The sequence below is a fragment of the Roseococcus sp. GW821-FHT12F05 genome (genome assembly GCF_058806835.1).
In genome coordinates this window covers 54397-166514 of record NZ_JBXAQB010000010.1, presented here as the reverse complement: position 1 = coordinate 166514, position 112118 = coordinate 54397, and the positions used below count along the sequence as shown (strand labels likewise).

Below are 112118 nucleotides of genomic sequence, written 5' to 3'. Positions count from 1 at the left end.
TGGGCTTGCTTGCCGATGTCGGAACATCGGCCGCGCAAGCCCGCCTTGCGGGCACGAAAAATCGCCCGCCGACCGCATCCCGAGCCCAACCGTCCAAAGGCCCTGCGGCGTGATGGCGCGGGGGCTGATCATCTCCGCGCCGCGCTCGGGCTCGGGCAAGACGACGGTGACGCTGGGGCTGCTGGCGGCGCTGCGGGGACGCGGCGTGGCCGTGAGCGCGGCCAAGGCGGGGCCGGACTACATCGACACGGCCTTCCACGCGGCAGCCTCCGGGAAGCCAGGGTTGAACCTGGATTCCTGGGCCATGCCGCCGGCGCTCATCGACGCGCTGATCGCCGACGCGACGCGCGATGCGGAGCTCCTGCTGGTCGAGGGCGCGATGGGCCTCTTCGACGGCATCAATGCCCCGCCCGGGCGCAGCGGCGCGGCGGCGGACCTCGCGGCGCGGCTGGGATTGCCGATCCTGCTGGTGATCGACGTCTCGGGGGCGAGCCAGAGTCACGGCGCATTGTTGCGCGGCTTCGCCACGCATGATCCGGCCGTGCGTGTCGCCGGCGTCGTGCTGAACCGGGTGGGCAGCGAGCGGCACCTGCGGATGGTGCGCGACGCGGCGGCGCCGCTGGGCATCCCGATTCTCGGCGCCATTCCTCGCGATGCGCCGCCGGCGCTGCCGGAACGGCATCTCGGCCTCGTCCAGGCGGAGGAGCATCCGGCCCTGGAGGCGGCCCTGTCGGCGCTGGGCGAGCACATCGCCGATCACGTCGACCTCGACGCCGTGCGGGCGCTGGCATCGCCGATGGGCGTCGTGCCCGGCGCGATCGACGGGCTGGCCCTGCCGCCGCCCGGGCAGCGCATCGCCCTCGCGCGGGACGCGGCCTTCAGCTTCGTCTATCCCCACGTGCTGGCGGCCTGGCGCCGCGCCGGAGCGGAGCTCGTCCCCTTTTCGCCCTTGTCCGACGAGGCGCCGCCGGAGAGCGCCGATTCCTGCTGGCTCCCCGGCGGCTATCCCGAGCTGCATGCGGGGCGGCTGGCCGCATCGACGAGGTTTCTCGACGGCCTGCGCCGCTTTGCCGAGACACGGCCGGTGCACGGCGAATGCGGCGGCCACATGGTGCTGGGCGAGATTCTCGAGGACGCCGCCGGCGAGCGCCATGCCATGGCCGGGCTGCTCGGCCATTCGACCAGCTTCGCGCGACGGAAGATGAACCTCGGCTATCGCCAGGCGCGGCTCTTGCAGGACGGCGTGCTCGGCCGCGCCGGCACCATGCTGCGCGGCCACGAGTTCCACTACGCCACGGTCACGCAGCACGGCGCCGACGAACCTTTGGCAATGCTGGGCGATGGCGAGGGACGTCAGATCGGTCCTGCCGGCGGGCGGCGCGGACGGGCCAGCGGCAGCTTCTTCCATGCCATCGCGCTCGCGGAAGCCGTGCCATGAGCATCGCCGCAGCCGCCCGCGCGCGCCTGGACGCGCTGGCCAAGCCGCCCGGCAGCCTGGGCCGGCTGGAGCGCCTCGCCGTCCGATTCGCGGAGACGCAAGGGCGCATCGATCCGTCGGCCTCGCCCCGCCGCCTCATTGTGTTCGCCGGCGATCACGGCGTGGTCGCCGAGGGCGTGGGCCTCTGGCCCGATGCCGTCACGACAGCGATGATGCGCCTGATGCTGGAGGGCCGCGCCGGATCGGCCGCGCTGGCGCGTGGGGCCGGCGCCGACATGGTGCTGGTGGATGCGGGCTCGAAATCGGCCGGCCTGTCCGGCGCGGCCTATCGCGATTGGCGGGTGGCCCGCGGCACGGCAAATCTCGCGCGCGGCCCGGCGATGACCCCACCGGAATTCGACGCGGCGCTGTCGCTCGGCGCCCGTGCGGCCATCGAAGCCGCGGAAGCCGGCATCCGCGTGCTCGCGCTCGGCGAGATGGGCATCGGCAACACGACACCGGCTGCCTGCCTGGCGGCGCTGCTGGCGCCTGCACCGGTCGAACTCGTGGTCGGCGCCGGCGCCGGCGCGACCTCGGAGACGCGGGCGCGCAAGCACGCCGTGGTGGCCGAAGCCGTGGAGCGCGCACGCGCCATCGTCGACCCGCGCGACGCCATCGCCGGGGTCGCGGGCTTCGAGATCGCAGCCATCGCCGGCTGCATCGCGGAGGCCGCGCGCCGCGGCATCACCGTGGTGCTGGACGGCTTCATCGTCGGCGCCGGCGCGCTGGTCGCCCAGGCGCTCGACTCCGGCGCATTGCGTTGCTGCATCGCCGCGCATCGCAGCGCCGAGCCCGGTCACGCGCTGGTCCTGGAACGCCTCGGCCTCGAGCCCTTCCTGGAATGGGAGCTGCGCCTCGGCGAGGGCACCGGCGCGCTGCTGCTCCTGCCGATGCTCGACGCCGCGGCCGCGCTGCTGCGCGATGTCGCGACGCTGGCCGAGGTCACGGGCGGATGATGCGGGCCGCCGCCACGGCGATCCAGTTCCTCACGCGTCTGCCGGTGCCGGGTGGCGCCGAGACCTCCGAAGCCTTCCAGCAGGAAATCCGCCGCGCGCTGCTGCTCTTCCCGCTGGTCGGCGCGGGCATCGGCGCGCTGACGGCGCTGGCGCTCTGGCTCGCGGAGCTGGTCCTGCCCTTCACCCTTGCGGTTCTGATCGCCCTCGCGATCGAGGCGCGGCTGACCGGCGCGCTGCACGAGGACGCGCTGGCCGACATCTGCGACGGGCTCGGCGGCGGCCGCACGCCGGAGGACGTCTTGCGCATCCTGAAGGACAGCCGCATCGGCGCCTTCGGGGCGTTGGGCCTCGGTTTCGGCGTCGCCCTGCGCGCCGGCGGACTGATGGCGATGCCCGATCCTGTGCAGGTCATGATGGTCCTGGTGGTCTCGGGCGCGCTCGGGCGGTTGCTGATGCTCGCCGTGATGGCCGCGGTGCCGCCGGTGCCGGGACGCGAGGGTCTCGGCAGCAGCGTGGCGCCCGCGGCGGACTGGAAGGGCGTCGGCATCGCGGCGCTGCTGGCGGCGCCGGCCTTGCTGCTGGGCGCTTTGGCCGATGCGCGCGCGATGGCGGTCTCGCTGATCCTCGGCGCCGCCTTCCTCCTCTGGTACCGCGCGCTGCTGCGCCGGCGGATCGGCGGCAGTACGGGCGATGCCATCGGCGCGGCCGGCTATGTCGGCATCGTGCTCGCGACGCTGGCCTTCGCGATGGAGCGATGAGGCGCGCGCTGCTGCTGCGCCATCCCGAGGTCGCGCCGCACTGGTCCGGCCGCTGCTACGGGCGCAGCGATGCGGGGCTGAGCCGTGCCGGCCGCGAGCATGCGCGGCGACTGGCCGCACACATCCCCGTGCAGGATTTCGGTCGCGTCGTCGCCTCGCCCGCGCGCCGCGCGCGATGGCTCGGCGGCCTGCTGTCGCGCGGCGTGGAGATCGATCCGCGCCTGGCAGAGCGAGATTTCGGCAAGTGGGAGGGCGTCACCTGGCACGTGATCTGGCGCGCGGAGGGCAATGCGATGGATGGCATGCTCGATGCGCCCGGTACCTTCCGCCCCGGCGGCGGCGAGACCACGAACGAGCTCGCCGCCCGCGTTCTGGAGTGGTGGCACGGCCTTCCAGGCGACGCCGCGGTGCTGGTCGTCGCCCATGGCGGCCCGATCGGCGCGCTGGCGGGCTCGCTGCTCGGCCAGGCCCCGCGCGAGTGGCTCGCCCATGTGCCGAGGCCGGGAGAGGGACTCCTGATCGCAGGCGCCGCGATCAGCCCGTGGAAGGCGCCCTGAGCTCGGGCAGCTCCGGCGGCGGCACGCGGCCCAGCAGCAGCGGCCGGATCGGCTTCGGCCGCTGGTCCTTCCCGACGAAGCCGTCCGGCGCTTCCAGCCAATGCCGCGCGAATTCCAGCAGGTCGTCCGTCGAGGCGTCGGGATCCAGCCCGCCGATCAGCCAGCTCCACCGTCCCGGTCCCGCGAGGGACACCCGGCATCGCGCCGCGCAATTGCCGATGCAAGGTGCCGCCACCACGCGCAGCCCCGCCAGTTCCGGGCGCGCGGCGGCCTCGGCCGCGAGCCGCGTCGCGAAGAGCTCGCCCGCCTTCACCGGCCCGCGCTTCTCGCGGTCCGGATGCGTGCAGGGCGCGCAAACATGCAACAGGGCGGACATGGATTCTCCGTTTCGCTCACGACACCTTGCGCGGCCTCCGGAGCCTTGCCTAGCATCGTCGCCGCAACGGTCCCGCGCGAGCGGGTGAAAAGGGAATGCCGTGAGTCCGCCGGAGGAATGCTCCTCCGCCCCGGACAAGTCGGCAGCTGCCCCCGCAACTGTCAGCGGCGAGACGCTGGCCCATCCGCCCCGCAGATCGCGCGGCGGGCCACTGCGGCGAAAGCCGTGGGAAGGCAGGGCCGGCATCGATGACCCGCGAGCCAGGAGACCTGCCGTTGCCGATGCGCCGAAAGGCCGTCGCAACCCACGAGGATCCGGGCGGGGTGCACCGGGGACAGGTGACGCGATGAGTCCTTCCCCGGCGATGCAGGCCGCTTCCCCCCAACCCATCTGGGCCGACCGCGCCGCGCGTTTCTACGCGCAGGGGATGGACCGCTCGGACTACGGCACGCAGGCCTCGGCGGCGCTGCTCGCCGCGCTCGGCCGGCCCGCGAGCCTGCTCGATCTCGGCGCCGGCGCCGGCCATCCCGCGCAGGGCTGGGTCGCGCCGGAGACGCCCTGGTTCGCCGTCGAGCCCAGCCGCTATCTGCGCGCGCGCCTCGGCCGGCTGTCGCGGACGACACATCGGGGCCTGCGCCCGATCGACGCGCTATGGCAGGAGCTGCCGCCGGTCCCGCCGGTCGAGGTGGCGCTGGCCGCCAATACCTCCGGCCCGCAGGAGGCGCCGGAGGAACTGCTCGGCCTGATGCGCTTCTGCGCCGCGCGCGCTGTCGCCTGGATCGTGCCGGCGCAGCGCGGCCCGAAGCGCTGGTGCCTCTCCGGCGCCTTGCCCGCGCATCTGCATCGCGAGGACGAGCGCCCCGCGGTGGCGTCCATTCTCGCCGCCCTCGGCCCGCAGCGTCAGCCCAGCCGCAGCGCGCTCTTCCCCTGGAGCTTTTCCGCCCGCTTCGAGACGCGTGAAGCGGCCTTCGCGCATTGCGCCATGCAGCTTCGCCTCGCGGCCAGGGACGAGCGCCGCGACGCCCTGGCGGAGCATCTGCGCGTCGCGCTGAAGCCCCTGCCGGATGGGGGCTTCGAGCTCTCCGCCCCGAAACTCTCCGCGCTGCTGATCTGGGACCTCGCCTGATGCGCCGCACCCTTCTCGCCACGGCGGCGATCCTCCCGGCGCTCGGCGCGCAGGCCCAGGAGGTCCGCATCCCCATCACCCTGGACGAGATGGTCGTCACCGCCACGGGCCGGCCGGAGCCGCGCTCCAGCCTGGCCGGCACCGTCCAGGTCATCGACCAGGAGACGATCCGGCGCAGCACCGCGCAGAACATGACGGATCTGCTGGCCGAGAACGCGGTCGGCTTCTTCAGCGAATGGACACCCGGCCAGACCAGCATCAACATCCGTGGGGGTGCGACGGACGGCCAGGGCCGCGACTTCCGCTCGCAGGTGCTGATCCTGGTGAACGGCCGCCGCGCGGGCACGTCGAACCTTTCCAAGCTCAGCCCGGCCGAGGTGGAGCGCATCGAGATCATCCGCGGCCCCGCGAGCGTGGTCTATGGCAGCCAGGCAATCGGCGGCGTGATCAACCTGATCATGCGGGATGGCCGCTCCTCGCCCGGCGGCTTCGCCGAGGTGAGCGGCGGGTCCTGGGGCCTCGCCGAGGGCCGGCTGCGCTACGGCATGAATTTTCGGGACGTGAACGTCACGCCGCAGGGCTCGCCCGCCTACAATGTCCGCGCCGGCGACATGTATGCCGGCATCTCCGGCAGCCGTCGCGACAGCTACCGCGCGGGTGGCGACGGGCCGATCCTGCAGGGCACCGAGTGGAGCCGGGCGGGCGGCGCGGCCGTGCTCGGCGTGGAGACCAATATCGGCCGCATCGGCATCGGTGCCCGGACCGACGGCACCTACAACACCGGCTTCCTCGGCTCGGGCTGGAACACGACCAATCGCGAGGACCGCACCAACCACTCGGCGGACCTCACCCTGGAGGGCGCGACGGCGGATGCGCGCTTCCGCTGGAACCTCCAGGCCTATGCTGTCAGGGACATCGACAACCTGCGCTGGCGCTCGCCCATCATGCGCAGCGCGGCCGGCCTGCCCACGATCGGCACGGACCATGACGACAACCGCCGCGTGCTCGACATCCTGGGCACGCGGCTGCAGCCCTCGATGCGGCTCTGGCAGGGGGCGGAGATCCTGGTCGGGCTCGACCTGGAGCGCTCGGTGCTGCGCTCCACGCGCAACCGCGTCCCGCTGCCCGGCGGCCCGACGGGCCAAGTCTCGCCGATGGACAACAACCAGACCGACATGAATGCCGGTCTCTATACGGAGCTGTCGCAGCAGCTCTTCGACGACCGCGTGACCCTGCGGGCCGGCGTGCGGCAGACCTGGGGCAACACGGCCTTCGATCCCACGCCGAACCTGCCGCTGCAGCGCACGGGCAGCGCCGATTACGATGCGACCACCTGGTCCGCCGGCGCCTCCTACCGGCCGATCCCTTCGGTCGCCCTGCGCGCAAACGCCTCGACCGGTTTTCGTGCGCCGACGGCGACGGAACTCGCGGCGGACTTCACCGCGCTGGGCGGCGGCCGCACCTTCGGCAATGCAAACCTCAAGCCCGAGACCAACCTGCAATACGAGGTCGGCGCCGCCTATTTCCGCCCCGGCTTCCGGGCGGATCTCGCGCTCTTCCAGAACACCATCTCGGACCGCATCATCACCCGTGTCCGCCCGCGCGACAGCACCACCAGCGACTATGCCAACAATGCCGGCGACGTGGTGGTGCGCGGCCTGGAGATGCAGCTGCAGACCGATATAGCGCGGCACCTCGGCATCGAGACCTTCCGCTGGCAGGCCAATGTCAACGCCTCCTGGAACTTCGACATGCGCGACGACGGCGCGGCGGCCACGGCCAATACGCGCAATGTCGAGCGCATGTACCGCTACCAGGCGGGGGTCAGCACGACGGTCGGCCAGCCGCGCTGGGACGTGACCTTGCAGGGCATCCTGCGTGGCCCGGTCTATTACAACACGGAGGAGAACCTGCTGATCCCGCAGGCCGAGCCCTTCCGCGACTACGTCCACCGCAAGGGCGCCTTCTGGGTGTTCAACCTGCGCGGCAGCTTCCAGCCGCTGCCCGAGCGCGCGCCGAACGTCCGCGTCTTCGGCGCGATCAACAACATCCTGGACAAGAACTACCACGCGCTGTTCATCGCGACGGCGTCCAACCCCTTCCTCGGCGATTCGCGCTTCGCCCAGGGCGGGCGCGGCAATTCGGCGCCGGGACGCGAGTTCATCGCCGGCGTGCGGTTCACCTTCTGAGATGCGCCGCCGCGCCCTCCTCGCCGCGCCCTTCCTGCTACCGGCGGGACGGGCGCGCGCGGAGGGCTGGCCGCGCGTGATGGAGGACGGGCTGGGCCGGCGCGTGGAGATCGCGGCGCCGCCCCGGCGCATCGTCGGCATCTTCGCTTCCAATGTGGAGATGCTGGCCTCGCTCGGCCTCGTGCCCCGCATCGTGGGGATCGAGGCCTATACGCGCTTCCCGCCGGAGGTCGTGAACCTGCCGAAGGTGGGCGGGAGGCTGGGCTTTTCGGCCGAGGCCATCGCGCGGCTGGAGCCGGACCTCGTGGTGATGACGCCGGCGCGGCAGGCGGCGCATCTGCTGATCGAGCCTCTGTCGCGCCTCGGCATTCCCTGCATCGTGGTGATCCATGGCGACCTGCCGCGCATCTTCTCCAATATCGAGCTGCTGGCCCGCGCCACGGGCACGGAGGAGCGGGCGGCCCAGCTGCTGCGCGGCCTGCCCGCGCGACTCGATGTCGTGACGGCTGTCATCGCGGGCCGGCCGCCCGTGCGCGTCTTCCTGGAGACCGCTTCGACCGGCCGCGGCGCCTACAGCACGCCGCGGCCGGACACCTACACCATGGACATCCTGATCCGCGCCGGCGGCGTCCCGGCCCTGCCGCCGCTGCCGGCCGCCGGCCCGCCGCAGGTCTCGGGCGAGGCGATCCTGCGCGCGAACCCCGACGTCTATCTCGTCGCCGGACGGCCGGACCAGGCGGCGGAGGTGCCGCTGCGTCCGGGCTTCGATGGCATCGCCGCGGTGCGCAACGGTCGCGTCCATGTGGTCTCGCGTGCGGAGCTGCTGATCCCGGGGCCGCGGGCCGTGAACGGCGTGGAGAGCGTCGCACGGATCCTGCATCCGGAGGCCTTTTCCGCGTGATTTTTCTGCTCCCGGTGATCGGACTCGCGGCCGGGTTGCTGCTCGGCGCCGAGACGCTGAGTCCGGCCGAGATGCTGGCGCTCGTCACCGATCCGGCGACGCCCATGTCGCACCTCATCCTGCAATGGCGCCTGCCGCGCGTGCTGGCGGCGGGCTGCGTGGGCGCCTTGCTGGCGCTGGGCGGCGCGATCTTCCAGGGCGTATTCCGCAACCCGCTGGCCGAGCCCTACCTGCTCGGCAGCGCCGGCGGGGCGGCCGTCGGCGCGACCGTGGCTCTCCTGGTGGTACTGCCCTTTTCCGCCGCGCTGGCCCTGCCGCTGCTGGCCTTCCTGGGCGCCTGGGGCGCGACCTGGCTGGTGCTGGCCATGGCCCGCCTCACCGGGCGCGCCTCCATCGCGGCGCTGCTGCTGGCGGGCGTGGCGGTCGCGGCGGTGCTGGCGGCGATGCGGTCCTTCCTGATGCTGGCACTCTCCGATGAGACGGTAAGCCTGCAGGCGGTGCTCTCCTGGGCGCTGGGCGGGGTGCAGACGCCCTCCTGGCCGGAGCTCGGGCTGCTGGCGGGACTGACAGTGGCGGCGGTCGCGCTGAGCCAGACCCTGGCGCGCGGGCTGGACCTGCTGGGGCTCGGCGAGGGCGTGGCCGAAAGCTTCGGCCTGCCGGTGCGGCGCTTCGTGGCGCTGGCGGTGCTGGCGGCCGCCTTCATCGTCGCGATCTCGACGGTCTGGGGCGGGCTGGTGGGGTTCGTGGGGCTGATGGCGCCACATATCGCGCGCTGGCGGCACGGGCCGCTGCATCGTGGGCTGATGCCGCGCGCGGCAGCGATCGGGGCCGGGCTGGTGATGCTCTGCGACGGGCTGGCGCGCGCCGTGCTGCCGCCGGCGGAAATCCCGCTCGGCCTCGTGACGGCGCTGATCGGCGGGCCCTTCTTCCTGCTCATCCTGGCGCGCGAGGTGCGGCGTGGCTGAGGCTGCGCTGGAGGGCGGGGGGCTGCACTTCTCCGCGGGCGGGTCGCCGCTGCTGCACGGCGTCTCGACGGCGCTGAGGCGCGGCGCCGTGCTGGGGATCATCGGCCCCAACGGCGCCGGGAAATCCACGCTGGTGAAGCTGCTGATCGGCCAGCTCTCGCCCGAGGCCGGCGATGTCACGCTGATGGGCCGCCCGCTGCTCGCCTGGCCGCGCCGCGAGCGCGCCGCGCTGATCGGCCATCTGCCGCAGCATTTCGAGCCGCATTGGGACTATCGCGTGGACGAGTTGCTGCGCCTCGGCCTGGACCGCGCCGGCCCGAAGGCGCCGAGGCTGGAAACGCTGGCCGGGCATTTCGGCCTGGACGCCATCCTGAAGCGCCACTGGTCCACCCTCTCCGGCGGCGAGCGCGCGCGGACCCTGGCCGCCGCCGTGCTGGCGCCCGATCCGCCCGTGGTCCTGGCCGACGAGCCGGCCGCGGCCCTCGACGTGGGACAGGCGGCCTCGCTGATGGCCCGGCTGCGCCGGCTCGCCGACGGCGGCGCGGCGGTGGCCGTGGTGGTGCACGACCTCAACCTCGCCGCGCGCTGGTGCGACCGGCTTCTGCTCATGGAAGCCGGCCGCGCGGTGATGGAGGCCAGCCCGGCCGAGGTGCTGCAAAGCCCGGAGCTGGACCGGGTTTTTGCGACTCGTTTTCAACGGGTTGAGCTTCCCGATGGAGGAATGGTCCTGGCGCCGGCCGGATAGCCCTGGCCGCGGGGCAGGGCTATATTGGCCGGCTGATCCAAGAACAACGCCAGGACTTTGCCCGCATGCCCCAGTACCGTTCGCGCACCACCACCCATGGCCGCAACATGGCCGGCGCCCGTGGCCTCTGGCGCGCCACCGGCATGAAGGACGGCGACTTCGGCAAGCCCATCATCGCCATCGCCAACAGCTTCACGCAGTTCGTCCCCGGCCATGTCCACCTCAAGGACCTCGGACAGCTCGTCGCGCGGGAGATCGAGGCGGCGGGCGGCGTCGCCAAGGAGTTCAACACCATCGCGGTCGATGACGGCATCGCCATGGGCCATGACGGCATGCTCTACAGCCTGCCCTCGCGCGAGCTCATCGCCGATGCCGTCGAGTACATGGTCAACGCGCACTGTGCTGACGCGCTGGTCTGCATCTCCAACTGCGACAAGATTACGCCGGGCATGCTGATGGCCGCGATGCGCCTCAACATCCCCACCATCTTCGTCTCCGGCGGCCCGATGGAGGCCGGCAAGGTCGTGCACCGCGGCAAGAAGCGGAAGGTGGACCTGATCGACGCCATGATCGTCGCGGCCGACAGCAGCGTCACCGACGAGGAGGTGGAGGCCATGGAGCGCTCCGCCTGCCCGACCTGCGGCTCCTGCTCGGGCATGTTCACTGCCAATTCGATGAACTGCCTGACCGAGGCGCTGGGCCTGGCGCTGCCGGGCAACGGCACCGTCCTGGCGACGCATTCCGACCGCAAGCGCCTCTTCCTCGAGGCCGGCCGCCGCATCGTCGAGATCACGCGCCGCCACTACGAGACCGACGACTTCTCCGTCCTCCCGCGCGAGATCGCGACGGTCGCGGCCTTCGAGAATGCGATGACGCTCGACATCGCCATGGGCGGCTCCACCAACACGGTGCTGCACCTGCTGGCGGCCGCGCATGAGGGCGAGGTCCAGTTCTCCATGGCCGACATCGACCGTCTCTCGCGCCGCGTGCCGGTGCTGTGCAAGGTCGCGCCCTCGGTCGCCGACGTGCATGTCGAGGACGTGCACCATGCCGGCGGCATCATGGGCATCCTGGGCGAGCTCGACCGCGGCGGGCTGCTCGACACCTCCGTCAGCCGCGTGGACGCGCCGACGCTCGCCGAGGCGCTGGAGAGCTGGGACGTCCGCCGCACGGTGGACAACAAGGTGCCGGAGTTCTTCTGCGCGGCGCCCGGCGGCGTGCCGACCCAGGTGGCCTTCTCCCAGTCCGAGCGCTGGGAAGAGGTGGACATGGACCGCGAGAAGGGCGTGATCCGCGACATGGAGCACGCCTTCTCCAGGGATGGCGGCCTCGCCGTGCTCTACGGCAACATCGCGGCCGACGGCTGCATCGTGAAGACGGCGGGCGTGGACGCGGCGATCCTGAAGTTCACCGGCCCGGCGCGCGTCTTCGAGAGCCAGGACGCGGCGGTCGAGGGCATCCTCGGCGGTGCGGTGAAGGCCGGCGACGTGGTGGTGGTGCGCTATGAGGGGCCGCGCGGCGGGCCGGGCATGCAGGAGATGCTCTATCCCACGAGCTATCTGAAGTCGAAGGGCCTCGGGAAGGTCTGCGCGCTGGTGACGGATGGGCGGTTCTCGGGCGGCTCCTCGGGCCTGTCGATCGGGCATCTCTCGCCGGAAGCGGCCGAGGGCGGCCCGATCGGCCTCGTCGAGGACGGCGACCTGATCGAGATCGACATCCCCGCGCGCACCATCCATCTCGCGGTCTCCGACGAGATCATGGCGCATCGCCGCGCTGCCATGGAGGAGAAGGGCGACGCCGCTTGGCAGCCGGCCGAGCCACGCAAGCGCAACGTGACGACGGCGCTGAAGGCCTATGGCGCGCTGGCGAGCAGCGCGGCCAAGGGCGCGGTCCGCGACCTGAGCGCGCTCAGGCGGCGCTGATCGCGAGGGGGCTTCGAGCCCCCTTCGCCTTCCTCTGTCTTCGAATGCGTGGACCGCTGGCGGCTCCTGGCGCGCCAGCCCATCGCCATGCCATCCTGACCCGGTGCGCCGGCAGAGCCGAGGGGTACGGCCCGGACGGTGCACGATACGACGAACCCGGCGACAGACCGGCCACAAGAAGACTGCCACAGGGAGGGAATCGAACCATGTCGCTGAACCCGCTTGTCAGGAGGGCCGCGCGGCATCCGCGCCGACCGATCGTCCTCGCCGCATGCTGCGCCATGCTGGCGTCGATCTTCGCGATGCCCGCAGCCGCCCAGCCGGCGAGCCGGCGGGTGACCTTCATCGTCCCCGCCGCCGCCGGCGGCAGCACAGACGTGATCGCCCGCGTGCTGGCGGAGCACATGGCCCGGACCCTCGGCCAGACCATCGTGGTCGAGAACGTGTCGGGCGGGCAGGCGACCGTCGGCCCCGCGCGCACCGCGGTCTCGGCGCCGGATGGCACGACGGTGCTCGTCGCGCAGCTGCCCCTCATCTCCGCCCCCTTCCTCTTCACGGGCCTGCGCTACGACGTGCAGACGGCCTTCGCGCCGGTCGGGCTGATCAATGCCGGCTACACCGTGCTCATGGCCCGCAAGGGGCTCGCCGCCTCGCCGGCCGAGGCGATCAGCCGGCTCCGCGAGAACGGCAACGGGGCCAATCTCGGCAATGGCGGGATCGGCAGCAGCGGGCATTTCTGCGAGATGCTGCTGGCCCGGTCGCTCGGGATACGGCCGACCTTCGTGGCCTATCGCGGTGGCGCGCTGGCGATGAACGACCTGATCGGCGGGACGCTGGACGCCGTCTGCGACCAGTCCACGAATGCCGTGCCGCAGATCGTCTCCGGGGCGGTGCAGGGCGTGATGGTCGCGGGCCCGGCCCGGATCTCCAGCATCCCCGACGTCCCGACCTCCGCCGAGCTCGGCCTGCCCGAGGTCAACCTCGCCGTCTGGCACGGGATGTATGTCGCGCGGGCGACGCCGCGCGGCATGGTGGAGCAGCTGAACACGGCCCTCCGCGCCGCCCTGGCGGAGCCAGCCATCGTCGCCCGCTTCGGCCAGCTGGGGACGACGGTCTTCCCCGAGGGCGAGCGGACGCCGGAAGCGCATGAGGCACGATTCCAGGAAGAGTATCAGCGCCTGGGCCGGCTGCTGTCGGCGATGGGCGTCACGCCGCAGACGGTCGAGTAGCAAACAGGGAGTGATGACGTGGATCTAGGAATCGCCGGTCGCCACGCGATCGTCTGCGCCGCCAGCAAGGGCCTCGGCCGGGCCTGCGCCGAGGCCCTCGCCCGGGAGGGCGTGAGCCTCACCATCTCCGCTAGGACGTCAGCCGATATCGAGGCGGCGGCGGAGGCGATCCGCGCGGCCCATGGCGTGGCGGTCACCGCCGTCGCCGCCGATGTCACCACCGTGGAGGGCCGCGCGGCGATCCTGGCGGCATCGCCCCAGGCGGACATCCTCGTCAACAACGCCGGCGGCCCGCCGCGCGGCGACTTTCGATCCTTCACGGCGGAGCAGTGGCTGGCGGCGGTCAACGACAACATGGTCGCGGCCATCGAGCTGGTCCGCGCCCTGGTCGACGGCATGATCGAGCGGCGCTTCGGCCGGATCGTGAACATCACCTCCTCCGCGGTGAAGAGCCCCACGGCGGATCTCAGCCTCTCGACGGCGGCGCGCCTGGGCCTGACCGGCTATGTCGCGGGGGTCGCGCGGCAGATCGCCGGGCACAATGTGACGATCAACAACCTCCTGCCCGGGGCCTTCGAGACCGACCGCTTCCGCGGGGGCGTGACGGGCCGCGCCAAGGCGGCCGGAATCACCTACGAGGAGCAGCTCGAGCGCCAGCGCGGCACCATCCCCGCCCGGCGGGTCGGCGATCCCGCCGAGTTCGGCGATGCCTGCGCCTATCTGTGCAGCCGGCAGGCCGGCTACATCACCGGCCAGAACCTGCTCCTCGACGGCGGGCAGTTCCCGGGGACGTTCTGAAGGTCCCCGGGCTTACCTCGCCCCTGGCGGCTTCTGCCGCAGCGTCAGCCCCGGCAGGATCGCCAGCAGGCAGGCCAGCCCCACCGCGATGAAGGCGTCGCGGAATCCCATCAACCCCGCCTGCGCCTCCACCATCCGGCTGATGAAGTCGTGCGCGGCGTCACGGCGCACCACCTCCGGCAGCCCGCCCTGGGTGTAGAGGTTCTCCAGCAGGCGCCGCGTCTCCAGCGTCACGGTGCCGCCGTCGATATAGGCGTTCAGGCCCTCCGCGTGCATCTGCGTGCGCCGCTCCATGTAGACGGCGAGCAGGTTCGTCCCGAAGGCGCCGCCCAGCATGCGGAAGAAATTGATGCTGCCAGCGCCCTGGCCGAGCAGCGAGGGCGGCAGCGCCCGCATCGCGCCCACGTTCATGTTGGGCATCGTCAGCCCGAGCCCCACGCGCCCGACCAGGATCCACATGGCGAGCTGCCAGAAGGAGCTGTCCGTGCCGACGCCGGAGATCAGCCAGCTCGAATAGGCGAAGAGCAGCAGGCCGAAGCAGACCGGCAGCCAGGGCGGCAGGAAATCCGCCAGCCGCCCCGCCAGCAGGAAGGCGAAGGCCACCGCGAAGCCCGCGGGCATCAGGATCAGCCCTGAGCGCGTCGGTGTGTAGCCCTGCACGACCTGCACCAGCAGCGGCAGCAGGTAGGTCGAGCCGAAGATGGCGCCGCCATAGATGAAGGCGACCATCGCCGCCCCGGCGAATCCCCAGTGGTGGAACAGCCTCAGGTCCATCAGCGGCGAGCGCGCGAAGCCCTGCCAGGTGACGAAGGCCAGCGCCGAGAAGCCCGCGATCATCAGCTCCACCGTCACGCGGTCCGAGCCCCAGCCGTCCTGCTGCCCGTTGGTGAGGCCCGAGAGCAGCGTCGTCATGGCGAGCGCCAGCAGGATCGCGCCCGGCCAGTCGAAGGCGCGCGCCCCCGCGGAGAGCCGCCCCGGCATGAAGGCCATGCCCATGACGAGGCCCAGCATCGCCGTGGGCAGCGAGAGGAAGAACACCGCGTGCCAGGAATAATGGTCCACCAGCACGCCGCCGAGCGTGGGCCCGATCGCCGGCGCCATCACCACGCCAAAGCTGAACAGGCCCATCGCCGTGCCGCGCCGCTCGGGTGGGAAGACCAGGAAGATGATCTGCATGGAGAGCGGCTGCAGCAGCCCCGCCGAGCCGCCCTGCAGCACGCGGCACACCACCATGACGCTCGTATCCGTCGCGAATCCGGCGAGGAGGGAGCTGACCACGAAGATCGCGATGGAGCCGACATAGGTGATCTTGAAGCCGAAGCGATCCACGGCCCAGGCGTTCACCAGCATGAAGCCGGTATTGGCGGCCAGAAAGCCGGTGGCGAGGAGCTGCCCCTCCTCCTGCCCCATGCCAAGGGCGCCGATGATATCGGGCAGCGCCACGACGACGATGGTGGAGGAGAGGATGCAGGAGATGGTCCCGGTCAGGGCCGTCAGCGTCACGTACCAGCGGTAGGCGGGGCCGAAGCGGGCGAACATCGCCTCGATCGAGGCGCCGCCGCCGGCCCCCTCACTCACGCGCCTCGGCCTCCACGCGGACCAGCATGCCCGGGCGCAGCACGCCGGGCGGCGGCGGCGGATCGAGCCGCACGCGGACCGGCATGCGCTGGGTGATGCGGGTGAAGTTGCCGCTGGGGTTGGGGCTCGGCAGCAGGGCGAACTCGCTGGTCGCGGCCTCAACGATGCGGTCCACCACGCCCGGGAATTCGCGGCCGGGCCAGGCGTCCACCGTCACGCGGACGGGCGTGCCCGGCCGGAAGAAGCGGACGTCGGTTTCCTTGACGTTGGCCTCGATGCGGATCTGCGCGGGGTTGTGCACGAGGATGATGCGCTGGCCTGCCAGCACGTATTCGCCGGGGTCCACGAAGATGCGGTCCACCACGCCGTCGAAGGGCATGCGCATGGTGCGGTCGGCGAGGTCCAGCGCTGCGCGGTCGCGCGTCGCCGTCAGCTCGCGCTCCTGCGGGCCGAGGGATTCGAGCTGGCGGGCGATGACCTGCATCTCCTCGCGCGCGGCCAGGGCGGCAGCCATAAGCGCCTCGGCGTTGCGGATCTCGGCCGCGGCGGAGATGACGCGCTGGCGGGCGGTGTCAAGGCCGGCGCGCAGCCGCTCGAAGCTCTGGCGCGTGCCGCTGCCGGTGGCGATGAGGCTCTGGGCGCGGGCCAGCTCCGCCTCGGCGAAGCCGCGCTCGGCCTCGGCGGAGGGCAGGGCGGCGCGGGCAGAATCCAGCTTGGCGATCGCGGCGTCGTGCGCGCTGGCGCTGGTGCGGTCGACCATCGAGAGCCGCGCCTGCAGCTCGGCGCGGCGGGCGGCAATGCCGGCGATGCGGGCGTTCAGCTCCTCGACGGCCAGCGCGGATTCACGGCCGTCCATCTGCACCAGCAGCTCGCCCTGGCGAAGGCTGTCGCCGGCGACGGGCGGGATCTGCGTCACCCAGCCGGGCACGCGGCTGGCTAGCGTGATCATGTCCGAGGCGACACGTGCGTCGTCGAGCACGACATGGTGGAACTGCCAGTGCAGCCAACGGAAGCTGAGGCCGAGGCCGGTCAGCACGACCAGCGCGAAAGCCACCGTCCGAAACAGGCGGCGCCGCGGTCTTTCCCGCCTGATCTGATCGACGCCTTCCTGCGCAGCGCGCTTGGGCGGCCCGATGTCCATGCGACGTTTCCCAGCCGACCGGGACAGTCCGGTGGCAACCCGAAGTTGTGAGCATAGGATGAAATTTCGTGGGCCGCCAATCCGTTGCCGGGTTACCTCACCGTCAGGCGGGCGCGCTGGATGACCTCGGCCCAGCGCCGCGAGTCCGTCTCGAAGCGCTGAGCACAGGCCTCCCGGCTGCTGGCGGCGACGGTGTAGCCGATGGCCTGGAGCCGCTCGTCCACGGCGGGCGTGCGCAGCGCTGTGGTCAGCCATTCGTTGAGCCTGGCCTGGACGGGTTCCGGCGTGGCCTTGGGCGCCACGAAGCTCTGCCAGGAGAAGGCCTCGAAGGCTGGCACGGTCTCGGCGACGGCGGGCACATCCGGCAGCAGCCGGTGGCGGTCGAGCGAGGAGACGCCGAGCGCCCGCAGCCGCCCCGCCTGAACATGCGGAAAGGCTGGGCCGAAGCTGATGAAGGTGCCGGGATAGGTGCCGGCCACGAGGTCGGTGATGGCGGCGCCGGCGCCGGGATAGGGCACGTGGTTCATCTGCGTGCCGGTCATGAGCTGGAAGAGCTCGGTCGTCAGGTGCTCGGAGGCGCCGATGCCGGGCGTGCCGTAGGAGAGCTCGCCGGGATGCGCCTTCAGCCAGGCGATGAAGTTCGCGACCGCCTGCGGCGCCGGCCCCATGTCGGGGAAGGAGCTGTGCACGGCCAGCAGGTTGGGCGCGACGATACCGAGCGTGATCGGCGCGAAGTCGCGGAAGGTGTCGTAGGGCAGGTTGGGCAGGAGGTGCGGGTTCACCGCCATCGGGCCGCTGGCGCCGATGAGCAGCGTGTGGCCGTCGGGCTCGGCGCGGGCGACCAGCTGTCCGGCGATCGAGCCGTTCGCGCCCGGGCGGTTGTCGACGATGTAGGGCTGCCCGGTCAGGGACTGCATGGCCGAGGTGACGGAGCGCGCCAGGATGTCGGAGGGACCGCCCGGCACATAGGGCACGATCACCGTGATCGGACGCCAGGGAAAGCTTCGGGTCTGGGCGATCGCCGGCGTGGCCAGCAGCGGGAAGAGAAGGGCGGAACGTCGGCGCATGGGCACTCTCCGGACGATTTGTCCGGAGAGCCATGCAAATGCCGCGCCATCAGGCGATGGACGCCTCGTGGGAGCTGTTCACCGTCCAGGCCAGCGTCATCCGGCAGGGGATCGAGCCCGTGTCGACCGAGCCGCTGACCGGATCGGCGCGACCGGTGTAGGACAGGGCCGCGTTCACGTTCACGTCCAGCACGCCGAATTCCGGCCCGGGCGCCTCGGGCCGCCACCAGCCGACGCCGGTGGTCAGGATGCCCGGCCTGGTGCGGTCGGTGACATGGGCCTTGAGGCGGACCGCGCCGTTGCCGCCGGCGGTCTCGATCTTCACCCAGTCGCCGTCGCTCAGCCCGTAGGCGGCTGCCGTCTCGGGATGCACATGCACCTGCGGATCGGGCGAGACCTTTCGGGCCCAGGCCTGCTCGCGGAAGCGGGAGTGGTGGTAGGTCTTTTCCCGCAGCCCGGTCTGCAGGCGCAGCGGATAGGCCTCGCGCGTGCCGGCTTCCACGGGATGCCGGTCCAGCGGCGGCACGTAGTCGGGCAGGGGGTCCTGGCCGACCTGCTCCAGCAGCGTGGAATACAGCTCCACCTTGCCGGTGGGCGTCGGAAACTTCTGGTTCTCGAAATCGCCCATCCTGAAGGGGAAGAGCGCGAAGCCGTCGCGCCGCAGCGCCTCCAGCGAGACGCCGGAATCGCCGATGAGGAAGTTGTTGAACGCCTCGCGATCGCGCCAGGGCAGCAGCTCCGCCTCGATCTCGCCGAGCGCCCGCATGCGGTCCAGCAGGCCGACGGCGATGGTCAGGTCGCAGCGCGCCTCGCCCTGCGGCGGGACGGCGGCGGCGGTGTAGGTGATGCAGTTGCCCTTGGGCGCCAGCGCGACCTCTTCCTCCTCGAGCCCCGTGGTCTTGGGCAGGACGAGGTCGGCGACCGCGGCCGTCGGCGTCATGGTGTGCGCGGCGACGACAAAGAAATCCAGCGAGGCCAGCGCCTCCAGCGTGCGCCGCGTGTCCGGGTACATGACCGTGATGTTCACGCCGCTCGCATAGAGGGCACGCACCGGATAGGGCTCGCCGGTCAGCATGGCGTCGAGCACGGAGACGTTGTGGCAGGCCGTCTGCCAGCCCATCGGGCCGGCCCAGAGCGGAAAGCGCTCGGCGCCGATCGTCTGCTTCTCAACCTCTTCCGGCAGCCGGAAGCGCTTGTCGTGGATCAGGTCGAGCCAGGTGCGGAAGCCCGCCGGGCGCTTTGCGCGGCGGTTGCCGCCGACCCGGTCCAGATTGCCGCTGATCGCGACCAGCGCGTGGAAGGCCCGGAAGGTCTGCACGCCGTTGCTGGCGGCGTCGATGCCGTGGCCCGAGACGAAGGACGACGGCCCTTCCGCATACATCGCCGCGGCACGGGCGATGTCCTCGGCCGGCACGCCGGTCAGCGCCGAGGCCTCCTCGAAAGTATAGCGCTGGGCGCGCTCCGCCAGCGCCTCGAAGCCATGGCAGTACGTCTCGACGAAGTCGCGGTCGTAGAGGTCGTTCACGATCAGGTGGCGGATGAAGGCCAGCGCGATCGCGGCATCCGTACCCGGCTCCGGCCGCAGCCAGACATCCGCAATCTCGGCCGCCTGGGTGCGGAAGGGATCGATCACGACGATCCGGCAGCCGCGCTCCTTGGAGCGCTTGATCTCCAGCCATTGCGGCGGGTCGGCCGCCGCCGGGTTGCGGCCGACCAGCAGCAGGCAGTTGGCGTTCACCACATCCTCGCCGCCGCTGATGCTCGTGCCGGTGATCTTGTCGCTGACGCCGCGGCAGCCGCCGCAGAGATCCTGGTTGATCATCCAGTTCGGCGAGCCCATCGAGCGCATCAGCAGCGCCATGATCGGCCCGCGGCTGAAGGCCGCGCCGCTGACGGCGCCCACCAGCGACTTCGGCCCGTATTGCCGGCGGACCTGGGCGAAGCGCCCGGCCATCTCGTCCAGCGCGGACTCCCAGCTCACCTGCTCCCACTGGCCCGAGCCGCGCGGCCCGACGCGCCGCAGGGGGTAACGCAGGCGGCTGTCCTGGTAGGTCATCTCGGGCAGGGCGCGGATGCCCTTCACGCAGAAGCCGCCATGCGAGACGGGGCTGGCCGGGTTCGGCGCCACCTTCACCACGCGGCCCTCGCTCACGGTGAGCAGGGAGCCGCAATAAGCCGAGCACTCCCAGCAGCTGCTCGGCACGATCCTGTGGGCCGCCTCGTTCATCTGCCGCTCCGTCCGATGCCTCCGGTCATTGCGGCACGGCCGGAAAGCTTGCGCAAGAAGCAAAGTGGCGATTCCGGCACCCACTTTTTTCGCGAGGCCGATGTCGGCACAAGGCATCCTCATCCGTCCTAGGGACCGGGAGGCCCGCGCCGCATGCTCTACGCCATTCTCTGCTACGATTCCGAGGACGTCGTCTGGTCCTGGACCAAGGAGGAGGAAGCCGCCGCCATGGCGCGCCTCGGCGTGGTGGTGGACAAGCTGACGCAGCAGGGCCGCCTCGGTCCCGTCGCGCGGCTGCTGCCCACGACCTCGGCCACCACCTTGCGCAAGGGGCGCGAGCAGCTCGTCATCGACGGGCCCTTCGCCGAGACCAAGGAACAGCTGCTCGGCTTCTACATCGTCGATTGCGCCGATCTCGACCAGGCGCTGGAGACGGCGAGGGAGCTGGCCGCCGCCAGCTCCTCGGCCGGCGCCTTCGAGATCCGGCCGCTCGCGATCTTCCGGCCGGGAGGTCCCGTCGGGTGACCGACCTCGCCTGGATCGAAGCCGCGCTGGTCTCGGCCCGCCCCAAGGCGGTGGGCGCGCTGCTGCGCCATTTCCGCGACCTGGACACGGCCGAGGAGGCCTTCCAGGAGGCCTCGCTCCGGGCGCTGAAGCACTGGCCGGTGAACGGCCCGCCGCGCGACCCCACGGCCTGGCTGATCATGGTCGCCCGCAACATCGCGATCGACGGCAAGCGGCGGCAGGCGCGCGAGGCGCCGCTGCCGGAGGAGGACCGCCTCTCCGACCTGGAGGATGCCGAATCCCCGCTGGCCGAGCGGCTGGACGAATCCGACTACCGCGACGACGTGCTTCGCCTGCTCTTCATCTGCTGCCATCCGGCGCTGACGCTGGCCCAGCAGATCCCGCTCGCGCTGCGCATCGTCTCCGGCGTGCCGGTGCGCGAGATCGCCCGCGCCTTCCTGGTCGGCGAGGCGGCGATGGAGCAGCGCATCACCCGCGCCAAGGCGCGCATCGCTGCCGCCGCGCTGCCCTTCGAGACGCCGGGGGCGGTCGAGCGCGCCGAGCGCCTCGATGCCGTCGCGACCATGGTCTACCTCATCTTCAACGAGGGCTATTCCGCCGCTGGCGCGGTTGCACTCAGCGCCGGCGCCGGCGCCGAGCGCGACCGCGCGGCCCTGGCCGGCGAGGCCATCCGCCTCGCGCGCCTGCTGCTGCGGATGTTCTCCAACGAGCCCGAGGTCATGGGCCTGACCGCGCTACTCCTGCTCCAGCACGCGCGAACGCCGGCCCGCTTCGACGCCAGGGGCAACGTGATCCTACTGGAGGACCAGGACCGCAGCCTCTGGAATCAGGCCATGATCGCCGAGGGCCTCGCGCTCATCGACAAGGCGATGCGCCACCGCGCGCCCGCGCCCTACCAGGTCCAGGCCGCTATCGCCGCGCTGCATGCCCGCGCGGCCCGGCCGGAGGAGACGGACTGGGCGCAGATCGACCTCCTCTACGCCACGCTGGAGCGCATGCAGCCCTCGCCTGTGGTGACGCTCAACCGCGCCGTCGCGGTATCCAAGACGCGCGGCGCCGCGGCCGCGCTCGAGATGGTGGAGCCGCTGGGCGACCGCCTCGCCGGCTACTTCCCCTTCCATGGCCTCCAGGGCGCGCTGCTGCGCGAGCTCGGCCGGATCGACGAGGCGCGCACCGCCTTCGGCCGGGCCATCGCGCTGGCCGGCACGGTCGCCGAGGCTGCGCATATCCGCATGCACCTCGACCATCTGACGAAAGATTCGTGAACCCGGTGTCGGATCGCGAAGCCTCCCCACGTCCTTGGGACAGGGCGGACGAAGCCCGGACACGCGAGAGGAGAACACCATGAACGATGCGCCCAAGCTGCCGGAAGTGAAGGGCGGCGTGACGCCCTATCTGATGATCGGCGGCGCCATGAAGGCCGCGGAATTCTACCAGAAGGCCCTCGGCGCCGAGATGGCCGGCGCCATGCCGCCCGACGAGAGCGGCCGCACCATGCATGTGCACCTCTACATCAACGGCGGCTCGGTCATGATGAGCGACCCCTGGCCCGAGCACGGCCATCCGCTGAAGGAGCACCAGGGCACGACGCTGCACCTCCAGGTCGAGGACGTGGATGCCTGGTGGAAGCGCGCGGTGGACGCGGGCATGGTGGTGGTCATGCCGCTGGAGCTGCAGTTCTGGGGCGACCGCTATGGCCAGCTCAGGGACCCCTTCGGCGTCCTCTGGAGCCTCGCCTCGCACGCCTGAGACGTCAGCCCCGCTGCTTCCGCGTCGCCTGGACCGACTGCAGCAGCCGCGCGATCTCCGCGCTGCCATAGGGCTTGCTCAGGAGGTGCACGCCGGGCTGGCCGGCCATGGCGGGGCGCTCGTTGTAGCCGGTCGCGAAGATGATCCCGATCTCCGGCCGCGCCTCCCGCACCCGGGCGGCGAGCTCCGTGCCCTGCATCCCGGGCAGGCCGATATCGGTGAATAGCACGTCGAGCGGCGTGCCCTTGTCGATGACCGCCAGCGCCTGCCGGCTGTCGCCGGCCTCCAGCACCTCGTGGCCGAGCTTGCGGACGAGCTCGGCCGTGCTCATGCGGATGATGAGGTCGTCCTCCACCAGCAGGATCCGCAGCCGGTCGTTCCTGGGCGCCTCCTGCGGCGGCGGCGCCCGGAAGGCCGGCTCCGGGCGCCGCGGCGCCCGGCTCGACAGCACCTGGCGCACCTTCCGCGCCAGCGCGTCGAGCGTGTAGGGCTTGGACAGCAGCTCCACGCCGGGATCGAGCCGCCCGCCATGGACGATGGCGTTGTCGGTGTAGCCGGAGGTGAAGATCACCGCGATGTCCGGCTGCCGCTCGCGCGCCTTGCGCGCCAGTTCCGGGCTTTTCATCGGGCCCGGCATGACCACGTCGGTGAAGAGCAGGTCCACCCGGATGCCGCTCTCGATCACCGTGAAGGCGCTGGCGGCGTCGCGCGCCTTCAGCACGCGGTAGCCGAGATTGCTCAGCACCGCGACCGTGGTCTCCAGCACCTGCTCGTCGTCCTCGGCGACGAGGATGGTCTCCGAGCCGCCGGTGACGGGGCCGAAGTCGCCGCCGGCCATGCTGTCCTCGCGCTGGTCGGCGCGCGGGAGGTAGAGCTTCACCGTCGTGCCGTGGCCGAGCTCGGAATAGATCTTGATGTGCCCGCCCGACTGCTTGACGAAGCCGTAGACCATCGAAAGCCCGAGCCCCGTGCCCTTTCCCTCGGCCTTCGTCGAGAAGAAGGGCTCGAAGGCCTGCTGCGCCACCTCGGGCGGCATACCGGAGCCGGTGTCGGTCACGGCCAGCACGACGTACTGGCCAGGCTCCACCTCGTCGTTGTGGCGGACGTAATAGTCGTCGAGGAAGGCGTTGCCGGCCTCGATGGTCAGCTTGCCGCCGCCCTCCATCGCATCGCGGGCGTTGATGGCGAGGTTGAGCAGCGCCGTCTCGATCTGCGTCGGATCGATCATCGTGTTCCACAGCCCGCCGGAGACGATGGTCTCGATCTCCACGGTCTCGCCGAGCGCGCGGCGCAGCATGTCGTCCATGCCGGTGACGAGGCGGCCGATATTCACCACCTTGGGCGCCAGCGGCTGCCGGCGGCCGAAGGCCAGCAGCTGGCTCGCGAGCTTGGCGCCGCGGCCGACGCCGGCCAGCGCGTTGCCCACGAGGCGGTTGGCGCGCTCGTTCTCCGCGATCTCCCGCGCCAGCAGCTCGAGATTGCCGGAGATGACCTGCAGCAGGTTGTTGAAGTCGTGCGCGACGCCGCCCGTGAGCTTGCCGATCGTCTCCATCTTCTGCGACTGCTGCAGCGCGGCCTCGGAGGCCCTCAGCGCCGCGGCGGCCTCGCGCTCCGCCGTCACGTCGCGGCCGACGCCGTGGATGAGCTCGCCCTCGGGCACCGCGGTCCAGGAGAGGATGCAGGTGCCGCCCGTCTTCACCCGGAAGCGGTTCTCGAAGCCGATGGTCCTGGCGCCGGCGATGAGGCGGTCGGTCTCCGTCGTGGTCCGCGCCTGGTCGTCGGGATGCACGAAGTCGAGCAGCGGCCGGCCCAGCACCTCCTGCTCCGTCCAGCCGAGCAGGCTGGTCCAGGCCGGGTTGACCGCGACGATGGCGCCGCCGAAGCGCACCACGATCATGATGTCGGTGGAGAGCCGCCACATGCGGTCGCGTTCCGCGGTGCGCTCGGCGACCTCCTCCTCCAGCGTGTCGGCGAGGTCGGCCAGCGCCTCGCCGGCGGCGCGCTCCTCCTCGATGTCCGTGTTGGAGCCGATCCAGCGCGCGACCTGGCCGTCCTCGCCGCGGATGGGCATGGCCCGCGCGCTGTGCCAGCGCCAGGTGCCGTCGGCGCGGCGCAGGCGGAACTGGGCCTCGTAGGTCTCCCCGGAGGCGAGGGCCGCCTGCCAGCGGGCATCGACGGCCGGCAGGTCGTCCGGGTGGATGACGGAGGTCCAACCCCTTCCGTCCAGCGTGCCGGGGGCCACGCCCGTGTACTCGTAGATCCGGTCGTTGAACCAGTCGAGCTCGCCGCCGGGCCGGCCCGTCCACACATGGTTCGGCATGGACTGGGCAAAGGTCTCGAACTGCGCCTCGCCGGTGCGGGCGGCCCGCTCGGCGGCCACGCGATCCGTGACGTCCATCCCCTGCACGAAGATGCCGGACACCTGACCGGACGGGTCGCGCAGCGGCTGATAGACGACGTCCACATGGCGCAGCTCGGGCGGGGCACCGGGGCTCCGCTGGAGGTGGACCGCGAGGCCCGTGCCCGAATAGGCCTCGCCGGTGGCGTAGACTCGGTCCAGCAGCTCGACATAGCCCTGGCCCTCGATCTCCGGCAGCGCCTCACGGATGGGCAGGCCCAGAACCTCGCGATCGCCGATGAGCTGAAGATAGGCGGGATTGGCCAGCTCGAAGACGTGCCGCTCGCCCTGCAGCACCGCAATGAAGCCGGGCGCCTGCTCGAACATCTGGCGCAGCCGCTCGCGGTCGTCCGCGAGCCAGCGCGCGGCGCGGACCCTCTCCGTCGTCTCGACGACGTAGCAGATGACGCCGCCTGGCTGGCCGCTCTCCACCAGCACAGGCGAGTAGTACAGGTTCATCCAGACCCGCTCGAACTCGCCGCTGCGGTCGAGGATCAGCTCATGGTCGTCATAGGCCAGGGTGCCGCCGGCGAGGCCGACCTTCATCACGTTGTCGTTGAAATCGGCGACCTCGGGCCAGCCCTCGCGCACCTTCGAGCCCAGCAGCCGCGGGTGGCGCCGGCCGGCGAAGCGGGCATAGGCGTCGTTGTAGAGCATGATGCCGTCCGGGCCCCAGAGCAGGACCTTGGGAATCGGCGAACGCACCATGAGGGAGACGGTGGTGCGCAGGCTCTGCGGCCAGCCGGCGATGGGGCCGAGCGGAGTCGCGGCCCAGTCGAACGCGGCCACGCGCTCCCCCATCTCGCCGCCGTTCGAGAGGAACACGTGGTCGGCGCTGTCGGGACGTTCTTCCGCCATGCGAGGTGCCAGGGCCCTTGTGCCATCTCGCCGCTCTTCCGGCGGCGCGGCGACAAGCTGGATCGGCGGGCGAATTCGCGCAACACCGGAAGAGTGCATTTCCGCCCTGCGCGCGCGCTATCCGGAACGACCCATCCCGCTGAAGAAGCTCGATCCGGAATTGGTGCTGTCGAAGGCATGCAGGCCGAGCTCCTCGGCGAGGCCCGCGCAGCAGAGCTGGCCGCGCACCGAATTGCCCGCATCGTCCAGCAGCGGCGAGAAGACGCCGATGCCGAGCTGCCGGTTCACCACCGCCATGATGCCGCCGCCGACGCCGCTCTTCGCCGGCAGGCCGACACGGCAGGCCCAGTCGCCCGCGCCGTCATACATGCCGCAGGTGAACATGACGGAGAGCGTCTCGCGCACGGCGTCGATGCCGAAGACGTCGCGCCGCGTCACGGGGTTCGTGCCGATATTCGCCAGCGTCGCGCCTATCACGGCCAGGTCCGTCGCGGTGACCAGCAGGGAGCATTGCCGGAAGTAGATGTCGAGCACCTCGTCCACCGGCGCGGCGAAGATTCCGGCGGCCCGCAGCAGGTGGCCGATGGCGCGATTGCGGTGGCCGGTCTCGCGCTCCGAGACGAAGACCGCCTCGTCCACCCCCAATTCGCGCCCGGCAGCCTCGCCGAGCCGGGACTGGATCAGCGGGAAGGCGGCGGGGCCGAGCGTCTCGCGCAGCCGGCCCGCCACCGCGATGGCGCCCGCGTTCACCATTGGGTTGAAGGGCCGGTTGGTGCGGGGGTGCAGCATGATGGCGTTGAAGGGATCGCCGCTCGGCTCCACGCCGACATAGCGGAAGGTCTCCTGGCGCCCGACCAGGTCGAGCAGCATCGCCAGGGTGAGCGCCTTGGAGACGGACTGGATGGTGAAGGGCGTGCTCGCGTCGCCGACGGTGACCGTCTCGCCCGAGGCATGGGCCATCGCGATGCCGAAGCCGCGGGGATCCGCCTTGGCGAGCTCGGGGATATAGTCGGGCAGGTGGCCCTCGGCATTGGCGGCATGCCGGTCGTGAAGCCGCTGCGCGAGCTCCCGGAGCTCCAGGAAGGCGGTCGAAGCCGGGGGCGAGGCCGGGCGATCCATGCGCCATCTCCTTTCCCGGAGGCGGGTCCGGGCTGTCGATGGCCGACTAGGTGCCGCAGGGCGAGGCGGGTCAATGGCGATTCCGCAACGAAATCGTGCAATGATTTGAATCTGCTTCTGATCCGGGCAGCCTACTCCATGATGTCCTCGGCCCAGACCTCGGGATAGGCAGTCTGGAACCGCTCCATCAGCGAGCGGCACTGCGCGTCGTCCACGACGACCACCTCGACTCCATGCGAGCGGAGGAATTCCTCGTTGCCGCCGAAGCTGGCGTTCTCGCCGACCACGACGCGCGGGATCTTGAACTGCACGATGGTGCCCGAGCACATCATGCAGGGGCTGAGGGTCGTGTAGAGCGTGGTGTTGCGGTAGCTGCGCCGCCGGCCGGCCAGGCGCAGGCAGTCCATCTCGCCATGCGCGATCGGGTCGCCCAGCTGGACCCGCCGGTTGCGGCCGGTGGCGAGCAGCACCCCGTCCTCGACCAGCGCGGCGCCGATCGGCAGCCCGCCCTCCTCGAAGCCGCGGGCGGCCTCGGCGATGGCGGCGTCCAGGAAGCTCCGGTCGATGCGGTTCATGGGCGTGTCCTTCGAATTCGCACGAGAATAACGCGGAGGGGAGGGCTGGCCAGTGCGCCCGGCACCTTTCAGGGGGCGCATCCGCACGCCATGTGCTGGCGCGGAGGTGCCGCATGCATCGCATCGTCATTGTCGGCGGGGGCGCGGCCGGGCTGGAACTGGCCACGCGGCTCGGCAACCGGTACGGCCGGAGCTCGCGCGCGAGCGTGACGCTGGTCGAGCGCGCGCGGACGCATCTCTGGAAGCCGCTGCTGCACGCCGTCGCGGCCGGTGCGATCGACCGCTTCCAGCACGAGCTGAACTACCTGGCCCAGGCGCATTGGAACCATTTCACCTACCGCTTCGGCGAGATGACCGGGCTGGACCGCGAGACCAGGGAGATCGAGCTCGGCCCGACCTTCGACGAGGAAGGGCGCGAGATCACGCCGGCGAGCCGCCTCGGCTACGACACGCTCATCATGGCCGTCGGCAGCGTCACCAATGATTTCGGCACGCCCGGCGCGGCCGAATACGCCATACCCCTGGAGACGCCCGACCAGGCCGCCCGCTTCAACCGCCGGCTGATCAACGCCTGCCTGCGCGCCAATGCCCAGGAGGAGCCGGTGCGGCCCGGGCAGCTCCACGTCGCGGTCATCGGCGCCGGCGCCACGGGCACGGAGCTGGCGGCGGAGCTGCACCGCACGGTCCGCGACATGGTGGCCTACGGGCTCGACCGCATCGTGCCGGAGCGCGACGTCAGGATCATCCTGGTGGAGGCCGCGCCGCGCATCCTCACCGCCCTGCCGGAGCGCATCGCCGACGAGACCATGCGGCTGCTGCGCGAGCTGGGCGTGGAGGTGCGCGTCGGCACGCGCGTCGCCGAGGTGCGCTCGGACGGAATCGTGCTGGCCGATGGCGGGTTCCTGCCCTCGGAGCTCATCGTCTGGGCGGCGGGCGTGAAGGGGCCGGACTTCCTGCACGAGATCGGCGGGCTGGAGACCAACCGCATCAACCAGCTCGTCGTGGAGCAGACATTGCAGACGACGCGCGACCCCGCGGTCTTCGCTATCGGCGACTGCTCGGCCTGCCCGCAGCCGGGCAAGGCCCAGCCGGTGCCGCCGCGCGCCCAGGCGGCGCACCAGATGGCCTCGCACATGATCGGCCAGATGGAGCGTATCCTGGACGGGAAGCCGCTGAAGCCCTTCGTCTATCGCGACTTCGGCTCGCTGGTCTCGCTCGGCGAATACAGCACGGTGGGCAGCCTGATGGGCTTCCTGGTCGGCCGCAGCTTCTTCATCGAGGGGCTCTTCGCGCGGCTGATGTACCGCTCGCTCTACCAGATGCACCTGGCCGCGCTGCACGGGAAGGCGCCGACGCTGTGGCGCTACTGGCTGTCGCTGTTCTCGCAACGGCCGGCGCCCACCGTGAAGCTGCACTGAGAACACGACCCGACGGATCATGCTCCCGGCTGGCCTCAGGCCGCGCGGAGCTGCGCTGCCGCCTCCAGCCCGCCCTGCAGCGCCTCCTGCCGCCGGTCCGGCCCCATCTGCACGCCCTCGGCCACGATGAACTCCGGATCCGCGACGCCGATGAAGCCGAGGACGAGGCGCAGGTAGGTCTCCGCGTGCTCCGCGGCGGCGGCCGGCGTCCCCGCCCCGTAGAAGCCGCCGCGCGAGATGACGACGATCACCCGCTTGCCGCCGGCCAGGCCCTCGGGGCCCTTCCCGGCGCTGTAGCTGAAGGTCTTCCCCGCCACGATGATCCGGTCGAGCCAGGCCTTGAGCTGGCTGGAGATCGTGAAGTTGTACATGGGCGCGCCGATGACCACGGTATCAGCCTCCAGGAACTCCTGCAGCACGGCCTGGCTGGCGGCCTGGTCGGCCGTGGCCGGGCTCTCGCCCGCCATGTTGGCCAGCGAAAGATGCGGCAGCGGCTCGGCGGCGAGGTCCCGGGTCACCACGTCCAGGCCGGGCGTGGCCTGCCGCAGCCGGTCGACGACGGCCGCCGCGATGGGCCGGCTGACGGAGTTCGTGCCGAGGATGCTGGAGTCGAGATGGAGGAGCTTCATAAGGGATGTCCCGGTCAGGATTTGTGACTAGGAGCGGATATGGGACCGATGCTAAGCCGCCAAGAACGCATAAATTCAGGACTTAGGCAGATGGATGTGACCGCCTCCGGGCGCCCCGACCCCGCGCATGGGGACTGCAGCAGGGTGAGCCAGATCCTTGCGCGGGTCGGCGACAAGTGGACCGTGCTGGTGGTGGTGATGCTCGGCGACGGCCCGAAGCGCTTCAACGAGATCCGGCGCAGCGTGGACGGCATCTCGCAGCAGATGCTGACGCGCACGCTGCGCGGGCTGGAGCGCGACGGCATGGTGACGCGCACGATCTTCCCGACCATCCCGCCCCGGGTGGAATACGAGCTGACGCCGCTCGGCCGCTCGCTGCGCGAGCCGGTGATGGCGCTGGGGAGCTGGGCGCAGGCGCATATCCCCGTCATCGATACCGCGCGCGCCGCGTACGACCGCCGCAACGGCCGCTGAAGCGGGAGCGGACGCCAGCGCTACTCTGCCGGCAGCGGCGGCGCCACGATCCGCTCGCGCCTGCCGCCGGCCAGGCTCTCCAGCGCTAGGTACACCACCGGCGTCGTGTAGAGCGTCAGCAGCTGCGACAGCGCCAGCCCGCCGATGATGGCGATGCCGAGCGGCTGGCGCAGCTCGCTGCCGGGACCGCTGCCGAGCGCCAGCGGGATGGCGCCGAGCAGCGCCGCCAGCGTGGTCATCAGGATGGGGCGGAAGCGCTCGCGGCAGGCCTCGAGGATGGCCTGCATCCCCGGCTCGCCGCCCTCGCGCTCGTGCTGGAGCGCGAAGTCCACCATCATGATGGCGTTCTTCTTCACGATGCCCATCAGCAGGATCACGCCGATCAGCGCGATCACCGTGAAGGGCGTGCCCGTCAGGATCAGCGCCAGCAGCGCGCCGATGCCCGCCGTCGGCAGGGTGGAGATGATGGTCAGCGGGTGGATCAGGCTCTCGTAGAGGATGCCGAGCACCAGGTAGATGCTCACCAGCGCCGCGATGATCAGCAGCGTCTGCCCGGTCTGGAAGGAGCGGAAGACGCGCGCATTGCCGGCGAACTCCCCGCGCACCGTGGCCGGCATGCCGATCGCGCGCTGCGCCTGCTCGACGAGGCTTGCTGCTTCGCCCAGCGCCACGCCGGGGGCGAGGTTGAAGGTGATGGTCGAGGCCGGGAACTGCCCCTGGTGCATGATGGAGAGCGGCGCGCTCGACCGCTCCAGCCGCGTGACCGCGCTGAGCGGCACCTGGCCGCTGCGGCCGGTCACGTAGATATCGTCGAGCTGGCGCGGATCCTCCGTCAGCCGCGGATCGATCTCCATGATGACGCGGTACTGGTTGCGCGTGCGGTAGATCACGCTCACCTGCCGCTGCGCGAAGGCGTTGTTGAGCGACTGGTTGATCGCCTGGATGCTGAGGCCGAGGCGCGAGGCCGCATCGCGGTCCACCACCAGCCGGGAGACCAGGCCCGCCCGCTCCTGGTCGGAGGAGACGTCGGCGAGCTGCGGCACGGTGCGCAGCTGCCGCACCAGCCGCTCCGACCAGGTCTGCAGCTCGTCGAGGTCGGGCGCCAGCAGCGCGTACTGGAAGGAGGCGTTGCCGGCGCGGCCGCCCACGTTGATGTCCTGCACGGAGCGCATGAAGGTCTGCGCCCCGGGGATGCGGTTGAGGGGCGCGCGCAGGCGGTTGATCACGTTGTCGGCCGTGACTCCGGGCCGCTCGGATTCCGGCTTCAGCGAGATGAACATGCGGGCCGTGCTGCCGGAGCCGCCGCCGCCGCCGCCCACCGAGACGCCGAGGGAGGCGACGGCCGGGTCGGCCATGATGATGTCCACCGCCCGCTGCTGCAGGCCCATCATGGTCTGGAAGGAGGTGTCGGGCGCGGCCTGCACGGTGCCGGCGATCAGCCCGGTGTCCTGCGACGGGAAGAAGTCCTTCGGCACGATGATGTAGAGCCAGACGGTGAGGCCGACGAGGCTCACCGTGAAGAGCAGCATGATCGCGCGGAAGCGCAGCGCGACCTTCAGGCTGGACATGTAGCCCGCGATCATCGCGTCCATGACCCATTCGAAGCTGCGGCCGAACCAGCCCGGCCTGCGCTCCGCGTCGGACGCCATGCGCGCGGCGACCATGGGCGTCACGGTCAGCGAGATGACCGCCGAGAAGGCGACGGCCACGGCCAGGGTGACGGAGAACTCGCGGAACATCCGCCCCACGATCCCCGGCATGAAGAGCAGCGGGATGAAGACCGCGATCAGCGAGACCGTGATGGAGACGACGGTGAAGCCGATCTGCCGCGCGCCCTCCAGCGCCGCGGCCATCGCGGGCATGCCCTTCTCCCGCAGGCGGGTCATGTTCTCGATCATGACGATGGCGTCGTCCACGACGAAGCCGACGGAGATGGTCAGCGCCATCAGCGAGAGGTTGTCGAGCGAGTAGCCCAGCAGCCACATCACCGCGAGCGTGCCGAGCAGCGAGAGCGGCACCGAGATGGCGGCGGCGAAGACCGCGGCCTTGCGGCGCAGGAAGGCGGCCACCACCAGCACCACCAGGATGATCGAGATGACGAGCGTGTACTGCACCTCGTCCACGCTGGCGCGGATGGTCTCGGAGCGGTCGCGGATGGTGTGGATGTGCACGCCGTTCGGCAGCCAGCGCTGCAGGTCGGGCAGGAGGCGCTGGATATTGTCCACCACCTCGATCACGTTCGCGTCGGGCTGCTTGAAGATGACGGCGATGACGGCGGGCCGGCCGTTGTAGCTGCCGCCCTGCCGCCGGTCGCGCACGCCGAGCTCGACATGAGCGACGTGGGAGAGGCGCATGATCGCCCCGTCCTGCGAGCGCAGGATGAGGTTGGCGTAGTCCTGCGCCTGGTCGATGCGGTCGTTGATCGAGATGGCGCCGCCCTGCTCCGTGCCGTCGATCAGGCCGGTCGGCTGGGTGATGTTGGCGCTGGTGACGGTGCTGCGGATGTTCTCCAGCGAGATGCCGGCCGAGGCGATCGCCGCGGGGTCGACCTGGATGCGGATGGCCGGCTGCTCGGCGCCGGTCACCTGCACCTGCGCCACGCCGTCGATCCGGGCGATGCGCGGCGAGACGATGCTGTCCACCGCGTCGTAGACCGCGCCCGGCGCCAGCGTGTCGGAGGTGATGGCCAGGATCAGGATGGGGGCGTCGGCGGGGTTGGCCTTGCGGAAGGTGGGCGGGTTGGGCAGGCCGGCGGGCAGGTCGGTGCCGGCGGCGTTGATCGCGGCCTGCACGTCCTTCGCCGCGTCGGAGACCGAGCGGTTCAGGTCGAACTGCACGACGACCGAGGTGCTGCCGAGCGAGGAGCGGGACGTCATCTCCGAGACGCCGGCGATGGCGCCCAGCCGCCGCTCCAGCGGCGCCGCGACCGAGGAGGCCATGACCGCCGGATCCGCGCCGGGCTGGCTTGCCGAGACGACGATGGTCGGCAGGTCCATGCGCGGCAGCGGCGCCACCGGCAGGCCGAAATAGGCGACCATCCCGGCCAGCGCGAGGCCCACCGAGAGCATCACCGTCGCGATGGGCCGCCGGATGAAGGGCTCGGAGATCGACATGCTATTCGGCCGGCGCGCCGTGGGAAGCCGGTGCCTCGGGCGCCGGGCGGCGCTGGAAGCGGCCGCGGAGCTGTTCCATCGCCAGGTAGATCACCGGCGTGGTGTAGAGGGTGATGATCTGGCTCAGCAGCAGCCCGCCGATGACCGAGACGCCGAGCGGCAGGCGCAGCTCGCTGCCGGGCCCGTGGCCCAGCACCAGCGGCACCGCGCCGAGCAGCGCGGCCATGGTCGTCATCATGATCGGGCGGAAGCGCAGCACGCTCGCCTCGTAGATGGCGTCGCGCGGGGAGCGGCCGTGGTCGCGCTGCGCCTCCAGCGCGAAGTCGATCATCATGATCGCGTTCTTCTTCACGATGCCCATCAGCAGCACGATGCCGATGAGCCCGACCACCGAGAGGTCGAGCCCCATGGCCCAGAGCGCCAGCAGCGCGCCGATGCCGGCCGAGGGCAGGGTGGAGAGGATGGTGATCGGGTGAATCACGCTCTCGTAGAGGATGCCCAGCACCAGGTAGATCACCACGACGGCGGCGAGGATCAGATAGGGCGAGCTCTGGAGCGAGGTGTTGAACTCCGCCGCGTCGCCCGAGAACTCGCCGGTGATGGTGTCCGGCATTCCCATGGCGCGCTCGATGCGCTGGATCTCCTGCACGGCGTCGCCGAGGGAGTAGCCGGGCGCCAGGTCGAAGCCGATGGTGACGGCGGGGAACTGGTCCTGCCGGGTGACGGTGAGCGGGCCGGCCCGACGGGTGATCGTGGCGATGGCGCTGAGCGGCACCTGAAAGTTGCCGGTGGCGCTGGCGGAGGTGGCGGTCACCGTGGCGCCAGAGGTTACCTGCGTCGCGCCCGTGCTGCCGCCCTGGCCGCTGGAGGCACCGGGCACGCGCAGCAGGCCGATCAGCGAGGGATCGTCGCGGATCTCCGGCGTCGTCTCCAGCACCACGCGGTACTGGTTGGACTGTGCGTAGATAGTCGAGATCTGCCGCTGGCCGAAGGCGTCGTAGAGGATGTCGTCCACCGCCTGCATGGTCACGCCGAGCTGCGCGGCGCGGTCGCGGTCGACCTCGACATGCACGCGCAGCCCGCCGTCGCGCTGGTCGCTAGTGACGTGGCGAAGCGCGGGCGCCTGGGCCAGCCGCTCCACGAGCTGCGGCGCCCATTCGCGGAGCTGCACGGCGTCGGAATCGGTCAGCGTGTAGAGGTATTGGGTGCTGGCCACGCGCGCGCCGATCTGGATGTCCTGCACGGCCTGGATGCGCGTGTCGACGCCGGCGATGGCGGCCAGACGCGGCGCCAGCCGGTCCGCGATCTGCTGGGCATTGGCGTCGCGGTCGGCGCGGGGCTTCAGGATGGCGGTGATGCGCCCGGCATTCGCCGCCGCGTTCACCGTGCCGGCGCCGGCGACGGAGGTGACGCCCGAAACGTCCGGATCCTGCTGCACCACCGCTGCGACTTGCTGCTGCAGCGCCACGACCCGGGCGAAGGAAGCGTCCTCCGGGGCCTCGGTGGTGATCACCAGCAGGCCGGTGTCCTGGGCGGGGAGGAATCCCTTGGGCATGACGATATAGAGGCCGATCGTGCCGGCGATGGTCGCCGCCGTCAGCGCCAGCATCAGCCCCTGGTGCCGCAGCACCCAGCGCAGGCTGCTCGCGTAATGGTCGCGCATCCAGTCGAAGCCGTGCTCGAACTGGCGTGAGAGCCAGCCGGGGCGGTCCTCGCCGACGGGGCGCAGCATGCGGCCGGTCATCATCGGCGTCAGCGTGAGCGAGACGAACATGGAGACGACGACGGCGATGGTCAGCGTGAGCGCGAATTCGCGGAACAGCCGGCCCACGACGCCCGACATGAAGAGCAGGGGGATGAAGACGGCGATCAGCGACACCGTCAGCGAGACGATGGTGAAGCCGATCTGCTTCGCGCCCTTGTAGGCGGCGGCGAGGGGGGATTCGCCCTCCTCGATCAGGCGCACAATGTTCTCGATCATGACGATGGCGTCGTCCACGACGAAGCCCGTCGCGATGGTCAGCGCCATCAGCGAGAGGTTGTCCATCGAGAAGCCGCAGAGCGACATGACGCCGAAGGTGCCGATGATGGAGAGCGGCAGCGCCACGCCCGGCACGATCGTCGCGCGCGCGCTGCGCAGGAAGAGGTAGATCACCGCCACCACCAGCACGACCGAGAGGATCAGCGTGAACTGCACCTCGTGCACGGAGGCGCGGATGGTCTCGGTGCGGTCGGCCACCACGGTCAGCGTGATGCCGCCAGGCAGCGCGCCCTGGAGCTGCTGGAGCTGGTCGCGCACGCGGTCCACGGTCTCGACGATATTGGCGCCGGGCTGGCGCTGCACGTCGATGAGCACGGCGCGCTGGCCGTTGAACCAGGCGGCGTTCAGCGTGTTCTCCAGCCCGTCCACCACCGTCCCCACGTCGGAGAGCCGCACCGGCGCGCCGTTGCGGTAGGCGACGACGAGGTTGGAGAAGGCGGCGGCCGTGCTGATCTGGTCGTTGGCCATCACCGTCGAGGCCTGGTGAGGCCCGTCCAGCGAGCCCTTGGGGCCGGCTTGGTTGGCGCCCACCACGGTGCTGCGGATGTCCTCCAGCGAGAGCCCGTAGGAGGCGAGACGGCGCGGATCGGCCTGGATGCGCACGGCCGGGCGCATGTTCCCCTGCACCGTCACGCGGCCGACGCCGGTGACCTGGGAGAGCCGCTGGGCCAGCAGCGAATCCGCGGAATCCGAGACGCGGTAGATGGGGATGGAATCCGAGGTCAGCGCCAGCGTCATGATCGGCGGGTCGGCCGGATTCACCTTCGCGTAGGTCGGCGGGTAGGGCAGGTTCTGCGGCAGCGTGCCGCGGGCTGCGTTGATCGCGGCCTGCACGTCCTGCGCCGCGTCGTCGATGTTGCGGTCGAGGTTGAACTGCAGGGTGATGCGGCTGGTGCCCGGGCTGCTGATCGAGCTGATCGAGGTCAGCCCCGAGATCTGGTTGAGCTGCCGCTCCAGCGAGGCGGCGATCTGCAGCGAGATGGTCTCGGGCGAGGCGCCGGGGAGCTGGGTGCTCACCTCGATGGTCGGGAAGTCCACCTCGGGCAGCGCCGAGACGGGCAGCTTCAGGTAGCCGAAGAGGCCGGCCAGCAGCACCGCCACCGCCAGCAGCGAGGTGGCGATGGGCCGTGTGATGAAGGGCGAGGAGATGTTCACGGCGCGGCGGCGGCGGGGGGGGCCGCCGCGGGCCGTGGCCCACCCTCTCCCGGCGCGCGGGCGGGCCGGCCTTCACCGGGAGCCCCGTCGCCCCGCCGGCCCTGGCGCGCCTCGCCGGCAGCGGGATTGCCCGCGCCGGCGTCGCCCGGAGGCCCGCCGGCCGCGGGGCGCTGCCCGCCCCCGCCCTGTCCCCCCTGGCCGCCGGGGAAGCGACGGCCGCGCGTGGGCGCCACATAGGCCGGCACCACGGGCTCGATCACCTGCACCTGCGCTCCGGCGTTCAGGCGCAGCGCGCCGGAGGTGACCACCTTCTCATCCGGCTGCAGGCCGCGCGTCACCACCGCGTCGGTCGCGTTGATGAAGCCGGTCGTGATCGGGCGCTGCTCAACCGTGTTGTCGTCCTTCAGGACGAAGGCATAGGGCCCGTCCGGCCCGCGCTGCACCGCGACCAGCGGGACCGTCACCGCCTGGCGGATGGTGCCGACCAGCATGCGCACGTTCACGAAGGCGCCCGGCCAGAGCTGGCGGTCGGCGTTGGGGAAGGTCGCCTTCATCTTGATGGTGCCGGTGGTCTGGTCCACCTGGTTGTCCGGCGTCAGCAGCGTGCCGGTGGCCCGCGTCGAGCCGTCCGCGGCGATCACCAGGACCTCGACGGGCCCCTCGCGCATCGCGGCCAGGATGCGCGGCAGGTCCTGCTGCGGCAGGGTGTAGACGACCGTGATCGGATCCACCTGCGTCACGACGACAAGGCCCGTGGTGTCACCGGAGCGCACGATGTTGCCCTGGTCCACCTGGCGCAGGCCGACGCGCCCGTCCACCGGCGAGCGGATGGTCGTGTAGTCGAGCTGGATGCGCGCGGTGTCGATCGCGGCCTGGTCGGCCTGCACCAGCGCCTCGTTCTGCGCGACGAGGGCGCGCTGCGTGTCGAGCTGCTGGCGCGAGGCGCCGTTGTTGCGCGAGAGGTCGATGTAGCGCTGCAGGTCGAGCCGCGCATTGGCCAGCGTTGCCTCGTCCTGGGCCTTCTTCGCCTCGGCCTGGGCGACGGCGGCGGCATAGGTGCGCGGGTCGATCCGGGCCAGCACGTCGCCGCGGCGGACCTCCTGCCCTTCGGTGAAGGCCACCTCGACCAGGATGCCGTCCACCTGCGAGCGGACGGTGATGGTGTTGAGCGCCTGCACCGTGCCGAGCGCATCGAGCAGGACGGGCAGGTCCTTGCGCGTGGCCGGCGCGACGGTGACCGGCACGGCGCCGCCGGCGAAGCGGCCGCGCCCGCCCGGACCCTGCTGGGCCGGCTGGCCCGAGAACTTCGCCGAGAGCTGTGGCCAGTAGTACCAGACCGCGCCGCCGGCGCCGCCCAGGATCAGCAGCCAGACCAGCCAGCCGATCCAGCGGCGGCCCTTCTTCGGCGGCTCGGACTCCATTCCGCCCGGCGAAGGCAGCGCCGGCCGAACCGGGGGTGCGGGCAGCGCTTTGGTGTGTTCGAGCGGGAGGGGCGTATCGGGCATGTCTGGCTTCCCTTCGGCCTCAGGACCATCCGCCGCCGAGCGCGCGGAACAGTCCGACCGCCGCCTGGAGCTTCAGGAGCCGCACCTGCGAGAGCTGGCTGCGGGTGTTGAACAGGGTCTGCTGCGTGTTCAGCAGGGTGAGGAGGTCGATCGTGCCGGCGCGGAGCTGGGCCTCGGAGATGGCATAGGCGCGCTCGGCGCTGCGGGTGGCCGCGGCCTGGAGGGCTTCCTGGTCGGTCGTCTCGCGCAGCGCCACGATCGCGCTCTCCACATCCACCAGCGCGGCGACGATCGCCAGCCGGTAGTTCTCGAGGATCTCCTCGGCCTGGGCCTGCGTCAGCCGGTACTGCGCCCGCAGCTGGCCGAGCTGGAAGATGGGCTGCGTCAGCCCCGTGGCCAAGGAATACAGCGCCGAGCCCGGCCGGAGCAGGTTTTCGATCGCGATGTTCTGGAAGCCGCCGCTGGCCGTGAGCGTGATGGAGGGGAACATCGCCGTGCGGGCCTGCTCCACGCTGGCCTGGACGGCGGCGAGCGTGGCCTCGGCCTGCCAGACGTCGGGCCGGCGCTGGAGCACCTCGGAAGGCAGGCCCGGGCGCGGCGCCGGCACGCGGATGTCGGCCAGCACCATGGCCGGCCGGGCGACCTGCTCCGGCGTCTGGCCGGTGAGGGTGCCCAGCGAATAGATGTTCTGGTCGACCGACTGCCGCAGCGGCGGGATGGCGGCACGCTGCTGCTCCACCAGCGTCTGCTGCTGGGCGATGTCCAGCCCGGTGCCCGTGCCGGCCGCGAGCCGCTGCTGCAGCAGGCTCAGGATGCGCTCCGCCGCCTGCAGGTTGGACTGCTGGATGGCGAGCTGCTCGCGCGATCCGAGGATCTGGAAATAGGTGTTGGCGACCGAGGCCTCGGTGGTCATCGCGACGGCGGCCACGTCGAAGCGGCTGGCGCGCGCGCTCTGCTCGGCGGAGACCACGCCGGCGCGGTTCTTGCCCCAGAAGTCGATCTCGTAGCTGGCCTGAAGCCCGGTCTGGAACAGCTCGCGCTGGACGAAGCGGCGGCCCCCGACGCTGCTGCCGAGATTGACCGCGGTCGCGGTCTGCACGGGCGACTGGGTGCGCGTGGCGGAGCCCGTCAGGTTGCCGGAGGGCAGCAGCGCCTGGCCGGCGATGCGGACCTGCGCATCGGCCTGGCGCACGCGGGCGATGGCGGCGCGGATGTCGAAATTGGCCGAGACCGCGCGCTCCATCAGCGCATCGAGCTCCGGCGAGCCGAAGCCGCGCCACCAGAGCGGATCGGGCCAGTTGGCGAGCTCCGCCGTGGCCGAAGCGAGCTGCGGGGGCAGCGGAATGCCGGAATCGGGATGGGGCCGGAAGGTCGAGCAACCGACAAGCGGAAAGACCGCAAGCGCCAGCGAAGCGCGGCGGGACAGGAATCGGGGTGGCATCACGGGACCTTATATGCAGGCATCGCGTGTGCGACGCAGCAACTGTTACCCTTTGCAAACCTTGCCAACAAAGGCGTCACCTCCGCGCTCGGGCCCGCCCGGGCGGAACGCCCACGGCCGGGCGCCGGAATACCCCGAGCGGGGCCCGGCGACACCATCACCAGTCAGGAACCCGGCAAGCGTGTGGCGGTTGCCCGGCCGTTTTACGCCATCAGGCCTGTGGCGGCTCGCGGCTGCCGACCACGGCGCGGTGGGCGTCGTCCCGCGGCAGGGCGTCGCGTATGTAGTCCCGCGCCTTCCAGGCGGGCGGCGGCGGGGCATGGCCGGGCGCCGGGGGGTGCGGGCTCGGCGTGACCAGCCGCATCTCGGGAATGTAGCGCGGGCAGTTGGGATAGACGTAGTCGGCCTCGAAGCGGATCACCGACCTGATGCCCCCTTGGGCGCCCCCATGGCGGGCGAGGGATTCCGGATCGCGCAGCAGAGTGGCGTCGCCGGTCAGCCGCGTGCGGTTGGCCGTGGCGTCGAAGCGGATGAAGAGCAGTCCGACCTTGGGATTGCGCAGGATGTTGCCCGCGGTCCGGTACATGGAATTGCCGTCGTATTCCGGCCATTCGAGCGCCGACGGCCCGACGACCTTCACGAAGCCCGGCGTGCCGCCCCGGAAGCTGCAATCCACCGCCTCGCCATGCGCGGTCGCGATGAAGAAGAAGGGCACGGAGGTGAAGAGCTCGATCTCCTCCGGCCAGAACTCGCGGTGCTTGCGCCGGCTTTCCAGCGCGTCGGCGACCCTGCGGCCGTCGAACTCGTCCTGCAGCTCGCGCATGCCGTCATGGTACATGGAGCTCATCGGCGTCCCTCCCGGCGGGAGAGCCTACACCACCGCCGCCGCGTCGCGCAGACTGTCGACCATCGAGGCCCGCCGCATGAAGGCGCGGGACTGGCCGGGATCGGCCGCGGTGCGCTCCAGCTCGGCGAAGCGGGCGGCGCGGCCCTCGGGGTCGCGCTCCTCCATCATGCGCTTGTTGGCGATGGTCTGGGTCTGCACGAAGGCCGTGGCGGCATGCCGGCGCCGGCGCGAATAGCGATCGAGCAGCGCCTCGTCCGCCCCGGCCAGGACCTCCGGGAGGGTGGCCGCGAGCTCGATGGCGTCGTGGATGCCGCCATTCATGCCGAGCCCGCCGATCGGGTTGTTCACATGCGCGGAATCGCCGGCGAGCAGCACGCGGCCGGCACGGAACGTCGCCGCCACGCGCTGGTTCACCACATAGGAGCCGGCATAGGCCACCCGATAGGCGCCCGACTTCGGAAAGAATTTCTGAAGCCGCGACTCCAGCGCCGCGGGTTCCAGCGATTCCTCCTCGGTCTCGCCCTGGCGTGCCGGGAAGACCGCGCGCCACAGGCCGCCCTCGCCCTCGCCGCGGACCTTGAAGAGGTTGCACCACTCCTCCGGATCCGAGAAATAGTTGCGGAAGGCGGTGTAGCCGGGCGAGGTCCCGAAGTCGTAGGCGGTGGCGACCTTCACGAAGCGCTCCGGATAGGTGAAGCCCTCGAAGGCGATGCCGGCCTGGCGGCGCACCGTGCTGCGGCCGCCGTCGCAGCCGACGACATAATCCGCCTCATGGACCTCCACGCCGGCAGGGCCCTCTGCCGTCACCCGCACGCCGTCCGCATCCTGCTCGACCGCGGTGACGCGGCGCGAGAAGAGCACATCGAAGGCGCCGACCTCGCCATAGCGCGCGGCGATGTCGGCCGTGAGCTTGTACTGCTCGTATTGCAGCACGAAGGGATGCGGCATCTCGTCCGCGAGGTCGTGCAGGTCGAACTCCGCGACGACGCGGCCCTCCACCCGGTCGTGGAACTGGAAGGTGTGGGAGACGAGGCCCTTGGGCTGGATCATCGCCAGCACGCCGAGCGCGTCCAGCATCTCCAGCGTCGGCGGATGCAGCGAGGCGGCGCGCTGGTCGCGCACCGGCGCGGGCTCCGATTCCAGCACCGTCACGGCCACGCCGCGCCGCCGCAGGGCCAGCGCCGCCACCATGCCGACCGGGCCCGCGCCCACGACGACGACGTGACCGGTGCTCATCCGATCAGCAGCCCCGTCGCGCCCAGCACCTCGCGCCAAGTCGAGGTGTCGCCCGCGATGCGGCGCCGGAACTCCTCGGGGCTGTGGTCCACCGGATCGGCGCCGACGCGCTCCATTCGCGCCACGAAGCCCGGATCGCGCGCTGCGGCCCGCAGCTCGCGCGAGATCTCGGCGATCAGCGCCGGCGGCATGCCGTGCGGCGCGACATAGCCGTTCCAGGTGGTGACCGAGACGCCCGGTAGGGATTCCGCCACGGCCGGCACGCCCGGCCAGCGCGGCGAGGCCTCGGGGGCCGTGATACCCAGCACCTTCACCTGTCCGCCATTGAGGTGCGGTGCGAGCTCGGCGGGCGTGCAGGTCATGAAGTCCACCGTGCCGCCGAGCAGGTCGGCGAAGGCCGGGCCCGCGCCGCGATAGGGAACATGCGTCACCTCGATGCCCGCACGCAGCACCACCAGCGCGGTCGCGAGATGCGTCAGCGAGCCGTTGCCGGCCGAGGCATAGGAGAGCCGGCCCGGCGCCGCCTTCGCCGCGGCGATCAGCCCCGCGAGGCTGTCCGCGTTCAGCCGCGGTCCGGCGATGAGGAAGAAGGGGCTCGTGCCGACGATCGAGATCGGGTCGAAGCTGTCGGGCGTGTAGTCGGTGCGCAGCGTGAAGGGCGTCACGCAGAGCGTGCCGACATTGGTGAAGAGCAGCGTATTGGCGTCGGGGCGAAGCCGCGCCACCCGCGAGGCGGCGATGGCCCCGGCCGCGCCGCCCTGGTTCTCCACCACGAAGGGCCGGTCGAGCCGCGTGCCGAGCCATTCGGCGGAGAGCCGCGCCAGCGCATCGGTGATGCCGCCGGGCGCATAGGGCACCACGACCGACACCGCGCGCGACTGCGCTTGCGCAACCATTGGTGCCGCCAGCGCCCCGGCCATCAATCCCAATCCACGTCGTCCCAGCATCGCCCGCTCCTGTGCGTGACGCGGCTGGCATTTCCCGTGGCGAAGCGTGCATGAACTCGTTCATGCATACAAGAGGCTTGTGGTGTCGACATCGACCGGCCTAGGCTGCCGATGTCACGAAGGAGATTTCCATGGCCAAGATGCGGCACATCGCGCTGTCCGTGCGCGACCCCGAGGCGAGCGCGAAGTTCTTCGAGGAGGCGCTGGGCTTCCACCGCGCCGGCCGCGCCATGCGCGGCCTCTACATGAGCGACGGCGTGATCAACGTCGCGCTGCTCAACTTCGGCGACGAGCCGGTGCCCGGCTTCGCCGACCAGCCCGGCTACACGGGCCTCATCCATTTCGGCATGTGGGTGGACGACCTGGAGGAGACCGACGCCAAGGTGAAGGCTGCCGGCGGCTCCTACCTCACGGGCCGCAAGGAGAAGGACCCGAACGTCTTCTACGAGGTGAAGTACCGCACGCCCGACGGCATCGTCTTCGACGCGACCGAGACCGGCTGGCGCGGCGCCGTCAAGGAAGTCGTCGCAGCGGAGAAGGCCGAGGTTTGAGCGAGGCCGAGACCACCACAGCCCGCATCGTCCGCGCGCTCGCGGAGGAGATCGTCGCGGGCCGCCTCCAGCCCGGCGAGCGGCTGGAGGAGCAGGCGCTGGCCACGCGCTTCCTCGCCTCCCGCACGCCGGTGCGCGAGGCGCTGCGCGACCTCGCGGCGCGTGGTCTGGTCGCGATCGGCGGCCGCCGCGGCGCTGAGGTCGCGCGCATCAGCACGGAAGAAGTGGCCGACCTGCTCGATGCGGAATGCGAGCTGGAAGGGCTTTGCGCCCGCCTCGCCGCGCAGCGTATGACCGAGGTGGAGAAGCACGCGCTCCAGGCGTTGCACGAGCAGATGGAAGCCGTGGTCGCCGCGCAGGACCTCGCGGACTACCTCGCGCTGAACGCCGAGTTCCACGAGGCCATCTGCGACGGCGCGCGCAACCGCACCATCGCCGAGGCCGCGCGCGGGCTGCGCACGCGCCTCTCGCCGCTGCGCCAGGCGCAGGACGAGGGCGCCATGCGCTTCGCCAAGGCCCATGCCGAGCACGCCGCCATCCTCGATGCCATCCTCCGCGCCGATGCCGGCGCCGCCTTCGAGGCGATGCGCGCCCACAATGCGCGCCTCGCCACCAATGTTCTGCGGCGACTGCGCGCGGCGCCGCCCCCGGCCCGGATGCGCGCGTGACGCGCCATGTCGTGGTGGTGGGCGCCGGCAATGCCGCGCTCTGCGCCGCCATCGCCGCACGCGAGGCCGGTGCCGAGGTCACCGTGCTGGAACGTGCGCCCGAGGCCGAGCACGGGGGAAACTCCCGCTTCGCCGGCGGCACCATCCGCTTCGCCTTCGCCGACAGCGCGGCCGTGCGCGCCCTGGTGCCGGACCTGACGGAGGCCGAGGCTGCCCGCACCGATTTCGGCCAGTACGGCGAGGCAGATTTCTTCGCCGACATGGCCCGCGTCACCATGGACCGCACCGATCCCGCGCTCTGCGACGCGCTCGTCGGAAAGTCCTACGACACCATGCGCTGGCTGGCCGCGCAGGGCGTGCGCTTCAACCCGATCTGGGGGAGGCAATCTTACCAGGAGGGCGACCGCATCCGCTTCTGGGGCGGTCTCGTGCTCGAAGCGTGGGGCGGTGGACCGGGGTTGGTCGAAGCGGAACGCCGGGCCTGTGCGCACCTCGGCATCGCCATCCGCCACGGCACGCGCGCGGTGAAGCTGCTGCATGATGGATTTTCGGTGCACGGCGTGCTCGCCCGCGCGCCGGACCGGATGGAGGAGATCCGTGCCGACGCAGTGGTGATCGCCTCCGGCGGCTTCCAGGCCGATCCCGAGCAGCGGGCGCGCTATCTCGGCCCGGGCTGGGAGCTCGCGCGCGTGCGCGGCAGCCGCTTCAACACGGGCGACGGCATCCGCATGGCGCTCGAGGTCGGCGCGGCCAGCGCGGGCCACTGGTCCGGCTGCCACGCCGTCGGCTGGGACTTCAACGCGCCGGAGTTCGGCGACCTGGAGGTGGGCGACGCCTTCCAGAAGCATTCCTATCCGCTGAGCATCATGGTCAACGCCAATGGCCGCCGCTTCGTGGACGAGGGCGCCGATCTCCGCCTCTTCACCTATGCGAAATACGGCCGCGTGATCCTCGGCCAGCCCGGCGGCTTCGCCTGGCAGATCTTCGACGCCGCCACCACGCCGCTGCTGCGCGACGAGTACCGCATCCGCCGCGTCAGCCGCGTGCGCGCCGACACGATCGAGGAGCTGGCCGCGAAGCTGGAAGGCGTGGACGCGAAGGGCTTTCTCGACGAGGTCGCGCGCTTCAATGCCGCCGTGCAGCGCGACGTGCCCTTCCTGCCCGATGTGAAGGACGGCCGCGGCACCGTGGGACTCGACCTGCCCAAGAGCAACTGGGCCAATCCCATCGAGACCGGCCCCTTCGAGGCCTACCAGGTGGGCTGCGGCATCTCCTTCACCTTCGGCGGGCTGCGCATCGACGATCAGGCGCGCGTGCTGGATCAGGAGCTGCGGCCCATCCCCGGCCTCTTCGCCGCAGGCGAGGCGGCGGGCGGGCTCTTCTGGTTCAACTACCCTGCCGGCTCGGGGCTGATGGCCGGCGCGGTCTTCGGCCGGCAGGCGGGGATCGGCGCCGGCGGCGGACCGCCGAACACCTGATCCTCAGCGCAGCGAGAACCGCACCGGCACCGTGAGCGAGATCGGATTCCCCGCCACTTCCTCCGGCGGCGCCGGCAGCGGCGAGGCGCGCCGCGCCAGCTCCAGCGTCTCCTGGTCGAGCGCCTGGTAGCCGGAGGTCCGCGCGATGCGGGCGCTCAGCACATTGCCCGCGCGGTCCATCGTGAAGTGCAGGTGGACCACACCCTCCTCCCGCCGCGAGCGCGAGGTCTCCGGATAGCGCCGCACGGCCTGCAGCCGCGCCATGAGCTGGCCCTGCCAGCTCGAGACGCCGCCGCCGCCGGCGCGCGGCGCGGTGGCCGTCCCCGGGGTGGCGGGCGCGGCGACCGGCGCCGGCGCGACCTCCTCGGAGGGCGGCGCGTGGCTCGTCACCGCCTGTGGCCGGGGCGGGCGCGGCGTGGGCGGTCGGCGCTGCGGCGGAGGCGGCGTGGGAGGCGGCGGCGGCGTGGGCAGCACCACCTCGGGCTCGACCTCCGGCGGAGGCGGCTCCGGCGGGGGAGGGGGCTCCTCAGCCTGGGGCGGCGGCGGGGCGGCATTGGCCTCCTCCGGCTCCGGGACGGGCTCCTCGGCCGGCGGCGCCGGGGCGAGGTCGATCATGATCGCCTCGGTGGCGGCCATCCGCTCGGCCGGCTTGTGCTTGATCAGCATCGCGGCCACGGCGCCGGCATGCAGCGCCAGCACCACGACGAGGGCGATGCTCCAGCGCGGCCGTGTGTCGCCGCGGCCGACGCCGCTCCAGGAGAGGCTGGCGCCGCTCACGGGTTCTGGCTCGCGTCCAGCCCGACCAGGGCGAGCTTGAGGTAGCCGGCCGAGCGCAGCAGGTTCATCGCCTCGGTGAGCTCGCCATAGGGCACCACAGTGTCGGCGCGCAGGAAGACGCGCTGGTCACGGTCGCCGCCCGAGGCCTCGTCGAGCGCGGCGCGCAGGCCTTCGCGCGTGACCGGCGTCTCGCCGAGCGAGAGGCTGAGGTCGGAACGCAGCGTGAGGAAGATCGGCTTGTCCGGCCGCGGCTGCTGCGTCGCCGTGCTGGAGGGCAGGTCCACCGGCACGTCCACGGTCGCGAGCGGCGCCGCCACCATGAAGACGATCAGCAGCACCAGCACCACGTCGATGAAGGGCGTGACGTTGATGTCGTGGGTCTCGACGAGCTCGTCGTCGCCGCCACCGAGCTGGAAGGCCATGGCCGCTTACTCCGCCACCATCCGCAGATGGGCGCGATTCGGATGGTCGAGCTCGCGCGAGAGCAGCCGCATCGTCTCGGCGACGGAATCCGCGAGCAGCGCCTTGTGCGCGGCGATGCCGCGGGCGAAGGCGTTGTACAGGATCACGGCCGGGATGGCGGCCACGAGGCCGATGGCAGTGGCCAGCAGCGCCTCGGCGATGCCCGGCGCCACGATCGCCAGGTTCGTCGTCTGCGCCCGCGAGATGCCGATGAAGCTGTCCATGATGCCCCAGACCGTGCCGAAGAGGCCGACGAAGGGCGCGACCGAGCCGATCGAGGCCAGCACGCCGGTGCCGCGCGCGAGGCGCCGGCCCGAATTGGCGACGATGCGCTCCAGCCGCCAGCCCACGCGCTCCTGCACGGCCTCGCGCTGGGCGCCCTCGCTGGTGGCGAGCTCGGCCGCAGCGGTGCGGGCGAGGGCGGCCGCGGCGCCGGGCTTGCCGGCGAGGTCGCGCGCCGCCTCGGTCAGGTTGCGCGCGCTGGCGAGGGTGGCGAGGCCGGAGCGGGCGCGGCGGTTGGCGCCGAGCAGCTCGAAGGTCTTGGCCAGGGTGACGGTCCAGGTCAGCACGGAGGCGAGCGCGAGGCCGCCCATGACCATCTGCACGATGATGTCGGCATGGGCGACCATGCCCCAGGGCGAGAGGTCCTGCGGGAGCATCGCGCGCGCGGCGCTCACCGGGGCCGCGGCGGCAGGGACCTGGTCCTGCGCATGGGCATGGACGGCGATGATCAACAGCCCGCAGGGGGCCAGGATACGCTTCAGCATGGCAATCACTTTCCTAGGCTGACGTCGCTTCCGGCGGGCAGGGGGCGGGACCCGGCCAGCGCGGCGGCACGGCGCGCCTGCGTGACCCGCTGGGCGCGTCGCCGCCCCAGCCAGGCCAGCAGGCCGGTGGTGAAGAGAAGCGGCAGGGCGAGTCCTGCCAGGAAAACGGCGATGCGCCCAGGCATGCCGAGGACGGAGCCGCCATGCAGCCAGCGCTGCAGGACGAGGGCCTCCTCGGCCCAGCTGCGGGTGCGCGGCGAGAGCTCGGCCAGCACCGCGCCCGACCAGGGATCGACGAGGATGGCGCTGCGGACGCGCGCCTCGGGGCTGGATCCCTCGGGCCGGAAGGTCACCTGCCAGCGCGGCGCGGGCGGGGCCGGCGGGATCACGACGCTCACCACCTGGCCCGGGCCGACGGCGTGCTGCGCGGCGGCGACGGCGGCGTCCGCGTCGACCGCGAAGGGCTCGCGCCGCGGCGGCGCGGGGGCCGGCCGCGCCGGCGCCGCGATGCCGAGCAGGCCGCGATAGAAGTTCGGGAAGACCATCGCGGTGCCGCTGATCGAGATCGACAGGAACACCACCGAGATCCAGATACCGACCACCTGATGCAGGTCGAGGTTGAGCCGCACGAAGGGCCGCCGGCGGATCAGCGTCAGCGCATCCTTGTAGGAGGCGCCTCGGCGCGGCCACCAGGTCCAGATGCCGGTGAGCGCCAGGGCGATCAGGATCACGCCGACCCAGCCCACGATGTCGCGGCCGTTGTAGTCGCGCAGCAGCAGGAACTCGTGCAGCTGGTGCACCGTGTTGACGAAGCTCGCGCTGACGTCGCGCCGGCCCAGCACATGGCCGTTCGCCGGATCGATGTAGCTCGCCCAGGTGCCGCCGGGCTGGCCGCGCTGCCGGCGGTCGAAGGCCACCCAGACCGGCCAGACGGCGTCCGGCGGGCGGATCTGCTGAACGGGCCTGCCGCTGTTCTCCTCGGCGAGGCGCAGCACGGCGCTGTAGCCGATCGCGGGATCGGCCGGGCCGCTCGCGCGGAACAGCGTCGGGTTCAGCGCGGCGTCGATCTCGCGCTGGAAGGCGAGGATGCTGCCGGTCGTGCCCTGCATCACCAGCATCAACCCGACGATGAGCCCGACCCAGCGGTGCAGGAAGAGGACGGCCGGCCGGGTCCTCATGAGGCGTCGGCCCAGCGGCGCAGGAGGTTGTGGTAGACGGCGGTCAGCTGCACCGGCCCGCGATGCTCGGGCGCGAGGTCGGCGCGCACGCCGTTGATCGCCATGTCCAGGTCGAAGAGCAGGGCGCGCTGGGCGTCGTCGCGCACCATGCTCTGCACCCAGAAGAAGGAGGCGAGGCGCGAGCCACGGGTCACGGGCATCACGCGATGCAGGCTGGTCGCGGGATAGGCCACCATGTGGCCCGCGGGCAGCTTCACGCGATGCTCGCCATAGGCGTCCTCCACCACGAGTTCGCCGCCGTCGTAATCCTCTGGCTCGGCGAGGAAGAGCGTGCAGGAGACGTCGGTACGGATGCGGTGGGCGGTGCCGGCGACCTGGCGGATGGCGTTGTCCACATGGGCGCCGAAGGTCATGCCGGGGTCGTAGCGGTTGAAGAGCGGCGGATAGACGCGCAGCGGCAGCACGCCCGAGATGAACAGCCCGTTGCGCTCCAGGGCGGCGAGCACGATCTGGCCGAGCTCGCGCGCCTCCGGACTGCCCTCGGGAATCTGGAGGTTATCCTTGACCTTCGCAGATTGATGGCCGGCGGTTATCCGCCCGTCCATCCAGGGCGCAGAAGCGAGAAGGCGTTGCGCAGTGCGCAACGCCTCCCCTTCGAGCACCGATGGTATGCTCAGCAGCACTTCGTTCAGAACCTCGCGGTCAGGGATCCGATGACGGTCCGGCCGGCGCCGGGGGTGATGTTGCCGGGATAGACGCCCTCGTAGAACCGGCGGTCCGTCAGGTTCAGGCCGTTCAGGCGCGCCGTCAGGCCCTGGGTGATGTTCCAGGCGATGGTGGCGTCGTAACGGGTGTAGCTGGGGACGCGGACGGTCTGCGTGGTGTTGCCGTAGCGGCTGTCGACGTAGCTGGCGCCGCCGCCGATGGTGATGCCGTAGGGCAGGTCGTAGGTCGTCCAGAAGGTCGCGGTGTGGCGCGGCGTGTTCTGCATCTCGCGGCCCACCTCGAGCGGGTTGCGGGACTTCACCGTTTCCGAGTTGAGGTAGGTGTAGCCGGCGAGCACGTTCCAGCCGGGCACGCTCGGGAGCGGCGCGCCGGCCAGGGAGATCTCGCCGCCGCGCACCCGCTGCTCGCCCTGCAGGACGACGATGGTGGTGTTGGTGGGATCCGTCGTGCGGGCGTTGGTCTTCTCGATCTGGAAGAGGGCGCCGCGCAGCTCGAAGTTGCGCGTGACCTCCCAGCTCCCGCCGAGCTCGTAGGAGAGGTTCGACTCGGGGGCCAGCGGCGCGGTCGTCGCGGTGAGCGCGATGCTCTCGGCCGAGGGATTGAAGGAGGTGCCGGCCGCGAAGTAGGTGCGCACGCCCTGCATCGGCTTGAAGACGCCGGCGGCGCGCCAGCTCCACATGTCGTCCGTGCGCGAGAAGTTCGCATTGCGCGTGAAGCGGTTGGTCAGGTCGGTCTGGAAGTTCTCGTAGCGGAAGCCGCCGAGGATCTCGAAGAACCGGCCGATGCGGACCTGATCGACGGCATAGACCGCGACGCGGTTCGCCACCGCGAGGCTGTCGGCCGTGAGCGAGCGGGCATCCTGGTAGCCGGGCATCTGGTTGAAGTCGGGGAAGAGCAGCGAGGCCGCCGGCCGCGTCGCGGTCCAGCGGCGGAGCTGCACGCTCTCGCGGCCCACTTCCACGCCGGCCACGACGTTGTGCTGCAGCGGGCCGGTGACCGCCTGGATGCGCGCCTCGGTCTGGTTCTCGAGGATGTTGCTGGTGCCGGCGCGGAGCTGCGCCTGGCGGTTCACCATGATGCTGGCCAGCGGCGTGTTGGCGGTCACCGTGCCGATGATGCGCGGCGCGGTCGCGCTGATGTTGCGGTAGTAGTTGCCGAAGCGCGTGGTGTTGCTGACGTTCACGCCCTCGGCGAAGCGGTGCTGGACGCGCGCCGTCAGGACGTCGGTGATGTACTCCTCGCGGTCCACGTTGCGCAGGCCGTAGAAGTTCTGGAGCGGCACGTTGGCGACGCGGCCCGCGATGATCGGGATGCCGAAGTCGGGGATGTTGTTCTCGGTCTGGTGCAGGTAGTTGAAGGTGACCTGCGTGTTGCCGCCGAGGCCCCAGGTGATGGACGGCGCGACGCCCCAGCGCTCGTTGTAGACGTTGTCGCGGCGCGACACGTCCTGGTGCATCGCCATCGTGTTGAGGCGCATGGCCACGCTGCCGGCATTGATGTTGATGTCGCCGGTGGCGCGGAAGCCCATGGGCGACATCGCCGACATCGTGAACTCGCCGAAGTTGCGGGCCTGCGGCTGGCGAGAGGTCTGGTTGATGACGCCGCCGGTCGAGCCGCGGCCGAACATCACGGCGGAGGGGCCCTTCAGGACCTCGATGGATTCCACGTTGAAGGGATCGCGCGTGTAGGGCGCGCTGTCGCGGATGCCGTCGATGTAGAAGTCGTTGACGGCGCTGAAGCCGCGCAGCGTGAGGTTGTCGCCGGAGAGGCCACCCTCGCCGGCGGCGAGGCTGATGCCGGTGACGTTGCGGAGCGCCTCGCGCAGCGACACGGCGCCGCGCTCGTCGATCAGGGTGCGGGGCACCACGCTGATGGATTGCGGCGTCTCGCGGACGCTCAGGGGCGAGCGGGGCGTGACTTCGTTCTCGGGCGCGAGGTAGCGGTTCGGCGCCTGGCCGCCGACGTTCAGCTCCGGAAGGTTGACGGGCTGCTCAGGCGCCGGCGTCTGGGCGCCGGCGGGCAGGGAGGCCAGCAGGCCGAGGCCGACGAGGCCGAGGCTGGGCTGCCAGGAGGTTGGGGTTTCGCGCAGCGACATGTCTGACCCTTTGGGAAGTGGAATTATTTCTTGGAGTAACGCAACTAAGAGTCATTCGCAAAGGCGCGGAGCTAAGATGCTGCAAGTTTCGCGGAATGTTGCAAAATCGCCACAGAGTGACGGAAACACCAGATTACCCCCGGAAACAGGCAAGCATTGTGAGTAACGCGATTGAGAGTCGTTCGCAACATCCGGCGGCATGGCTATTTGTCCATCTGCCGCCGCGACCGCACCCTGGCGCGCCACCGCGCCCATCGGCCGCCGAGGCCGAGCTCGGCGAGCAGATCGCGGGCTTCCGCATGGCCCAGCGCGGCCGCGCGGCCGAGCCAGTCGCGCGCCGTGGCCGGATCCTGTTCCAGCACGGCCTTGCCATAGGCGAAGAGGTCGGCCGGCTCGCCGGACTCGCCGCAGCGGGCCAGGACCTCGACGGCGATCGCGCGCAGCTCCGCATGCGGCTGCCGCTCCAGATGCGCGGCCATGCTGCGCAGGAAGCCGAGCGTGCCGGTGGCCGCCGCCTTGCGGAACCAGAGGGCGGCCTCCGCCACCTCACCGCGTCGGACGAGCACGCTGCCGTGGTTGAACTGGCCGCGGAAGTCGCCGCCCTCGGCGGCGCGGCGGTACCACTCCTCGGCCGCGGCGGAATCGGCGGCGACGCCGCCCCAGCCCTCCTCGACGAAACGGCCGACGAGGTTCATCGACTTCACATGCCCCTGCCCGGCCGCGCGGCGGTACCAGGCCAGCGCCGCGTCGCGGTCCTGCGCCACGCCGTCGCCGCGGGCCAGCAGGTTGGCGTAGTTGTACTGGCCCCAGTCCAGCCCGCGCTCGGCGGCGTCGCGGTAGAGCCCGGCGGCCCTGGCCCGGTCCACCGGCACGCCCCAGCCCAGCTCGTGGCAGCGCCCCAGCATGTTGGTGGCGTCGAGCGAGCCGGCGCCGGCGGCGATCTCGAACCAGCGGAAGGCGGCGGCCGGGTCGCGCTTCACCCCGCGGCCGTCGAGCAGCAGCTGGGCATAGGCGGCCTGCGCCTCCACGATGCCGTAGCGCGCGGCGGCGCCCAGCAGCCGCGCGGCCTCGGCGGGGTCGCCTTCGAGCAGACGCGCAAGCTCTTCGGGCGACTTGCCGGTGATCTGGGCATAGCTGAGGGGAGGCGGCGGTTCTGCCGCCGCGGGTCGCGACACGGGATGGAGGGCTCCGGCAGGGGTGCAGCCGGCTCCTTAGTCCAGCCCCGGCGACTCCGCAATTGCGAGGCATTCGCGACGAGGCAAGGGCTGGATCAGCTCTCCAGCCGCCGCACCCGTCCCGAGCGGACGAGATCGGCCCAGCGCGCCACGTCGGCCCGATAGAAGGCGGCAAAGCCGGCCGCGTCGGTCGGGACCGCGATGGCCGAGGTCTGGCGCAGCTTCTCCTGCACGGTGGGCGTCGCCATGGCGACCTTGTTCGCCTCCTCCAGCCGGGCGAAGGCGTCGGGCGGCGTGCCCGCGCGGACGAAGAAGCCGAGCCAGAGCGACATGTCGTAACCGGGCACGCCCTGCTCGGCGATGGTCGGCACGTCCGGGAAGACGGGCGAGCGTTCGGGCGACGCCACGCCGATCGCGCGCACGCTGCCGCCCGTCACCTGGCCGGCGGCGGAGCCCATGGCGTCCAGCAGGAAGGAGATCCGCTGGCTGATCAGGTCCGGATAGACGGCGCCCGAGCCGCGATAGGGCACGTGCAGCATGCGCGTATCGGTCATCGCCGCGAGCAGCTCGCCGGCGAGATGGCTGCCGGTGCCGGGGCCGGAGGAGCCGTAGGTGATCTCGCCGGGCCGGGCACGGGCGGCCGCGATGACGTCCTGCACGGTGCGGAAGGGCGATTGCGGTGAGACGACCATCATGTTCGGCACCGTGCCGATGCCGCCAAGTGGGGTGAGGTCGTTCACCGGGTCGTAGTTCAGGTTCTGCAGCGACGGGCCGGTGGCGGCCGAGACCGAGCCGAGCAGGATGGTGTAGCCGTCGGCCCGCGCGGTGACAGCGACATAGGCGCCGCCGATATGCCCGCCGGCGCCGGGCCGCTGCTCCACCACGACGCTCTGGCCCAGCACCTTGGACATCTCGGGGGCGAGCACGCGCGCCATCACGTCGGCCGAGCCGCCGGGCGCGTAGGGCACGATCATGGTGACGGTGCGGTCGGGGAAGGCGGCACGGGCGAGGCGGGGAGCGGCGAGCGGGATTGCCGCAATCAGCGGCAGCGAGCGGCGGGTCAGCATCGGAAACACTCCATCCTGATCCAGCGGAGGTGGTCGCTAGGCGCCGCCGGACACCCGTTCAGCGCCGAGCAATTCCCGGGCCAGCCGCGAGAGCGCAGCCTTGTCCACCTTGTTGGTGCCGGAGAGCGGCAACGCGTCGAGCAGCCAGACATGGCGCGGATGCTGATAGGCCGGCGCCTCGGCGAGGCTGTGCGCCTTGAGCGCCGCCTCGTTGGCCTTGGCGCCGGGGCGCAGCACGACGAAGGCGACGGGCTTCTCGCCCTTGAGTTCGTCCGGCACCGCAATGACGGCGGCCTGCTCGACGGCGGGGTGGCGCTCCAGCACGGCCTCCACCTGGCCGGGGAAGACGTTTTCCCCGCCGCAGTTGAACATGTCGTCGGCGCGGCCGATCACGGTGAAGAAGCCTTCGGCGTCGCGGCGAAACACGTCGCCGGTGATGTAGAAGCCGTCCTCGGTGAAGGGGAGCTTCAGGTCGGGGCGGTTCCAGTAGCCGTTCATGACAGAGGGGCTGCGCTGCTCCAGCACGCCTTCGGATTCACTGAGCGCGCCGTCGGCGCCGCGCAGCCGCAGTTCGACCAGCGGATGCGGATAGCCGACGGAGAGGGGTGGCGTCGGCAGGCCCTTCGGATGCGGGCCGAAGACGACAGGGCCGCCCTCGGTGGTGCCGAAGGCGTTGATCAGCTTCGCCGCCGGGAAGGCGGCGCGGATCGCAGCGCCGAGCGCCGGGCTCACCGGCGCGGAGCCCAGCCGGATGCTGCGCACGCTGGAGGAATCCACCTCCGCCATGGCGCCGGCGTCGTTGATCAGCATCGCCAGCATGGGCGGCACGGCGGTGAGCCAGGTGCAGTGGTGCGCGCCGATGGCGCGGGCATAGCCGCGCGTCTCGAACTGCGGCAGCAGCACCACTGTCGCATGCGCGGCACAGGCGAGCTGCGCCAGCGCCAGGCCGTTCATGTGATAGAGCGGGGCGGCGATCAGGAAGCGCTCGTTCGAGAGGTCCTGCGCGGCGAGGCGCTGCTCCACCACCCAGAGATGCGACTGGTGCGAGAGGATTACGCCCTTGGGCTTGCCCGTGGAGCCCGAGGTGTAGAGGAAGATGGCCGGCTCGCGCGGCTCCGGCATGACGGCGGCGAAGGGGCCGGGATCGCCTTCCCAATCCTCGAGCGCGAGGGCGGGGATATCGGCCGGCAGGGCGGCTTTGCGCGCGGCATCGTGCAGCACGAGCTTCGCGCCGCTGTCGCGCAGCACGTACTCCACCAGATGCGGCGGGAAGCGCCAGTTCACCGGGACCGGGATCAGCCCGGCGCGCTGCGCGCCGAACAGCGCCGCGAGATAGCGTGCCGAATTGGCCGCGAGGATTCCCACGCGGTCGCCGCGCACCAGGCCATCAGCGAGAAACCCGCGCGCCGCGGCATTCGCCATCGCGTCGAGCGCGGCATAGTCGATGACGTCGGCCGTGCCGCCGGAGAGATCGATGATGGCGGGCTTTCCCTCATCCCCCGGCGCGATCAGCGCGCCGAGATTGACGAAAGGAAACCCCGCCATGCCGGTGTCAGGCCTTCGGCATCGCGTAGACGCCGCGCCCGGAGGCGACGAGCTTGCCGCCGGCATCGAAGACATCCGCCTCGGCCACCGAGAACTGCCCGCCGATCCGCTTCACGCGGCCCTTGGCGGTCAGGTCGCCCTTGCCGGCGGGGCGGTGGTAGTCCACCCGCATGTCGATGGTCGGCACCCCCCGGCCCGTGGTCGAGACCAGCGCCCAGTCGGCCGTGAGGTCCACCAGCGCGGCGAGGATGCCGCCATGGGTATAGCCGCCCTCGATATTCACGACCCACTCCTCGCGCCAGGCGGCGGTCAGAGAGATGGTGCCCTCGCCGACCTCCTGCACGGTGATGCCGAGCCACTGATGGAATGGCCCGCGGCGCAGCTTCGCCTCGACCTCGGCGGCGGTGGGAAGGGGAGCCTTCTCGCTCATGGCGTCACCACCACCTTGCCCAGCACCTCGCGGTCGCGGATGAGGCGCAGTCCCTCGGCGGCCTCCTCCAGCGGCAGGACCTTGTCCAGCACGGGCGTGATGCGGCCGTCCTGGATCATCTCCATCAATGCGGAAAGATTGTCGTCATAGAAGGAGTTGGAGCCGATGATCTGCAGCTCGAAGGACCAGACGTAGCGCAGGTCCTCCTTCGGATCGTGGCCGGCCGTCGCGCCGCAGACCAGGATCTTTCCCCCGCGCTTCACGCAGCGGAGCGTCGGGCCCCAGGTGTCGCCGCCGGTGAAGTTGATGACGACGTCCACGCCGCCCTCATAGCTGCGGCGCTGCGGCTTGCCATACTTCTCGACCGCCCATCTGGACCAGTCGGTCTTGTTGTAGTTGACGGCCTCGTCGGCGCCCATCTTCAGCAACGCCTCGCATTTCTCGTCGCTGCCGGCGCAGGCGATGACATGGGCGCCCATCTGCTTGGCGAGCACCACGCAGCCCGTCCCCACGCCGCCCGAGGCGCCGAGGATCAGCACCACGTCGCCCTTCTTGATGGTGTTGTGCGTCACGATCATGCGGTGCGCCGTGCCATAGGCCACGGGCAGCGAGGCCGCCTGCGCGAAGGAGACGCCGTCGGGCATGCGGATGAGCTGGTCGGCGGCGACGCGGCAGTATTCCGCCATGCCGCCGTCGAGCATCTCGCCCATCAGCCCCTTCTTCTTGTTGAGCGGGTTCACCAGCACGCGGTCGCCCACGGACCAGCCGGTGACGCCTTCGCCGACTTCGGAAATGGTCCCGGCCATGTCGAGGCCGATCACCACCGGCATCGGCACCTTGATGCCGGGCATGCCCTTCACGGTGAAGACGTCGTGATAGTTGAAGGAGGAGGCGCCCACGCGGATGACCACATGATCGGCATCGGCGACCGGCATGGGATGGTCCTCGACCACCTGGAGCTTGTCGAGGTCGCCATGCTCGCGCAGCACGAGGGCGCGCATCGTTGCAGTCATCGTTGATTCCCGGTGTCGCCAAAAAGTTGCGGCACCTTCACGCAAGCTCCCGGCCTTGGCAACCGGGGGTCAGGGCGCGGGGATGGGCCCGAAGACCTGTTCCGCCCAGGCCGCCATGCGGAACAGCCGTGCCTCCTCGAAGAAGGGCGCGATGATCTGCATCCCGTGCGGCAGGCGCTCTGGGCTCAGCCCGGTGGGCAGGGTGATGTTGGGCAGGCCGAAAAGCGACCAGAGCACCTGGAAGGAAGGATCGCCCACGCCCGTGCTGCGGTCCGGCGGCAGGTTGGAGGCGGTGGGCGCGATCAGCCCGTCGAGGCCGGCGAACATCCCGCAGACCTGCGCGCGATAGCGCCGCCGCAGCCGCGCGGCATGGACGTTCAGCCAGGCAGGAAGGACCTGCCCGATCTCGATATTGGCGCGCAGGTTGGGCTCGTAGTGCTCGCCGAGCGCGTCGTGCTGCACGGCATGGACGGCGGCGGCCTCGGTCACGCGGATGAGGAAATGCGCGCCGAGCAGCCGGTCCATCTCCACCGGCAGGCGCAGCACGCGGATCTCGGCGCCGGCCATCGCGAGGCGGTTCGCGGCGGCCTCGGCGGCGAGGCGGACCGGCGGCTCCGCGCGATCGAGCAGGTCGGCGACGAGGCCGAACTTGGGCCTCTCCAGCGGCCGGGCCGCGGCGCCCACGAAATCCTCGGGCTGCTGCTCAGCGGAGAAGGGGGCGCGCGGGTCATGCCTCGCCACCGCCTGCAGCAGCAGCGCGGCATCGGCCACCGAGCGCGCGAGGAAGCCCGGATGGTCGAAGCTCCAGCTCACCGGCGCCACGCGGTGGCGGGAGATGCGGCCGAAGCTCGGCTTGAGGCCGACGATGCCGCAATAGGCCGCGGGACGCAGGATGGAGCCGCCGGTCTGCGTCCCCGTCGCGGCCGGCACTTGCCGCGCCGCGACGGACGCCGCCGAGCCAGAGGAGGAGCCGCCCGGCGTGCGCGTCAGGTCCCAGGGATTGCGCGACTTGGGCGAGTCCAGCGCGGTGGCGAACTGCACCGTCACCGTCTTGCCGAGGATCACCGCGCCGGCCGCGCGCAGCAGCGCGACCATGCCGGCATCGTCCTCGGCCGGGGTCTTGCGGTAGGGCTCGAAGTTGCAGCTGGTCGGCAGGCCCCTGGCGTCGAAGATGTCCTTGATTCCGATGGGCACGCCATAGAGGCTGTCGCCCGCCGGACGCTCGCGCAGGCGGTCGGTCATCCAGCGCGCGGCGCGGCGGGCGCCTTCGGCATCGATGACCTCCCAGGCCTGGATGTCGCCTTCGGTGGCCTCGATGCGCGCCAGCAGCGCGTCGGTGAGCTCGAGTGGCGAAAACTCGCCGCGGCGGATTCCGGCCGCGGCCTCGGTGACCGTCAGTTCGTGCAGCTTCATGGCGCGCGCCGCGCCCCGCCCGCGACCTCCGGCTCCTCGCTGAAGGGCAGCAGCGGCTCCTTCAGCACGGCCTGGATGGCCCGCGCCGCCTGGGCCGCGACGGATTGCATGTGGTGCGCGCCGTCCGGACCGAGCGGGTCGTGGGCGGCATCCAGCAGGATCCGGCGGATCTGCTCCTGGGTCATGTCGGGAGTGAGCTTCATCAGTCGATCTTCGCGCCGGAGAGTTCCACCACTTCGCGCCACATCGGCATCTCGCGCGCGATCTGCTCCTGCACGGCCGTCGGCGTGTCGGAGACGCCGACCAGCAGGCCGGAGGCGCGGAGCCGTTCGGCCAGGACGGGCGAGGCCGCGGCCTGCTTGAAGCCGTCATAGAGCCGCGCGACGGTGCCGGCGGACAGGCCGGCCGGGCCGCAGAGGGCGTTCCAGCTCTGCATGTCCACCTCGCCGAGGCCGAGGTCCGGGAATTCTGCCATGCCCGGGACATCCGGCAGGATCGGGCTGCGGCCGTTGCTGCTGACCGCCAGTGCGACCAGCCGGCCCGACTGGATGTGCGGCATGAGCGCCGGCATGAAGTCGAAGACCATGTCGATGTTGCCGCCGAGCAGGTCGGTCGCCGCCGGCGCGCCGCCGCGATAGGGCGCATGCAGGATGTCGGCGCCCGTGCGCCGCGCCACCAGCGCGATCAGCAGGTGCGCGATGGAGCCGTTCCCGGAGGAGCCCTTGCTGAGCTGATGGCCCGGCTGCTTCGCCCAGTTGATCAGGGCCCGGAAATCCGTCCAGCCGCGCTGCCGCGCGCGCTCGGCGGTCACGACGCAGACGCAGACGCTGCTGGCCACGCGGGTGACGACGGTGAGGTCGCGCAGCGTGTAGCTCGGCCGCGCCATCATGTGGGGCAGGGCCGTAAAGGCGGCGACGTTGAGCAGCCCCACCGTCGCGCCGTCCGGCGGCGAGCGCATGATGGCCTCGACGCCCAGCACGCCGTTGCCGCCGGGCCGGTTCTCGACCACCACCACCTGGCCCGTGGCGGAGGTGAGCGCATCGCCATAGAGCCGCGCCACCGTGTCGCCCTGCCCGCCGGGCGGGAAGGGGACGATGAAGCGCAGCGGCTTCCCGTCCGGCAGGACGGCGGCGCGGGCGAGGCCCGGCACCATCGCGGCGGCGGCCAGCAGGTGGCGGCGATGCATCATGAGGCAGGGCACTCCTTATGCGGACCGGATGCCCAATCCTTGGGCAAGCCGCCGGCCCCGTCCAATACATTCGCCGGGTCCTGTGAGACGTCCGGCGACTGAGAGAGCCTGCTGGCCATTGGCGCGGATATTGCTGCGCATCGCGGCCCAGGACCGGGAGGCCTCGCTTGGAGCTCCGCCACCTCCGCTATTTCGTCGCCGTGGCCGAGCAGCTGCATTTCGGCCGCGCGGCCACGCAGCTGAAGATGTCGCAGCCGCCGTTGAGCCAGCAGATCCGCCAGCTCGAGGCGGAGCTGGGCGTCGAGCTCTTCCTGCGCGACCGGCGCCGCGTGCAGCTCACCACCGCCGGCCAGCACTTCCTCGAGCATGCGCAATCCGTGCTGAACGGGGCCGAACGCGCGGCCCAGGCGGCGCGCAGCGCGGCCGTCGGGCCGCATCTCCACCTCGCGGTCGGGCATTCGCCGGCCGCCGACTTCAAGGTGCTGCCCGCGGTCGTCCGCCGCTTCCGCGCGGAGCATCCGAACGTCACGCTCGACCTGCGCAACCTCAACAGCCACCAGCTCCTCCAGGCCGTGGCGGACCGGCTGATCGAGGTCGCCATCCTACGGCTGCCCTGCGAGTTCCGGGGCATCCGGGTGGAGGCCATCCACCATGAGCCGATGGTGGCCGTGCTGCCGGAGGCGCATCCCCTGGCGGCGCGGGACCGGATCCCGCTGCGCGCGCTGGCAGGCGAGCGCTTCATCCTCTTCCCGCGCGTGCTGGCGCCGCGGCATTACGACCGGATCAGCGCGGCCTGCCTGCGTGGCGGCGGCTTCACCCTCGGCGATGTGCAGGAGGCGGAGACCATCATGTCGGCCCTGGCCCTCGTCGCGGCCGGGATCGGCGTGTCGCTGCAGCCGGCCTCGGTGGCGACCCTCCAATGGCGCGACATCGTGTGCAGGCCCCTGGTGGAGCAGTCCCTGAGCGTGGAGACCGGGGTGGCCTACAGGAACCAGGGCACCAGCGACCTCGCCTCCGCCTTCCTCCACATCGCGCGCGGCTGCCCGGAGCTGCGGGACGGCCAGGCGGAGACACCCCGGCTTGTCCTGCCCCGCGACCCCCGCCGATACTCCTTATAAGCGCCATTCGCGGAGGAAACGCCCCATGCCCAAGACCCAGATCGCCTCGCCCAAGATCGGCAAGCCCAGCGGCCATTTCGCCCATGCCACAGTCGTGGAGGCGCGCGGCCGCATCGTCTTCGTCTCCGGCATGCTGGCCAAGGATTCGGAGGGCAGGATCGTCGGCGTCGGCGACATCGAGAAACAGACCATCCAGGTCTGCGAGAACATCAAGGCGGCGATGGAGGCCGCGGGCGGCACGCTCGACGACATCTGCCGCGTCGACGTCTTCGTACGCAACATGGAGCAGTTCGACCTCATCCATAAGGTGCGCCGCCAGTACTTCACGGGATCGCCGCCGGCCTCCACGATGGTCGAGACGCCGAAGATGACGACGCCCGACGCGCTGATCGAGATAAGCGCCATCGCCGTGATCCAGGATTGAGGGCGATGCGCCGGATTCTCCTGGCCCTCGCCGCCGTCGCTGCGCCGATCCTGGCGCAGGCCCAGACCTTCGCGCCGAGCCGCCCGCTCCAGCTCCTGGTGAGCTTTCCGCCCGGCGGCGCCACGGACCTGCTGGCGCGCGCCGTCGCCCAGGCCATGTCCGCCGAGCTCGGCCAGAGCATCGCCGTCATCAACCGCGACGGCGGCGCCGGCTCCGTGGGCGCGGCCGCGCTCGCCCAGGCGCGGCCGGACGGCTACACGCTCGGCTTCACCACCTCGACCTCGGTGGGCCTGCAGCCGCACCTCAATCCGAGCCTGCCGTATCGGCTGAACTCGTTCACGCCGATCTGCCAGACCTTCGAGCTGGTCTTCGCCCTCGCCGTCTCGCCCGAGAGCCCCTACCGCACGGCGGCCGACCTGGCCGCCGCGGCGCGGGCCAGGCCGGGAGAGCTCTCCTTCGGCGTGAACGGCACGGGCAGCGCGGCGCATCTCGCCATGGCCGAGTTCGTGCGCGCGGCCGGCGTGCAGATGCTGCACGTGCCCTATCGCGGCGACGCGCCCGTGGTGCCGGCGCTGCGCAGCGGCGACATCGCGGCCGGCTCGCTGGCCGCGAGCCTTGCGGATGCGCAGGGGCTGCGGATGCTCGGCATCTTCTCGAACACGCCCAACCCGTATTTCCCCAACGTGCCGACGCTGCCCTCGCAGGGCTTCGCCGCGACGCAATCGGTGATCGGCGGCGTTCTGGCTCCGGCAGGGCTGGAGCCGCCGGTTCGCGCCGCGCTGGAGCGCGCCTGCGAGGCCGGGCTGCGCTCTGAGGCCTACCGCACCGTCGCGGAACGGCTGCGCGAGCGCATCGCCTATCTCGACGGCCCGGCCTTCGGCGCCGCGATCGAGGCGGACGTCACGTCGAAGCGGGCGCTGCTGGATGCGCTGGGGATCCGCCCCTAAAGCGCGCCCTGCTCCTTCAGCACCTGCTCGGCGAGGCGCAGCGCGTCGATGGCGGCGGGGAAGCCGCAATAGGCCACGGCGTGGGTGAAGACCTCGCTGATCTCCTCCGCCGTGCAGCCGTTGTTCAGCGCGCCGATCAGATGGATGCGCAGCTCATGCGGATGGTTCAGCGCGCAGATCATGGCCAGCGTGATCAGGCTGCGCTGCTTGCGGTCCAGCCCCGGCCGCGTCCAGAGCGTGGCATAGGCCATCTCCTCCGAGAGCGCGCGGACCGCTGAATTGAAGGGGTTCGTGCCCTTGTCGCGGGTCTCGGTATAGACGCTGCCGAGGATCTCGCGCATCTCGGCGCGGCCCTTGGCCCGCAGGACTTCGTGCGCGGCGTTCTCGTCCATGGTTCTTCCTCCGGTTGATCCGCGGAGGGTAGGCGGTTCGGGACCCGCCGCAAGCCGCCGTCAGCGCTCCGGTTGGATGTTCATCGCCCGCACCGTGTCGCGGATGGCGACGATCTCGGCCTGGAGGCGGGTGCTCGCGGCCTCGGGCGTCTGCTCCGCCTCGGGGAAGACCTCGGTGCCGAACTCGGCGAAGCGGCGGCGCATGGCCGGGTCGGCGATGCTCGCGCGCAGCGCGGCGTTCAGCCGCTCGACGATCGGGCGCGGCGTGCCGGCGGGCGCGTAGATCGCATTCCACAGAATCAGCTCGAAGCCCGGGAAGCCGGCTTCCGCCACGGTCGGCACGGCGGGAAGCGCGTCGAGGCGGCTCCTGGTCGTCACCGCGAAGGCCTTGGCGTTGCCGCCCTGCACCTGCGGCAGCGCGGTCGTCGAGAGGTCGCAGACCATGTCCACATGGCCGGCCATCATGTCCTGCATCGCCGGCGCGCTGCCGCGATAGCCGATGTCGTTGAAGCCCACGCCGAGCCGGTGCTGGATCATGATGCTGCACAGATGCGTGGGCGAGCCGATGCCCGCATGACCCATGTTCAGCGCCGGCCCGCGCGCCCGCATCCAGGCCAGCAGCCCGGCCGTGTCGGCGACCGGCAGGTCCTTCCGGCCGACCAGCACCAGCGGCCCGTAGTTGATCAGGCCGATCGGCGCGAAGGCGGTCGCGGTGTCATAGGGCAGGCTCGCATAGAGCGCCGCGCCGCCGGGCAGCGCGAGGTGGTTGAGCAGCAGCGTGTAGCCGTCGGGCGCCGAGCGCGCGACGCGGGCCGCGCCGATGGTGCTGCCGGCGCCCGAGACGTTCTCCACCACGAAGCGCTGGTTGAGCCGCGCGCCCATGGCCTCGGCGAGAAGCCGGCCGGTGGTGTCCGTCGGCCCGCCTGGCGCGAAGGCCACGATCAGCGTCACGGGGCGCGAGGGGTAAGCATCCTCCGCCTGTGCGAGGCCGATGGAGAGGATCGTCGCCAGGAAGCCCAGGATCGCCCGCATGCCGATTCCTTGTGAGGACAGGTGAACGGAAATTCAGCAATTTCCGTGCCGGCCTGCGGAGCCGGGGCGGGCGATCTCCGCGGTCCGGGAATGCCGCGCCCTTGGGCAGATCGCGCCTATTCCGAGGCCTGACCCTCGAAGCGCGCAATGAGCCAGGCGGCCGCCGGCCCCGGCGGCGCTTCCGTGCGGTAGATGGCCTGGAGCTGATAGGGCGCGCCCCGGAATTCCGGCATGTCGATCCGGACGAGGCGGCCCGTCTTGAGATCCTCGCGCACCATGGGCAGCGGCATGTTGCCCCAGCCGATGCCCTCCTTCAGCAGCATGTGCTTGGAGCCGAGATCCGCCAGCCGCCAGGTCCGCACGCCGATCACCGCGAAGTCCTGCCCCTCGGTGAAGGGCGAGCGGTCCGTCAGGACGAGCTGGACATGCTCCCGCCCCGCGCCGACGGGGTTACGGCCCTGGGCGAGCGGGTGATCCGGCGCGGCGACCGGCACCAGCTCCACATGCCCCAGGTCGACGCATTCGAGCCCGGGCAAGGGGGTGAAGAGCGGCCCGCTGACGCCGAGGCCCGCGCGCCGCTCCAGCACCATCTGCGCGACCGCGCCGAGCGCCTCGACATGGAGGCGCAGCGCGACGGTCGGGAATTCCTCCCGGAAGGCCTTCAGCGCGTCCACCACGCGCGCCGCCGGCAGCATGACGTCGAGCGCCAGGTGGACCTCGGATTCCAGCCCCTGCCGGAGCCCCTTCACCTTCGCGCGCAGCCCGTCCATGCCATGGGCGATGGAGCGCGCCTCGGCGAGCACTGTCCGCCCGCCCTCGGTCAGCAGCGGGCGCTTCGTGCCCTCGCGGTCGAAGAGCGCGACGCCGAGCTGCGCCTCGAGATTGCCGATCGCATAGCTGACGACCGAGGTGGCGCGGCCGAGGCGCCGCGCAGCGCCCGCGAAGCTGCCGGCCTCGACCACGGCCAGGAAGACGCGCAGCTGGTCGAAGGTGGGGATGCCGGGATCGGACATATCGAATTCCTCGAACGTGTCGATCCATATTATCCCGATTTTCTGGAAATCGGCCCGGGCCTAGATGGGCGCCAAGGTTCGAGCGGCGACGCGACGGCACGTCCCGTCAAACCCGGACCCATCGCAACAAGCCGGGACGCCCCGGAGGGTTCACGCCCGCGGCGCGTCAACTCAGGAGGCCGCAATGGCAAAGGTTCTGGTGCTCTACTACTCGTCCTACGGTCATATCGAGACGATGGCCGGGGCCGTCGCCGAGGGCGCGCGCGCCGCGGGCGCGCAGGTCGACATCAAGCGGGTGCCCGAGACGGCGCCGCTGGAGGTGGCCCAGGCTGCCCATTTCAAGCTCGATCAGGCCGCCGATGTCGCGACCATCGCCGAGCTCGCGGACTACGACGCGATCATCCTGGGCACCGGCACGCGCTTCGGGCGCATGTCGTCGCAGATGGCGGCCTTCCTTGACCAGGCCGGCGGGCTCTGGGCGCGCGGCGCGCTGAACGGCAAGGTCGGCGCGGCCTTCACCTCGACAGCGACCCAGCATGGCGGGCAGGAGACGACGCTCTTCTCCCTCATCACCAACCTGCTGCATTTCGGCATGGTGATCGTGGGCCTGCCCTACAGCTTCCAGGGCCAGATGACGCTGGCCGAGATCGCCGGCGGCGCGCCCTACGGCGCCACGACCATCGCCGGCGGCGACGGCTCGCGCCAGCCGAGCGAGATCGAGCTCGCCGGCGCGCGCCACCAGGGCGAGCTGGTCGCGAAGACCGCGGCGAAGCTCTTCGGCTGAGCGGGCGGGGAGGCCGCGGGCCTCCCTACTCCATCACGACGGCGTGGTCCTTGGGCGGTGGCGTGGAGGAGCGGCGCAGCAGCATCAGCATCGGCATCACGACGATGCACAGGATCATCAGCAGCTTGAAGTCGTCGATATAGGCGATGATGGTCGCCTGCTGCGTCACCATCCCGTCCAGCGTCGCGCGGCCGGCCAGGGTCGTGGGATCCAGCATCGCGCGCAGCACCGGGTTCTGCAGCACGCGGTTGAAGGGCGTGAGGTAGGTGCCGATCTCCTCGTGGTTCGCCTGGGTGTTGGACACCAGCAGCGCCGAGACGATCGAGATGCCCACCGCCGAGCCGATGTTGCGCGAGAGGTTGTAGAGGCCCGTCCCCTCGCCGCGCTGATGCGCCGGCAGGGTGGAGAAGGTCACCGTCGTCAGGGGCACGAAGAGGAAGCCGAGCCCGGCACCCTGGACGAAGCCCGTGACGATGATGGTCCATTGCGAGACGTCGGGCGTCCATCCCGTCATGTCGTACATGGCCCAGGCGGTGAGCAGCAGGCCGATGGCGAGCAGGATGCGGATGTCCACCTTCCCGATCAGCTTGCCGACGATGAACATGCACAGCATCGTGCCCATCCCGCGCGGCCCCATGACGATGCCCGCCGTCACCACCGGATAGCCCATCAGCGATTGAAGGTAGGGCGTCATCAGCGCCAGCGAGGCCAGATAGGTGATGCCCACCACGAAAATGAAGAGCATCCCCACGGAGAAGTTGCGGTCGAGGAAGAGCCGCGGGTTCACGAAGGAATTCTCCGCCGTGAAGGTGTGCACGAGGAAGATGTAGAAGGCCGAGGCGGCGATGGTCAGCTCGATGAGGATCTCGCCCGAGCCGAGCCAGTTCAGCTGCTCGCCGCGGTCCAGCGCCACCTGCAACGCGCCGATGGCGATGCTGAGCGAGCCGAAGCCCATCCAGTCCAGCCTGGTGGCCCGCGTGATCGGCGTCTCCCGCACGAAGGCGGTGATCCCCGCGAAGGCCAGCAGCCCCAGCGGCAGGTTGATGTAGAAGACCCAGCGCCAGGAGATGTTGTCGGTCAGCCAGCCGCCGATCACCGGGCCGAGCACCGGCCCCACCATGACGGAGACGCCGAACAGCGCCATGGCGGAGCCGCGCTCCTCCGGCGTGTAGATGTCCAGCAGGATGGCCTGGGAGAGCGGCACCAGTGCCGCGCCGAAGAAGCCCTGCAGCAGGCGGAAGCCCACGATCTGCGGCAGCGACTGCGCCAGGCCGCAGAGGATCGAGGCCACCACGAAGCCCGCCACCGAGACCAGCAGCACGCGCTTGCGCCCGAAGCGGCCGGAGAGCCAGCCCGAGGGCGGCGTCATGATCGCCGCCGCCACGATGTAGGAGGTGAGCACCCAGTTGATCTGGTCCGCGCTCGCCGAGACGGAGCCCTGGATATAGGGCAGCGCCACGTTGGCGATGGTGGTGTCCAGCGCCTGCATGATCACGGCCAGGATGACGCAGGCCGTGATGGCGCCCCGGTTCGGGACGCCGTGCCGGGAGAGCGGGCTAGCCATGGCCGCCTGACGATCCCCGACCGAACAGGCCCTGCAGGAAGAGCGGCAGGCCGCGCGGATGGCCGGTGTCGACCGAGATGACCACGCTCATGCCGGCGCGCAGCTGCGGCAGGTCCGCGGGCGTCTCGATCCGCACGCGCATGGGGATGCGCTGCACCACCTTCACCCAGTTGCCGCTCGTGTTCTGCGCGGGCAGGAGCGAGAAGCTGCCGGAGGAGGCCGGGCTCACGCTATCCACCACGCCGTGCCAATCCACGCCGGGATAGGTGTCCACCGTGAGGGTGACGGGCTGCCCGGGCAGGACGTGCGTCAGCTCCGTCTCCTTGGGATTCGCGTCCACCCAGAGATGGTCGGTCGCGACGACGGCGAAGGCCGGCGTGGCCGCGGCGAGGTACTGGCCGGGCTGCAGCGAGGGCACGTTGGTCACCACGCCCGGCTTGGGCGCGCGCACCACGGTATGGGCGAGCTGCCGCGCCGCCTCGTCGCGCTGCGCGACGGCGTCCCGGTAACGCGGGTGCTGCTCGACCGCGATGTCAGGATCGCCGGCGAGGTTGGCGACGATGCCCTCCAGCTGCTGCGTCAGCGACGCCACCTTCTGCTGCGAGGATTGGAGGTTGCGCTGCGCCTGCTCGTAGGTGACCTCCGAGGCCGCCTGGCGGAGCGCCAGCTGCCGCTGCCGCTCCTGGTCGCGCGTGTAGTAGGCGACGTCGACCTGCGCCTGGCGGATCTGTGCCTGCATGTCGCGGTAGCTCGCCTTCAGCGCGTTGATGTCATTCGTAACAATTCCGATCTGCGCTTCGGCGCGCGCCAGGGCGAGGCGGAAGGGTTCGTCGTCCAGCCGGAACAGCACGTCGCCCAGCGCCACGGTCTGGTTCTCGTGGACGGCAATCTCCTTCACGATGCCGGAGACGTCGGTCGAGACGCCGACCATGTCGGCGCGCACATAGGCGTTCTCGGTGGACATGATCCGCCCGCCCTCGACGTAGAGGTAGGCGCCGGCGATCAGGGCCAGCGGCAGCAGCAGGAACAGCAATCCACGCACCAGCCGGCGGCGGTCGAAGCGCGGCCGCACGACGGGGGAGCTCAGGGCCGGGGCCGCATCGTCCTGCGTCCGGGGCTTCATCACGGTCATCTCAGGCGTCCTCGTCTCAAGCCTCGACCGGGCTCGTCTCTTCCTCGATGGGCCTGTCGCAGGCCTCGAGCAGGTTCTGCTTCATGGTGGTCAGCATGCGCAGGAGCTGGGCGCGCTCCTCGTCCGACAGCCCGTCCAGCGCATCCTGCCGCGTCGCGTCGCCGATCACGCGCATGCGGGCGAGCATGGGATGCGCCTTGGGCATGAGGTGGAGCAGCCAGATCCGCCGGTCGGTCGGGTGCCGGCGCCGCTCGACGAAGCCGTTGGCCTCCAGCTTGTCGAGGATGCGGACGAGCGTGATGGGCTCGATGTCGAGCAGGTCGGCCAGCCCGCCCTGATGAATCCCCTCGTTGGTGGAGAGGTAGGCCAGCACCTGCCACTGCGCGCGCGTCAGGTTGAGCCCGCGGGCCCGCTGCTCGAAGCGCTTCCGCAGGAGGCGGGCCACGTCGTTGAGGACGAAGCCGAGGGTGGGCTGGGCGTTGGGCATGGGTCGGTTCATGAATTCTGTGTAAGCTTGTTATAAGTAAGCTTATGATTTGGGAGATAGGCTTTTCCCGCGGCCCGGACAAGATGCCGGGCCAGGCTTTCCGCATGGGACTGCGCTCAGTGGATGGTGTAGCCGCCGTCCACCACGAGGTCGTGGCCGTGGATGAAGCCGCCCTCGGCCGTGGCCAGGAAGGCGATGGCCTCGGCGATGTCGCCGGGCTGGCCCATGCGCCCGGCCGGGATGCGCGAGACCATGGTCTCCATCCGGCCGGGGACGCGGCCGTAGCTCTCGATGTTGTACTGGGTGGCGATGGGGCCCGGGCTCACGGAATTCACCTGAATGCCCTCCTTCGCCAGCTCGAAGGCCATGTTGCGCGTGAGGTGGATCAGCGCCGCCTTGAGGCTGCCGTAGAGCGCGTTGTTCTCCCCGGCGACACGTCCCATCTGGCTCGCGACCTGGATGATGCGGCCGCCGCCCTGCGCCCGCATGGCCGGCAGCACGGCCTGGCTGGCGAAGAAGGCGGTGGCGAAGTTCACCTCCAGCAGGGTCGAGAAATCCTCGCGCGTGAAGGTGCCGAAGGGCTTCCGGCAGCGAATGCCGGCATTGTTCACGAGCACGTCGACGCGGCCGAAGCGCTCCAGCGCCGCATCGACCATCCGCTCGGCATTGCCGGCGACGGCGAGGTCGAAGATTCCGTGCGCCGCGTCCGGCGCGCCCTTCGCGCGGCACTCGGCCGCGACGGCGGCGAGCTCCTCCGCCGTGCCCTCGGCGACGAGAAAGACGGAAAAGCGGCGCGCCGCGAGCGCGGCGGCCGTGGCCGCGCCGATGCCGCGCGAGGCTCCGGTGACCAGCGCGACCCGGCCCGCGGTCATGGCAGCGGCATCGTCGAGCGGAGCGGCCGGCCCGCGAAGAAGGCGTCGAGATTGTCGATCACCACCTTCTGCTGGGCATATTGCGCGCTGCGCGAGAGCGCGGCCATGTGGGGCGTCAGCACGGCATTCTCCAGCTTCCGCAGCCGTTCGGACACGTGCGGCTCGTTCTCGTAGACGTCGAGCCCGGCGCCCTGGATGCGGTTCTGCTCCAGAGCCTCGCACAGCGCCGTCTCGTCCACCACCACGCCGCGCGAGATGTTGACCAGCACGCCCTGCGGCCCGAGCGCATCGAGGATCTCCGCGTTGATGGCGTGATAATTCTCCGCATTGGCGCGCACGCCGACGACCAGCACGTCGCACCATTCGGCCAGCGCCTTCAGGCTGCCGAAATGGGCGTAGTCCACGTCGGGGCGGCGGTTCCGGTTGTGGTAGCCGACCTCCATTTCGAAGGCAGCGGCGCGCTGGGCGATCTTCATCCCGATCGAGCCCAGCCCCCAGATGCCGAGCTTCTGGCCCGCCAGGCCCGGCGTCAGCGGCACGCGCTCGATGGAGAGGCTGGCCCATTGCCCCGCGCGCACGACGCGGTCGCCGCGCACCAGGTTCCGGCCGGCGGCGATGACGAGGCCCATCGCGAATTCCGCCACCGCCGTGGCGTTGGAATCCCCCGCATGGGTCATCTGGATGCCGCGCCGCGCCGCCTCCGCGCGGTCCACGCCCTCGAAGCCCGTGCCGTAGCAGGAGATGAGGCCTAGATCGGGCAGGGCGTCCATCATGGCGATGTCCGTCTTCAGCCCGCCGAGCGTGACCAGCGCGCGGGCCTTCTCCGCGCCGGCGGGGAGGGGGAGGAGCTTGGCCCGGTCGAGCGGGCCCAGGAGCTCGTAGCGGTCGGCCAGACGGTCGCGCAGCCGGGGCGAGATCGGCATGGCGAAGAGGATGGGCGGCTTCATCGGAACCTCGGCAATGCGTTTTTGCAGTGCAGCATGCACAAGGCGAATCTTCAACCGGCCGCCGTCTGTCGCGCCGCCCGAAGCGGTGCCAGACTTCGCCGCATGCATGACGACCTGATCCGCCTGACCGCCACCGAGGCCGTGGCCCGCCTCCAGCGCGGAGACATCTCGCCGCTGGAGCTCGTCGACGCCGCCGCGGCGCGCATCGCCGCCGTCGAGCCCGAGGTGAACGCGCTGCCCACCCTCTGCCTCGACCGCGCGCGCGATCATGCGAAGCGGCTGATGGCCGGGCAGGGCAGGGAGCTGGAGGGTCAGGCCGGCTGGCTCGGCGGCCTGCCGGTCTCCATCAAGGACCTGACCGACGTGGCCGGCGTCCGCACCACCTACGGCTCGCCGATTTTCCGGGACCACGTCCCGGCCGACTCCCACCCCGTCGTGAAGCGCATCGAGGCGCATGGCGGCATCGTCATCGGCAAGTCCAACACGCCGGAATTCGGCGCCGGCGGCTCCACCTTCAACGAGGTTTTCGGCCGCACGCGCAACCCCTGGAACACCTCGCTCACCTGCGGCGGCAGCACGGGCGGCGGCGCCGTCTCGCTGGCGACGGGCGAGGCGTGGCTGGCCCAGGGCACCGATCATGGCGGCAGCCTGCGGCGTCCCGGCACCTATTGCAGCGTGGTCGGGCTGCGGCCCTCGCCGGGGCGGGTGACGCGCGGCACCGTGAACAACCTCTTCTCCACGCTCTCCGTCCAGGGGCCGATGGCGCGGAACGTCCCCGACCTCGCGCTGTTCCTCGACAGCATGGCCGGCTGGTGCCCGCTCGACCCGCTGACCTACGACGCGCCGTCCCGCTCCTATGCCGATGCGGTCGCCGCTGCCGGGGCCGAGCGCCCGAAGCGCATCGCCTTCACCGCCGATTTCAACGGTCAGCTCCCCATCGACCGCGAGACGCGCGAGATCTGCACCCAGGCCGTCCGCGCCTTCGAGGCCGCAGGCTGCATCGTCGAGGAATTTTCCCCCGACCTCGCCCAGCTCGGCGAGGCCTTCCTCATCCTGCGCAGCCAGGCCTTCGTGGTGGATCGCGAGGCGCAGCTCCTGACCCATCGCGACCTGATCAAGCCCGACATCATCTGGAACACCGAGCGCGGCCTGAAGGCGACGCCGAGCCAGCTCGCCTGGGCCGACCGCGAGCGCGCCGCCTTCTACCGCCGCATGGCCGCGCTGTTCTCGAAATACGACGTCTTCGTCACGCCCGGCGCCGCCACGCCCGCCTTCGACGTGATGCTGCGCAACCCCGACACCATCGCCGGCGTGAAGCTCGAGAACTACATGGCGGGATCGATGATCAACGCCGCCATCACCCTGGCCGGCTGTCCGGCCGTGGCCGTGCCCTGCGGCTTCGACCAGTACGGGCGGCCGGTGGGGCTCCAGGTGGTCGCGCCGCCGCGCCGCGACGAGATCGCGCTCCAGGCGGCGGCGCTGTTCGAGCAAGCCAGCGGGCTGGCGAAGATGGTGCCGATCGACCCGCGCCCCGGCACCGTGCCGCCGCCGGAAAAAGCCTAGCTCCGCAACGCCGTCAGATAGGCGATCCCGAGCAGCCGGTCGTAATGGTCGATCGTCAGCCCCAGGGCGACGAGGACCAGCACGCCCACCGCCAGCCCATGCGCCAGGCCGCCGGCGGTGAGCGCCATCAGCACCAGCGCCGCCGCGGCCAGTGCGAAGAAGAAGAGGCGGATCCGCCGGTAGTTCGCCACCACGCGCGTCATCCGCGCCTCCTCCTGGGCGATCGCTTCCGGGCCGCCCTGCGCGAGTCGTTCCACGCGCGGCGCGTCGCGCAGGACCATGCCGATCCCGGTGCCGCCGAAGACGATGCCGATGAAGGCCAGCGCGACGGCCAGGCCGCGCCCGAAGCCGTCGCCGCGCCAGATCAGCCAGCCCGCGGCGACGATCATCGCCGCCGCCACCGCGCCGCCGATCGTCGCGGCCATGCGCTGCGTGCCGAAATAGGCACGGATGGCCTGTTCGAGCTCCATCTCAGGCGGCCAGCCGAAAAGGCTCGGCGGACACGCGGGTCAACTGCTCCGACACCTCCCAGAGTCGCGCCGCGACGTCGCGGTCGAGCGCGTGCTCCAGGATGCGCGCGCGGTGCGGCGGGCCCTTCATCTCGTAGAAGCCGTCGGGCCCGTACATCATGCCGCCCTCCGCCTCGGGCGAGGTGGCCGCAAACAGCGTCGGCAGCGCGCCGGCCGCGGCCGAATGGGAGAGGAAGGGCTGCAGCATGCGGGCGGCGCGTTGCAGCGGGCTGGGTCCGCTGCGGCCCATCTGCGGGCCGGTGCTCTGCAGGCCCGTCCGGGCAAAGCCGGGATGAGCTGCGGTGCTCACCAGCTCCCAGCCCGCGGCACGGGCGCGGCGCTCGAGCTCCAGCGAGAACATCAGCGTCGCCAGCTTGGACTGGCCGTAGGCGGTCCAGGGTCGGTAGCTGCGCTCCAGCTGCAGATCGTCGAAATGGATGCGGCCGGAGCGGTGGGCGAGGCTGCTCACCGTCACCACCCGCGGCGCCGGCGCGGCCAGGAGGCGCGGCAGCAGCCGCAGGGTGAGCGCGAAATGCCCGAGATAGTTGGCGCCGAGCTGCATCTCGAAGCCGTCTTCCGTCACCCTCCGGTCCGGGATGGCCATGACGCCGGCATTGTTCACCAGCAGGTCGATGCGCGAATGCTCCCAGGCCATGCGCTCGCAGAAATCCTGGACGGAGGCGAGGCTGGCGAGGTCCAGGATCTCGAAATCGACCAGCGCGAGCGGATGGACGGCGCGGATATGCTCCAGAACCTCCGCGCCCTTCGCCGCGTTGCGCGAGGCGAGGATCACCCGCGCCCCGGCGCCGGCCAGGGCCAGCGCGGTTTCCGCGCCGATGCCGCTGGTCGCCCCGGTGACGATGGCCAGCTTCCGCCTTTGCGACGGGATCCGTTCGACGTTCCAGGCAGCCATGGCCTCGATCTCCGATTGACTTCACGTGGTGGCGCCGCCTTGCTGGCGGCCAGCCGGAGCCTTGTGGACCCAGCGCGACGGCATATATCTGCACCAAATGCAAACTTGCAATGAGTAAAATTATGTCTGACTTGAAATCATCCGGCGCGCAGGAGGGCCTGCGATCGCGCAAGCGCCGCGAGACGCGCCAGCGCATCTCCTCCTCCGCCCTCGCGCTTTTCCTGGAGAAGGGCTTCGAGGCCACGACGGTCGACGAGATCGCCGCCGCGGCCGACGTCTCCAAGCGCAGCTTCTTCGACTACTTCCCGAGCAAGGAGGAGGTGATCGCCGCCTGGCAGGACGAGTTCGGCCAGGCCCTGGCCGATGCCGTGGCCGCGCGCCCCGCCGGCGAGCCCATGACGCGCACGGTGGAGGAGGCGCTGATCGCCACCATCATCGCGCATATCACGCCACGCTCCATGGCCATCGCGCAGCTCATCCGCGGGACGCCGGCGCTGCGCGCGCGCGAGCAGGTGAAGTATGTGCGGCTGGAGCAGCGCCTGTGCGAGGCGCTGGCGGCGCGCTGCCGCGAGGAGGATCGGCTGAAGGCCCGACTGCTGGCCATGACGGCGATCGGCGGCATGCGCGTGGCTGGCGAGGTCTGGCAGGAATCGGGCAGGGCGGCGGCCCTCGAGGACTTCGCCCGCCAGGTCTTCGGCCTGATCTGGTCCCAGCTCGCGGAGCTGGGACGTGAAGCGGGACGCTAGCCTACGCGGCGCTGGAAATCGCCGAAGGTGAGAGACCGGTCATCCGTGAATCGGCATCTCCGCGGCCTCATTCTTACCAACCCGACATGAGCTGTCGGGGTGCTCCTGCCTTGCATTGACCCGTTGATTTTCCAGACATAGCCTGCGCGCCAGGGAAGATACGGCATCACGGCCAAGGCGGGTTGCCGTCGGGAGTCGATGACGTGAAGAACATGCTGGCCGGTCTGTTTTTTCTCTGCGCCTTCGTGGCGTCCGTGCAGACCCATGCGCAGGAATATCCCACGCGCCCCATCCGCTTCCTGGTGCCCTGGGCGGCCGGCGGGATCACCGACACCATCTCACGTCTTTATAATGAGCGCGTCGCGGCCATCCTGGGTCAGCCGATCGTGCACGAGTACCGTCCCGGCGCCGCAGGACGCATCGGCATGGGCGAGCTCGGCCGCGCGACGCCGGACGGCTACACGATCGGCATGGCCAATGCCGGCCAGCTCACCATCCATCCGAACCTCTACGCCCGGCTGCCCTACGATCCCGACAAGAGCTTCGTGATCCTGGGCATGATGGGCATGTCGCCCATGGCGCTGGCGGTGCCGGTGAACTCGCCCGTGCGATCCGTCGAGGACCTGCGGGCCCTGTCGCAGCGCCGCTCGCTGAACTTCGCCACCGCTGGTATCGCGGGGCCGCATCACCTCGCGGTCGAGCTGCTGCGCAAGACGGGCGTGACCGGCGTGCCCGTGCACTACCGCGGCGGCGGCGGCGAGATCATGGCGGCGATGCTGAATGGCGCCATCGACGCCAATTTCGACACCGTCTACCAGCAGAACATCTACGAGACGGATGGACGCTACCGCATCCTCGCCGTGACCTCGCGCGAGCGCATGCCGCAGATCCCGAACGTGCCGACCTTCGCCGAGATCGGCCACCCCGAGATCAACCTGGAGACCTTCTACGCCGCGGCAGCCCCTTCGGCCGTGCCGGCGCCGATCCTCGCGAAGCTGGTCGCCGCCTATGCCCAGGCCGCCCAGGCCCCCGAGGTCGTGACCTGGCTGCGCGAGATGGCGCTGACCAACGTGCACCTCTCGCCGCCGGAACTGCTGCAATACATCCAGCAATGGCGCGAGCGCTGGCGCGTGGTGATCGAGGAACAGAACATCCGCGTCCAATGAGCGGTGGACCTTGCGCCCGGCGCAACCTCCGCGACCAGATCGCGGGGGTGCTCTTCATCGCGGTGGGCGCCGCGATCTCCTACAAGGCGCAGTCCTACACGGTGGGCGTGCCCTCCAATTCGGGGCCGGGCTTCTTCCCGTTCTATCTGGGCCTCCTCCTCGCCGGGCTGGGCGTGGCGATCACGGCCGTCGCGAGCTTCACCCATGATCCGGAGGCGGAGCGCTTCCGGTTCAACGCGCGCACCTTCTTCGGCGTGCTGCTGCCGGTCGTCGTCTTCGGCGCGATGCTGGTCCCGCTCGGCCTTGTGGCCGCCTCCTTCGTGGCCGTGCTGCTCTCCAGCTTCGCCAGCCGCGAGGTCACCTGGCGCGGTGCGCTGCTCAACTCGGTGACGCTCGCTGTCATCGTGCTGCTGGGCTTCGCGGTCATCCTGAAGATCCAGATCCCGGTCTGGCCGCAATTCCTGGTTCCGCGCTGATCGCATGGATCTGCTGAGCAACCTGTCGCTGGGCTTCTCCACGGCCCTGTCGCTGCAGAACCTGATGTATGCCTTCACGGGCTGCCTGCTGGGGACGTTGATCGGCGTGCTGCCCGGCCTCGGCCCGGTGGCGACGATGTCGATGCTGCTGCCGGCGACCTTCGCGCTGCCGCCGACCTCGGCGCTCATCATGCTCGCCGGCATCTACTACGGCGCGCAGTATGGCGGCTCGACCACCGCGATCCTGGTGAAGCTGCCGGGCGAATCCTCCTCGGTCGTAACGGTGCTGGACGGGCACGAGATGGCGCGGCGCGGGCGCGCGGGCATCGCGCTGACCACGGCGGCCGTGGGCTCCTTCTTCGCGGGCACGGTGGGGACGCTGGTGATCGCGGCCTTCGCGGTGCCGCTCTCCTCCGTCGCGCTGAAGTTCGGGCCACCAGAGTATTTTTCCCTCATGGTGGTGGGGCTGATCGGCTCGGTCGTGCTCGCCTCCGGCTCCGTGCTGAAGGCCATCGCCATGGTGGTGCTGGGCCTCGCCCTCGGCCTCGTCGGGACCGACACGCAGAGCGGCGTGGAGCGCTTCACCTTTGAATCCGACGAGCTGGTGGACGGGCTGAACTTCGTCGCCATCACCATGGGCGTCTTCGGCCTCGCCGAGATCATCGCGAACCTGGAGAAGCAGGGCCCGGCAGCGAGCGAGGTCACGCGCGTCTCCACCCTCTTCCCGACGCGCGAGGACTGGCGGCGCATGTGGCCCGCGATCCTGCGCGGGACGGGCATCGGCAGCTCGCTCGGCATCTTCCCGGGCGGCGGTCCCGTGATCTCCTCGCTGACCTCCTACCTGGTGGAACGGCGCGTCTCCAAGCATCCGGAAGAATTCGGCAAGGGCGCCATCGAGGGCGTGGCCGGCCCGGAATCCGCCAACAACGCTGCGGCGCAGATCAGCTTCATCCCCATGCTGACCCTCGGCATCCCCTCCAACATCGTCATGGCGATGATGGCGGGCGCGATGATGATGCACAGCATCCAGCCCGGCCCGCAGGTGATGACGCGCAATCCCGATCTCTTCTGGGGGCTCATCGCCTCCATGTGGATCGGCAACGTCATGCTGCTGGTGCTGAACCTGCCGCTGGTCGGCATCTGGGTGAAGTTCCTGACGATCCCGTACCGTTTCCTCTACCCGGCGATCATCGTCTTCTGCTGCGTCGGCGTCTTCTCCGTGAACAACATGGTCTTCGACATCTACCAGGCGGCCTTCTGGGGGGTGGTGGGCTACGTCTTCCTCAAGCTGAAGCTGGAGCCCGCGCCGATGCTGCTCGGCCTCATCCTCGGCCCCATGATGGAGGAGAATTTTCGGCGCGCGCTCGTCCTCTCGCGCGGCGACTTTCACATCTTCATCTCGACGCCGCTGGCCTGCATCTTTCTCGGCCTCGCGGTGCTGCTGCTGATCGTCCTGGCCTCGCCCGCGCTGCGGAAGAAGCGCGAGAAGGCCTTCCACGAGGAGGACTGATCGTGGGAATTTCGTTCCGCCGGCCATACAAGCTTCTTCCCGAAGCCGTCCGCCTGCGGCAGACTGTCGCGATGTCGTCATGCCGGTCCCAGGGGCCGCGGAGCGCTGATCCATGACCGTCCCGGACCGCCAGATCCATCTCTCCTTTTCGGTCCACCTCGCCGGGTCGCATCCGGCGGGCTGGCTGCATCCGAGCACCGAGGACGGCTCGGAGGTGAACATCCGCTCCTATCGCCGGCTGGCGAAGCTGGCCGAGCACGGGCTCTTCGACCTCTTCTTCATCGCCGACACGCCGGCGCTGCGCATCGACAGCCTGGACGTCTGGTCGCGCTACCCGCTCTTCACCAATGTCCTGGAGCCGCTGACCTGCCTGGCCGCGCTGGCGGGCTCTACGGAGTTCATCGGCCTCGGCGGCACGGCCACGACCAGCTTCAACGAGCCCTACAATGTCGCCCGGCAATTCGCCTCGCTCGACCATATCAGCGACGGGCGCGCGGCCTGGAACGTGGTGACATCGGCAAACAACTATGCCGCGCGCAACTTCGGCCATGCCGCGCTGCCGCCGCATGCCGAGCGCTATGCGCGGGCGCAGGAGTTCGTGCAGCTCGTCCTCAAGCTCTGGGACACCTGGGAGGACGACGCCTTCGTCTATGACCGCAAGGAGGTGCGCTTCTACGACCCGGCGAAGCTCCACCCCATCCACCACGAGGGCAAGCACTTCAAGCTGGACGGCGGGCTGAACATCGAGCGCACGCCGCAGGGGCGGCCGGTGATCATCCAGGCCGGCGCCTCCGATGCCGGCAAGGAGCTGGCGGCGGAGACGGCGGACCTCGTCTTCGGCTCCGGCACCAACCTGGAGAAGGCGCGGGCCTATTACGGCGACCTCAAATCGCGCATGGCGAGATACGGCCGCTCGACGGACGAGCTGAAGGTCCTGGCCGGCGTCTCCGTGACCGTGGGCGAGAGCGAGCAGGAGGCGGTCGACAAGGTCGAGACGCTGAAGGCCCTGCTGCACCCCGCTGTCGCCACGCAGCGGCTGGGCATGGACCTGGAGGCGGACCTCTCGGACCTGCCCTATGACGAGCCCATCCCCGAGGACCGCATCCCCAGATCGGCCAATCTGCACACGGCCTATTTCGCCGAGATCGTCCGCATGATCCGCGAGGAGAAGCTGACGCTGCGCCAGATCGCGCAGCGCTACTCGCGCGGCTCGGCGGGGGTGGTCGGCACGCCGAAGCAGGTCTGCGACCAGCTCGAGGAGTGGTTCCACGGCGGTGCGGCGGACGGATTCATGTTCACCCTGAAGGTGCAGCCCGAGGGGCTGGAGGACGTGGTGCGCCTCATCGTACCCGAGCTGCAGCGCCGCGGACTCTTCCGGAAAGAGTATAAGGGCAGGACGCTGCGCGATCATCTCGGCCTGGCGCGTCCGCCGGGACCGGGCCGCCGCGCGCTGGCCGCCGAATAGGAGAGTTGTGATGGTCGACCGCAAAAAGATGCTGCTGGCGGTGATGGCGAGCGGGGCGGGCTCGCACATCGCGGCCTGGCGCCATCCCGAGACCGATGCCGGCGCCGCCGTCAGCATCGCGGCGCACACCGAGATGGCGCAGCTCGCCGAGCGCGGGCTGTTCCACATGTATTTCGTGGCCGACACGCCGGCGGCCCGCACCAGCAAGCTCGACATGTACAGCCGCATGCCGATGTTCATGAATCAGCTGGAGCCGCTGACACTGCTCTCGGCCCTGGCCGTGACGACGCAGCATATCGGTCTCGGCGGCACGGTGAGCGCCAGCTTCTACGAGCCCTACAACCTCGCCCGGCAATTCGCCTCGCTGGACCAGATCAGCGGCGGGCGTTCGGCCTGGAACATCGTCACTTCTGCCAACGACTTCGCCGCCCAGAATTTCGGGCTCGACAAGCTGCCGCCGCATGGCGACCGCTACAAGCGCGCGCAGGAATTCACTGACATCGTGCTCAAGCTCTGGGACAGCTGGGAGGACGACGCCTTCATCCGCGACAAGGAATCCGGCTTCTCCTTCGACGTGACGAAGCAGCATGCCGTCCATCACGAGGGGCCCTATTTCAAGATCCATGGCGCGCTGAACGTCCAGCGCTCGCCGCAGGGTCGGCCCGTGATCATCCAGGCCGGCGCCTCCGATGCCGGGATGGATTTCGCGGCCCGGGTCGCCGAGCTGATCTTCGGGGCGAACGAGACGCCGGCCGAGTCGAAAGCCTTCTACGACCAGCTCAAGGCGCGCGTGGGGAAATTCGGCCGCTCCACCGAAGATCTGCGGCTGCTGGCCGGCATGCCCACGATCCTGGGCGAGAGCGAGCAGGAGGCGGAGGACAAGTACCAGACGCTCCAGGCCCTCATCCATCCCGATGTCGGCCGCGCGCGGCTGGGCATGGACCTGGAGGCCGACCTCTCCGGCCTGCCGCTGGACGAGCCCGTGCCGGAGGAGCTGATCCCGCCCACCGCGAACTTCCACAAGAAGTTCTACGACAACATCGTCAACATGATCCGCGTCGAGAAGCTGACCTTGCGGCAGATGTACCTGCGCTACGAGCGCGGCCGCCGCACGCTGCGAGGCTCGCCCGTGCAGATCGCCGATGCGCTGGAGGAGTGGCATTCCGCCGGCGCCTGCGACGGCTTCATGATGATGTTTCCCATGCTCAAGGACGGGCTCGGCATCTTCGTGGACAAGGTGGTGCCGGAGCTCCAGCGCCGCGGCCTGCTGCGCACCGAGCAGGATGGCGTGACGCTGCGCGACAATCTCGGCTTCCCGCGCCCGCCGCACCCCGCGACTCTGGAGGCCGCCCATAGGGCACCGGAGCAGGCCGCCGAATAGCCTTCAACAGGGACAGGAGGAGTGTGACGATGACCGAACGCCTTCCGCTGACCGGACGATCCGTGTGGTCCGGTGCCGAGCTGCTTGCCGAGAGCGACTGGATCTACCGGCTGGAGCACCTGCATCTCGCAGAGCTCGATCAGGCCATCGCCGCCAACCGGGACAAGAAGCCCGAGGCGATCACGCGGAAGGATTTTTCGCTCCCGCTGCTGGCGCCCGTGCTGGCCGACATCAACGAGGAGCTGGAGACCGGCCGCGGCATCGCACGGCTGCGCGGCCTGCCGGTGGATCGCTATGAATCCGAGGACATCCAGCGGATGTACTGGGGCATCGCGCAGCATCTCGGCACGCCGCTCTACCAGAACACGCGGGGCGAGCTGCTCAGCGTCATCCAGGACCGCACGGCGGATCCCACCCGGCACTTCAAGGACGAGACGGGCCAGAAATCCGCGACGGCCAAGGCGCTCTCGCAGGATTCCCTGAACTTCCACACCGACACCTCCGACGTGATCGGCCTGCTCTGCGTGCGCAACGCGGCCTCCGGCGGCCTGACCAAGGTCGCCAGCACGGCCAAGGCCTACAACGTCATGCTGGAGCAGCGCCCGGACCTGCTGGAGGTGCTCTTCCAGGACTGGTGGCACTACCGCCCCGAGCAGTCGGAGAAGACCTTCGCGCTTCCGCTCTTCGGCATGGTGGACGGCAAGCTGACCAGCACCTTCTCGCCGGCGAATCTGCGCAAGGCGGGGGAGTTCCCCGGCACGCCACCCATGACGGAGCTCCAGAAGGAGGCGCTGGACATGCTGCTGCGCGTGAAGGAGGCGAACAGCATCGTCTCGCCCTTCGAGCCGGGCGACGCGCAATACCTCAACAACCACGTCGTCAGCCACGGCCGCACGGCCTTCAACAACGATGCCACGACGGGCCAGAGCCGCTTCATGATGCGCGTCTGGCTGGCCACGCCGGACAGCCGGCCGATGCCGCCGCAGTTCAGCGTGCTCTGGGGCGATACGGCGCCGGGGTCGGTGCGGGGCGGGTCGCCGCAGCCGGGCGACGGGCGGCGCGTCGCCTACGCCTGATCGGCGGCGACGAGGTAGCGGCTGGGCGGCGCGCCCAGCAGCCGCGCGAACATGCTGGAGAAGGCGCCGGGGCTCTCGTAGCCGAGATCGAGCGCCACAAGCGTCACCGCCTCGCCCGCGGCCAGTCGCGGCAGCGCGGCGAGGATGCGCAGCTGCTGGCGCCAGCGCGTGAAGGGGATGCCGTACTCGGCCTGCACCAGCCGGGCGAGCGTCCGCGTGGAGGCGCCGACACGCTTGCCCCATTCTTCCAGCGTCGCGGGATCGGCGGGATTCTCGACCAGCGCGCGATGCAGCCGCAGCAATCGCGTGTCCTTCGGCTCCTGTAGCAGGATGGGCGCCTCGGCCGACCATTCGATCGCCTGCAGCAGCAGCCGCACCACCAGCCCGTCGCGCCCCGCCTCGTCGTAGTCGAGCGGCATGGCGATGGCCGAGAGGATCAGCTCGCGCAGCAGCGGCGTCACCCGCACCAGGCTGGGCCCGGTCGGGAAGCTCTCCGGGCAGGCGTCGGGCCGGACATAGAAGGTCCGCACCGAGGCGCCGCCGCGCGTCCGCATCGAATGCAGCGTGCCCGCCGGCAGCCAGACGCCGCGCTGCGGCGAGGCCACCCAGACGCCGCGCGTGGTCGTGATCTCCATCACCCCGGCGACCGCGTAGAGCAGCTGCGCGCGGACATGGCTGTGCGGCTCCACGCGATGGCCAGGAGGAAAATCCTTGGCCATGGCGCCGAGCGGACGTGCGATCTCCTGGTAGTCCTCGCGGTTGTCGCTCTTGCGGTGCATCTGTCCGGTTCGCCGAAGTTCCTGGCTGACCGTGCGAAGCGCGCTCCCTGTCCGCGAGCCTAGCCTTCCGTCGTCACTCATGTCGATGCGTGCGAAGGAGCGGGTCATGGCCGAAACGATGGACCGGGAGGCGCTGCGGGGCCTCTATGGCCATGCCAACGAGCGGGCGGCGGCGAAGCAGCTTGCCCATCTGGACGGGCATTGCCGGCACTTCATCGGCCTCTCGCCGCTGGTGATCGTGGCCTCGGCCGACGCGGAAGGACGATGCGACGCCTCGCCGCGCGGCGACGGGCCCGGCTTCGTCTCCGTGCTCGACGACCACCACCTGCTGCTGCCCGACCGCCGCGGCAACAACCGCATCGACACGCTGATGAACGTCGCGGAGAATCCCCGCCTCGGCCTGCTCTTCCTGGTCCCGGGGGTGAACGAGACGCTGCGCGTAAATGGCAGGGTGCGCGTGGTGGCGGAGGCGGGCGCGCTCGAGCCGCACAGCGTGCAGGGCCAGGTGCCGAAGAGCGGGCTGCTGATGGAGGTGGAGGAGGTCTTCTTCCACTGCGCCAAGGCGTTCATCCGCTCCGACTTCTGGAATCCGGCGAAGCATGCGCCGAAGGGCGCGGTGCCCAGCCTCGGCCGCATCCTGGCCGACCAGATCGGCGGCGGCCGCACCGCCGAGACCGAGGACCAGGCCATCCAGCACGCCTATCGGACGGCGCTCTACTGATGGCCCCGCCCGTGGTGCCAGCGCCCGAGGCCGAGCTGATGATCTGGACCGACGTGGATCCGGCCCAGGAGGCCGATTTCAACGCCTGGTACGACCGCGAGCACATGCAGGAACGGCTGGCCCTCCCGGGATTTCGGTCCGGCCAGCGGTGGCGCGCTGACGGAGAGGCACGGCGCTACCTGGCGCTCTACCGCACGCAGGGCCTCGCCGTCTTCGACAGTCCCGTCTACCGCGCGGCGCTGGCGAGCCAGACCGAATGGTCGCGCGCCTGCTTCCGCCGCATGCGTCGTCCGCTGCGGCTGGTCGGCGAAGTCACGACTGCCGGCGCCGGGCGCGGCGGCTTCGCGGCCATGGCGGCCGGGCGGGGCATCGGGCCGCAGGTCCTGGCCTCGGCGCTGGCAGCCGCCGCGAGGGCGCCCGGCGTGGTGGCGGCGCATGTCCTGACGGCGGATGCGGCGCGCTCCGCGCCGGTCGAGGGCGGTGCAGTGACCCCCGGGGATCCCGATGCGGTGCTCTTCGTCGAGGGCGTCGCGGCCGCCGAGGTCCTGGCTGCGGCGACCGAGGCCGCCGGGATGGCCGGGCTCGCCGCGCCCGCCGCCTTCACCCTGATCTGGGAGCTGCGCGCAGACGATCTCGCCCAGGCCGCCGCATGAACGACATGGCCGAGGGCGCGAACCGCCCGCCCGTCGCCGTGCTCGGCCTCGGCCGCATGGGCACCTCGGTCGCCGAGCGGCTGCTGCGCAGCGGCTTCCCGGTCGCGGTCTGGAACCGCTCGGACCGGGCCGCGCCGGAGGGCGCCCGCCGCGCCACGACACCCGCCGAGGCCGTGACCCCCGGCGGCATCGCCCTCAGCCTGCTGGCCGATGACGCGGCCGTGGAGACGGTGATGCTCGGTGGCGGGGTGGCCGAGCGGCTGGGTGCGGGTGGCCTTCACCTGTCCATGAGCACCCTGGCGCCTGCCACCTCCGAGCGGCTGGCGGCAGCTTCGGCGGGCTTCGGCGGCCATCTCGTCGCCGCGCCGGTCTTCGGCCGGCCGGGCAAGGCGCTGGAGGGCCAGCTCTTCATCGCCGCCTCCGGCCCGGCGGAGGGCATGGCGCGGGCGGAGGAGATCTTCTCAGCCCTCGCCCGCGGCGTCGCCCGCTTCGGCGAATCCCCCGCCGCCGCGCCGGTCGCGAAGCTCGCCATGAACTTCATGGGTGCCGCCGCCATCGAGGCGATCGGCGAGGCCTGCGCGCTGGTCGGCCGCCACGGCGTGGACCGCTCCGATTTCCTGCAGCTGGTCACCGGCTCGGTCTTCGACAGCTACAACTACCGCCTCTACAGCGGTCTCATCGACGAGGGGCGCTACGAGCCCGCCGGCTTCAGCCTGGAGCTCGGCTGGAAGGACCTGCGCCTGGCGCTGGACGCCGCCGGTGCCGCCCATGTGCCCATGCCCTTCGGCAGCGTGCTGCGCGACCGGCTGCTGGCCGGCCTCGCCGCCGGGCGCGGCGGGCTGGACTGGACCGCGATGGCCCTCGGCGCGCTCGAGGCCGCGGGCTCGCCTGACGCTCACCCCGGGAAAGGATCGAAGGATGGCTGATCTCTCGCGTCGCGCCCTGATGACGGGCGCGATCCTCGCCGCGCCGGCCCTGGCGCGGGCCGACAGCAAGCCGATGCGCGTCATCGTGCCCTTCGGCGCCGGCGGTTCCACCGACGCGGTGGCGCGCCTCGTGATGGTCCGGGTCGCCGAAAAGCTCGGACAGACGCTGGTGGTGGAGAACCGTTCCGGCGGCAGCGGCACCGTGGCCGCCGCCGCCGCCGCGCTTGCCCCGCCCGACGGCAGCGCGCTGCTGCTCGACGGCTTCCATCACGTGGTGAACCCGGCGGTGATGCGGAGCCTCGCCTTCGACTACACGGCCTTCGTGCCCATCTCGCTGCTCACCGTCTTTCCCATGGCGCTGACGGTGCGCCAGAACTTCCCTGCGCAGGATCTCGCCGGCTTCGTCGATCTGGCGCGGCGCGAGCCGGGGCGGATCAGCATCGCCAATACGGGCACGGCGACGGCGGGCCATCTCATCGCCGTGCAGCTCGCCCGCTCGACCGGGATCCAGCCGCTGCTGGTGCCCTATCGCGGCGGCGCGGATGCCATCCGCGACGTCGCGGCCGGGGTGGTGGATGCCGCGGTGACCACCATCCCCTCCATCTCGTCCGTGGTGGAGAGCGGGCGCGGGCGCTCGCTGGCCCTGGCCGCGAGCCACCGGGCCGAGGCGCGGCCGCAGCTGCCCAGCTTCGTGGAGCTCGGCGTCGCCGATCCGGGCGTCGCCGAATGGGCGCCGCTCCTGGCGCCGCCCGGAACGCCGGCGAGCGTGACCGGCCCGATCTACGCCGCCCTGGCCGAGGCCCTCGCCGATCCCGCCATCAAAGCGCGGCTGGTCGGCCTCGGCGGCGAGGTGGTCGGCAATGATCCCGCTGCCTTCCGCGCGCAGCTTGCCGCCAAGCGCGCCGAGATGGCGGCGCTCGTGCGGGAGGCGAACATCACCGTCAACTCGTGAGGGCTACCGCGCCAGATGCGTGCCCGACAGCACCGACCAGGTGTCGCGCCGCGCGTCGTGCACGATGCCGCGGCGCGAGGCCCAGATGTTGTTGAGCATGAAGAGCGGGATCATCGCGACGTCGTCCGTCGCCACCTTCACCGCCTCCTGCATCAGCGCGACGCGCGCGGGCTCGTCCATGGTGGTGAGCGCCCGGCGGGTCAGCTCGTCGAAGGCCGGATTGGAGTAGCGGCCGTGGTTGAAGGCGCCCATACCGGTCGCGCGATCGTAGGTCGCGACGAGGTTCACCATCGGCGATGAGGGCTCGCCGCTGGAGGCGCCCCAGCCGAGCAGCCGGATGGCGAAGTCCTGGCGCGAGGTGCGCGGGGTGTAGACGGTGAAGGGCACCGCATCCACCTGCGTCTGCACGCCCACGCGGGCCCACATCTGCGCGATCGCCTGCGCCACGCGCGCGTCGTTGGGATAGCGGTCGTTCGGCGTGGTGAGCGCGATCCGGAAGCCCTGGGGATAGCCGGCCTCGGCGAGGAGGCGGCGCGCCGTCTCCGGCTCGAAGGGCGGCACGGGAATGTCCGGATTGTAGCCGATGCCGCCGGGCGGCATCCATTGGCCACTGGCGCTGGCCGTGCCGTCCATCACGCGCTCGACGAGCGTGTCGCGGCTGACGGCAAGCGAGAGCGCGCGCCGCACGCGGACATCCGTCAGCGGATTGCGCGCCAGCGGGCGGCCGGCATGGTCCGTCGCATAGGGCAGGGCATCCGGATTGGACAGGTTGAAGGTGAGGTGGATGAGCTGCGATCCCGCGATCTCGTGCACGGCGACGCGCGGGTCGCTCCGCAGCCGCGGCAGGTCGTTGGAGGGCACCTGGTCGATGAGGTCCACATCGCCGGACAGGAGCGCGGCGGTGCGCGCGCCGTCATTGGAGATGAAGCGGTAGCGGATCGTCTCCCAGTCCTGGCGCGGGCCCCACCACGCGGGATTGCGCGCGAATTCCAGCCGCTCGTTGGCCCGGAAGGCGACGAGGCGATAGGGGCCGGTGCCGATGGCGGCGCGGCCGTTGTTGAAGTCCTCCGTCGTCCGCCCTTCCACGGCGTGGCGCGCGACGATGGAGAACATCGCGACGTCGTGCTGGAGGAGCGGCGCGGGTCCCGCGGTGTGGAAGCGCAGCGTCAGCGGGTCCACGATCTCGATGCGCTGGATGGCGCGCACGAAGCCTGCGAAGCCCCCGGGGCTGTTGGGCACGTTCGGCACGCGGGCGATGCTGAAGGCGACATCCTCGGCGGTGAAGGGCCGGCCGTCATGCCAGGCGATGCCGGGGCGCAGCCGGAACTCCCAGACCGTGTCGGACACGGCATGCCAGCTCACCGCGAGACCGGGCTCCAGCTGCAGGGTCGGGCTGCGCATCACCAGCCGGTCGAAGATGTTCATCGTCGCGGCGTTGTTGGCCGAGGCGTTGTAGAAATGCGGGTCCATCGAGGTGACGGGGATGCCCGTGCCGAAGGTCAGGTCGTGTGCCCGCGCCGCGGTGGCGGCAAGGCAGAGCGCAGCGAGCGCCAGGCGGAGTCCCAGAACGACCTGTCCCATCAGCCATCCCCCTTCGCAACTGCGAAAGGCTAGGGCCACTTTGTCCGGCTGAACAGTCAAAATCGACTCGTGACATACCACAAAATCATCCTGTAGCCTTCAGGCGAAGGATGCCGAAAGCGAGGAACCGATGAGCGCCGTGCTCGATGATGCCGTGACCGCGACGCCGGATTTCGTCGGCAGCGCCCGGCGCCTGCGGAAGGCCTTCGCCGCCACCGGTGCCGAGGTAGATGCGGGCGGCTCGCTGCAGCCCAATCTCGACCTGATCGCCGGGGCAGGCATGCACGCCTTGCGCGTGCCGAGGCGCTGGGGCGGCCTCGGCACGGACGATCCCTATACGGACCTGGAGATGCTGGTGGAGATCCAGACGGAGATCGCGGCCGGCGAGAGCTCCACCGCCCATGTCTGGCAGCAGAACGTCCTGGCCCGGAACCTCTTCTACGCCGACCACGTGCCCGAGGAGACCAAGCGCATGCTGGCGCGCGAGATCCTCGAGGAGGGCGCGCGCAGCTGCAACCCGACGGCCGAGGCCGGCTCGCATCGCTATGTCATGAACACGCGATGCCGCCCGGCGCCCGGCGGCGTGATCCTCAACGGCGAGAAGAAATACGGCACGGGCAGCACGGGCGCCCGCTACGCGCTGGCCACCGCGCTGTGGGACCAGAGCAGCAGCTTCGTCGAGGAGGGCGTGCATTTCTGCTTCCCGCGGCTCGACGCGCCGGGCGTCACCATCCACGACGACTGGGACCACATGGGTCAGCGCGGCACGGGCAGCAACAGCATCACCTACACGGACGTCTTCGTGTCCGACGGCTGGCACTGGCACAGCCCGCGCAAGCACGGCGCGACCGACATCGCCGTCAGCACTGTCTCCGGCCTCGTCGCGCAGATGTTCTTCATCACGGCGATCCTGGGCTGCGGCCTGGGCGCGCTGGACGAGCTGACGAACGCGCTGCGCACCCGCACGCGGCCGGTGGACGTGAACTGGCAGAGCGCCGTCGAAGATCCCGGCATCCAGCACGCGGTCGGCCAATACGCCGCGCAGCTCGCCGCCGCGCGGGCGCTGGTGCGGCAGGCGGCGCGCGAGATCGTGCGCTTCGCGAAGGAGGGCGGTGATCGCGGACCGGCCTCGGTGATGATGATGCAGGCGAAGATCGCCTCCAGCGACGCCGCGCTCCACGTCGCCAGCGACATGTTCCGCCATTGCGGCGGCCGCTCCGCCTCCAGCGCCTATCGCATGGACCGGTTCTGGCGCAACGCGCGCACGCTCACCTTGCACGACCCGATCGACGTGAAGTACCGGCATATCGGCCGATGGGTGCTGGAGGGCGTCGAGCCGCCGGTCAGCTCCATCAGCTAGAGCATGATCGCCGCAGGTGGCATCACCGGAGGCGTGAATCATGCTCATGACAATGCTAGAACGAGAAGACGAGGAAAGCCCGTGTCCACGCATCTCGCCGAGCCGCCCGCGCGGCTGAGCGACCGCGCCTATGACGAGCTGCGGCGCATGATCATCGAGCTGGAGCTCGCGCCCGGCTCCTCGGTGAGCGAGCCCGACCTCTCGGCGCGGCTCAGCCATTCCAAGGGCAGCCTGCGCGCAGCGCTGCTGCGGCTGGCGCAGGAGGGGCTCGTCCACCCGATCCCGCGGCAGGGCTACCGGATCAGCCCGCTCACCATCAAGGACGCGCGGGACATCTTCGAGCTGCGCATGATGCTGGAGCCGCCGGCCGCGGCCCTGGCCGCGGGGCGCGTCGATCCCGAGGAGATGCGCGGCATCGAGCGGCGGCTGCTGCGCTTCTGCAAGGGGACCGGCGCGGCCTCCTTCGCGGGCTTCCTGCGCGCCAGCCGCGATTTCCGGCTGTCCCTGCCGCGCGCCTCGGGCAATGCGCGGCTGCTCGACGTCCTGTCGAACCTTCTGGACGCGCTGGAGCGCTACACCCGCCTCAACTTCCGCAACCACGAGCGGCTGGAGGAGGCCACGGAGAAGTACCGCGCGCTCATGACGCTGCTGCTGGACGGCGACGGGAAGCGCGCCGAGGCGCTGATGCGCGCCCATCTGGAGCAGGCGCGCGACAACGTCCTGCAGGCGCTGCTGTCGCGCCCCGAGGTCATCGGCGGGCCGCTGCGCGCGAGATAGCGCTCAGTGCAGCATCGCCCCCACCGGCCGCTGCATCGCCGCGACCGGCATCGCCTGCGGCGGCAGGCGGTGGCCGGCGGCCGACATCATCGCCGCGAAGCGCTGCGCACCCCGCAGCGCCGGCGCGACCGAGCCGGGCGGCACCCAGTCCGAGATGACGTCGAGCGCGGAGAGCGTGTCCGCATTCTGCATCGCGTTCACCAGCCGCAGCATCAGCACCTCGTCGGCGCCGAGCGAGGGGCAGCGGCAGCAGCGCACCTCGATGATCCGCTGCGCCGCGCTGCCCACCACCGACATCAGCAGGTCGAAGCCCACCGCGCCGGCCGAGGCCACGCCGGCCAGGCGGAACATCTCGCGCCAGTCCGGATGCGGCGTCCCCGGGCGCATGATCGGGGCGACCCAGGCGCGCAGGGCCGCCACGACGAAAAGCTCCTCCGGCCCGAGGTCGAGGATCGCGCGCTCGCCGGGAGCGGGACGATGATCGGGGTTGCAAGGCTCCATCAGGGACACGACCTCAGTTCTGGTTGGCAGGCTCGGCCGGGGCCGGCTGCTGCGGGGCCGGAGGCAGGGGCTTTTCCACGGGCGGCTGCACCACCACCGCGCCTGGCGCGGCGAGCAGGAAGGGCGAAAGGGGGGCAGAGCGCATCGTCATGTCTCCTGACTGGCCTGCGAAATATATTGCGATTGAGAGTTATTCGCAATTAGATTCTGCCGCAACGGATGAGGCGGCTCTTTCGCCCCGTCCTCCCATGTCGGAAGCTGCATCCATGCCGGACAACATCTCCCCCCTTCCTCCCGCGCTCGGCGGCCTCCTCGCCCGGACCTCGGTGCCGGCGCGGCTGCTGCGCGCCCCCGCGCCCGACCGCCCCGTGCTGGACCTGGCCGTCTCGGCGGCCCTCTGCGCGCCGGACCATGGCGGGCTGCGGCCCTGGCGCTTCGTCTTCATCGAGGGCGAGGCGCGCCTGGCGCTGGGCGACCTGCTCGTCGCCTCCATGCTGGCCCGCGCGCCCGACACGCCGGCCGAGCGCCTCGAGATCGAGCGCGCCAAGCCGCTGCGCGCGCCGCTGGTCGTGGCGGCCGGCGCCGCCATCAACCACGAGCGCCCCGGTGTGCCGCCCTGGGAGCAGGAGGCCTCGGCCGCCGCGGGCATCATGAACTTCCTGAACGCGCTCGACGCGCAGGGCTTCGGCGCCTGCTGGCTCTCCTCTCCGGCGCTGAAGGATCCGGCCGTGAAGACGGCGCTCGGCTTCGCGGAGGGGGATTCGCTGCTCGGCTGGGTCTACGTGGGCACGCCCGATGCCGACCGCCCGCGGCCCCTCCGCCCGGCGCCGGAGGGGTTCCGGTGGGACTGGGCGCCGGTGCGGTAAGCCCCGCGGCGCGGCCTTCGTCCCCGGCGTCGCGTCTGTCGCGCGTGCCCCCTTCAATCCCGCGGAAGTCCTTGCTCCGGCGCGGGACCGCTGCGCAGTATCGCGCCGCGCCGCATGACGGCGCGGGGGACAATCCGGGGGGAGACCGCGAATGGACATCGTGTCGCGCGCCAAGGGGCTGCTGACTCAGCCGCAGGTCGAATGGAACGCCGTGGCCGCGGAACCGGCCGATGTGGGAGGCCTCTTCACCAGCTATGTGGTGCCGCTATCGGCGATCCCGGCGATCGCCGGCTTCATCGGCGCCTATCTGATCATCGGCGGCGCGGTGGGCCTGGTGCCGCTGCTGATCGGCGCGATCACCAGCTACATCCTCGGGCTGGTCGGCATCTTCGTGCTCGGCAAGATCATCGAATTCCTGAGCCCGAAATTCGGCGGCCCGGAGGACGGCATCGCCGCGATGAAGCTGGCGGCCTTCGCCCCCACGGCCTCCTGGGTCGCGGGCATCTTCCTCCTGCTGCCGGTGATCGGCGCACTGCTGGCGCTGATCGGCGCGCTCTACAGCATCTACCTCTTCTACCTGGGCGCCCCGATCGTCGCGCGGGTGCCCAAGGAGCGGGTCATCCCCTTCACCGTCGCGGTCTTCGTGGTGGCCCTGCTGGTCAACCTCGTGATCGGCGCCGTCGTGTCAATGCTGCACTAGGCATGATCGCTGCAGGCGGAATCCTGCGGACGAAGAAGCCCCTGGCGCGTGAGGAGCTGAGGCCGGATCGGCCGAAGGTCCGGATCACGCGCCGAGACGGCCGCGTCAGCGCGCCAGGCTGAAGCCGAAGCGCTGCCAGACCGGCACCGCCTCGGGGCCGGTCAGGAGGGCGAGCATCGCGCGGGCCTGGGCATTGCCCTCGGCGCGGCGCGTCAGCGCGAAGGGATAGGTGACGGGCGTGTGGCTCTCGGCCGGGAAGGTGCCGACCACGCGCACGCCCTGGCTGATCGCCGCGTCCGTCGCATAGACGATGCCGTAGGGCGCCTCGCCGCGCTCCACCAGCAGCAGGGCGGAGCGGACGCTGTCGGCGCGGGCGAGGCGCGGGGAGATCGCGTCCCACTGGCCCATCCAGGTCAGCGCGGCCTGGGCGTAGCGGCCCACAGGCACATGCGCGGGATCGCCCGTCGCGAGGCGGCCGTTGGGGCCGAGCAGCGCGACCAGGTTCGTGTCGCGCGCCAGCGTCAGGGGTTGCGCGGCATTGGCCGGCGCCACCAGCACCAGCGCATTGCCGATCGGGCTCACGCGGGTCGCGTTCACGATGAGGTTCCGTTCCTGGAGGTAGTCCATCCAGGGCTCGTCCGCGCTCATGAAGAGATCGGCCGGCGCGCCCTGCTCGATCTGCCGGGCGAGCGCGGAGGAGGCGGCGAAGGACATGCGCGGGGCGGGATGGCCGCGGTTCTGCCACTCCTGCGCGACGGCGCGCATGGCGTCCGTCAGGCTGGCGGCCGCGAAGATGGTGAGCGGCGCCTCCTGCGCACGGGGGACGGCGGGCGCGGCGAGCAGGCCGAGGAGTGCGAGGGCGGCGAGAAAGCGGCGTTGCATGCGGAGTCCTCCGATGGCGTGACGTCCGCTTCGTTATAGTTGCTTGGCAATAGCGAGCAAATGGTCGCCAGGCTGGGGGGCGGCCCCGCCTCGCGCTGCGCCGCCGCCTCGACCTCCCGGTAGCGCGCGATCAGGGCCCGCCCCGTGGCGGTGAGCGCGGCCCCGCCGCCCTTCTGCCCGCCGGGCGCCCGGCTCACCACCGACGCGCCGATGGCCGCATCCAGTGCCGACACCAGCCCCCAGGCCCGCGGATAAGACATGCCGAGCGCCCGCGACGCGGCGGCGATGGAGCCGGTCTCGGCGATGGCTTCCAGCAGCGCGATCTTCCCAGGACCGATCTTGCCGCCGGAGGCAAGGTCGAGACGGATGCTTACGCGCACGGGCAGGGCAGAGGGATCGGACACGAAAGCATTGAAGCCCAGCTGAGCGCCGCTGTCAGCCTCGCCGTGGATGGACGGACCGGGCCTGCTGCGCTATAAACAGGAAAATATAACGATGGAGGATCAAGCATGACCGTCGATGTCCCCGTGACCCGCCACCCATTCCTGGACGGCAAACTCAAGCGCATGCTGATCGACGGGAAGTGGCTGGAGGCCGCCTCCGGCAAGACCTTCGAGACCTTCAACCCCGCCACCGGCGAGGTCCTGGCCACCGTCGCCGAGGGCGACAGCGAGGATATCGACCTCGCCGTCGGGGCCGCCCGCCGCGCCTTCGAGGGCCCCTGGTCGAAGGCGAAGCCCTTCGAGCGCCAGAACCTCCTGCTCAAGCTCGCCGATCTCGTCGACAAGCATTTCGAGGAACTGGCCGATCTGGACACGCTCGACATGGGCGCGCCGATGAGCCGCACGCGCGGCAGCCGCCTCCGCGCCGTGGGCATGCTGCGCTACTATGCGGGGCAGGCGACCTCGATCCACGGCGAGACCATCGAGAACTCGCTGCCCGGCGAGATCCACTCCTTCACGCTGAAGGAGCCGGTGGGCGTGGTCGGCGCCATCATCCCCTGGAACGGCCCGCTGACGGCCACGATCTGGAAGATCGGCCCCGCGCTCGCCACCGGCTGCACCGTGGTGCTGAAGCCGGCCGAGGAAGCGCCGCTCACCCCGCTGCGCCTGGCCGAGCTCTGCCTGGAGGCGGGCGTGCCGCCGGGCGTGGTGAACGTGGTGCCAGGCTTCGGCGAGACGGCGGGCGCCGCGCTCGCCGCGCATCGCGACGTGGACAAGGTGGCCTTCACGGGATCGCATCTGACGGGCCAGAAGATCATCCAGGCCTCGGCCGGCAACCTGAAGCGCGTCTCGCTGGAGCTCGGCGGCAAGTCGCCGGACGTGGTCTTCGCCGACGCCGATCTCGACGCGGCGGTGCCGGGCGCGGCCATGGCGGTCTTCGCCAATTCCGGCCAGATCTGCAGCGCCGGCACGCGGCTTTTCGTCGAGCGGAAGATCTACGAGGAGTTCTCCCAACGCGTCGCCGACTTCGGGAAATCCCTGAAGGTGGGCGACGGGCGCGACCCCGAGGTGCAGGTCGGCCCCCTGGTCTCGGTCGAGCAGCTCGAGCGCGTCACGGGCTACCTCTCCATCGGCCGGCAGGAGGGCGCGCGGCCGCTCTCCGGCGGCGAGCGGCTCACCGAGGGCGCGTTGTCCAAGGGCTTCTTCGTGCCGCCCACCGTCTTCGCCGACGTGAAGGACGAGATGCGCATCGCCCAGGAGGAGATCTTCGGCCCGGTTATCTCCGCCATCCCCTTCGACGACATCGAGGAGGTCATCGGCCGCGCCAACCGCACGGGCTTCGGCCTGGGCAGCGGCCTCTGGACGCGCGACGTGAGCAAGGCCCACAAGCTGGCCAAGGCGATCCGCGCGGGCTCGGTCTGGATCAACTGCTACCAGGCGATGGACCCGGCCGTGCCCTTCGGTGGCTACAAGATGAGCGGCTATGGCCGCGAAAGCGGCAAGCAGCACGTCGAGGAGTACCTGAACGTCAAGTCGGTCTGGATCAAGACCGGCTGACGGGGCAGTGTTGCGGGCGCATGACCAGGGTGCCCGCATGAGTCTCAAGACCGAAGGACGGGGCGTCTTCCACAGCTCCGTCTGCCCGCACGACTGCCCCTCGACCTGCGCGCTGGAGGTCGAGGTGATGCCCGGCGCGCAGCGCATCGGCGCAGTGCGCGGCGCCGCGGCGAACAACTACACGGCCGGCGTGATCTGCGCGAAGGTCGCGCGCTATTCGGAGCGCGTGCACCATCCCGACCGCGTGACGACAGCGCTGCTGCGCACGGGGCCGAAGGGCTCCGGCCAGTTCCGCGAGATCGGCATGGAGGAGGCGCTGGACCGCGTCGCCGAGCGCCTGATGGATGTCGCGGCGAAGCACGGGCCTGAGGCGGTCTGGCCCTACTACTTCGCCGGCACCATGGGCCTCGTGCAGCGCGACGGCATCAACCGGCTGCGCCACGTGATGCGCTACTCGCGCCAGCGCAGCACCATCTGCAGCACGATCTGCGAATCCGGCTGGATGGCGGGCGTCGGGAAATTCACGGGCCCCGATCCGCGCGAGATGGCGAAGTCCGACCTCATCGTCATGTGGGGCGGCAATCCCGTCGCGACGCAGGTGAACGTGATGACGCACATCACTCGCGCCCGGAAGGAGCGCGGCGCGCGACTGATTGTCGTCGACCCCTACCGCACCGGCACCGCCCAGGCCGCCGACCTGCACCTGCCCGTGCGCCCGGGCACCGACGGCGCCCTGGCCTGCGCGGTGATGCACGTCGCCTTCCGCGACGGCTTCGCGGACCGCGACTACATGGCGCGGTTCTCCGACGCCGATCCGGGGCTGGAGGCGCATCTCGCCGAGCGCGGCCCGGAATGGGCATCCGCGATCACCGGGCTTTCCGTCGAATCCATCGAGGCCTTCGCCCGCGAATACGGCACGACCGAGCGCGCCTATATCCGCTGCGGCTACGGCTTCTCCCGCTCGCGCAACGGCGCGGCCTGCCTGCATGCCGTGACCTGCCTGCCGACGGTCACGGGCAAGTGGCGGCACGAGGGTGCCGGCGCCTTCTGGAACAACCGCGGCATCTACCACTGGAACAAGACGCTCATCGAAGGGCTGGACCGCAAGGACACCACGATCCGCGAGATGGACATGTCCCGCATCGGCGCCGTGCTGACCGGCGACCGCAAGGAGCTCGGCGACGGGCCGCAGGTCCACGCCCTCTTCACCCAGAACGTGAATCCGGTGACCGTCGCGCCCGACAGCAACCGCGTGCGCCGCGGCTTTCTGCGCGACGATCTCTTCGTCTGCGTCCACGAGCAGTTCATGACCGAGACGGCCCGCATGGCCGACATCGTGCTGCCCGCGACGATGTTCCTCGAGCACGACGATCTCTACCAGGCCGGCGGCCACAGCCACATCCAGATCGGCCCGAAGCTCATCGAGGCGCCGGGCGAGTGCATGTCCAACCACGACGTCACGGCGGCCCTGGCGCGGCGCATGGGCGGCGCGCATCCCGGCTTCGGCATGAGCGCGATGGAGGTGATCGACGCCACGCTGCGCGCCTCCGGCTGGCCCGGTGCCGAGGAGGTGCTGGCGGGACGCTGGGTGGACGCGCAGCCGGACTACGCGGCAAGCCACTTCCTCGACGGCTTCGGCCATAAGGACAAGCGCTTCCACTTCGCCCCCGATTGGGCCGCCATCGGCCCCGATCATGCCCCCATGCCGAAATGGCCCGACCACATGGCCGCCATCGACGAGGCCAATGCCGCGCATCCCTTCCGCATGGTGACGGCGCCGGCGCGCCAGTTCCTCAACACGAGCTTCACCGAGACCATGACCTCGCGGAAGCGCGAGGGCCGGCCCACCGCGCTCGTCCATCCCGACGATGCCGGCCGTCTCGGCGTCGAGGATGGCGGCCGCGTGCGCCTCGGCAACGGCCGCGGCGAGGTGATCGTGCACGCGAAGCTCTTCGACGGGCTGCAGCCCGGCGTCATCGTCGTGGAAAGCGTCTGGCCCAATGCCGATTTCGAGGGCGGCATGGGCATCAACGCGTTGACGAGCGACGATCCCGCTCCACCTGCCGGAGGCGCGGTCTTCCACGACACTGCCGTCTGGATGCGCGCGATCGCCGCGCAAATGGAAAATACGCCCGCCCTCGCGGCCGAATAGCTTTCGTCACGGAGAGAAGTCCATGTCCGCCATGATCCAGCATGCGCAGCGCCGGTTGGGCGCGAGCGATCTCACGGTCCTGCCCATCGGCCTCGGCTGCATGTCGCTCTCCGGCGTCTATGGCGACGCCGACGATGCGGAATCGGTGAAGCTCATCCACCACGCCATCGAGCGCGGCGTGAACCATCTCGACAGCTCCGACATGTACGGCTGGGGCCACAACGAGAAGGTGCTGGGCGAGGCGCTGAAGGGCGGCTGGCGCGAGAAGATCGTGCTCGCGACGAAGTTCGGCCAGACCAGGCCCACCGAGCCCGGCGGCCCCAACGGCGCGAATGGCCGGCCCGAATACGTGCTGCAATCCTGCGAGGACAGCCTGAAGCGCCTCGGCGTGGAGGTGATCGACCTCTACTACCAGCACCGCGTCGACGCGGACGTGCCGATCGAGGAGACCGTGGGCGCCATGGCTGATCTCGTGAAGCAGGGCAAGGTTCGCTACCTCGGGCTTTCGGAGGCCGCGCCGGAGACCATCCGCCGCGCCCATGCCGTGCACCCGATCACCGCGGTGCAGACGGAATACTCCATCATGTACCGCGTCGAGGCGGAGGAGACGCTGAAGACCACGCGCGCGCTCGGCATCAGCTACGTCGCCTATTCGCCGCTCGGCCGCGGCTTTCTGACCGGCACCATCAAGACCCAGGAGCAGGTGGACGGCCGCCGTGCCGCCCATCCCCGCTTCAAGCCCGAGAACTTTTCCGCCAACCGCACGCTGGTGGCCCCGATCGAGGAACTGGCCGGGCGCAAGGGCTGCACGCCCGCGCAGGTCGCGCTCGCCTGGCTGCTGGCGCAGGGCGAGGACCTCGTGACCATCCCCGGCACGCGCAAGCCGGCGCGGCTGGACGAGAACCTGGGCGCGCTGGATGTCAGCCTGACCCCGGACGAGGTGGCGTCCCTGTCCGCCGCCCTCCCGCCCGGCGCCGCCTCGGGCACGCGCTACCCCGCGAGCAGCATGGCGCGGGTGCAGCTCTGAGAGGTTGCTCGGGAATTCCGGCGGCTGAGGGGGCGCGAGGGATTTTTCGCGCTCGGAAGGCGCCGGAATTTCGAGCGGCCTCCACCCTTGACCTTCCCATAAGGGCAAGCCCCATCTCCACCCCCGACGGACGACGAGGAGCGGCGAGATGACCGAATGCAGCTGCGGACGCGATCACGGGGCCGCGCCCAGGACCGCGATCGACCCGGTCTGCGGCAAGGTGATAGACCCGGCGAAGACCGAGCACCACGCCGGGCATGCCGGCCAGACCTACCACTTCTGCCGCGCCGGCTGCCGCACCATGTTCGTGGCCGATCCCGAGCGCTACGCGAAGAAGGCGGGGCCCTTCTCCTGCGAGGCTGCCGATCATCACCAGGCCGGGGCAGCGACGGCGATCGACCCGGTCTGCGGCATGACGGTGGACCCCGCGACGACGGCGCACCATGCCGAGCACGCAGGCACGACCTACCATTTCTGCAGCGCCGGCTGCCGGGAGAAATTCCTCGCCGACCCCAAGCGCTACGTGAAGAAGGCCGAGCCGGCTGGCGCCTCCTGCTGCCATGGCGGCCACGAGGGCCACCACCATCACGCCGAGGCGGCGACGGTGAAGGACCCGGTCTGCGGCATGGATGTGGACCCGGCGAAGACCCTGCATCACGCGGAGCATGCCGGCACCGGATACCATTTCTGCAGCGCGGGCTGCCGGACCAAATTCGTGGCCGATCCCGGCCGCTACCTGCACGCCAAGCCGCAACTGAAGGCCGAGCCGGTCGTCCCCGGCGCCATCTACACCTGTCCCATGCATCCCGAGATCCGTCAGGTCGGCCCGGGAAGCTGCCCCATCTGCGGCATGGCGCTGGAGCCCGAGATGCCCTCGGCCGAGACCGGGCCGAACCCGGAGCTCGTGGACTTCACGCGCCGCTTCTGGATCGGCCTCGTCCTCACACTGCCGGTCTTCGCGCTGGAGATGGGCGGGCATCTGGCGGGCATCCACCTCCTCGCGCCGCATACGAGCAACTGGGTCCAGCTCGTCCTGGCCACGCCCGTCGTGCTCTGGGCGGGATGGCCCTTCTTCGAGCGTGGCTGGAAGAGCCTTGTCACCCGCAACCTCAACATGTTCACGCTGATCGCGCTCGGCACCGGCGTCGCCTGGATCTACAGCATCGTCGCGACGGTCGTGCCCGGCATCTTCCCGCCGGCCTTCCGCGCGCATGACGGCTCGGTCGCGGTCTATTTCGAGGCGGCCGCGGTCATCACCGTCCTGGTGCTGGTAGGCCAGCTGCTGGAGCTCCGTGCCCGCGAGCGCACCGGCGGCGCCATCCGCGCGCTGCTGGACCTCGCGCCCGCCCTGGCACGCCGCGTCGCGGCCGATGGATCGGAGATCGAGATTCCGCTGGCCGAGGTCCAGGTCGGCGACCACCTCCGCGTCCGTCCCGGCGACAAGGTGCCGCTCGACGGTGAGGTGCTGGAAGGCAGCTCCTACCTCGACGAAAGCCTCGTCACCGGCGAATCCGTGCCGGTGGCCAAGGCGGTCGGGGCGCGCGTCATCGGCGGTACGCTGAACGGGCAGGGCTCCTTCGTGATGCGCGCGGATCGTGTCGGGCAGGACACGGTGCTGGCGCAGATCGTGCGCATGGTCGCCTCCGCCCAGCGCTCCCGCGCGCCGATCCAGCGCCTCGCCGACCAGGTGGCGGGGTGGTTCGTGCCGGCCGTCATCGCCGTGGCGCTCCTGGCCTTCGCCGCCTGGGCCGTCTGGGGGCCGGAGCCGCGGCTCGCCTATGGCCTGGTGGCGGCGGTGGCGGTGCTCATCATCGCCTGCCCCTGCGCGCTCGGCCTCGCCACGCCGATGTCGATCATGGTCGGCGTGGGCCGCGGCGCGCAGGCCGGCGTGCTGATCCGCGACGCCGAGGCGCTGGAGCGCATGGAGCGCATCGACACATTGGTCGTGGACAAGACCGGCACGCTCACCCAGGGGCGGCCCGAGGTGGTGGCGCTGGTCCCCTCCGGCCTGGACGAGGCGGAGATGCTCCGCCTCGCCGCCGGTCTGGAGCGGCCGAGCCAGCATCCGCTGGCCGAGGCCGTGGTGCGCGCCGCGCAGGCGCGCGGCTTCGCCATCCCGGCCGTGGAGGGCTTCGACGCACCGACCGGCCGCGGCGTGCTGGGCCGGGTGGAGGGCCGCGCGCTCGCCATCGGCAATGCGCGGCTGATGCAGGAGCAGGGCATCGATGTCGCCGGCATCGCCGCCGAGGCGGAGCGGCTGCGCGGCGAGGGCTCCACCGTCTTCTTCGTGGCGGCGGACGGGAAGGCGGCCGGCCTCATCGCCGTCGCCGATCCCGTGAAGGAGAGCGCCGCCGGGGCGCTGGCCGGCCTCGCGGCCGAGGGCGTTGATGTGGTGATGCTGACCGGCGACAGCCGCGCCACCGCCGAGGCCGTGGCGAAGCGCCTGGGCATCACCGAGGTCGAGGCCGAGGTACTGCCCGAGGACAAGCAGCGCATCGTCGAGAAACTGAAGAGCGAAGGCCGCCACGTCGCCATGGCCGGCGACGGCGTGAACGACGCGCCCGCCCTGGCCGCGGCCGAGATCGGCATCGCCATGGGCACCGGCACCGACGTGGCCATCGAGAGCGCCGGCATCACCCTGCTGGGCGGCGACCTCGCGGGCATCCTGCGCGCGCGGCGGCTCTCCCGGGCGGTGATGCGGAACATCCGCCAGAACCTGTTCTTCGCCTTCATCTACAACGCGGCCGGCGTGCCGATCGCGGCCGGCGTGCTCTACCCGATCTTCGGCCTGCTGCTCTCGCCGGTCATCGCGGCGGCGGCGATGGCGCTCTCCTCGGTGAGCGTGGTGGGCAACGCGCTGCGGCTGCGCGCAGCGAGGATCGACTGACTACTCCGGCTGGACGCCGGTGATCCGCACCACCTCGGCATAGCTGCGGATCTCGGCATCCAGGAAGGTGCGGAACTGCGCTGACGACATGGGCATTCCCACCGCGCCCAGCCGCTCATGCGCCGCGACCATCTCGGGCTCGCCGAGGATGCGGTTCACCTCGGCATTGAGGCGTTCGACGATCGCCGCCGGCGTGCCGGCCGGCGCGAAGAGACCGTTCCACAGCCCCGCCTCGAAGCCCGGAAAGGTGTCGGCGAGGGTGGGCAGCTCCGGCAGCAGGGCGGCGCGCTGCAGCCCGGTCGTGGCGAGGCCGCGAATCTGGCTCGCGCGGATCAGCGGCGCCAGCGTGAAGACGGCGTCGAAGAGGAGCTGGATCTGGCCCGCGACCAGCGCGGTCCGCGCCTCCGCGTAGTTGCGGTAGGGCACGTGCTGCATGCGGATGCCCGCCTGCGCGGCCAGCCGCTCCATCGTCAGGTGCAGCGCCGCGCCCGGCCCGGAGGAGGCGTAGTTCAGCATGCCGGGATTCGCCTTCGCATGGGCGATGAGCTCGGCCAGCGAGTGCACCGGCAGGTTGTTCGCCACCACCAGCGCGAAGGGAAAGCTGTCGAGCATCGCGACGGGCGCGAGATCCGTCATCAGCCGGAAGGGCCGTCGCGGCTGCAGCGTCTCGTTGATCGCCTGGTTGGTCGTGCCGACGACCAGCGCATAGCCATCCGGCGGCGATTTCGCGACGGCGTCCACGCCGATGGTGCCGGCGAGGCCGGGCCGGTTCTCCGCCACCACGGACTGCCCCAATCCACGCGACAGCCGCTCCGCGACGAGCCGCGCCACCGTGTCGGTCGAGCCGCCGGGCGAATAGGGCACGATCAGCCGCAGCGGCCGGCGCGGCCAGCCGGCCTCCTGTGCCCTCGCGGGGAAGGGCAGGGTAACGGCGAGGCCGAGCAGCGCGCGGCGGTCCATCAGATCGTCACCGGCAGGGTCCGGCCTTCCTGCAGGGACTGCTCGATGATTTCAGCGAGACGCACCAGCCGCAGCCCGTCCGCGCCCGTGCCGAGGCGCGTGCCACCATCGGCGAGGTCCATGGCGAAGCCATCCAGCTCGTCGCGGTAGAGGTCGCAGGCCGCGACGCGCTCCTCCCGCTTGCCCTGGGCATTGGTGACGGTGAGGCTGAATTCCTCGACCCAGCGGAGCGGCCCGGTGCGCAGCATGCCGGCCGTGCCGATCACCACGAGATCGCTGCCCGAGAAGGGCGCCTCGCGCGAGGCGCGCAGGCTGACCTGTGCGCCACCCTCGGTGCGCAGCAGCAGCGTGATGGTGTCGGCGCCCTGGCCGCTGCCCGGCGGCGGATAGGCGAGGCCGGAGACGCTGGCATAGCCCTGGCCGAGCAGCCGCGGCACCAGGTCCAGCAGATGCAGGCCCACGTCGTAGAGGATCCCACCGCCCTGGGCCGGATCCTCGCGCCAGGGTGCGCGTTCCGACAGCGGCGCCGCGCGCTCGATGGACAGCGCCCGGACCGTGCCGATCTCACCCGACCGCAGCACCTCGCCCACGCGCGACAAAAAATTCTCGAAGCGCAGGTGCAGGCCGAGGCGCAGCATCACGCCGGCCGTCTCGCAGGCCGCGATCATCGCGAGCGCGTCGGCCTCGGTCATCGCCAGCGGCTTCTCGCAGAGCACGTGCTTGCCGGCGGCGGCGGCTTCCAGCACCACGTCGAGGTGCCTGTCGTTCGGCGTCATGACGAAGACCGTGTCCACGTCCGGCGCGCGCACGAGCTCCTTATAATCCCCGTAGATGCGGGGGATTCCATGGTGTTCACCGAAGGCGCGGCCCTTCTCCGGATCGCGCGTGGCGCCCGCGGTCACCACCGCATGCTGCGCGCGCCCCAGCGCCGGCATGATCCCGTTCGCCGCCAGCGAGCCCAGCCCGACGAGCCCCCAGCGCAACGACTTCACCATCCCCCGATCACCCCCGATGTCCGGAGCGAGCATAGGTGTGCCGCGGCGGCGCTGCCAATTGCCCGACGCCCCGTCGCGCCGCACACTCACGCCGAAGAGGAGCGAGATCGCATGGAAAAGCTGCTGATGATGGCCGCGCCGCTGGGCGAGCGCCTGCGCCAACGCAAGGAGACGGTCGCCGTCTCGGAATCCTCCGCGGGCGGGCTGATCTCGGCCGCGCTGCTCGCGCAGGCCGGCGCCTCGGCCTATTTCCTCGGTGGCGCCGTGACCTACACCGGGCCCGCGCGGCTCGGCCTCGTCGGCATCACGCCCGAGGACATGGAGGGCATGCGCTCCTCCAGCGAGCCCTACGCCATGCTGCTCGCGCGCCGCCTGCGCGAGCGGCTGGGCGCGACCTGGGGCCTCGCCGAGACCGGCGCGGCCGGCCCTACGGGCAACCGCTACGGCGACGCGGCGGGGCACAGCTGCCTCGCCATCTCTGGCCCGGTGGAGATGGTGCGCACGCTGGAGACCGGCATGTCCGACCGATGGGAGAACATGCTCGACTTCGCGGCCGCGGCCATGAACCTGCTCGGCGAGGGCATGGACGCCGCGGGATAGGCACATCGCTTGCATGGCGCCCTGGTGACTTCACGCACCAGAGGATTTTCGCCGGCATGACGCGCGCCCGACTGTTTTTCGCTGCCCTGATTTCCATCGTGCTGGGTGCATCCAGTGCAATCGCGCAGCCCGCCTGGCCCACGCGCCCGGTCTCGATCGTCGTGCCCTACGTCCCCGGCGGCCCGTCCGACCTGCTGGCCCGCGCGCTGGCCGGCCCGCTCCAGGCGGCGATCGGCCAGTCCGTGCTGGTGGAGAACCGGACCGGCGGCAATGGCGTCGTCGCCGTGCAGTACGTGACGCGCCAGCCGGCGGACGGGCACACGCTCTTCATCGCGGCGAGCGGCATCATGACGGTGACACCGGCGATCAACGCGCGGCTGCCCTATGATCCGACGACGGACTTCACGCCGCTGACGCTCGCCATCAGCGCGCCCAACCTGATGGTGGTGAACCCAAGCATCCCCGCCACGAACGTGACGGAGCTGGTGGCCTGGCTGAAGGCCAATCCCGGCACGGCCTCCTTCGGCTCCTCGGGCATCGGTTCCTCCGAGCAGCTGGGCATGGAGCTGTTCAAGCTGCTGACCGGCACCACGCCGACGCATATCCCCTATCCCGGCGGCGGCGCGGCAGTGACCGATCTCGTTTCGGGCACCTTGCAACTCTCGCTGCTGAACATCGCGACCGTGGCGCCGCATGTGGCAGGCGGGCGGCTGCGCGCCATCGCCGTCGGCGGCACGCAGCGGCATCCGCTGCTGCCCAACGTGCCCACCTTCCTGGAAGCCGGCATGTCCGACTACACCACCGGAAGCTGGCACGGCATCGTCGGCCCGCGCGGGATGGCACCGGCGCTGCAACTGCGCGTGCAGGAGGCGCTTCGGACCGCGCTTCGCGACCCGCAGATCGCCCAGCGGCTGGCGGCGACGGGCTTCGCCGTGGAAGCCACGGATGGCGCGGCGCTTCAATCCACCATCGTGGGTGACCTGGCGCGCTGGCGCGAGGTCGTGCGCAGCGCGAACATCAGCGTCGACTGATGCAGACCATCCCCGCCCGCCGCGGCAAGGCGACGCATCTGAAGGCCGGTCAGTCCATCCGCATCGTCAACACGCATGGCGAGCAGGTGGTGGACACCTGGGCCTTCGTGGAGGGGGCCTTCACGACGGGGATGCTCACCGAGTTCCTGTCCATGGAGCACACGCGCGCCACGCTGACCAAGCTGATCCCGCGCGTCGGCGACGGGCTCTACACCAACCGCCGCCGCAGGATCCTGACGATGGTGGAGGACAGCTCGAAGGGCGATCACGACACGCTGATCGCCGCCTGCGACAGCGAGCGCTACATCCTGCTCGGCGTGCGCGAGTACCACGACAACTGCACCGACAATCTCTTCGCCGCGATGCAGGCGCTGGGCCTGACTCCGCCGGAATGCCCGAGCCCGCTCAACCTCTTCATGAACATCCCCTGGACGCCGTCGGGCGGGCTCTCCTTCGAGCCGCCGACGACCAAGCCGGGCGACTACGTGACCCTGCGCGCGGAACTCGACTGCATCGTCGCGATGTCGGCCTGCCCGCAGGACATCCTGCCGATCAACGGCACCTCGGGAAAACCCACCGAAGCGCATTTCGAGATCATCGATCGGGCCTGATCGCTTCAGGCCCTCTGCGGCCTGAAGCGCGAATCAGCCTCGCGGCGCATCCGGCGACCACCGCAGCAGGCGGAGCGCGTTCAGCGTCACCAGCACCGTGGCGCCCGTATCCGCCAGGATCGCCGGCCAGAGCCCTGTGACGCCGGCCAGGGTGGTGACCAGGAACACGCCCTTCAGCCCCACCGCGACGGCCACGTTCTGCTTCACATTCGCCATGGTGGCGCGCGAGAGCGCGACGAGCTCCGCCACGCCCGTCACGCGGTCGCGCAGCACGGCCGCATCGGCCGTCTCTAGCGCGACATCCGTGCCGCCACCCATGGCGATGCCGACCGAGGCCGCCGCGAGAGCGGGCGCGTCGTTGATGCCGTCGCCCACCATCGCCACCGGGCCCTGCGCCTTGAGCGCGGCGATCTCGCGCAGCTTGTCCTCCGGCAGCAGCTCCGCCTTCACCTCGAGGCCGAGGCTGGCGCCGATGGCGGCGCCGGTGCGGGCATTGTCGCCTGTCAGCATCACCGGCCGCACGCCGAGCGCGGTCAGCGCCGCCATGCCGGCGGCCGCATCGGCGCGCGGCTCGTCGCGCAGCGCGATCAGGCCGAGCGGATCCTGGCCGATCTGCGCCACGGAAACGGTCTTTCCCTCGCCCTCCAGCCGCGCCAGCGCCTCGGCGAGCGGACCGGAGGCCGGCACGTGGCGCGGGCTGCCGATCATCACCACGCGTCCCGCGACGACAGCCTGCACCGCCTTGCCCGGCGTGGCGGAGAAGCCGCGCGCGGGCGGCACGCTCAGGCCGCGCTGGCCGGCTTCCGCCAGGATGGCCCTGGCCAGCGGATGCGAGCTGCCCTGCTCGACGCCGGCTGCCAGCGCCAGCAGCTCGTTCTCGGAGCGGCCCTCGGCGGGGATCACGTCGGTCACGCGGGGCCGCCCCTCGGTCAGCGTGCCCGTCTTGTCGAAGGCGATGTGGCGGATGGCGCCGATCACCTCCAGCGCCGCGCCGCCCTTCACCAGCAGCCCGCGCCGCGCGCCGGCCGAGAGGCCCGAGGCCATGGCGGCCGGGACCGAGATCACCAGGGCGCAGGGACAGGCGATCAGCAGCACGGCCAGGCCGCGATAGAGGCTGGTGGACCAGTCCCAGCCGAAGAGGAACGGCGTCGCCAGGATCACCAGCAGCGACACGATCATCGCCCCCGGCGTCCACCACGCGGAAAAACGCTCGATGAAGCGCTGCGTCGGCGCGCGCGAGGCCGTGGCCTCCTCCACCATGCGGATGATGCGCGCGATGGTGTTGTCGGAGGCCGCATGCGTCACGCGGATCCGCAGCGCGCCGTCGGCATTGATGCTGCCGGCGCGCACCACCTCGCCCGGACCGCGCGTCACCGGCACGCTCTCGCCGGTGACGGGGCTCTCGTCCAGCGCGGAGCGGCCCTCCTCGATGGCCCCGTCGCAGGGCAGCCGGTCGCCGGGGCGGGCGAGCACCAGATCGCCGACCTTGAGATGCGCGGCCGGAATCTCCTCCGTGCCGCCGGCCGCGGTCATGCGCAGGGCCGTGCGCGGCATGAGCGAGGCCAGCGCGCGGATGCCCGCCCGCGCGCGCCCGGCGGCGACGTTCTCCAGCATCTCGCCCAGCGCGAAGAGCAGCACGACCACCGCCGCCTCCTCCGCCGCGCCGATGATGGCGGCACCGATTGCGGCCGTGCACATCAGCGTCTCGATGGAGAAGGGGCTGCCCATGCGGGCCAGCGCGATGGCGCGCCGGCCGAAGGGGATCAGCGCGACCAGCGTGGCGACGAGGAAGAGCGAATCCGTCAGCCGCTCCGGCAGGATGAGGGACAGGAGGTAGGCCACGCCCACCAGCCCGCCCAGCAGCCAGGTGAGCTTCGCCTTGCCGGTGGCCCACCAGGGCTTCTCGGCGTCCTTCGGGTCGTCATGGTCGTGATGCGAATGGATGTGACCCTGCTCCACCGTCGGAGCGGCGGTGAGCGGCGTCGCGGTGAAGCCGAGGGCCGCGACCTGCCGCTCCACCTCCTCGGGCCGGGCGGTGGAGAGCGAGGCGGTCAGCCGCTCCGCCATCAGGTTGACCTCGATGTCCGCGATGCCCGGCATCTTCTCCAGCGCGCGGGTGAGGCTGGCCACGCAGCCCGCGCAGTCCATGCCCTCCACGCGCCAGCTCAACCTGTCGCCATCCATCGAAGTGCGCTCCATCATCCGCCCTGTAGATGGGGTCTCCCAGGGCGGGAGATCAGGGCGGGCGCTATTCGATCACGATCTCGCCCACCATGCCATGATGCGCATGGGTCCTGCCGTCGGCGCCGACGATGCCGCAGCGCAGGTCCGTGATGCGGCCGGTCGCGACCGGGACGAGCCACCATTCGGCGGCATGGCCGGGATAGACCTCGATCTCGCGAATGGCGCCCTTGAACTCCGCCAGCGTCACCTCGCGCCCGTCGGCGCCGCGCTGCGTCACCTGCGCCTTGCGGGTGTAGACGCGGTTCGCGAATTCGTCGGAGGTGAAGTAGTGGGGGTCGCGGCTGACATTGCGCAGCACGAGGCGATAGAGCTTGCCCGTCTCGAAGCGAAGGCGGTTTGGCTCGAAGGCATGCTGCCCGTCGGGCCGGCCGAGCTCGACCGTCACCACGATGGGCGCCTGCCGGCTCAGATCCCCCGCCGCGTGGGCGGGCCGGGCGGCCGCGGCGAGGGCCACGGCGGTGGCGGCGGCGGCGATGCCGCTGCGGCGGTCGAGCATGTTCGTTTCTCCCGGTTTTTCTTGTGGTTCAGTCTCCGAAGGCGACGTCGGCGAGCAGCTTCACGTTCAGCGCCACGATCAGCGCGGCGCAGGCCCAGCCCAGCACGACCTGCCAGCGCGGCGCCGCGAGCGCGCCGAGCCGGGACTTGTCCTGCGCGAAGAGCATCAGCGGGATCACCGCGAAGGGGAGCTGGAGCGACAATATGACCTGCGAGAGCACCAGCAGCTGCGCTGTCCCGCTCGCCCCGTAGTGCCAGGTGACGATCACCGCCGGCACGATGGCGACGAGCCGCGTGACGAGCCGCCGCAGCACCGGCGGCAGGCGGAAGTGCAGGAAGCCCTCCATCACCACCTGCCCGGCCAGCGTCGCGGTGACCGTCGCGTTCAGTCCGCACAGGAGCAGCGCCAGGGCGAAGAGCGTCGCCGCCAGCCCGCTGCCCAGCAGCGGCGCGATGAGGTGGTAGGCGTCGCCGATCTCGGCGATCTCGGTGTTGCCCGTGGTGTGGAAGACCGAGGCCGCCGTGATGAGGATCGCCGAGTTGATGAAGAGCGCGATGGTCAGCGCGATGCTGCTGTCGATCGTGGCGTAGCGGATGGCCTCGCGCTTGCTGCTCTCGTCCGGATCCCAGGCGCGCGACTGCACCACCGCCGTATGGAGGTAGAGGTTGTGCGGCATCACCGTCGCGCCGATGATGCCCATGGCGATGTAGAGCTGCGTCTGGTTGGTCACGATGGAGACGGCGGGGATGTAGCCGCGCAGCACGTCGCCCCAGACCGGGTTGGACAGCGCGATCTGCACCGCGAAGCAGCCGAAGATCAGCGCGATCATCCCGAAGACCAGCGCCTCCAGCCAGCGCACGCCCTTGTTCTGCAGCCAGAGCATCAGGAAGGCGTCCAGCGCCGTCAGCAGCACGCCGTAGAGCAGCGGGATGCCGAAGAGCAGCTCCAGCGCGATCGCCGTGCCGATGAGCTCTGCGAGGTCGGTCGCGCAGATGGCGATCTCGGCCAGGAACCAGAGCGGATAGGCCATGAACTTCGGAAAGCGCTCGCGGCAGAGCTGGGCGAGGTCGCGCCCCGTCGCCACGCCGATCCGCACGCAGAGCGCCTGCAGCAGGATCGCCATCAGCGAGGAGGTCAGCGCGACGGCCAGCAGCGTGTAGCCGAAGGCCGAGCCGCCCGCGAGCGAGGTCGCCCAGTTGCCCGGGTCCATGTAGCCGACGGCGACCAGGTAGCCCGGCCCCATGAAGGCGAAGAGCTTGCGCAGAAAGCCGCCCGCATTGGGCACCGCGACGCTGCGATGCACCTCGGGCAGGCTCCGTGCCGAAGTCCCGGCCGGCGAGGTCCGGGCCGGCACGGGCAGGGCCTGGGCGGTCAGGGGCGCGATGGGTTCGGCCATGCTTGGCTCCAAAGTTCAGCTTAAGCTAATATCTGCAACCACGCCTATCAATCCCGGATATTCTGCCATGGTCATGCGTTCCCCCCGCGCCCAGCGCCCCCTCCCGCCGGCCGAGGACCACGCCGCCCGCTTCGCGCGGCAGCGCGAGGGCGACCGCATGGCCGTCGCCGAGGACTATGTGGAGCTGGTGGCCGACCTGTTGCGCGAGGAGGGCGAGGCCCGCTCGGTCGAGATCGCGCGGCGCATGGGCGTGGCCCAGGCGACGGTGGCGGCGACGGTGACGCGGCTGCAGCGCGACGGGCTGGTCGCCACCAAGCCCTATCGCGGGATTTTCCTCACCGAGGCGGGCCAGGCCATGGCCACCGCCGCCCGCGAGCGGCACGAGTTGGTGGTGCGCTTCCTGCTGGCATTGGGGCTGGATCGCGCCACGGCGGAGGCGGATGCCGAGGGGCTGGAGCACCATGCCAGCGAGGCGACGCTGGCCGCCTTCGCGCGGTTCCTGGAAAAGAGCTAGCGCCGGGGCGCATCCCTCAGCGCGTCCCCGTTGGAAACCACCCGCCGCGGGATCCTCGCGGCCGGCGACAGGTGTGCCGGCTCGACGAGGCAAGCCGCGGCGGCCCCTGGGTGCCGGGATCCGCAGCCTCATCGCGCACCGCCATCCGCTACCGAAATTTACGTGAATTTACGGAGGCGGCGTGAGCCGATTGGCTAGCCTCCCGCCCAGAAGCAAAGGTCGCCACCCGGCATTCGGGCGCCGGCCCCGTCCGCCTCGGACAGCGCGTCAACTTGAAAGAGGGCCGACCCGATGACGCCTCCAGATTGGATCCCGACACGTCGCGATTTCATCGCCAGCGCGGGAGCCGCAACGGCGCTTGCCGCGGTGCCGTCCTTCCAGGCGGGGCCGGCACTGGCGGCAACGGCTCCGTCGAGCGACGTGACCATCAAGGTCAACGGCGCGTCCCATGCCCTGACGCTCGACACGCGGACGACGCTGCTCGACGCGCTGCGCGAGCACCTTCACCTCGCGGGCACCAAGAAGGGCTGCGACCACGGGCATTGCGGCGCCTGCACGGTGCTGGTCAACGGCACGCGCATCAACGCCTGCCTCAGCCTCGCCGTGATGCACGAGGGCGACAGCGTGACCACGATCGAAGGCCTCGGCACGCCGGAGGCGATGCATCCGATGCAGGCCGCCTTCGTGAAGCATGACGGCTTCCAGTGCGGCTACTGCACGCCGGGCCAGATCTGCTCGGCCGTCGCCGTTCTCGAGGAAGTCGGGCGCGGCGTTCCCAGCCACGTCTCCGGCGACCTCACCGCGCCGATGACGCTCAGCAACGCCGAACTGCGCGAGCGGATGAGCGGCAACATCTGCCGCTGCGGCGCCTATTCCAACATCGCCGAGGCGATCACCGAAGTCGCGGGAGGCCGTGGATGACCCCCTTCACCTACGAACGGGCGGCGAGCCCTCTTGCGGCCGTCCGCGCCGTCGCCGCGACCCCCGGGGCAAAGTTCATCGCCGGCGGGACCAACCTCCTCGATCTCATGAAGTTCCAGATCGAGACCCCCGCACATCTCGTCGATGTCCGGGGCCTGCCGCTGGCCGCGATCGAGGAGACCGCCGACGGCGGCCTCAGGATCGGCGCGCTCGTCACCAACACCGCGCTCGCAGCGCACCCCCGGGTGAAGCGCGACTACGGCGTCCTGTCCCGCGCGATCGTCGCCGGCGCGACGGGCCAGCTGCGCAACAAGGCCTCCGTGGGCGGCAACCTCCTGCAGCGCAACCGCTGCCCCTATTTCTACAACACGCACACGGCCTGCAACAAACGCGCGCCTGGCTCCGGCTGTTCCGCGATCGGCGGGGCCTCGCGCTCGCTGGCGGTCATCGGGACGAGCGATGCCTGCATCGCACAGAACCCCGGCGATATGGCGGTCGCGCTGACGGTGCTGGACGCCACCGTCGAGACGCTGGACACCGAGGGCCGCACGCGCCGCATCCCGATCGCCGAGTTCTTCCGCCTCCCCGGCGATACGCCGGAGGTCGAGTTCGCCCTGAATCCCGGCGAGCTGATCACGGCCGTCACGCTGCCGCCGCCGCTTGGCGGCACGCATCACTACCACAAGGTCCGCGACCGCGCGTCCTACGCCTTCGCGATCGTCTCGGTCGCCGCGGTCCTGCAGCGGGACGGCTCGGGCCAGGTGGCCTTCGGCAGCGTGGCGCCGCGCCCGTGGCGTGTCGCGGCGGCGGAGGAGGCGCTGGCGCAGGGACCGGCGGCCGTCGTCTCGATCGCCTTCCAGGGCGCGCGGCCGACCCACGAGAACGGCTTCAAGATACCGCTCGCCGAGCGCACGCTCGCGCTGGTCGTCGCCGAAAGCAGGAGCTGAGCGATGCGCTTCACCACGCCCGCCGGGAGCAACCCCATCGACCGCCTTGCGGTCGTCGGCCGGCCCGCCACGCGCATCGACGGGCCCCGTAAGGTCACGGGCACCGCGCCCTATGCCTATGAGCGGCACGACCTCGCGCCAAACCCGGCCTACGGCTGGATCGTGGGCGCCGCGATCGGCCGCGGCCGGGTCGCCGCCATCGACACCGCGGCGGCGCGCGCCGCGCCCGGCGTCCTCGCCGTCCTCTCGACGCTCGATCACGCGCCGCTCGCCCCGGGCTTCCGGACGACCATGCATCTGTTCGGCGGCGCCGAGGTGCAGCACTATCATCAGGCCATCGCCCTCGTCGTCGCCGAGACCTTCGAAGCGGCCCGCGCCGCGGCCCACCATCTCCAGATCCGGTACGAGGCCGAGCAGGGGCGCTACGACCTCGCCGCGGAGATGGCGAACGCCCAGCCCGTCGCCGACCGCGACGCGCCCGACTATCCCGTGGACGACCGGATCGGCGACTTCGAGGCCGCCTTCGCGGCTGCGCCCGTCACCGTCGACGAGCGCTACACGACCCCTGACCACACGCATGCGATGATGGAGCCGCACGCCACGACGGCCGTCTGGAATGGCGGCAAGGTCACCATCTCGACCTCGGCGCAGGTCGTCTCCTGGCACCGCCCGGACCTCGCCAAATGGCTCGGCGTCGCCCTGGAGGACGTCACGCTCGAGGCGCCCTTCATCGGAGGCGGGTTCGGCGCCAAGCTCCTCGCCCAGTGCGACGCGCCGCTGGCGGCGCTCGCCGCGCGGGTGGTCGGCCGTCCCGTCAAGGTCGCGCTGCAGCGGCCGCTCGTCATCAACAACACCACGCGCCGCGCGGGAACGCGCCAGCAGATCCGCCTCGGCGCCACGCGCGACGGCCGCCTCACCGCGATCGGTCATTTCAGCGTCAACGGCAACCTGCCCGGCGCCTTCGCCGAATCCGCCATCGCGCCGACCCGGCTCATCTACGCCGCTCCGAACCGCCACCTGGCGATGAAGCTCGCGACGCTCGACCTCGCCGAGGGCAACGACATGCGCGCGCCCGGCGAGGCGCCGGGGCTGATGGCGCTCGAGATCGCCATGGACGAGCTCGCGGAGAAGCTCGGCATGGATCCCGTCGAGCTCCGGATCGTCAACGACACCCAGGCCGATCCGCGCAACGCGCGACGGCGCTTCTCGGAGCGCCATCTCGTCGAGTGCCTGAGAACCGGCGCGGAGCGGTTCGGCTGGAGCCGCCGCAACGCCACTCCGGGCGCCGTGCGCGACGGCAAGTGGCTCGTCGGCATGGGCATGGCGGGCGGCTTCCGCCTCAACCTTCTCCTGCCCTCCGCGGCGAGGGTTCGTCTCGAGACGGACGGCCGGGTCACGGTGGAGACGGACATGACCGACATCGGCACCGGCAGCTACACCATCCTGGCCCAGACCGCCGCGGAGATGATGGGCGTCCCGCTCGATGCCGTGGCCGTCCGCCTCGGCTCATCGGCCTATCCGGTCTCGGCGGGATCCGGCGGGCAGTTCGGCGCCAACAACGCCACCTCCGGCGTCTACGCCGCCTGCGTGAAGCTGCGCGAGGCGGTGGCGGCGCGCCTCGGCCTCGACGCCGCCCGGGCGGTGTTCTCGGGCGGCCGGGTGACCGTCGGCGACAGGGGCGCCGCGCTGGCCGAGGCCGCGCGGGGCGGTCCCCTGACGGGCGAGGACGGCATCAGCTACGGCGATCTCGACAAGGAATACGTGCAGGCGACCTTCGCGGCACAATTCGCCGAGGTCGCCGTGGACAGCTTCACCGGGGAGACGCGCGTGCGCCGCATGCTCGCGGTGATCGACGCGGGGCGCGTCATCAACCCGCTCACGGCGCGCAGCCAGGTGATCGGCGCCATGACCATGGGCGTCGGCGCGGCGCTGATGGAGGCGCTGGCCGTCGATCCCCGCCTCGGCGGATTCGTCAACAACGACCTCGGCTTCTACGAGGTGCCGGTCCACGGCGACATCCCGCACCAGGAGGTCGTCTTCCTCGACCATCCCGACGACAAGTCGTCGCCGATGAAGGCGAAGGGGATCGGCGAGATCGGCCTCTGCGGCGTCGCGGCAGCGGTCGCCAACGCGATCTACAACGCGACGGGCGTGCGCGTCCGGGACTATCCCATCACCCTCGACAAGCATCTCGCCGGCCTGCCGCGGGTCTCCTGAATCCCTAGCTCGACGCCTTCATCGCCCAGTCGGCGATGACGGTGCTCGCCTCGGCGAAGTCCTCGATGCGCATCTCCTCCAGGGGCGTGTGGCTGCCGTTCTGGTTGCGCACGAAGACCATGGCCGAGGGGATGCCCGCCTGGGCGAAGGCGGCCGCATCGTGCCCGCCGCCCGAGGGCATCACCTTGTAGCCGATGCCCAGCGCCTCGGCCGATTGCCGCAGCGCCTCGCGCATGCCGGGATCCATCGGCGTCGGCTTGGATTCCTGGCCGGAGCTCAGCTCGAATGTCACGCCGCGGGAGGCCTCGATCTCCGCGACGAGCCGGTGG

The 112118-nt window shown here is 70.9% G+C and carries 103 protein-coding genes and 1 riboswitch (1 of these 104 running past the window's edge); of the genes, 51 read left to right on the top strand and 52 right to left on the bottom strand.

Translation table 11 applies throughout. The features are described 5' to 3' along the window. Window positions 1-112: 112 nt before the first annotated feature. Genes AC1ROY_RS22510 through AC1ROY_RS22495 form a run of 4 tightly spaced genes read left to right on the top strand, consistent with a single transcriptional unit; the run spans window position 113 to window position 3748 of the window. Window positions 113-1438 (top strand): cobyrinic acid a,c-diamide synthase CobB, encoded by a 1326-nt coding sequence (locus AC1ROY_RS22510; RefSeq protein WP_493151135.1) that lies wholly within the window; start codon window positions 113-115, stop codon window positions 1436-1438. Next, on the top strand, window positions 1435-2433 hold the full coding sequence (gene cobT / locus AC1ROY_RS22505; protein WP_493151134.1) for a nicotinate-nucleotide--dimethylbenzimidazole phosphoribosyltransferase: 999 nt from the start codon (window positions 1435-1437) through the stop codon (window positions 2431-2433). The genes AC1ROY_RS22510 and cobT overlap by 4 nt, the downstream gene beginning before the upstream one ends. Then, window positions 2430-3191, top strand: a complete 762-nt coding sequence (gene cobS / locus AC1ROY_RS22500) for an adenosylcobinamide-GDP ribazoletransferase (protein ID WP_493151133.1) — start codon at window positions 2430-2432, stop codon at window positions 3189-3191. Before cobT ends, cobS begins: the two co-directional genes overlap by 4 nt. Then, the gene (locus AC1ROY_RS22495; RefSeq protein ID WP_493151132.1) at window positions 3188-3748 is read left to right on the top strand and encodes a histidine phosphatase family protein; all 561 of its coding nucleotides are present in this window, start codon (window positions 3188-3190) and stop codon (window positions 3746-3748) included. The genes cobS and AC1ROY_RS22495 overlap by 4 nt, the downstream gene beginning before the upstream one ends. Here the strand turns inward: AC1ROY_RS22495 and AC1ROY_RS22490 are convergent. Beyond that, on the bottom strand, window positions 3726-4124 hold the full coding sequence (locus AC1ROY_RS22490) for a DUF1636 family protein (RefSeq protein ID WP_493151131.1): 399 nt from the start codon (window positions 4122-4124) through the stop codon (window positions 3726-3728). The genes AC1ROY_RS22495 and AC1ROY_RS22490 overlap by 23 nt on opposite strands. A 50-nt stretch (window positions 4125-4174) precedes the next feature. Beyond that, a riboswitch (cobalamin riboswitch) is annotated at window positions 4175-4415 on the top strand. Between the two features lie 55 nt (window positions 4416-4470). On the opposite strand from AC1ROY_RS22490, the gene AC1ROY_RS22485 reads away from it, so the two are divergent. The 8 genes from AC1ROY_RS22485 to AC1ROY_RS22450 all read left to right on the top strand — a co-directional run bounded on the left by AC1ROY_RS22485 (window position 4471) and on the right by AC1ROY_RS22450 (window position 13999). Beyond that, the gene (locus AC1ROY_RS22485; protein ID WP_493151130.1) at window positions 4471-5250 is read left to right on the top strand and encodes a hypothetical protein; all 780 of its coding nucleotides are present in this window, start codon (window positions 4471-4473) and stop codon (window positions 5248-5250) included. Next, the gene (locus AC1ROY_RS22480; RefSeq protein WP_493151129.1) at window positions 5250-7439 is read left to right on the top strand and encodes a TonB-dependent receptor; all 2190 of its coding nucleotides are present in this window, start codon (window positions 5250-5252) and stop codon (window positions 7437-7439) included. The genes AC1ROY_RS22485 and AC1ROY_RS22480 overlap by 1 nt, the downstream gene beginning before the upstream one ends. Window position 7440: 1 nt before the next feature. After that, the gene (locus AC1ROY_RS22475) at window positions 7441-8340 is read left to right on the top strand and encodes an ABC transporter substrate-binding protein (RefSeq protein WP_493151128.1); all 900 of its coding nucleotides are present in this window, start codon (window positions 7441-7443) and stop codon (window positions 8338-8340) included. After that, a complete protein-coding gene (locus AC1ROY_RS22470; RefSeq protein ID WP_493151127.1) occupies window positions 8337-9305 on the top strand; it encodes a FecCD family ABC transporter permease in 969 nt (322 codons plus the stop codon). Before AC1ROY_RS22475 ends, AC1ROY_RS22470 begins: the two co-directional genes overlap by 4 nt. After that, the gene (locus tag AC1ROY_RS22465) at window positions 9298-10050 is read left to right on the top strand and encodes an ABC transporter ATP-binding protein (RefSeq protein ID WP_493151126.1); all 753 of its coding nucleotides are present in this window, start codon (window positions 9298-9300) and stop codon (window positions 10048-10050) included. Before AC1ROY_RS22470 ends, AC1ROY_RS22465 begins: the two co-directional genes overlap by 8 nt. 65 nt (window positions 10051-10115) lie before the next feature. Then, the gene (gene ilvD, locus AC1ROY_RS22460) at window positions 10116-11972 is read left to right on the top strand and encodes a dihydroxy-acid dehydratase (RefSeq protein WP_493151125.1); all 1857 of its coding nucleotides are present in this window, start codon (window positions 10116-10118) and stop codon (window positions 11970-11972) included. 206 nt (window positions 11973-12178) lie between these two features. Continuing rightward, complete coding sequence (locus tag AC1ROY_RS22455) at window positions 12179-13201, top strand: tripartite tricarboxylate transporter substrate-binding protein (RefSeq protein WP_493151124.1); 1023 nt, start codon at window positions 12179-12181, stop codon at window positions 13199-13201. Between the two features lie 18 nt (window positions 13202-13219). Then, window positions 13220-13999, top strand: coding sequence for an SDR family oxidoreductase (locus AC1ROY_RS22450; protein WP_493151123.1), 780 nt, complete (start codon window positions 13220-13222; stop codon window positions 13997-13999). Between the two features lie 12 nt (window positions 14000-14011). Here AC1ROY_RS22450 and AC1ROY_RS22445 read toward each other — a convergent pair whose 3' ends face one another. From AC1ROY_RS22445 to AC1ROY_RS22430, 4 genes are all read right to left on the bottom strand, one after another. Next, the gene (locus AC1ROY_RS22445; protein WP_493151122.1) at window positions 14012-15577 is read right to left on the bottom strand and encodes a DHA2 family efflux MFS transporter permease subunit; all 1566 of its coding nucleotides are present in this window, start codon (window positions 15575-15577) and stop codon (window positions 14012-14014) included. Next, entirely contained in the window at window positions 15570-16718 is a 1149-nt protein-coding gene (locus AC1ROY_RS22440; RefSeq protein ID WP_493151121.1) for an HlyD family secretion protein, read from the bottom strand. Before AC1ROY_RS22440 ends, AC1ROY_RS22445 begins: the two co-directional genes overlap by 8 nt. Window positions 16719-16810: 92 nt before the next feature. Further along, window positions 16811-17785: a Bug family tripartite tricarboxylate transporter substrate binding protein gene (locus tag AC1ROY_RS22435; protein ID WP_493151120.1), complete on the bottom strand. Its 975-nt coding sequence runs from the start codon at window positions 17783-17785 to the stop codon at window positions 16811-16813. Window positions 17786-17834: 49 nt separating this feature from the next. Beyond that, a complete protein-coding gene (locus tag AC1ROY_RS22430) occupies window positions 17835-20012 on the bottom strand; it encodes a molybdopterin-containing oxidoreductase family protein (RefSeq protein ID WP_493151119.1) in 2178 nt (725 codons plus the stop codon). A gap of 153 nt (window positions 20013-20165) precedes the next feature. On the opposite strand from AC1ROY_RS22430, the gene AC1ROY_RS22425 reads away from it, so the two are divergent. From AC1ROY_RS22425 to AC1ROY_RS22415, 3 genes are all read left to right on the top strand, one after another. Then, window positions 20166-20537 (top strand): YciI family protein, encoded by a 372-nt coding sequence (locus AC1ROY_RS22425; protein WP_493151118.1) that lies wholly within the window; start codon window positions 20166-20168, stop codon window positions 20535-20537. Further along, window positions 20534-21802 carry an RNA polymerase sigma factor gene (locus tag AC1ROY_RS22420; RefSeq protein ID WP_493151116.1) on the top strand — a complete coding sequence of 423 codons (1269 nt, stop codon included), beginning with the start codon at window positions 20534-20536 and terminating at the stop codon, window positions 21800-21802. The genes AC1ROY_RS22425 and AC1ROY_RS22420 overlap by 4 nt, the downstream gene beginning before the upstream one ends. 79 nt (window positions 21803-21881) lie before the next feature. Then, complete coding sequence (locus AC1ROY_RS22415) at window positions 21882-22286, top strand: VOC family protein (RefSeq protein WP_493151115.1); 405 nt, start codon at window positions 21882-21884, stop codon at window positions 22284-22286. Between the two features lie 4 nt (window positions 22287-22290). Here the strand turns inward: AC1ROY_RS22415 and AC1ROY_RS22410 are convergent, their stop codons facing one another. The 3 genes from AC1ROY_RS22410 to AC1ROY_RS22400 form a co-directional block, all read right to left on the bottom strand. Further along, window positions 22291-25542, bottom strand: coding sequence for a hybrid sensor histidine kinase/response regulator (locus AC1ROY_RS22410; RefSeq protein WP_493151114.1), 3252 nt, complete (start codon window positions 25540-25542; stop codon window positions 22291-22293). A 117-nt stretch (window positions 25543-25659) separates the two neighbouring features. Beyond that, entirely contained in the window at window positions 25660-26661 is a 1002-nt protein-coding gene (glsA, locus tag AC1ROY_RS22405; protein ID WP_493151113.1) for a glutaminase A, read from the bottom strand. Between the two features lie 131 nt (window positions 26662-26792). Continuing rightward, a complete protein-coding gene (locus AC1ROY_RS22400; RefSeq protein ID WP_493151112.1) occupies window positions 26793-27236 on the bottom strand; it encodes a nucleoside deaminase in 444 nt (147 codons plus the stop codon). 113 nt (window positions 27237-27349) lie between these two features. Here AC1ROY_RS22400 and AC1ROY_RS22395 point away from each other — a divergent pair, with 113 nt between their 5' ends. Further along, window positions 27350-28654, top strand: a complete 1305-nt coding sequence (locus tag AC1ROY_RS22395) for an NAD(P)/FAD-dependent oxidoreductase (RefSeq protein WP_493151111.1) — start codon at window positions 27350-27352, stop codon at window positions 28652-28654. A gap of 35 nt (window positions 28655-28689) precedes the next feature. Here the strand turns inward: AC1ROY_RS22395 and AC1ROY_RS22390 are convergent, their stop codons facing one another. Then, window positions 28690-29283 carry an FMN-dependent NADH-azoreductase gene (locus tag AC1ROY_RS22390; protein ID WP_493151110.1) on the bottom strand — a complete coding sequence of 198 codons (594 nt, stop codon included), beginning with the start codon at window positions 29281-29283 and terminating at the stop codon, window positions 28690-28692. 144 nt (window positions 29284-29427) lie between these two features. Here AC1ROY_RS22390 and AC1ROY_RS22385 point away from each other — a divergent pair, with 144 nt between their 5' ends. Continuing rightward, window positions 29428-29757, top strand: coding sequence for a winged helix-turn-helix transcriptional regulator (locus tag AC1ROY_RS22385; RefSeq protein WP_493151109.1), 330 nt, complete (start codon window positions 29428-29430; stop codon window positions 29755-29757). A gap of 20 nt (window positions 29758-29777) precedes the next feature. Here the strand turns inward: AC1ROY_RS22385 and AC1ROY_RS22380 are convergent, their stop codons facing one another. The 7 genes from AC1ROY_RS22380 to AC1ROY_RS22350 all read right to left on the bottom strand — a co-directional run bounded on the left by AC1ROY_RS22380 (window position 29778) and on the right by AC1ROY_RS22350 (window position 41991). After that, a complete protein-coding gene (locus AC1ROY_RS22380) occupies window positions 29778-32870 on the bottom strand; it encodes an efflux RND transporter permease subunit (RefSeq protein WP_493151108.1) in 3093 nt (1030 codons plus the stop codon). Window position 32871: 1 nt separating this feature from the next. Next, window positions 32872-36066 (bottom strand): efflux RND transporter permease subunit, encoded by a 3195-nt coding sequence (locus AC1ROY_RS22375; RefSeq protein WP_493151107.1) that lies wholly within the window; start codon window positions 36064-36066, stop codon window positions 32872-32874. Then, entirely contained in the window at window positions 36063-37571 is a 1509-nt protein-coding gene (locus tag AC1ROY_RS22370) for an efflux RND transporter periplasmic adaptor subunit (RefSeq protein ID WP_493151106.1), read from the bottom strand. Before AC1ROY_RS22370 ends, AC1ROY_RS22375 begins: the two co-directional genes overlap by 4 nt. A gap of 19 nt (window positions 37572-37590) precedes the next feature. Then, window positions 37591-39012, bottom strand: a complete 1422-nt coding sequence (locus AC1ROY_RS22365; protein WP_493151105.1) for an efflux transporter outer membrane subunit — start codon at window positions 39010-39012, stop codon at window positions 37591-37593. 211 nt (window positions 39013-39223) lie between these two features. After that, window positions 39224-39859 (bottom strand): pyridoxamine 5'-phosphate oxidase family protein, encoded by a 636-nt coding sequence (locus AC1ROY_RS22360; protein WP_493151104.1) that lies wholly within the window; start codon window positions 39857-39859, stop codon window positions 39224-39226. Window positions 39860-39883: 24 nt separating this feature from the next. Further along, window positions 39884-41095: an FAD-dependent oxidoreductase gene (locus AC1ROY_RS22355; protein WP_493151103.1), complete on the bottom strand. Its 1212-nt coding sequence runs from the start codon at window positions 41093-41095 to the stop codon at window positions 39884-39886. Continuing rightward, window positions 41092-41991 (bottom strand): Bug family tripartite tricarboxylate transporter substrate binding protein, encoded by a 900-nt coding sequence (locus AC1ROY_RS22350; RefSeq protein WP_493151102.1) that lies wholly within the window; start codon window positions 41989-41991, stop codon window positions 41092-41094. The genes AC1ROY_RS22355 and AC1ROY_RS22350 overlap by 4 nt, the downstream gene beginning before the upstream one ends. 182 nt (window positions 41992-42173) lie before the next feature. Here AC1ROY_RS22350 and AC1ROY_RS22345 point away from each other — a divergent pair, with 182 nt between their 5' ends. The 3 genes from AC1ROY_RS22345 to tcuA are packed head-to-tail and all read left to right on the top strand — an operon-like array spanning window position 42174 to window position 44739. Then, a complete protein-coding gene (locus AC1ROY_RS22345) occupies window positions 42174-42593 on the top strand; it encodes a VOC family protein (protein ID WP_493151101.1) in 420 nt (139 codons plus the stop codon). Then, window positions 42590-43261 carry a GntR family transcriptional regulator gene (locus tag AC1ROY_RS22340; protein WP_493151100.1) on the top strand — a complete coding sequence of 224 codons (672 nt, stop codon included), beginning with the start codon at window positions 42590-42592 and terminating at the stop codon, window positions 43259-43261. Before AC1ROY_RS22345 ends, AC1ROY_RS22340 begins: the two co-directional genes overlap by 4 nt. Continuing rightward, the gene (gene tcuA, locus AC1ROY_RS22335) at window positions 43258-44739 is read left to right on the top strand and encodes an FAD-dependent tricarballylate dehydrogenase TcuA (RefSeq protein WP_493151099.1); all 1482 of its coding nucleotides are present in this window, start codon (window positions 43258-43260) and stop codon (window positions 44737-44739) included. The genes AC1ROY_RS22340 and tcuA overlap by 4 nt, the downstream gene beginning before the upstream one ends. Window positions 44740-44742: 3 nt before the next feature. Here the strand turns inward: tcuA and AC1ROY_RS22330 are convergent, their stop codons facing one another. From AC1ROY_RS22330 to AC1ROY_RS22265, 14 genes are all read right to left on the bottom strand, one after another. Beyond that, on the bottom strand, window positions 44743-45516 hold the full coding sequence (locus AC1ROY_RS22330; RefSeq protein WP_493151098.1) for an energy transducer TonB family protein: 774 nt from the start codon (window positions 45514-45516) through the stop codon (window positions 44743-44745). Further along, window positions 45513-45938 (bottom strand): TonB system transport protein ExbD, encoded by a 426-nt coding sequence (gene exbD / locus AC1ROY_RS22325; RefSeq protein WP_493151097.1) that lies wholly within the window; start codon window positions 45936-45938, stop codon window positions 45513-45515. The genes AC1ROY_RS22330 and exbD overlap by 4 nt, the downstream gene beginning before the upstream one ends. Window positions 45939-45944: 6 nt before the next feature. Then, entirely contained in the window at window positions 45945-46745 is an 801-nt protein-coding gene (gene exbB / locus AC1ROY_RS22320; protein ID WP_493151096.1) for a tonB-system energizer ExbB, read from the bottom strand. Window positions 46746-46750: 5 nt separating this feature from the next. Then, window positions 46751-47923: a PepSY-associated TM helix domain-containing protein gene (locus AC1ROY_RS22315; RefSeq protein ID WP_493151095.1), complete on the bottom strand. Its 1173-nt coding sequence runs from the start codon at window positions 47921-47923 to the stop codon at window positions 46751-46753. Further along, window positions 47920-48606 carry a Fe2+-dependent dioxygenase gene (locus AC1ROY_RS22310; protein WP_493151094.1) on the bottom strand — a complete coding sequence of 229 codons (687 nt, stop codon included), beginning with the start codon at window positions 48604-48606 and terminating at the stop codon, window positions 47920-47922. The genes AC1ROY_RS22315 and AC1ROY_RS22310 overlap by 4 nt, the downstream gene beginning before the upstream one ends. A gap of 5 nt (window positions 48607-48611) precedes the next feature. Then, entirely contained in the window at window positions 48612-50744 is a 2133-nt protein-coding gene (locus AC1ROY_RS22305; RefSeq protein WP_493151093.1) for a TonB-dependent receptor, read from the bottom strand. A 203-nt stretch (window positions 50745-50947) separates the two neighbouring features. After that, entirely contained in the window at window positions 50948-51919 is a 972-nt protein-coding gene (locus AC1ROY_RS22300; RefSeq protein ID WP_493151092.1) for a tetratricopeptide repeat protein, read from the bottom strand. A gap of 95 nt (window positions 51920-52014) precedes the next feature. After that, on the bottom strand, window positions 52015-52986 hold the full coding sequence (locus AC1ROY_RS22295) for a Bug family tripartite tricarboxylate transporter substrate binding protein (RefSeq protein WP_493151091.1): 972 nt from the start codon (window positions 52984-52986) through the stop codon (window positions 52015-52017). A 36-nt stretch (window positions 52987-53022) separates the two neighbouring features. Further along, complete coding sequence (locus AC1ROY_RS22290) at window positions 53023-54531, bottom strand: class I adenylate-forming enzyme family protein (protein WP_493151090.1); 1509 nt, start codon at window positions 54529-54531, stop codon at window positions 53023-53025. 7 nt (window positions 54532-54538) lie between these two features. After that, on the bottom strand, window positions 54539-54961 hold the full coding sequence (locus AC1ROY_RS22285) for a PaaI family thioesterase (RefSeq protein WP_493151089.1): 423 nt from the start codon (window positions 54959-54961) through the stop codon (window positions 54539-54541). Further along, entirely contained in the window at window positions 54958-55974 is a 1017-nt protein-coding gene (locus AC1ROY_RS22280) for an SDR family NAD(P)-dependent oxidoreductase (RefSeq protein WP_493151088.1), read from the bottom strand. Before AC1ROY_RS22280 ends, AC1ROY_RS22285 begins: the two co-directional genes overlap by 4 nt. Window positions 55975-56043: 69 nt before the next feature. Continuing rightward, entirely contained in the window at window positions 56044-57387 is a 1344-nt protein-coding gene (locus AC1ROY_RS22275; protein ID WP_493151087.1) for an amidase, read from the bottom strand. Next, window positions 57384-57590: a hypothetical protein gene (locus tag AC1ROY_RS22270; protein WP_493151086.1), complete on the bottom strand. Its 207-nt coding sequence runs from the start codon at window positions 57588-57590 to the stop codon at window positions 57384-57386. The genes AC1ROY_RS22275 and AC1ROY_RS22270 overlap by 4 nt, the downstream gene beginning before the upstream one ends. Next, window positions 57590-58576: a Bug family tripartite tricarboxylate transporter substrate binding protein gene (locus AC1ROY_RS22265; RefSeq protein WP_493151085.1), complete on the bottom strand. Its 987-nt coding sequence runs from the start codon at window positions 58574-58576 to the stop codon at window positions 57590-57592. The genes AC1ROY_RS22270 and AC1ROY_RS22265 overlap by 1 nt, the downstream gene beginning before the upstream one ends. Before the next feature lie 167 nt (window positions 58577-58743). On the opposite strand from AC1ROY_RS22265, the gene AC1ROY_RS22260 reads away from it, so the two are divergent. Genes AC1ROY_RS22260 through AC1ROY_RS22250 form a run of 3 tightly spaced genes read left to right on the top strand, consistent with a single transcriptional unit; the run spans window position 58744 to window position 61065 of the window. Beyond that, window positions 58744-59694 carry a LysR family transcriptional regulator gene (locus AC1ROY_RS22260; RefSeq protein WP_493151084.1) on the top strand — a complete coding sequence of 317 codons (951 nt, stop codon included), beginning with the start codon at window positions 58744-58746 and terminating at the stop codon, window positions 59692-59694. A gap of 25 nt (window positions 59695-59719) precedes the next feature. Beyond that, window positions 59720-60118, top strand: coding sequence for a RidA family protein (locus AC1ROY_RS22255; protein WP_493151083.1), 399 nt, complete (start codon window positions 59720-59722; stop codon window positions 60116-60118). A gap of 5 nt (window positions 60119-60123) precedes the next feature. After that, window positions 60124-61065 carry a tripartite tricarboxylate transporter substrate binding protein gene (locus AC1ROY_RS22250; RefSeq protein ID WP_493151082.1) on the top strand — a complete coding sequence of 314 codons (942 nt, stop codon included), beginning with the start codon at window positions 60124-60126 and terminating at the stop codon, window positions 61063-61065. Here AC1ROY_RS22250 and AC1ROY_RS22245 read toward each other — a convergent pair. The 3 genes from AC1ROY_RS22245 to AC1ROY_RS22235 form a co-directional block, all read right to left on the bottom strand. After that, window positions 61062-61457 carry a carboxymuconolactone decarboxylase family protein gene (locus AC1ROY_RS22245; protein WP_493151081.1) on the bottom strand — a complete coding sequence of 132 codons (396 nt, stop codon included), beginning with the start codon at window positions 61455-61457 and terminating at the stop codon, window positions 61062-61064. The genes AC1ROY_RS22250 and AC1ROY_RS22245 overlap by 4 nt on opposite strands. 60 nt (window positions 61458-61517) lie before the next feature. After that, on the bottom strand, window positions 61518-62489 hold the full coding sequence (locus tag AC1ROY_RS22240; RefSeq protein WP_493151080.1) for a Bug family tripartite tricarboxylate transporter substrate binding protein: 972 nt from the start codon (window positions 62487-62489) through the stop codon (window positions 61518-61520). 116 nt (window positions 62490-62605) lie between these two features. After that, window positions 62606-63502, bottom strand: a complete 897-nt coding sequence (locus tag AC1ROY_RS22235) for a LysR family transcriptional regulator (RefSeq protein ID WP_493151079.1) — start codon at window positions 63500-63502, stop codon at window positions 62606-62608. A gap of 184 nt (window positions 63503-63686) precedes the next feature. Here AC1ROY_RS22235 and wrbA point away from each other — a divergent pair, with 184 nt between their 5' ends. Then, window positions 63687-64286 carry an NAD(P)H:quinone oxidoreductase gene (gene wrbA / locus AC1ROY_RS22230; protein ID WP_493151078.1) on the top strand — a complete coding sequence of 200 codons (600 nt, stop codon included), beginning with the start codon at window positions 63687-63689 and terminating at the stop codon, window positions 64284-64286. A gap of 25 nt (window positions 64287-64311) precedes the next feature. Here wrbA and AC1ROY_RS22225 read toward each other — a convergent pair whose 3' ends face one another. From AC1ROY_RS22225 to AC1ROY_RS22205, 5 genes are all read right to left on the bottom strand, one after another. Further along, complete coding sequence (locus tag AC1ROY_RS22225; protein ID WP_493151077.1) at window positions 64312-65850, bottom strand: DHA2 family efflux MFS transporter permease subunit; 1539 nt, start codon at window positions 65848-65850, stop codon at window positions 64312-64314. Next, the gene (locus tag AC1ROY_RS22220; protein ID WP_493151076.1) at window positions 65843-66982 is read right to left on the bottom strand and encodes an HlyD family secretion protein; all 1140 of its coding nucleotides are present in this window, start codon (window positions 66980-66982) and stop codon (window positions 65843-65845) included. The genes AC1ROY_RS22225 and AC1ROY_RS22220 overlap by 8 nt, the downstream gene beginning before the upstream one ends. A 16-nt stretch (window positions 66983-66998) precedes the next feature. Further along, complete coding sequence (locus AC1ROY_RS22215; protein WP_493151075.1) at window positions 66999-67469, bottom strand: MarR family winged helix-turn-helix transcriptional regulator; 471 nt, start codon at window positions 67467-67469, stop codon at window positions 66999-67001. A 116-nt stretch (window positions 67470-67585) separates the two neighbouring features. Further along, window positions 67586-68341 carry an SDR family NAD(P)-dependent oxidoreductase gene (locus AC1ROY_RS22210; RefSeq protein WP_493151074.1) on the bottom strand — a complete coding sequence of 252 codons (756 nt, stop codon included), beginning with the start codon at window positions 68339-68341 and terminating at the stop codon, window positions 67586-67588. Next, entirely contained in the window at window positions 68338-69288 is a 951-nt protein-coding gene (locus AC1ROY_RS22205; protein WP_493151073.1) for a 2-hydroxyacid dehydrogenase, read from the bottom strand. Before AC1ROY_RS22205 ends, AC1ROY_RS22210 begins: the two co-directional genes overlap by 4 nt. Window positions 69289-69390: 102 nt before the next feature. On the opposite strand from AC1ROY_RS22205, the gene AC1ROY_RS22200 reads away from it, so the two are divergent. Then, entirely contained in the window at window positions 69391-70851 is a 1461-nt protein-coding gene (locus tag AC1ROY_RS22200) for an amidase (RefSeq protein WP_493151072.1), read from the top strand. On the opposite strand, the gene AC1ROY_RS22195 is transcribed toward AC1ROY_RS22200, so the two are convergent. Both AC1ROY_RS22195 and AC1ROY_RS22190 read right to left on the bottom strand, forming a co-directional pair. Then, on the bottom strand, window positions 70848-71321 hold the full coding sequence (locus AC1ROY_RS22195; protein WP_493151071.1) for a hypothetical protein: 474 nt from the start codon (window positions 71319-71321) through the stop codon (window positions 70848-70850). The two genes, AC1ROY_RS22200 and AC1ROY_RS22195, sit on opposite strands and share 4 nt — an antisense overlap. Window position 71322: 1 nt before the next feature. Then, window positions 71323-72273, bottom strand: a complete 951-nt coding sequence (locus tag AC1ROY_RS22190; RefSeq protein ID WP_493151070.1) for an SDR family oxidoreductase — start codon at window positions 72271-72273, stop codon at window positions 71323-71325. 122 nt (window positions 72274-72395) lie between these two features. On the opposite strand from AC1ROY_RS22190, the gene AC1ROY_RS22185 reads away from it, so the two are divergent. The 7 genes from AC1ROY_RS22185 (at window position 72396) to AC1ROY_RS22155 (ending at window position 80093) form a co-directional block, all read left to right on the top strand. Then, window positions 72396-73019 carry a TetR/AcrR family transcriptional regulator gene (locus AC1ROY_RS22185; protein ID WP_493151069.1) on the top strand — a complete coding sequence of 208 codons (624 nt, stop codon included), beginning with the start codon at window positions 72396-72398 and terminating at the stop codon, window positions 73017-73019. 212 nt (window positions 73020-73231) lie between these two features. After that, a complete protein-coding gene (locus AC1ROY_RS22180; protein WP_493151193.1) occupies window positions 73232-74185 on the top strand; it encodes a Bug family tripartite tricarboxylate transporter substrate binding protein in 954 nt (317 codons plus the stop codon). Continuing rightward, window positions 74182-74661 carry a tripartite tricarboxylate transporter TctB family protein gene (locus AC1ROY_RS22175; RefSeq protein WP_493151068.1) on the top strand — a complete coding sequence of 160 codons (480 nt, stop codon included), beginning with the start codon at window positions 74182-74184 and terminating at the stop codon, window positions 74659-74661. Before AC1ROY_RS22180 ends, AC1ROY_RS22175 begins: the two co-directional genes overlap by 4 nt. 4 nt (window positions 74662-74665) lie before the next feature. Then, window positions 74666-76171, top strand: coding sequence for a tripartite tricarboxylate transporter permease (locus AC1ROY_RS22170; protein ID WP_493151067.1), 1506 nt, complete (start codon window positions 74666-74668; stop codon window positions 76169-76171). Between the two features lie 112 nt (window positions 76172-76283). After that, a complete protein-coding gene (locus AC1ROY_RS22165) occupies window positions 76284-77636 on the top strand; it encodes an LLM class flavin-dependent oxidoreductase (RefSeq protein ID WP_493151066.1) in 1353 nt (450 codons plus the stop codon). Between the two features lie 10 nt (window positions 77637-77646). After that, window positions 77647-79017, top strand: coding sequence for an LLM class flavin-dependent oxidoreductase (locus tag AC1ROY_RS22160; RefSeq protein ID WP_493151065.1), 1371 nt, complete (start codon window positions 77647-77649; stop codon window positions 79015-79017). 29 nt (window positions 79018-79046) lie between these two features. Beyond that, window positions 79047-80093 carry a TauD/TfdA family dioxygenase gene (locus AC1ROY_RS22155; protein WP_493151064.1) on the top strand — a complete coding sequence of 349 codons (1047 nt, stop codon included), beginning with the start codon at window positions 79047-79049 and terminating at the stop codon, window positions 80091-80093. Here AC1ROY_RS22155 and AC1ROY_RS22150 read toward each other — a convergent pair. Beyond that, on the bottom strand, window positions 80084-80872 hold the full coding sequence (locus AC1ROY_RS22150; RefSeq protein WP_493151063.1) for an AraC family transcriptional regulator: 789 nt from the start codon (window positions 80870-80872) through the stop codon (window positions 80084-80086). The genes AC1ROY_RS22155 and AC1ROY_RS22150 overlap by 10 nt on opposite strands. Before the next feature lie 106 nt (window positions 80873-80978). Here AC1ROY_RS22150 and AC1ROY_RS22145 point away from each other — a divergent pair, with 106 nt between their 5' ends. From AC1ROY_RS22145 to AC1ROY_RS22130, 4 genes are read left to right on the top strand one after another with little or no spacing between them, the layout of a single operon-like run. Further along, on the top strand, window positions 80979-81593 hold the full coding sequence (locus AC1ROY_RS22145) for a pyridoxamine 5'-phosphate oxidase family protein (RefSeq protein WP_493151062.1): 615 nt from the start codon (window positions 80979-80981) through the stop codon (window positions 81591-81593). Continuing rightward, the gene (locus AC1ROY_RS22140) at window positions 81593-82246 is read left to right on the top strand and encodes a hypothetical protein (protein WP_493151061.1); all 654 of its coding nucleotides are present in this window, start codon (window positions 81593-81595) and stop codon (window positions 82244-82246) included. The genes AC1ROY_RS22145 and AC1ROY_RS22140 overlap by 1 nt, the downstream gene beginning before the upstream one ends. Then, on the top strand, window positions 82243-83172 hold the full coding sequence (locus AC1ROY_RS22135) for an NAD(P)-dependent oxidoreductase (protein ID WP_493151060.1): 930 nt from the start codon (window positions 82243-82245) through the stop codon (window positions 83170-83172). Before AC1ROY_RS22140 ends, AC1ROY_RS22135 begins: the two co-directional genes overlap by 4 nt. Beyond that, entirely contained in the window at window positions 83165-84124 is a 960-nt protein-coding gene (locus AC1ROY_RS22130) for a Bug family tripartite tricarboxylate transporter substrate binding protein (RefSeq protein WP_493151059.1), read from the top strand. Before AC1ROY_RS22135 ends, AC1ROY_RS22130 begins: the two co-directional genes overlap by 8 nt. A gap of 3 nt (window positions 84125-84127) precedes the next feature. On the opposite strand, the gene AC1ROY_RS22125 is transcribed toward AC1ROY_RS22130, so the two are convergent. After that, window positions 84128-85705 carry an ABC transporter substrate-binding protein gene (locus AC1ROY_RS22125; RefSeq protein ID WP_493151058.1) on the bottom strand — a complete coding sequence of 526 codons (1578 nt, stop codon included), beginning with the start codon at window positions 85703-85705 and terminating at the stop codon, window positions 84128-84130. A 130-nt stretch (window positions 85706-85835) separates the two neighbouring features. Between AC1ROY_RS22125 and AC1ROY_RS22120 the strand changes: the two genes are divergently transcribed. Continuing rightward, a complete protein-coding gene (locus tag AC1ROY_RS22120; RefSeq protein WP_493151057.1) occupies window positions 85836-87065 on the top strand; it encodes an acyl-CoA dehydrogenase family protein in 1230 nt (409 codons plus the stop codon). 81 nt (window positions 87066-87146) lie between these two features. Continuing rightward, the gene (locus AC1ROY_RS22115; protein WP_493151056.1) at window positions 87147-87842 is read left to right on the top strand and encodes a GntR family transcriptional regulator; all 696 of its coding nucleotides are present in this window, start codon (window positions 87147-87149) and stop codon (window positions 87840-87842) included. Window positions 87843-87845: 3 nt separating this feature from the next. On the opposite strand, the gene AC1ROY_RS22110 is transcribed toward AC1ROY_RS22115, so the two are convergent. Together AC1ROY_RS22110 and AC1ROY_RS22105 are read right to left on the bottom strand one after the other, a co-directional pair. After that, window positions 87846-88343 (bottom strand): hypothetical protein, encoded by a 498-nt coding sequence (locus tag AC1ROY_RS22110; RefSeq protein ID WP_493151055.1) that lies wholly within the window; start codon window positions 88341-88343, stop codon window positions 87846-87848. Window positions 88344-88356: 13 nt separating this feature from the next. Beyond that, window positions 88357-88488 carry a hypothetical protein gene (locus AC1ROY_RS22105; protein ID WP_493151054.1) on the bottom strand — a complete coding sequence of 44 codons (132 nt, stop codon included), beginning with the start codon at window positions 88486-88488 and terminating at the stop codon, window positions 88357-88359. Window positions 88489-88609: 121 nt separating this feature from the next. Between AC1ROY_RS22105 and AC1ROY_RS22100 the strand changes: the two genes are divergently transcribed. Then, window positions 88610-89209: a nitroreductase family protein gene (locus AC1ROY_RS22100; RefSeq protein WP_493151053.1), complete on the top strand. Its 600-nt coding sequence runs from the start codon at window positions 88610-88612 to the stop codon at window positions 89207-89209. Window positions 89210-89360: 151 nt separating this feature from the next. Beyond that, window positions 89361-89909, top strand: a complete 549-nt coding sequence (locus tag AC1ROY_RS22095; protein WP_493151052.1) for a Yip1 family protein — start codon at window positions 89361-89363, stop codon at window positions 89907-89909. 105 nt (window positions 89910-90014) lie between these two features. Here AC1ROY_RS22095 and modA read toward each other — a convergent pair whose 3' ends face one another. Both modA and AC1ROY_RS22085 read right to left on the bottom strand, forming a co-directional pair. Beyond that, complete coding sequence (gene modA / locus AC1ROY_RS22090; protein WP_493151051.1) at window positions 90015-90791, bottom strand: molybdate ABC transporter substrate-binding protein; 777 nt, start codon at window positions 90789-90791, stop codon at window positions 90015-90017. After that, window positions 90683-91195: a winged helix-turn-helix domain-containing protein gene (locus tag AC1ROY_RS22085; RefSeq protein ID WP_493151050.1), complete on the bottom strand. Its 513-nt coding sequence runs from the start codon at window positions 91193-91195 to the stop codon at window positions 90683-90685. Before AC1ROY_RS22085 ends, modA begins: the two co-directional genes overlap by 109 nt. A gap of 105 nt (window positions 91196-91300) precedes the next feature. On the opposite strand from AC1ROY_RS22085, the gene AC1ROY_RS22080 reads away from it, so the two are divergent. From AC1ROY_RS22080 to AC1ROY_RS22065, 4 genes are all read left to right on the top strand, one after another. Beyond that, window positions 91301-92791 carry an aldehyde dehydrogenase family protein gene (locus AC1ROY_RS22080; RefSeq protein ID WP_493151049.1) on the top strand — a complete coding sequence of 497 codons (1491 nt, stop codon included), beginning with the start codon at window positions 91301-91303 and terminating at the stop codon, window positions 92789-92791. 37 nt (window positions 92792-92828) lie between these two features. Then, complete coding sequence (locus AC1ROY_RS22075; protein ID WP_493151048.1) at window positions 92829-94943, top strand: molybdopterin-containing oxidoreductase family protein; 2115 nt, start codon at window positions 92829-92831, stop codon at window positions 94941-94943. Window positions 94944-94965: 22 nt separating this feature from the next. Further along, window positions 94966-95970, top strand: coding sequence for an aldo/keto reductase (locus tag AC1ROY_RS22070; RefSeq protein ID WP_493151047.1), 1005 nt, complete (start codon window positions 94966-94968; stop codon window positions 95968-95970). A 148-nt stretch (window positions 95971-96118) separates the two neighbouring features. After that, on the top strand, window positions 96119-98857 hold the full coding sequence (locus AC1ROY_RS22065; RefSeq protein ID WP_493151046.1) for a heavy metal translocating P-type ATPase: 2739 nt from the start codon (window positions 96119-96121) through the stop codon (window positions 98855-98857). Here the strand turns inward: AC1ROY_RS22065 and AC1ROY_RS22060 are convergent, their stop codons facing one another. Both AC1ROY_RS22060 and AC1ROY_RS22055 read right to left on the bottom strand, forming a co-directional pair. Beyond that, window positions 98858-99817, bottom strand: a complete 960-nt coding sequence (locus tag AC1ROY_RS22060; protein ID WP_493151045.1) for a tripartite tricarboxylate transporter substrate binding protein — start codon at window positions 99815-99817, stop codon at window positions 98858-98860. Then, entirely contained in the window at window positions 99817-100812 is a 996-nt protein-coding gene (locus AC1ROY_RS22055; protein WP_493151044.1) for a Gfo/Idh/MocA family protein, read from the bottom strand. Before AC1ROY_RS22055 ends, AC1ROY_RS22060 begins: the two co-directional genes overlap by 1 nt. A gap of 111 nt (window positions 100813-100923) precedes the next feature. Between AC1ROY_RS22055 and AC1ROY_RS22050 the strand changes: the two genes are divergently transcribed. Genes AC1ROY_RS22050 through AC1ROY_RS22040 form a run of 3 tightly spaced genes read left to right on the top strand, consistent with a single transcriptional unit; the run spans window position 100924 to window position 103054 of the window. Continuing rightward, window positions 100924-101412 carry a CinA family protein gene (locus AC1ROY_RS22050; RefSeq protein ID WP_493151043.1) on the top strand — a complete coding sequence of 163 codons (489 nt, stop codon included), beginning with the start codon at window positions 100924-100926 and terminating at the stop codon, window positions 101410-101412. A gap of 56 nt (window positions 101413-101468) precedes the next feature. Next, complete coding sequence (locus AC1ROY_RS22045) at window positions 101469-102443, top strand: Bug family tripartite tricarboxylate transporter substrate binding protein (RefSeq protein WP_493151042.1); 975 nt, start codon at window positions 101469-101471, stop codon at window positions 102441-102443. Next, a complete protein-coding gene (locus AC1ROY_RS22040; RefSeq protein WP_493151041.1) occupies window positions 102443-103054 on the top strand; it encodes a DUF1989 domain-containing protein in 612 nt (203 codons plus the stop codon). Before AC1ROY_RS22045 ends, AC1ROY_RS22040 begins: the two co-directional genes overlap by 1 nt. 33 nt (window positions 103055-103087) lie before the next feature. On the opposite strand, the gene AC1ROY_RS22035 is transcribed toward AC1ROY_RS22040, so the two are convergent. The 3 genes from AC1ROY_RS22035 to AC1ROY_RS22025 all read right to left on the bottom strand — a co-directional run bounded on the left by AC1ROY_RS22035 (window position 103088) and on the right by AC1ROY_RS22025 (window position 107190). Further along, window positions 103088-105238 (bottom strand): heavy metal translocating P-type ATPase, encoded by a 2151-nt coding sequence (locus AC1ROY_RS22035; protein WP_493151040.1) that lies wholly within the window; start codon window positions 105236-105238, stop codon window positions 103088-103090. A 64-nt stretch (window positions 105239-105302) separates the two neighbouring features. Beyond that, complete coding sequence (locus AC1ROY_RS22030; protein WP_493151039.1) at window positions 105303-105794, bottom strand: cupredoxin domain-containing protein; 492 nt, start codon at window positions 105792-105794, stop codon at window positions 105303-105305. A gap of 28 nt (window positions 105795-105822) precedes the next feature. Continuing rightward, window positions 105823-107190, bottom strand: a complete 1368-nt coding sequence (locus AC1ROY_RS22025) for an Nramp family divalent metal transporter (protein ID WP_493151038.1) — start codon at window positions 107188-107190, stop codon at window positions 105823-105825. 67 nt (window positions 107191-107257) lie between these two features. On the opposite strand from AC1ROY_RS22025, the gene mntR reads away from it, so the two are divergent. The 4 genes from mntR to paoC all read left to right on the top strand — a co-directional run bounded on the left by mntR (window position 107258) and on the right by paoC (window position 111789). Next, window positions 107258-107704 (top strand): manganese-binding transcriptional regulator MntR, encoded by a 447-nt coding sequence (mntR, locus tag AC1ROY_RS22020; protein ID WP_493151037.1) that lies wholly within the window; start codon window positions 107258-107260, stop codon window positions 107702-107704. 291 nt (window positions 107705-107995) lie between these two features. Continuing rightward, window positions 107996-108625, top strand: a complete 630-nt coding sequence (paoA, locus tag AC1ROY_RS22015; protein WP_493151036.1) for an aldehyde dehydrogenase iron-sulfur subunit PaoA — start codon at window positions 107996-107998, stop codon at window positions 108623-108625. Then, complete coding sequence (locus tag AC1ROY_RS22010; protein ID WP_493151035.1) at window positions 108622-109572, top strand: FAD binding domain-containing protein; 951 nt, start codon at window positions 108622-108624, stop codon at window positions 109570-109572. Before paoA ends, AC1ROY_RS22010 begins: the two co-directional genes overlap by 4 nt. Before the next feature lie 3 nt (window positions 109573-109575). Then, complete coding sequence (gene paoC / locus AC1ROY_RS22005; protein WP_493151034.1) at window positions 109576-111789, top strand: aldehyde oxidoreductase molybdenum-binding subunit PaoC; 2214 nt, start codon at window positions 109576-109578, stop codon at window positions 111787-111789. A 4-nt stretch (window positions 111790-111793) separates the two neighbouring features. On the opposite strand, the gene AC1ROY_RS22000 is transcribed toward paoC, so the two are convergent. Then, window positions 111794-112118, bottom strand: partial view of a Zn-dependent hydrolase gene (locus tag AC1ROY_RS22000; protein WP_493151033.1) — the 3' portion only. 938 nt of this gene lie beyond the right edge of the window; only the last 325 of its 1263 coding nucleotides appear in the window; its start codon lies beyond the right edge, outside the window; its stop codon occupies window positions 111794-111796.

Bases quoted from the DNA above. Each gene is read 5' to 3' on its own strand.
- AC1ROY_RS22280 (WP_493151088.1), bottom strand. From the start codon at position 55,974: ATGACTGCAACGATGCGCGCCCTCGTGCTGCGCGAGCATGGCGACCTC.
- AC1ROY_RS22210 (WP_493151074.1), bottom strand. From the start codon at position 68,341: ATGACCGCGGGCCGGGTCGCGCTGGTCACCGGAGCCTCGCGCGGCATC.
- AC1ROY_RS22365 (WP_493151105.1), bottom strand. From the start codon at position 39,012: ATGCCACCCCGATTCCTGTCCCGCCGCGCTTCGCTGGCGCTTGCGGTC.
- AC1ROY_RS22395 (WP_493151111.1), top strand. From the start codon at position 27,350: ATGCATCGCATCGTCATTGTCGGCGGGGGCGCGGCCGGGCTGGAACTG.
- AC1ROY_RS22255 (WP_493151083.1), top strand. From the start codon at position 59,720: ATGCCCAAGACCCAGATCGCCTCGCCCAAGATCGGCAAGCCCAGCGGC.
- glsA (WP_493151113.1), bottom strand. From the start codon at position 26,661: ATGGATCGCCCGGCCTCGCCCCCGGCTTCGACCGCCTTCCTGGAGCTC.
- AC1ROY_RS22490 (WP_493151131.1), bottom strand. From the start codon at position 4,124: ATGTCCGCCCTGTTGCATGTTTGCGCGCCCTGCACGCATCCGGACCGC.
- AC1ROY_RS22235 (WP_493151079.1), bottom strand. From the start codon at position 63,502: ATGTCCGATCCCGGCATCCCCACCTTCGACCAGCTGCGCGTCTTCCTG.
- paoA (WP_493151036.1), top strand. From the start codon at position 107,996: ATGACGCCTCCAGATTGGATCCCGACACGTCGCGATTTCATCGCCAGC.
- AC1ROY_RS22390 (WP_493151110.1), bottom strand. From the start codon at position 29,283: ATGAAGCTCCTCCATCTCGACTCCAGCATCCTCGGCACGAACTCCGTC.
- cobS (WP_493151133.1), top strand. From the start codon at position 2,430: ATGATGCGGGCCGCCGCCACGGCGATCCAGTTCCTCACGCGTCTGCCG.
- AC1ROY_RS22105 (WP_493151054.1), bottom strand. From the start codon at position 88,488: ATGCGCTCTGCCCCCCTTTCGCCCTTCCTGCTCGCCGCGCCAGGCGCG.
- AC1ROY_RS22305 (WP_493151093.1), bottom strand. From the start codon at position 50,744: ATGTCGCTGCGCGAAACCCCAACCTCCTGGCAGCCCAGCCTCGGCCTC.
- AC1ROY_RS22495 (WP_493151132.1), top strand. From the start codon at position 3,188: ATGAGGCGCGCGCTGCTGCTGCGCCATCCCGAGGTCGCGCCGCACTGG.
- AC1ROY_RS22250 (WP_493151082.1), top strand. From the start codon at position 60,124: ATGCGCCGGATTCTCCTGGCCCTCGCCGCCGTCGCTGCGCCGATCCTG.
- AC1ROY_RS22050 (WP_493151043.1), top strand. From the start codon at position 100,924: ATGGAAAAGCTGCTGATGATGGCCGCGCCGCTGGGCGAGCGCCTGCGC.
- AC1ROY_RS22315 (WP_493151095.1), bottom strand. From the start codon at position 47,923: ATGAGGACCCGGCCGGCCGTCCTCTTCCTGCACCGCTGGGTCGGGCTC.
- AC1ROY_RS22055 (WP_493151044.1), bottom strand. From the start codon at position 100,812: ATGGTGAAGTCGTTGCGCTGGGGGCTCGTCGGGCTGGGCTCGCTGGCG.
- AC1ROY_RS22285 (WP_493151089.1), bottom strand. From the start codon at position 54,961: ATGAGCGAGAAGGCTCCCCTTCCCACCGCCGCCGAGGTCGAGGCGAAG.
- AC1ROY_RS22510 (WP_493151135.1), top strand. From the start codon at position 113: ATGGCGCGGGGGCTGATCATCTCCGCGCCGCGCTCGGGCTCGGGCAAG.
- AC1ROY_RS22275 (WP_493151087.1), bottom strand. From the start codon at position 57,387: ATGAAGCTGCACGAACTGACGGTCACCGAGGCCGCGGCCGGAATCCGC.
- AC1ROY_RS22010 (WP_493151035.1), top strand. From the start codon at position 108,622: ATGACCCCCTTCACCTACGAACGGGCGGCGAGCCCTCTTGCGGCCGTC.
- AC1ROY_RS22345 (WP_493151101.1), top strand. From the start codon at position 42,174: ATGGCCAAGATGCGGCACATCGCGCTGTCCGTGCGCGACCCCGAGGCG.
- AC1ROY_RS22135 (WP_493151060.1), top strand. From the start codon at position 82,243: ATGAACGACATGGCCGAGGGCGCGAACCGCCCGCCCGTCGCCGTGCTC.
- AC1ROY_RS22415 (WP_493151115.1), top strand. From the start codon at position 21,882: ATGAACGATGCGCCCAAGCTGCCGGAAGTGAAGGGCGGCGTGACGCCC.
- ilvD (WP_493151125.1), top strand. From the start codon at position 10,116: ATGCCCCAGTACCGTTCGCGCACCACCACCCATGGCCGCAACATGGCC.
- AC1ROY_RS22170 (WP_493151067.1), top strand. From the start codon at position 74,666: ATGGATCTGCTGAGCAACCTGTCGCTGGGCTTCTCCACGGCCCTGTCG.
- AC1ROY_RS22270 (WP_493151086.1), bottom strand. From the start codon at position 57,590: ATGAAGCTCACTCCCGACATGACCCAGGAGCAGATCCGCCGGATCCTG.
- modA (WP_493151051.1), bottom strand. From the start codon at position 90,791: ATGCAACGCCGCTTTCTCGCCGCCCTCGCACTCCTCGGCCTGCTCGCC.
- AC1ROY_RS22240 (WP_493151080.1), bottom strand. From the start codon at position 62,489: ATGCGGGCGATCCTGGGCTTCCTGGCGACGATCCTCTCCATCGGCCTC.
- AC1ROY_RS22430 (WP_493151119.1), bottom strand. From the start codon at position 20,012: ATGAACGAGGCGGCCCACAGGATCGTGCCGAGCAGCTGCTGGGAGTGC.
- AC1ROY_RS22360 (WP_493151104.1), bottom strand. From the start codon at position 39,859: ATGAGCTCCATGTACCATGACGGCATGCGCGAGCTGCAGGACGAGTTC.
- AC1ROY_RS22035 (WP_493151040.1), bottom strand. From the start codon at position 105,238: ATGGATGGCGACAGGTTGAGCTGGCGCGTGGAGGGCATGGACTGCGCG.
- AC1ROY_RS22440 (WP_493151121.1), bottom strand. From the start codon at position 16,718: ATGGACATCGGGCCGCCCAAGCGCGCTGCGCAGGAAGGCGTCGATCAG.
- AC1ROY_RS22145 (WP_493151062.1), top strand. From the start codon at position 80,979: ATGGCCGAAACGATGGACCGGGAGGCGCTGCGGGGCCTCTATGGCCAT.
- AC1ROY_RS22065 (WP_493151046.1), top strand. From the start codon at position 96,119: ATGACCGAATGCAGCTGCGGACGCGATCACGGGGCCGCGCCCAGGACC.
- AC1ROY_RS22380 (WP_493151108.1), bottom strand. From the start codon at position 32,870: ATGTCGATCTCCGAGCCCTTCATCCGGCGGCCCATCGCGACGGTGATG.
- AC1ROY_RS22095 (WP_493151052.1), top strand. From the start codon at position 89,361: ATGGACATCGTGTCGCGCGCCAAGGGGCTGCTGACTCAGCCGCAGGTC.
- AC1ROY_RS22180 (WP_493151193.1), top strand. From the start codon at position 73,232: ATGCTGGCCGGTCTGTTTTTTCTCTGCGCCTTCGTGGCGTCCGTGCAG.
- AC1ROY_RS22140 (WP_493151061.1), top strand. From the start codon at position 81,593: ATGGCCCCGCCCGTGGTGCCAGCGCCCGAGGCCGAGCTGATGATCTGG.
- AC1ROY_RS22060 (WP_493151045.1), bottom strand. From the start codon at position 99,817: ATGGACCGCCGCGCGCTGCTCGGCCTCGCCGTTACCCTGCCCTTCCCC.
- AC1ROY_RS22410 (WP_493151114.1), bottom strand. From the start codon at position 25,542: ATGGCGGAAGAACGTCCCGACAGCGCCGACCACGTGTTCCTCTCGAAC.
- AC1ROY_RS22070 (WP_493151047.1), top strand. From the start codon at position 94,966: ATGTCCGCCATGATCCAGCATGCGCAGCGCCGGTTGGGCGCGAGCGAT.
- AC1ROY_RS22120 (WP_493151057.1), top strand. From the start codon at position 85,836: ATGAGCGCCGTGCTCGATGATGCCGTGACCGCGACGCCGGATTTCGTC.
- AC1ROY_RS22100 (WP_493151053.1), top strand. From the start codon at position 88,610: ATGCCGGACAACATCTCCCCCCTTCCTCCCGCGCTCGGCGGCCTCCTC.
- AC1ROY_RS22030 (WP_493151039.1), bottom strand. From the start codon at position 105,794: ATGCTCGACCGCCGCAGCGGCATCGCCGCCGCCGCCACCGCCGTGGCC.
- exbD (WP_493151097.1), bottom strand. From the start codon at position 45,938: ATGGCCTTCCAGCTCGGTGGCGGCGACGACGAGCTCGTCGAGACCCAC.
- AC1ROY_RS22245 (WP_493151081.1), bottom strand. From the start codon at position 61,457: ATGGACGAGAACGCCGCGCACGAAGTCCTGCGGGCCAAGGGCCGCGCC.
- AC1ROY_RS22075 (WP_493151048.1), top strand. From the start codon at position 92,829: ATGAGTCTCAAGACCGAAGGACGGGGCGTCTTCCACAGCTCCGTCTGC.
- AC1ROY_RS22215 (WP_493151075.1), bottom strand. From the start codon at position 67,469: ATGCCCAACGCCCAGCCCACCCTCGGCTTCGTCCTCAACGACGTGGCC.
- AC1ROY_RS22155 (WP_493151064.1), top strand. From the start codon at position 79,047: ATGACCGAACGCCTTCCGCTGACCGGACGATCCGTGTGGTCCGGTGCC.
- AC1ROY_RS22480 (WP_493151129.1), top strand. From the start codon at position 5,250: ATGCGCCGCACCCTTCTCGCCACGGCGGCGATCCTCCCGGCGCTCGGC.
- AC1ROY_RS22165 (WP_493151066.1), top strand. From the start codon at position 76,284: ATGACCGTCCCGGACCGCCAGATCCATCTCTCCTTTTCGGTCCACCTC.
- AC1ROY_RS22225 (WP_493151077.1), bottom strand. From the start codon at position 65,850: ATGGCTAGCCCGCTCTCCCGGCACGGCGTCCCGAACCGGGGCGCCATC.
- AC1ROY_RS22195 (WP_493151071.1), bottom strand. From the start codon at position 71,321: ATGGAGCTCGAACAGGCCATCCGTGCCTATTTCGGCACGCAGCGCATG.
- AC1ROY_RS22200 (WP_493151072.1), top strand. From the start codon at position 69,391: ATGCATGACGACCTGATCCGCCTGACCGCCACCGAGGCCGTGGCCCGC.
- AC1ROY_RS22130 (WP_493151059.1), top strand. From the start codon at position 83,165: ATGGCTGATCTCTCGCGTCGCGCCCTGATGACGGGCGCGATCCTCGCC.
- AC1ROY_RS22205 (WP_493151073.1), bottom strand. From the start codon at position 69,288: ATGAAGCCGCCCATCCTCTTCGCCATGCCGATCTCGCCCCGGCTGCGC.
- mntR (WP_493151037.1), top strand. From the start codon at position 107,258: ATGGTCATGCGTTCCCCCCGCGCCCAGCGCCCCCTCCCGCCGGCCGAG.
- AC1ROY_RS22110 (WP_493151055.1), bottom strand. From the start codon at position 88,343: ATGGAGCCTTGCAACCCCGATCATCGTCCCGCTCCCGGCGAGCGCGCG.
- AC1ROY_RS22150 (WP_493151063.1), bottom strand. From the start codon at position 80,872: ATGCACCGCAAGAGCGACAACCGCGAGGACTACCAGGAGATCGCACGT.
- exbB (WP_493151096.1), bottom strand. From the start codon at position 46,745: ATGCTGAAGCGTATCCTGGCCCCCTGCGGGCTGTTGATCATCGCCGTC.
- paoC (WP_493151034.1), top strand. From the start codon at position 109,576: ATGCGCTTCACCACGCCCGCCGGGAGCAACCCCATCGACCGCCTTGCG.
- AC1ROY_RS22455 (WP_493151124.1), top strand. From the start codon at position 12,179: ATGTCGCTGAACCCGCTTGTCAGGAGGGCCGCGCGGCATCCGCGCCGA.
- AC1ROY_RS22185 (WP_493151069.1), top strand. From the start codon at position 72,396: ATGTCTGACTTGAAATCATCCGGCGCGCAGGAGGGCCTGCGATCGCGC.
- AC1ROY_RS22475 (WP_493151128.1), top strand. From the start codon at position 7,441: ATGCGCCGCCGCGCCCTCCTCGCCGCGCCCTTCCTGCTACCGGCGGGA.
- AC1ROY_RS22190 (WP_493151070.1), bottom strand. From the start codon at position 72,273: ATGGCTGCCTGGAACGTCGAACGGATCCCGTCGCAAAGGCGGAAGCTG.
- cobT (WP_493151134.1), top strand. From the start codon at position 1,435: ATGAGCATCGCCGCAGCCGCCCGCGCGCGCCTGGACGCGCTGGCCAAG.
- AC1ROY_RS22080 (WP_493151049.1), top strand. From the start codon at position 91,301: ATGACCGTCGATGTCCCCGTGACCCGCCACCCATTCCTGGACGGCAAA.
- AC1ROY_RS22355 (WP_493151103.1), bottom strand. From the start codon at position 41,095: ATGAGCACCGGTCACGTCGTCGTCGTGGGCGCGGGCCCGGTCGGCATG.
- AC1ROY_RS22425 (WP_493151118.1), top strand. From the start codon at position 20,166: ATGCTCTACGCCATTCTCTGCTACGATTCCGAGGACGTCGTCTGGTCC.
- AC1ROY_RS22290 (WP_493151090.1), bottom strand. From the start codon at position 54,531: ATGGCGGGGTTTCCTTTCGTCAATCTCGGCGCGCTGATCGCGCCGGGG.
- AC1ROY_RS22485 (WP_493151130.1), top strand. From the start codon at position 4,471: ATGAGTCCTTCCCCGGCGATGCAGGCCGCTTCCCCCCAACCCATCTGG.
- AC1ROY_RS22125 (WP_493151058.1), bottom strand. From the start codon at position 85,705: ATGGGACAGGTCGTTCTGGGACTCCGCCTGGCGCTCGCTGCGCTCTGC.
- wrbA (WP_493151078.1), top strand. From the start codon at position 63,687: ATGGCAAAGGTTCTGGTGCTCTACTACTCGTCCTACGGTCATATCGAG.
- AC1ROY_RS22370 (WP_493151106.1), bottom strand. From the start codon at position 37,571: ATGCCCGATACGCCCCTCCCGCTCGAACACACCAAAGCGCTGCCCGCA.
- AC1ROY_RS22220 (WP_493151076.1), bottom strand. From the start codon at position 66,982: ATGACCGTGATGAAGCCCCGGACGCAGGACGATGCGGCCCCGGCCCTG.
- AC1ROY_RS22435 (WP_493151120.1), bottom strand. From the start codon at position 17,785: ATGCGCCGACGTTCCGCCCTTCTCTTCCCGCTGCTGGCCACGCCGGCG.
- AC1ROY_RS22025 (WP_493151038.1), bottom strand. From the start codon at position 107,190: ATGGCCGAACCCATCGCGCCCCTGACCGCCCAGGCCCTGCCCGTGCCG.
- AC1ROY_RS22295 (WP_493151091.1), bottom strand. From the start codon at position 52,986: ATGCTGACCCGCCGCTCGCTGCCGCTGATTGCGGCAATCCCGCTCGCC.
- AC1ROY_RS22350 (WP_493151102.1), bottom strand. From the start codon at position 41,991: ATGGTTGCGCAAGCGCAGTCGCGCGCGGTGTCGGTCGTGGTGCCCTAT.
- AC1ROY_RS22265 (WP_493151085.1), bottom strand. From the start codon at position 58,576: ATGATGCATCGCCGCCACCTGCTGGCCGCCGCCGCGATGGTGCCGGGC.
- AC1ROY_RS22040 (WP_493151041.1), top strand. From the start codon at position 102,443: ATGCAGACCATCCCCGCCCGCCGCGGCAAGGCGACGCATCTGAAGGCC.
- AC1ROY_RS22175 (WP_493151068.1), top strand. From the start codon at position 74,182: ATGAGCGGTGGACCTTGCGCCCGGCGCAACCTCCGCGACCAGATCGCG.
- AC1ROY_RS22400 (WP_493151112.1), bottom strand. From the start codon at position 27,236: ATGAACCGCATCGACCGGAGCTTCCTGGACGCCGCCATCGCCGAGGCC.
- AC1ROY_RS22045 (WP_493151042.1), top strand. From the start codon at position 101,469: ATGACGCGCGCCCGACTGTTTTTCGCTGCCCTGATTTCCATCGTGCTG.
- AC1ROY_RS22160 (WP_493151065.1), top strand. From the start codon at position 77,647: ATGGTCGACCGCAAAAAGATGCTGCTGGCGGTGATGGCGAGCGGGGCG.